The organism is Bradyrhizobium sp. B124, assembly GCF_038967635.1.
In the GTDB taxonomy this organism is placed as follows: Bacteria; Pseudomonadota; Alphaproteobacteria; order Rhizobiales; family Xanthobacteraceae; genus Bradyrhizobium.
Genome location: NZ_CP152413.1, coordinates 9032300 through 9147642 on the forward strand (window position 1 = coordinate 9032300; position 115343 = coordinate 9147642).

The window sequence follows — 115343 nt, forward strand, 5'->3', positions numbered from 1 at the left end:
ACGGCGAGATGGCCGGGCGCCTCTTCAAGGCCTGAAAGTTTCAATGCGGCATATTTGGCTGCACGCTCACCGGAATAGGAACGCAGCGCGTCGGCGTTGCAGGTCTTGAAGTCCTCGATGACAGCGCGGCGCCGCGCCGCATCGTCGACAATGACGAACCGCCAGGGCTGGCTCAACCCGACCGAAGGCGAGAGGCAGGCGATCTCGATCAGCCGCTCGATCGTACCATCAGGCAGCGGCTCGGACCGGAAGCGGCGCACGTCGCGCCGCCACACAAAAAGTTCGTGCAGTTGCCGGCGAAACGCATCGTCGAACGAGACCATCGCGGGGCCGTTGGCGGGATCGGTCGGGTTGCTCATTTCAGCTTCATCGGCAGGCCCGAAACGACGAATTCGACCTCGTCCGCCGCACCGGCAATGCTCTGGTTCATGAGTCCTGCGGCGTCGCGGAAAGTCCGCGCCAGTGCGTTGTCGGGCACGATGCCGAGGCCAACCTCATTGGTGACCATGATGACCGGGCTGTGCTGGCGCGCCAGCGCGTCCGCCAGCCGCGCAACTTCCTGCGACCAATCGCGCTCCGCATGCAGCAGGTTGGACAGCCACAGCGTCAGGCAATCGACCAGCCTTGCGCCGCCGCCATCGGTCTCGGCCAGCGCCTCCACGAGATCGAGCGGCACCTCGCGCTCGATCCAGTCGCTGCCGCGGCGCGCACGATGCTTGGCGATGCGCTCATCCATTTCCGCGTCGAGCGCCTCGGCGGTCGCAACATAGACCGGTTGACCTGGAAAGCTGCGCGCGCGCAGTTCGGCGCGGCGGCTTTTTCCGGACCGGGCTCCACCGGTGATCAGAATGACGGCCATATGGACTCCTGTCGCGAACCGGTATCCGCCTCGCCTCGAAAACGCTCTAACCACCAATCGCGGTAAAAGACAAAGCCGAAATCCGCCCCGGAGGGCTTGCACTCGGCCGACGTCTTGCGCATCAGGGGGATCGCGGTTGAGGAGAGGTGCGTGGGTTTTGCGGGAGCGATGGCGGTGGCGATGGCTGTGGACGCCTTGATCGGCTGGCCGGCTTGGCTGTTTGCCCGCATCGGCCATCCCGTGACCTGGCTCGGCCGGCTGATCCATCTCGTCGATACCGCCTGGAACCGGGCCTCCGATCCGCCGGCGTTTCGGCGCATCGCCGGTGTCGCGGCGGCCATCCTGGTGATCGCGCTGGCGACGGCGCTGGGTTGGGCGGTTCAGTCCACGCTCGCATCCGGATGGGTCCGCGTCGTCCTCGTCGGTGTGCTGGCGTGGCCGCTGGTGGCGCTGCGCTCGCTGCATGATCATGTCGCCGCGGTGGCACATCCGCTTGCGTCCGGCGACATCGCGGCCGCGCGTTCGGCGGTCGCGCAGATTGTCGGTCGTGATCCCGCAACGCTCGACGACGCCGGCATCGCGCGCGCGACCATCGAGAGCCTTGCCGAGAATGCATCCGACGGCATCGTGGCGCCGGTGTTCTGGGGTGCTCTGTTCGGCCTGCCGGGAATCCTTGGCTACAAGGCAATCAACACGCTGGACTCGATGATCGGCCATCGCACCGAGCGGCACGAGGCGTTCGGCTGGGCCGCCGCCCGGATCGACGATCTCGCCAATCTGATTCCGGCGCGGCTGACCGGCTTGCTGTTCGTGCTGCTTGCCCCGCGCTTCTCGCGGGCGTGGTCCTGCATGTTGCGCGATGCGCGCCGCCATCGCTCGCCGAATGCCGGCTGGCCGGAAGCTGCGATGGCCGGCGCGCTCGGTGTGCGGCTCAGCGGGCCCCGCATCTATCACGGCAGCATCGCGAACGAGCCCTGGCTGAACGAGGGGGCGCGCGATCCGGCTGCCGCTGATGTCCTCACCGGGCTGAAGCTCTATCGTTACGCCATGATGCTGCTGGCCGCGGCGTTCGTGGCCCTGGCGCTGGCGTGAAGGAGCGGCGCATGCGTGAGCACGGCGGAAATCTCGACGTCGCCCAGCAGCGCTTCGGCGGCGCCGCGGAAGACTGGATCGACCTGTCGACGGGGATCAATCGGGTGCCGTATCCTGGCGTCGATGTCGAGCCGCGCCAATGGGGCGCGTTGCCGTCGCGATCCGAAATCGAGTCGCTGCACAACGCCGCGCGGCAGGCCTACGGGACCGACGCGCCGATCGCGGCGATGGGCGGGGCGCAGGCCGCGATTCAGTTGCTGCCGCATCTGGCGCCGCGCGGGCGAGCCCGGATTCTTGCGCCGACCTACAATGAGTATGCGGGGATATTGTCGGCCGCCGGTTGGGACGTTGCCGAGGTGTTCGATCTTGCGGCGCTCGCAGGCGCTGATCTTGCCGTCGTCGTCAATCCGAACAACCCTGATGGACGGCGTCACGATCGGCGCGAACTGCTTGCGCTGCTGCCGCGCGTTGGCCGGGTCGTGATTGACGAGAGTTTTGCGGACGCGGTACCTGACCTGTCGCTTGCAGGAGCGGCCGGACAGCCGGGGCTCCTGATCCTGCGCTCATTCGGCAAGTTCTACGGACTTGCGGGTCTGCGGCTCGGCTTCGCGATCGGCAGCGAGCCGGATATCGCTGCGCTTGCGGCGATGGCGGGGCCATGGCCGGTATCGGGGGCCGCGATCGCAATCGGGCGGCGCGCCTTGCTCGATCGCGACTGGGCAAAGGCGACGATTGCCCGGCTCGCGGATGATTGCCGCAGGCTCGATACGGCGGCGCGATCGCAGGGCTGGACGCTGCTCGGCGGCACGCCGCTGTTCCGTCTCTTCGACACCGGCGACGCGTTGGCCGCGCAGGAGAAGCTTGCCCGCGCGCAGATCTGGTCGCGGGTTTTCCAGCAAAAGCCGGGATGGCTGCGCTTGGGCTTGCCGGGCAGCGAGACCGACTGGTCACGCCTTTCTGCCGCACTATCCGCTTAGCGCGCCAGCGCGAGCAGGCCGTCGACATCGAGATGGGTCTCGATGTGCTCGGCAAGCGCGTCGAGCGCGCTCTCGACCCTGGCGCCGTACGGCTGATCCGCAACGGGGATATCGAGCTGCGCAAGAAACGCCTTGCGAAATCCGTCCGAGGCGAACAGGCCGTGCAGATAGCTGCCGTGAACGCGCCCATCGCTCGACATGGCACCTTCCGGCGCGCCGTCAAGCGATGCAAATGGCCGTGCGCGATCCGGCCCGTCGGTGCGCCCGATGTGGATTTCGTAGGCGCTGATCGGTTGATGGGTCGCAGCGTGCACCGCGTTGACGCGGGTCAGCGTCTTCTGTTCGGTCATGGTCGTCGTGACATCGAGCAGCCCGAGGCCAGGCGTTTCGCCGGCGAGCCCCTCGATCCCGTCAGGATCGGCGACGCTTTGCCCAAGCATCTGGTATCCGCCGCACAGGCCGAGGATGTGGCCGCCGCGGCGATGATGCGCCAGCAGGTCGATGTCCCAGCCTTGCGCACGCAGGAAGGCAAGATCGCCGCGGGTCGATTTCGAGCCGGGCAGGATGACGAGCTTCGCGTCGCCCGGAATGGCTTCACCCGGCCGCACCATCACGAGATCGACGCCGGGTTCGAGCTTCAGCGGATCGAGGTCGTCGAAGTTAGCGATCCGCGACAGCGCCAGAAACGCGATCTTGCACTGGCCGGGCTTGCGCGCCTCGCCGAGCCCGAGCGCATCTTCGGCAGGTAACTCACCGGCGCGAGCGAACCAGGGCAGCACGCCGAAGCCGCGCCACGCGGTCCGGGCTTCGATCAGGCGGTAGCCGTCGTCGAACAGCGTCGGATCGCCGCGGAACTTGTTGATGACAAAGCCCTGGATCATCGCAGTATCATCAGGATCGATCACAGCCTGGATGCCGACGAGCTGCGCGATCACGCCGCCGCGATCGATGTCGCCGACCAAGACTACGGGCACGTCGGCCCTGCGCGCAAAGCCCATATTGGCGATGTCTGACTTGCGCAGATTGACCTCGGCAGGGCTGCCGGCGCCTTCGACCAGCACCAGGTCGGCGCGCGCCTTCAGGCGCCCAAAGCTCTCCAGCACCGCGCCCATCAGCGATGGCTTCATGGCGGCATATTCGCGCGCGCGTGCGGTCGCGATCCGCTTGCCGTGCACGATGACCTGCGCGCCGACGTCGGTCTCCGGCTTCAGCAGCACCGGGTTCATGTCGGTGTGCGGCTCGACGCCGGCGGCAAGCGCCTGCAAGGCTTGCGCGCGGCCGATCTCGCCGCCGTCGACGGTCACGGCGGCGTTGTTGGACATGTTCTGCGGCTTGAACGGGAGCACGCGCAGGCCGCGCCGTCTTGCGGCACGCGCAAGGCCGGCGACGATGAGCGACTTGCCCACGTCCGAGCCGGCTCCCTGGATCATCAATGCGCGCGCCATGGTGATGTCTGTCAGAACTCGACGCCCGGCTGGGCCTTGATGCCGGACCGGAAGGGGTGCTTGACCAACGTCATCTCGGTGACGAGATCGGCGATCTCGATCAATTCGTCCTTAGCGTTGCGCCCGGTGAGCACGACATGCGTCATCGGCGGCTTCGACGTGGTCAGGAAATCGACGACATCGGCGATCGCCAGATAGTCATACCGAAGCGCGATGTTGATCTCGTCGAGCACGACCATCCGCAGGCTCGGATCCGCGATCAGCTGCTTGGCCTTTTCCCAGCCGGCTTGCGCTGCCGCGATGTCGCGGGCGCGATCCTGCGTCTCCCAGGTAAAACCTTCGCCCATCGCATGGAATTGACAGAGATCGCCGAAATGCCCGGTGAGCAGGCGGCGCTCGCCGGTATCCCAGGCGCCCTTGATGAATTGCACCACGGCGCAGGGAAAGCCGTGCGCCACGCAGCGCACGATCATGCCGAAGGCGGAGGAGGATTTTCCTTTGCCGGCGCCGGTATGAACGATGATCAAGCCCTTTTCACCGCTCTTGGTCGCCATGATCTTGTCGCGGGCGACCTTCTTTTTCGCCATTTTGGCCGCGTGGCGCGCATCCAATGAAGGGTCGGTGCCGACGTCGCGATCTTCAGCGTCGTTTCCATCAGAAATCATCACGTTCCTTCGGCTTGACAAGTGCGAGGCTAGGCCGAATGGTGACCCCGCGTTGGTTCCTGTCCTACGACAGGCGAAGAGGGAATGCGATAGGGCTCAGACCGCTGGGTTTGCCCAAAGCGCAGCCGCCCCCGCGACCGTGACCGGAGAGATGCCCAAGCCACTGATTCCCTGATGGAGTCGGGAAGGTGGGCATCAAGGGAGAAATCCTACTCCGCAAGCCGGGAGACCTGCCGACGCGATGTGTTTGAGACCGGCGGACGGGGTGTTCCGCGACGGGGAACGAGCCTGTTCACGTCAGGTTCGTGTGCCTCATCGCTTCCCGCAGTCAATCCAGGAAGGGCGATGAGCGTTACACTTCATGTCTGTATCACGTGCCGCGCCGGCCAGACGCTCGCCGAAGGCGAGCTCGCGCCCGGTGCGCGCCTGCATGCCGCGCTTGTTGAGGCCGGTGTGCCCGATGACGTCAATCTGGTTCCGGTCGAATGCCTGTCGGCCTGCAGCCAGGGCTGCTCGGTCGCGCTCAGCGCGCCGGGGCGGTGGTCCTATGTGTACGGCCGCCTGTCCGCTGATCATGCCAAGGATGTGATCGCCGGCGCCTCTGCCTATGCCGCGGCGCCTGACGGCATCGTGCCGTGGCGCAGCCGTCCCGAAATCTTCCGCAAGCAATCGCTTGCCCGCATCCCACCCATCGCCATCGTGCCGGAGGCCGCAGAATGATGACGCTCGCCAAGGTTCCGGTCACCGTCGTGACCGGCTTTCTCGGGTCCGGCAAGACGACGCTGATCCAGCATCTGATCCGGAATGCCAACGGCAAGAAGCTCGCGGTGCTGGTGAACGAATTCGGCAGCGAGGGCGTCGACGGCGACATCCTGAAGTCGTGTGCGGACGCCAATTGCCCGACCGAGAATATTGTCGAGCTCGCCAATGGTTGCATCTGCTGCACTGTCGCCGACGATTTCATCCCGGCGATGGAGCAGTTGCTCGCGCGCCCTGTGAGACCCGATCATATCGTGATCGAGACATCCGGCCTCGCGCTGCCGAAGCCGTTGCTGAAGGCGTTCGACTGGCCGGAGATCCGCTCGCGGATCACGGTCGACGGCGTGATCGCGCTGGCCGATGCGGAGGCCGTTGCCGCGGGTCGCTTTGCGCCTGACCCGGCCGCGGTGGATGCGCAGCGCGCGGCAGATGAGAATCTCGACCACGAGACGCCGCTGTCCGAAGTGTTCGAGGACCAGATCGCCTGCGCCGATATCGTATTGCTGACCAAGGCCGATCTCGCCGGAGCCGAGGGGATCAAAGCGGCCAAGGCGCTGATCTCGGCCGAGATGCCGCGCGAGGTGCCGATGTTGCCCATCGTCGACGGCGCGATCGACGCCCGCGTGATCCTGGGCCTCGAGGCGGCGGCAGAGGATGACCTCGCGTCGCGGCCGTCCCACCATGACGGTGAGGACGAGCACGAGCACAACGACTTCAATTCAGTGGTGATCGATCTTCCGGAGATCGCGGATGTCGATGCGCTCATCGCGTCGATCAAGGGGCTGGCGCGCGAGCAGAACGTGCTGCGCGCCAAGGGCTACATCGCGGTCGAAGGCAAGCCGATGCGGTTGCTGGTGCAATCGGTTGGCGAGCGGGTCAGGCATCAGTTCGACATGCCCTGGGGCGTGCGGCCGCGGCAGTCGAAGCTCGTCGTGATCGGCGAACACGGCGATATCGATGAAGCCGCGATCAGGGCGCGACTAGGTGTCTGATGCACGTCGTCTTCCGCGAGAGCCGCGGCCTTGAGGAGACCGCGACGCCAAGGGACCTCGGCCAGGATCCGGCCGATCTCGTGGTGTTGTCGTTTTCCGACAGCGATCTCGCCGCGTTCGCGGCCGGCTGGCGGCGGGGTCGCGCCGCGCTGCCGTCGCTGCGGCTCGCCAATCTCGCGGAGCTGCGCCATCCGCTGTCGGTCGATACCTATATCGAGCGGACGCTGTCGCAGGCGCGCGGCATCCTGGTGCGGCTGATTGGCGGCGAGCCCTATTGGTCATACGGGCTGGCCGCGGTGCATCGCCTGGCGAAGGAGCGTGGCATCGCCCTGGTGGTGCTGCCGGCGGATGGCCGCGACGATCTGCGGCTGGATGAATTTTCAACGCTGCCGGTCTCGACGCTGCGCCGCCTGAAGGTGCTGTGCGACAAGGGCGGCCCCGTTGCCGCGCAGGCCGTGATCGCGCAACTGGCGCTGGCGTCGGGCCTTTATGCCGGACCGGTTGTCGGTGAGATCGATTTTCCCGAGATCGGGGTCTACGATTCGCGGCGCGGCGCCGTCGCGGCGCTGCCGGCATCGGATGGCCGGCCGCTTGTGCTGGTGACTTTTTATCGCTCCTATCTGGCGGCGGGCGACACGGCGCCGGTCGATGCGCTGATCGAGGCCTTGCGCGAAAAGGGATTCGATGCCCACGGCGTGTTCGTCACCTCGTTGAAGGCGGCGGGCGTGGCCGACTGGCTGCGCGCTCAGTTCGCGCAATGCTCGCCGGCCGCCATCGTCAATGTAACCGCGTTCTCTGCGGCGGGTGACGACGGCACAACGCCGTTCGATGCCGCATCGTGCCCGGTGTTCCAGGTCGCTCTGTCGACGGCGCGGCGGGAGGATTGGGCCTTGTCGCTGCGCGGTCTGTCGCCCGGCGATCTCGCGATGCATGTGGTGCTGCCGGAGGTCGACGGTCGCCTGTTCACGGGCGTTGTGAGCTTCAAATCGCCCGGTGAGCGCGATCCCGATCTGCAATTCGCGCATCTTGCGCATCGGCCGGATGCCGAGCGCGTCGCCGCGGTCGCCGCGCGTGTGGCAGCCTGGCATCGGCTTGCTAGCAAGCCCGCCGGTGACAAGCAGCTTGCGCTCGTGCTCTCGAATTATCCGGGGCGCCCGCATCAGATCGCGCACGCCGTCGGCCTCGATGCACTTGCCTCGGTGGAGGCGTTGCTGGCCGATCTTGCGACTGCGGGCTTTGATCTCGAGCCGGTGGAGTCGCTGGGGGGCGTACTGCTGCACCGGAAGCTGACATGGGACGTGGCCGAATATCGCGCGGCGATCTTGAACTTTCCGCAGCAGCTCCAGGATGATCTTGCGCGCGTATGGGGCGAGCCGGAGGATGACACCGACTGCCGTGACGGCGCATTTCATTTCTCGGCGATCCAGAGCGGTAAGTCGATCATCGCGGTTCAGCCGGAACGTGGTGATCTCGGTCAGCGCGATGCCGACTATCACGATCTCTCGCGCACGCCGCGCCATGCCTATGTCGCGTTCTATCTGTGGCTCAGGCAGCAGGACATCGATGTCGTCGTTCACATGGGCGCGCATGGAACGCTGGAGTGGCTGCCCGGCAAGTCGGTTGCGCTGTCATCCGCATGCTGGCCGGAAGCGCTGATCGGCGATCTGCCCGTTGTCTATCCCTTCATCGTCAATGACCCCGGCGAGGCGGCGCAGGCCAAGCGCCGGATCGGTGCCATGACGATCGGCCATCTGCCGCCACCGCTGGCGCAGGCGGCGGTGCCGGAGGGCTTGCGCAGGCTCGAGCGGTTGCTCGATGAATATTCGACTGCGGACGGCCTCGATCCGGCGCGGCGGCAGCGCCTGATCGCTGCGATCCGCGAAGAAGCGCGCACCGCCGGGCTGGAGGACGATCTCGGTCTCGCGGCGTCGGTCTCGGCGGCCGAAGCCATTCCGCAGATCGATCGTTTCGTCTGCGATCTCAAGGAAAGCCAGTTCGGCGACGGCCTGCATGTGTTCGGGCAGGGTGCCTGCGGCGAGGCGGAGAGGGCAGCGTTGCGCGATGCGCTCGCGGGCCGGCGTGTTGCGCCGGGACCGTCGGGCTCACCCTATCGCGGGCGAAGCGACGTGCTGCCGACCGGACGCAATCTGTTTGCAGTCGATCCGCGCGCGGTGCCGACGCCGTCGGCGCATGCGCAGGGCGTGAAGCTCGCCGAAGAGCTGCTGCGCCGTCACTTGCAGGATCACGGCGACTGGCCGAAAGGGCTGGTCGTCGATCTCTGGGGATCGTCGACGATGCGCACCGCCGGCGAGGACTTTGCGATGGCGCTGCATCTCGCCGGCATCGCGCCGCGCTGGGATCATGGATCGTGCCGGGTGTCGGGCTACGTCATCATCGCACCGGCAGAGCTTGGCCGTCCGCGGATCGACGTGACGCTGCGCGTGTCGGGGCTGTTCCGCGACGTCTTCTCGGGGCTTGCGCAGTTGTTCGAAGCTGCGACCGAGGCGTTGTCCGAACGCAGCGAGGAGAGCGACGAGAATCCTTACCGGCAGCGCGTCTCGCGCGTGTTCGGGCCTCGTCCCGGACACTATGGCGCCGGCATCGCGTCTGTCCCGGACGTCTTCACGGAGGAGGCGTGCGACGCGGCCGGCGAAGCCTGGCTGTCGGCATCGTCCTGGGCCATCGCATCCGATGGCGAGATACGGCTCGACCGCGCCGGCATCGAGGCACGGCTCGCCTCTGCCGACAGCTTCGTCCACACCCAGGACTTGCCGGAGACCGATTTGCTGCTGGCGGCGGACTATGCCGCGCATGAGGCAGGCATCGCCGCAGCGGCGCGGCGGCTTGGTACAAAAGCCCCGTCGCTCTATCACCTTGATGCGACCCGGCCGGATCAGCCGCATGCGCGGTCGTTGACCGAGGAAATCTCGCTTGTGGTGCGGGCGCGCGCCGCCAATCCCGCGTGGATCGCGGGCATGATGCGCCATGGCTTCCGTGGTGCTGCCGAAATTGCGGCGACGCTGGAGCACATGGCGGCGTTCGCGCACCTCGCCGGCGTAGTGCCGCCGCATCTGTTCGATCTCTATTACGAGGCGACGCTCGGCAATGACGACGTCCGCGCCTTCATGGCGCGCGAGAATCTGGCTGCGCTTTCTGCGATCGAAACCTGCTTCACCCGGCTGCACGACGCGTCGCTCTGGCAGACGCGGCGCAATTCGATCGCGGCGGCGCTGCAGGAGGCCTCATGAGCGCCGTCGCGATCAAGGGGTGGTGTCCCGGCGCGCTGCGGCCGATGCTATCAGGCGATGGCCTCGTGGTGCGCATCCGCCCGCGCGGCGGGCGGCTGGACGCGTCGCAGGCGACGGGAATTGCTGAGCTCGCTGCGCGATACGGCAACGGCCTGATCGATCTGACCAGCCGCGCCAATCTCCAGATCCGCGGCGTCGGCGATGAGGGTTATCCGGCGTTGATCGACGGACTCGCCGAGCTCGGGTTGCTGGACGCGGATTCAGATACCGAGGCGCAGCGCAACGTTCTGGTGACGCCGTTCTGGGCTGCCGATGATGACACGCCTTCGCTCGCGGCCGAGCTTGAGCGGGCGCTCGCCAGCGCGCAGCTCGATCTTCCGACCAAGTTCGGTTTCGCGATCGATGATGGCAGCGAGCGGGTGCTGGGCGGCGCGTCGGCGGATATCAGGATCGAGCGCGATCGCAATGGCGGACCGCTGGTGCGTGCCGATGGCGCACGGTACGGTCGCTCTGTCTCGCGCAGAGAGGCGGTGGATATCGCGCTCGCGATGGCCGAATGGTTTGTCACCTCCGGCGGAGCCAGAGCTGAGAAACGACGGATGGCGTCTCATCTGGCCGGCGGCGCGAGCCTTCCCGAATTGCTTCGCGGCGACGCCGAGCCAGTGACTCGATCGGCAGCCGCTGTGCCCGGCCTCTATTCGACTGGCGCGATGGTCGGCTTGGCCTTCGGGCAATTGCCGCACCAGATGCTCAGCCATCTCGCCGGATCCGCACAGGCTCTTCGCATGACGCCGTGGCGGATGGTGCTGGCGGAGGGGATGCATGGGATGCCCCGTGGCGCGGATCTCGTCACTGATCCCAATGATCCGGCGCTCCGCGTGATCGCTTGCAGCGGCGCGCCGCGCTGTCGTGAGGCGCATGCCGACACGCGTGCATTGGCATCGGCGCTGGCATCGTTTGTCCCGGCGGATGCCCGGCTTCACGTGTCCGGCTGCGCCAAGGGCTGTGCCCATTCCGGTTCGGCTGATGTCACCCTGGTTGCGTCACGCGAGGGCTTTGACCTCATCCGCGACGGCACCACGCGGGATGCGCCGGTCATGCGAGGTCTGACCCGTTCGGACCTCCTCGCAAATCCCTCCGCGCTGATGGGAGGCCATTGATGCCGCACATCTATGAGACCGATGGCGCGGCGATCTATCGGCAGTCATTTGCGACGATCCGGTCGGAGGCCGACCTTGCCCGTTTCACGCCCGACGAGGAGCCGGTGGTCGTGCGCATGATCCATGCCGCGGGGATGGTAGGCCTGGAAGCGCATGTCCGCTTCACGCCCGGCATGGCTGCGCGCGCACGGATAGCCCTGCAGGAGGGCGCGCCGATTCTCTGCGATGCGCGGATGGTGTCGGAGGGTATCACGCGCGCACGGCTGCCGGCCGGCAACGCCGTGATCTGCACGCTCGGCGATCCCAAGGTTCCCGAACTCGCACAGTCGATGCGCAATACGCGCTCGGCGGCGGCGCTCGAGCTGTGGCGGCCGCATCTGGCCGGTGCGATCGTCGCGATCGGCAACGCGCCGACGGCGCTGTTCCATCTGCTCAACATGCTGGAGGATGCCGAGTGTCCGCGGCCGGCGGCGATCATCGGCTGTCCGGTCGGCTTCGTCGGTGCGGCCGAGTCGAAGGCGGCATTGATGGCCAAGCCGCCGGTGCCGGCGCTGACGGTCGAGGGGCGTCTCGGTGGCTCGGCGATCACGGTCGCCGCCGTCAATGCGCTGGCGAGCCGGAGCGAATAGCGATGGGACGCATCATTTGTTGCGGGCTCGGCCCTGGCGATCCGGATTTGATGAGCGTGCGTGCCGACCGCATGGTGCGAGCGGCGAAGCATGTCGCCTATTTTCGCAAGAAGGGGCAACTCGGGCAGGCGCGGCGCATTGTGGAGGGTTTGCTCGCTGCCGGCGTCAGCGAATATCCGATGGAATATCCGGTCACCACGGAGATCGCTTTCGACAGTCCGGACTATGCGCGGCTGCTTGCGGGCTTCTACGACGAATGGACCGAGCGCCTGGCGCGACTTGCGCATGCGGTCGACATCGTCGTGCTGTGCGAAGGCGACCCTTATTTCTACGGCTCGTTCATGCACCTGCATGCACGCCTGCAGGGACGGGTCGAGATCGAGGTGATTGCCGGCATTCCCGGCATGGTCGGTTGCTGGAATGCGGTCGGCCAGCCGATCGCGCTTGCCGACGATGTCACGACTGTGCTGATGGGCACGCTGCCGGAGGCTGAGCTCGTGCAGCGGATGCGCAGCTCCGACGCGCTGGTCGTCATGAAGACCGGCCGCAATCTGGCGAAGATCCGCCGCGCGCTCGCGTCTGCGGGCCGTCTCGACGATGCATGGCTCGTCGAACGCGGCACCATGCCGGATCAGCGCGTCGCCCGGCTCGCCGATCTCGCTGAGGCCGACTGTCCGTATTTTGCGATCGTGCTGGTGCACGGGCAGGGACGGCGCAAGGGGGCGGCGTAATGACCGGCACGCTGACCATCGCGGGACTGGGGCCGGGTGACGAGGCGCTGATCACGCCGGAGGTCTCCGCTGCGCTCGCAGTTGCGACCGACATCGTCGGCTATGCGCCGTACGTGACGCGCGTGCCGCCGCGCGAAGGGCTGATGCTGCATCCCTCGGACAATCGCGTCGAGCTACAGCGCGCCGGTGAGGCGTTGCGGCTCGCGTCGGAAGGACGGCATGTCGTGGTGGTGTCCTCAGGCGATCCGGGCGTGTTTGCGATGGCATCCGCCGTGTTCGAAGCGCTGGAGGACGCGCCGCAATGGCACGACCTGCCGATTCGCGTTCTGCCTGGCGTGACCGCGATGCTGGCGGCCGCCGCAAGTGCCGGCGCGCCGCTCGGTCATGATTTTTGCGCGATCAACCTGTCCGACAATCTCAAGCCATGGCCGCTGATCGAGAAGCGCCTGCGGCTCGCGGCCGAAGCCGATTTCGCGATCGCGATGTACAATCCGCGCTCGGCAAGCCGGCCTGATGGCTTTGCGCGGTCGCTCGATATTTTGAAGGAGGCGGGCTGCGGCGAGCGGATCGTGGTGTTCGCGCGCGCCGTCAGCGCACCCGAGCAGCGCATTGAGACGGTCGAATTGCGCGACGCGAAGCCCGAGATGGCCGATATGCGGACCCTTGTGATCGTCTGCAATTCGACGACGCGCCGGGTCGGCCGCTGGGTCTATGCGCCGAGGCAGGTCCGATGACCGAGCCATGCCATCACCTCGCTCACGCTTTCGACCCGCGGCCGCTCGGGCAGCAGCGGCCGCGTGATCATGATGACGGGAAGGCCAAGCGCGCGGGCGACGTCGATCTTGGCGCGCGCGCCACCTCCGCCGGAATTGCGGGCGACGATCCACGCGATAGCGCGCGCACGCATCATCTCGAGCTCGCTGTCGAGCGTGAATGGGCCGCGCGAGACGATGACGTCGGCACCGGGCAATGGCAGCGTCTCGTCGGGCGGGTCGACGAAACGCAACGTATAGGCATGCTGCGGCCGGGCGCCGAAGGGCGCGATGTGCTGGCGGCCGATGGCAAGGAACACGTTGGCGCGGCTGTCCGGCAGGGCCGCGACTGCCGATACGATATCCGCAACCTCGATCCAGCGATCGCCGGACGTCTTGTTCCAGGGCGCACGTTCGAGCGCGAGCAGCGGCGTTGCGGTTCGCGCGCAGGCGGCGATCGCGTTGCGGCTCATCTCGGCCGCGAAGGGATGCGTCGCGTCGATCACATGCGTGATGCCTTCGCGACGCAGATAGTCGGCAAGACCGCTGACGCCACCGAAGCCGCCGATCCGGGTCGGCAGAGGTTGTTCGGCAGGAGCGGCGGTGCGCCCGCTATAGGAATAGACTGCGTCGATCCCTGCGCGGGCGATCGCAACGGCGAGCGAATTGGCGTCGGCCGTTCCGCCCAGGATCAGGGCGCGCATCATGGGTAGTCCCTGGTTGACCATCATCGGCATCGGCGAGGATGGCCTTGCTGGGCTCTCCGACGCAAGCCGAAAGGTGCTGCGTGAAGCCGAAACTATTTTCGGCGGTGAACGGCACCTCGCGCTGGCCGGGATCACCGACCGCGGCCACGTCTGGCCGGTGCCATTCGATGCGGAGATCGTGCTCGAATGCCGGGGGCGACCGACTGTTGTGCTCGCCTCGGGCGATCCGTTCTGGCACGGCGTCGGTGGCAGCCTTGTCGGGAAATTGCAGCCCGGCGAATGGGTCGCGCATTCCGCTCCGTCGACGTTCTCGCTGGCGGCGGCACGTTTGGGCTGGCGTCTCGAGAATGTCATCTGTCTCGGTCTTCATGCCGCACCGTTCGAACGGCTGTTGCCGCATCTGGCGCGTGGTGCACGGATCATTTGCCTGGTGCGCGACGGCAGGGCGGCTTTCGATCTCTCGCAATGGCTCACGGAGCGCGGCTGGGGCCCGTCGGCGATGTGGACGCTTTCCGCACTTGGCGGGCCGCGTGAGTCCATCGCGCAGCATCGCGCTGACAGCTATGCTGGCGATTCAGGTGACAGTCTGGTCGCTGTTGCGCTGGAGGCCGCGGGAGCGCGGGGGATCGCGCGCAGTTCGGGTCTACCCGACGCACTCTTCCTGCATGACGGGCAGTTGACAAAGCGGCCGGTCCGCGCGCTTGCGCTGTCGGCGCTTTCGCCGCGGCCGGGTGAGCGGCTATGGGACGTCGGCGCCGGCTCGGGCTCGATCTCGATCGAATGGGCGCTCTGTGGCGGAACTGCGATCGCCGTCGAGGCCCGTGGCGAACGCGCAGCCAACGTCCGCAGCAATGTGGCAAGCTTCGGCCTGACGCACCGGATCGCCATTGTTGAGGGAGACGCCCCCGGCATTCTGTCAGACCTCGCGGCGCCCGACGCGGTGTTTATCGGTGGCGGTCTCGATGCCGGGATGTTCGATGCGATCTGGTCGCGCATCGCGCCGGGAACGCGGCTGGTCGCGCATGCGGTGACGCTGGAAACCGAGGCGCTGCTTTTCGAGCTGCATCAGCGCCACGGCGGCGAACTGATGCGCCTGGAGATCGCGCAGGCCGAGCCGTTGGGCCGGTATCGCTCCTGGAAAGCCGCGCGGCCGATCGTGCAGTGGAGCGCAGTCCGATGAAGGTCGCGGGCCTGGGATTCAGGAGCAATGCCAGTGTCGCGTCGTTGCGCGACGCGCTCGACGCCGCCGGTGGTTCAGAAGGCCTTGCGGCGGTTGCGACGGTGAGTAACAAGGCCGGTGCTGTGGCATTGCGGGCACTGGCACAGGAACTGGGGTTGCCGATCCGGGGCATTCCTGCCGAAAAATTGGCTGAGATACAAACCGCGACGCAATCCGAATTGATCGTGACCAGGTTCGGGACGGGTTCGGTCGCCGAAGCAGCCGCGGTCGCAGCCGCTGGGCGCGGTGCGCGCCTGATTTCGGTCAGGGCCGCGTCGCAGGATCGGACGGCCACTGCGGCGATCGCGGAAGGAGACGGTGAATGACGGTGCATTTCATTGGCGCAGGGCCGGGCGCTGCCGATCTCTTGACCCTGCGGGGCCGCGACCTCATCGCCTCTTGCCCGGTCTGTCTTTACGCCGGATCGTTGGTTCCTGAGGGCGTGTTGGCGCATTGCCCGAAGGATGCGCGCATCGTCAACACGGCGCCGCTCTCGCTCGACGAGATCATCGCCGAGATCGCTGCGGCGCACGCCGAGGGCAAGGACGTGGCGCGGCTGCATTCGGGTGATCTCTCGATCTGGTCGGCGATGGGCGAGCAGCTGCGCCGGTTGCGCGCGTTGCAAATTCCCTATTCGGTCACGCCAGGCGTGCCGGCGTTCTCGGCGGCCGCTGCGGCACTGGAGGCCGAACTGACGCTGCCCGGCCTTGCGCAATCGGTGGTGCTGACGCGGACGCCCGGCCGTGCGAGCGCGATGCCTGATGGCGAGACACTGGCGGCCTTTGCCGCGACCGGCGCGGTGCTCGCGATCCATCTCTCGATCCATCTGCTGGACAAGGTCGTCGCCGAGCTCACGCCGCACTATGGCGCGGATTGTCCTGTGGCAATCGTCTGGCGCGCGAGCTGGCCGGAGCAGCGCATCGTGCGCGCCACGCTTGCGAGCCTCGATGCCGCGGTCGGCCCCGAGCTCGAACGCACCGCGCTTATCCTGGTCGGCAAGACGCTCGGCGCCGGCGAATTCGCCGAGAGCCGGCTCTATGCGGCCGATTATGACCGCCGCTATCGCCCGGTCGGAGCGGAGCCGCGCTTTCCGGGATCATCGCGATGACCGCGGGGCTCGTGATCTCTGCACCGGCATCTGGTGTCGGCAAGACGACGCTGACCCTGGCGCTGGCCCGCGCCTATCGCAATCGCGGGCTGACGGTGCAATGCCTCAAGAGCGGGCCGGACTATATCGATCCGGCCTTTCACGCGGTCGCAACCGGACGCGCATCCGTCAACATCGACAGCTGGGCGATGGCATCAGACGCGATCGCGCATCTGGCGGGCCGTGGTGCGGACGCCGATCTCGTGCTGGCCGAAGGCTCGATGGGATTGTTTGACGGCGTCGCAACGCGCGGCGTCTCGGGTACCGGCGCCACCGCCGATATTGCCGAGATGATGGGATGGCCGGTGCTGCTGGTGATCGACCCCTCCGGCCAGGCACAGACCGCGGCGGCAGTGGCGGCGGGATTGCGCGATTTTCGCGCCGGCGTGCGGCTCGCGGGTGTCGTTCTTAACCGTGTCGCCAGTGCGCGGCACGAAGCGCTGGTGCGCAGTGCCATGGCCGGCGCGGGCATTCCGGTATTGGGTGCGCTGCCCCGTCACGCCGAGATCGCCTTGCCCAAGCGTCATCTCGGTTTGGTGCAGGCCGAAGAGCAGGTTCAGATCGATGGCTTGATCGACGAGGCCGCGCGCTTCGTCGTCGAGCATGTCGATCTCGACGCCGTGCTGCAATCGGCGCGCCCCTGGTCGCCGCAATCGGCCGCGCGCCGCCTCGACATCACACCGCCCGGCCAACGCATTGCGCTCGCGCGCGACGCCGCGTTCTCCTTCGTGTACCCGCATACGCTGGAAGCCTGGCGCGCGGCCGGCGCCGAGATCGTAACGTTCTCGCCGCTCGCCGACGAAGGCCCCGACGTGGACGCCGATGTGTGCTGGCTGCCCGGCGGCTATCCCGAGCTGCATGCCGCGCGGCTTGCTTCCAACACGCGATTTCTTGGGCAATTGCGCGCCTTTGCCGAGGCGAAGCCGGTGCATGGCGAGTGCGGGGGTTACATGGTGTTGGGCACCGCGTTGACCGATGCAGAAGGCGTGCACCATGAGATGGCGGGATTGCTCGGTCTTGAGACCAGCTATGCCAAGCGGCGCATGCATCTCGGCTACCGGCTCGCCGAGCTCGCCGCGGCGATGCCCGGGCACGGTCCCGGCGCACGCCTGCGCGGCCACGAGTTTCATTACTCGACGATCATCGCGCAGCCGGACGCGCCGCTCGCGGTGGTGCGCGATGCGACCGGCGCGATCGTGGCCGAAACCGGATCGCGGCGGGACAATGCAACGGGTACATTCTTCCATCTGATTGCGGAGGACCGGTGAGCGGATTCGTTTCCTTCGTGTCGGCCGGCCCCGGCGATCCCGAATTCCTGACCATGAAGGGAGCCGCGCGGCTGCGCGAGGCCGACGTGGTGCTCTATGATGACCTTGCCTCGGGCGCGATCCTCGATCTCGCGCGCTCCGGCGCCAATCTTGTCGCGGTCGGCAAACGCGCCGGCCGTCTCTCGGCGAAGCAGCATCATGTCAGCCGGCTGCTGGTCGACTACGCGGCGGCGGGCGTGCGCGTGGTGCGCCTGAAATCCGGTGACGCCGGCATCTTTGGACGGCTCGAGGAGGAGATCGAGGCGTTGCGCGCGGCCGGCATCGGCTACGAGATCATTCCCGGCGTGACCTCGGCCTCGGTCGCCGCGGCGCAGGCCGGCATTCCGCTGACGCGGCGGCTGACCTCGCGCCGGGTCCAGTTCGTGACCGGCGCCGATGTGACAGGCGAGTTGCCCGCGGATTTGAATTGGGCGGCGCTGGCCGATCCGGAAGCGACCACTGTCGTCTATATGGGCCGGCGCACCTTTCCGGCCTTGGCCGCAAGGCTGATCGCACATGGCCTCGCTCCCGAGACGCCTGCGCTGTTGGCGGAGTCGCTCGGCCACGCCGACGAGCGGCTTGTCCGCACCACGATCGCAGAGCTCGCCGAACGGCTCACGCATGCAGGCGCTGCCACGGCGGCTGCCGTCATTCTGTTCGGTTCGCTGGCGCCGGAGCAAGGTTGATACGGCCATGTTGATGCTTTCGCTGATCGGTATCGGATGTGGCGATCCGCAGCAGCTCACGCTTGCTGCGATCGCCGCCATCAATGCCGCCGACATGGTCCTGATCCCACGCAAGGGGACCGCGAAGTCGGACCTCGCCGACTTGCGCCGAACGATCTGCGCGGAGGCGTTGAACAACGACCGCACGCGCATTGCCGAATTCGACCTGCCGATGCGTGACGCCGGCGAGGCGGACTATCGCAAGGGCGTCGACGATTGGCACGATGCGGTCGCTGCGACCTGGTCACAGGAAATCGCGCGCCATCTCGGCGGCGAGGGCCGCGTCGCCCTGCTGATCTGGGGCGATCCCTCGCTCTACGATTCGAGCCTGCGGATCGCGCAACGGCTCGATCCGTTGCCATCGATCGAGGTGATCCCGGGCATCACGTCGATCCAGGCGCTGTGCGCGGCGCATGCGCTGCCGCTCAACGAGATCGGCGAGCCGTTCCTGGTCACGACCGGCCGGCGGCTCCGCGAGGCCGGTTGGCCCTCCGGCGTCGACACCATCGTCGTGATGCTCGACGGCGGCGCCGCATTCGAGACGCTGGATCCGGAGGGCTTAAAGATCTGGTGGGGCGCCTATCTCGGCATGCCCGATCAGATCCTCATGGCGGGGGAGTTGGCCGAGGCGGGCCCTCGCATCGTCGCCGCGCGCCGCGATGCGCGGGAGCGGCACGGCTGGATCATGGACAGCTACGTCCTCAAGCGGCGATCGTGATCGAGGGATTGCGTCGGCCGTCCACGCAGCGGGGCGGTTATCCGGTCTTCAACCCGCGAATCGAGGGTTGGATCGTCAGGCGGTAGGCCACGAGCGTGTCGCCATCGAACTGCTCGAGGGTTGTGTCGCAGACGGGGCAGCGATACTCGCCCTTGCTTCCCGATCCGGATGCCAGCTCAAGGCGCCGGAATCCAGCCCCGCAGCGCGGACACGTGACGTCGTCCTTCTTCATCAACTCACCCCAGAACAACACCGGCGGTATTTTGTAACCTAGACCGCACGGCAGAACTATGGTCATGGCCGGGAGAGCGACCGATCATTCCTGCATGGCAACGCCGATGCGATCGAGATCGAACATCCGGGGTCGCCAGTCCGATCCCGCACAGGAACGGACCGGCAACTGCGACGCATTCCGCAAACTCAGCAACAGCTTATGGCGTGGCGTCGAAGCACGATCCGACTTCGCCCGCACCGCAACAATGGCTGCGATGTCGCGACGCCCGCGGTCTCCCGGTCCCCGATCAACGCGCGATCGCCGGCGAAACGCAGGGTTCGCCGGCGATCCATCGCCATCGGCGGACGTCACCTATCGCCGCGTCAGGCGAACCACGTCCTGCCTCAGCAGGTAGAGCGACACGGCGAGCAGAACGACGTCCTTCATCAGGAAGGGCACGTTGCCGGTCATTGCAGGGAAGCCTCCTGCGGCAACGTCCCAACCATCAGGCATGAACGGGATGATGGTGACGGTCGCGATGAAGGTGCCGGTCGAGCCGAGGGCGCCGAGCACGCCGAGGCGCTTGTCCCAGAAGCCCGCCAGCAGCAGCGAACCGAACGTCCACTCCGAGGCGCCGAGGAAGTAGCTGGCGCCGGCATGGCCGAAGACTGGATACAGCCACCAGATCAGCGGCCCGTTGCTGATGAACGGGACCAGCCGTTCGAATTCGTACGGAAACCACTTCTGGTAACCGAAGAACAGGAACATGATCACCATCGCGGCGCGGACGACGTGGTAGTCGAGATCATCCGCGAGCAGGCCCGACCTGTAGAGTGCGCGGACAAGCGGATTCTGTGTGGTGTTGGTAAGCGTGGTCATGGTCGTGATCCCTTTGTGTGGCGCGGTCGCACTAGGCGACCGCGGGGAAGTCGATGTCGGTGTCGTTGATGCGGTTGAAGACGTTGGTGAAGACGATGGTCGCGAACGCCAGGCTGATCTCGACCAGCTGCGCGTCGCTGTAGCCGGCGGCCTTGATCGCGGCGAAATCCGCGTCGCTGACGGTGCCGCTCGACTGCGCGAGCTTACGGACGAAATGCACCAGCGCATCGCGCTTGGCGTCACCGGTCGGCGCGCCGTCGCGGATCTGCTTGAGGACGTCCGCGTTCACGCCGGCGAGCCTGGCGAGATGGGAATGCGCGGCGACACAGTAGTCGCAGCCGCCGGCGGCGCTGATGACGAGCTTGATGATCTCCCGATCGCGCTTGGAAAGGCTTCCGCCGGCGAGCACCGCATCGGCGGCGAGCATCGACTTGAGCGCGGCCGGGCCGTGGGCGGCGATCGCCGCGTAGGCGTTCGGGACGCTGCCGGCCGCCTTCTTGATCTGGGCGTAGATCTGGCCTGACGGGCCGGTATCGGTTTCGAGATTGGGGACTGAGAGACGGGACATGGTGGCACTCCTTGTTGGGGTTGGTGAACGATTGCGGAGTGACAATAGGATCGAGATGTGAGACATTGAATGTCGATTAGGCGCACATATATGCTCAATCGTCTCAATCCGGTCGCTTTGGGGGACTGCCATGGATTGGCTCAGCCGGCTGTTCGCGATGATGCCGGTGCGTGGGCGGCTCGATCTGCGTTGCAGCTACAGCGTGCCCTGGCGCATCGACCAGGGGCCGGGCGCGTCCAACGAGATCCCCTATCATGCGGTGCTTGCCGGCTCGGCGATCCTGGACGATCCCGCAGGCGGTCGGCCGTTGCTGCTGAAGACCGGCGACATTCTCCTGCTGCCAGGCAACCCGCGACACGTGATGCATGACGGCAGCGGGGCGGCACCGCTGCCGGCGCGCAACCGGGCGGCACAGAATTTCACGATCAGCGAAAACCTGGGTTCGGACGAACGGCTTGATTTGCTGTGCGGACACTTCGCGATTGCACCCCCGCACGACCGTCTGCTGCGCACCTATCTTCCGCCGCGTCTTGTCGTGCATGCCGGCCCGCGCACGGGAAAGGGAACGGCCGCACAGCTCGCCGGGCTCGTGTCCCTGATGCGCAGCGAAACGGCCGACGATCATCTCGGCGGCCGCGCCATGCTGGACGCGTTGTCCACGGCGATGTTTGCGCTTGTGCTGCGGCTTGCGAGTGAGACCGATGACAGGTCACACGGTCTGCTTGCACTGGTCGGCGATCCCCGCCTTGCGCCGGCGGTGGCGGCCATGTTCAACCAGCCTGCGCGCGCATGGTCGCTGCCGGAGCTGGCGCGTCTCTGCAACATGTCGCGCGCCACGCTTGCACGGCAGTTCCAGGAGAAGCTTGGGCGATCGGCCAGCGATCTGCTTACCGATATCAGGATGACGCTTGCGGCGAACGAGTTAAAGAGATCGTCGCGTTCGACCGGCGCCGTTGCGGAGATGGTCGGCTACCAGTCCGAGGCCGCCTTTCAGCGCGCCTTCAAGAGCCATATGGGCGTGACGCCGGCGCAGTGGCGAAAGGTGCAACCGTCAGAGCCGGATGCTGTGGCGAGTGTCGCCGCACCGGGTGATCCGGAACGCGCCGCACAAGCTTGACCCACGTCGGGCAGCGGCCGATGGGCGATCGCCACCGGCCGCACTGCGCGCTGTCATGCCTTGACGGCGGCGGCTTGCTGGAGAACTGCGATCATGTCCTCGGGCTCCGGGCGGCGGGTATAGTCGGGGTTCACCTCCGAGTAGAGGATCACGCCGTCCTGTCCGATGACGTAGCGGGCCGGCATCGGCAACGTCCAGCTCGGATCGTCGTTGAAGGTCGGCAGATCGTTCTTCAGCTGCTTGTAGAGCTCGACCAGATAGTCGGGCAGACGGAAGCGCAGTCCGAAGACGTCGCCGATCTGGCCCTTCGCGTCGGACAGGATCGGGAAGGAGAGCTTGTTCTGGCGCACCGACTTCCGGCTGTTCGGCGCGGTCTGCGGCGAGATCGCGACCAGCGACGCGCCGTATTTGTCGAATTCCGGCTTGGCGGCTTCGAGCGCTTGCAGCTCCATGTTGCAATACGGGCACCAGACGCCGCGGTAGAAGCTGAGCACCAGCGGACCGCGGTTCAGCAGGTCGGCCGAGTTGACGACATTGCCGTCGGGATCCCGGAGCGAGAAAGCAGGGGCGACATCGCCCGCCTTTTTGGCGCGCTGGGCGGCACCGGATGCGATCAGCTCCGCGGTGGCGCGGTGCATGATCTCGATGACGGCTGGCGGAACGTTGTAGGGCGGCTTTCCGGCTTCGAAATCGGCCTTGAAAGCGTCGAGCTTGGCTTGCAGCGACATGGCGGTTCTCCTTTGCTTCTGCGTGGTGGACGGCAGCGCCGTCCGTTTGTTGAAATCACACGCAGGAAGCTAACGGAGATGGCCGCGCAGGGTAGCGCTGCCGCTGGACTAGCGCTTATTCCTGGCCGGAATAGGCGCGAACTGCTTCAACCGGCGGATGACGCGTCATGCATTGAAGCTGCGCTCGAAGAAGTTCACGAATGCGCGGGCCTTGGCAGTCGCGGCGCGCCCGGTCGGAAGCACGGCCCAGAGATCGAGCGCGGGCAGGCTCCACTCCGGCAGGACCGCACGCACCGTGCCCGCTTTCAGTTCGGGGGTGAACATCCACTCCGAGGCGATCGCGAGCCCGGCATCGGCGAGCACCGCAGCCCGGACGCCTTCGGCCGCGGTGACCCGCAACCGGCTCCGCACCGTGACGGCAAGTTCGGTGCTCTCGCGTTGAAAGGACCACACGCTGCCCTCGCGGAGATAAACGACGGCCTGGTGCCGGCTCAATTCGCTCGGCGCGGCCGGCGTGCCGGCGCGGTCGAAATAGGCCGGCGTGCCCAGTACGAGGCGCTTGCATCTGGCGACACGGTGGGCGGTCAGCGCCGAATCCGTCATCTTGCCCATCCGCAGTGCGACGTCGATGCCTTCCTGCACGAGATCGATCTGGCGGTCGTCGAGCGCGACTTCGAGCTCCAGCTCCGGGTGCTGCGCGAGAAACTTCGGCAACATCGGAATGAGATGGATGCGGGCGAAGGTGACGGCGGCGCAGACCCGCAATCGGCCCTTGAGGCCGGCTCCGGCGCCGCGCGCCGCGATCTCGGCCTCGGCCGCCTCTTCAAGCGCGCGCCTGGCGCGCTCGAGATAGCCGAGCCCCGCTTCGGTCGGGGTGAGGCCATGGGTCGAACGCGTGAGCAGCTTGACCCCGAGAAATTCCTCGAGCTGCGCGACCGATTTCGAGACTGCCGGCTGGCCGACCCGGAGCTGTCGCGCCGCTCCGGAGAACGAGCCGGTCTCGACCACCCGCACGAACGTCTCCATCGCCGCCAGACGATCCATGGCTATTCTCCGCAGGAATGAGCGATCATGCCCATCCTGTCACGGTCCGAGGCGATTGGCCATTTCCAGACGTGCGCCGGCAGTGGAGCCGGCAGGCTACGACTTGCGATGCCTCGCATTGACCGCGATCGCGGCGGCGGCGGTGCGGTTCTCGACGCCGAGCTTGGCGTAGATCTGCTCGAGGTGCTTGTCGACGGTGCGCGGGCTTAAGCCCAGGATCTGCGCGATGTCGCGGTTGGTCTTGCCCTTGGAGAGCCAGGACAGCACCTCGCCCTCGCGGGTGGTCAGGCCGAGCTCGCTGGAGAACTCGGCCGGCATGTCGCCACTGGTGTCCTTGGCCAGCCGCAGCAGGAATTCGTTGGGCCCGAGCTTGCCCATGAACTGCAGGCGAAGCTGCTCGCTGCCGGGGAATGGCGCCACCGTTGCGGTCTTCCCTCCGGCTTTGCCCTTCTGCGCCTGTTCAAGCCATTGCGGCATCGGCTCCGGCAGCACGAAATTGTCGGCAGCGTCGGCGAGCGTATCCGACAGCAGCCGCTGTGCCTGCGGCGTCGCCCACAGCAGCGCGCCTGAGCTGTTGACCGCGAGCAGATAGCGGCCGGAGACGTCCAGCGCGGCGCGGGCGCTCTGCGTCATCCGCGCATTGGCGAGATGCACCCGGATGCGCGCCAGCATTTCCTCGACCACGATCGGCTTCGTGACATAGTCGACGCCGCCGGCCTCCAGCCCGCGCACGATGTGCTCGGTTTCGGCCAGCCCCGTCATGAAGATGATCGGGACGCCGTCGAGCCCGGCGTCGCGCTTCAGCCGCCGGCAGGTCTCAAAACCGTCCATGCCGGGCATCACGGCATCGAGCAGCACGATATCGGGCGTGATCTGGTCGACGATGCGCATCGCGGAGGCGCCGTCGAGTGCGACCATCACGGTCATGCCGGCGCCGTCGAGCGCGTCGGTCAGCAGGCGCAACGTCTCGGGCGAGTCGTCGACGACGAGCGCGACGTCGCGCTTTCGCTGTTCAATGGTCATAGCTGTGCAATGTTTTCAACGTCGCCATATATTGATCAAGATCGAACCGGTCGATCAGGGTGCGCATCTGGCCGACGAAATCGGCATGTTCGGGACATTCGTTGCCGATCTCGTCGAGCTTGAGCTGGATCGCCCTGATATAGCCGAGCTGGCCGAGGCTGATCAGCTCTTCGACATATTTCACCGGCGGGCGCGAACCAGTGTCGGGCTTCCATTGCGGGGGCGGAATCTGCTCGGCCTCATACTGCCACTCGATCTTGAGCAGCTGGCGGATGCTCTCGAGCAGCCGCGGGATATCGATCGGCTTCATGAGGTAGCCGTCGTGGAACGGTTGCGCCAGCGGCGCGCCGTGGGCTTCCAGCGCGCTTGCCGAGATCATCAGAATTCGTGCCTGATGATGGCCTTCGGAGCGCAAGGTTTCAGCGACCGTCCAGCCGTCCATGCCCGCCATCGAGATGTCGAGCAGGAACATGTCCGGCCGGCAATGCTGCGCGAGGGCAAGGCAGCCCGGTCCGTCCGGTGCACTGAGCAGGATGAAGCCGAGTGGCGCCAGGATCTCGCGCAGGAGGTCGCGGTGGGTCGGGTCATCGTCGGTGATCAGGATCGTCTTGCGCGGGCCGTGATAGCCGTACACCGGAGCGTCGACCGGCGCATCGCGGCGTGGATTGGTGACCTCGGAGAGCAGCAGCTTGACGCGGAAGGTGCTGCCGGTGCCGACCGTGCTCAGGACCTTGATGTCGCCGCCCATCACGCCCGCGAGCAGGCGGCTGATGGTGAGGCCGAGCCCGGTGCCGGTCTGCGGCTGGCTGACGCCAAGCGCGCCGCGCTCGAACGGGGCGAAGATCCGCTCGAGGTCGTCGGGCTGGATGCCCGGCCCGGTATCGATCACCTCGAACTCGGCGACCGGGCTGCGATAATGCACCACGAATTGCACCTTGCCGGTCTGCGTGAACTTGATCGCGTTCGAGAGCAGGTTGATCAAGATTTGCCGCAGCCGCTTCTCGTCGGCATAGACCACGACCGGCAGCACGGCCGGCCGCCTGAACACGAAGTCGATGCCCTTGGCCGCGGCCTGCAGGCGGAACATGCCGACCAGCTGCTCGAGGAAATCGTTCAGCCGCACTTCATCGCGCGAAAGATAGAGGCGGCCAGCCTCGATCTTGGAGATATCGAGAATGCCGTCGATAAGTCCCGACAAATGGTCCGCGCTGCGGCGGACCACGCGTACTTGCCCGCGTGGCCGCACCGGGAGGCTGTCGTCCTGCTCCAGCAGCTGCGCGTAGCCGGAGATTGCATTCAGCGGCGAGCGAAGTTCGTGACTGAGACCTACGACGTATCGGCTCTTGGCGAGATTGGCGGCCTCGGCCACTTCCTTGGCGCGCTGCAGCTCGGCATCGGTGCGCTTGTGGGCGTCGATCTCCTGGATCAGCAGCGTGGTCTGCCGGCGGGTTTCGTCTTCGGCGGCGCGCCGGCTCTGTTGCGCCAGCACGAACAGCCAGGCGACGACGCCGATGATCAGGGTCAGCGCAAAGAACACCTTCCACAGCACGTCGGCCAATAGTTCGTTGGCATGCACGGCCGCCGTGGTCTGCAGATAGATCAGGCCGAGCACCAGCGCCACGAGGCCGGCCGAGACGGCGAACACGCCGAGGTAATGTCCGAGCTGCGAATTGATGCGGGCGTAGATCGGCTGCGGCATCACCTTGCCCAGCGCGTCCGAGACTTGCGCGCCGATCCGCCCATGCGGCTTGCAGAGGTCGTGGCAGCGGGCGTCGAGCGAGCAGCACAATGAGCAGATCGGGCCGGCATAGGCCGGACAGGCGGCCATGTCCTCGGGCTCGAACGCATGCTCGCAGATACAGCACTGGATCGATTCAAGGTTCTGCCAGCTCCGCTTCGGCTTGCGTGCGATGTAATACTTGCCGTCGGTCGCCCACGCAATCAGGGGCGCCGCGATGAAGGCGACCGCAAGCGCGACGAAGGCGGACAGCGCCTTCGCGGTCGGGCCGAACAGGCCGTAGAACGCGCTGATCGAGACCACGGTCGCAATCGTCATGGCGCCGACGCCGACCGGATTGATGTCGCAGAGATGGGCGCGCTTGAACTCGATATGCTGCGGCCGCAAGCCGAGCGGCTTGTTGATGACGAGATCGGCCACCAGCGCGCCGACCCAGGCGATCGCGACGTTCGAGTAGAGCGCCAGCGTCTGCTCCAGCGCCTTGTAGACGCCGATCTCCATCAACAGCAGCGCGACGACGACGTTAAAGACAAGCCACACCACGCGGCCGGGATGCGAGTGGGTGAGGCGGGAGAAGAAGTTCGACCAGGCGATCGAGCCGGCATAGGCGTTGGTGACGTTGATCTTGACCTGCGACAGGATCACGAACGTCCCGGTCAGCGCCATTGCGAGATCCGGCTGCGACAGCACGTAGCGGAAGGCTTCCAGATACATGTTCGCGGGCTCGGCCGCGTGCTCGGCGGACACGCCGTGGCTGAGCGCGAAGAACGCGAGGAACGAGCCGGCCAGCAGCTTGAGCGCGCCGAGCACGATCCAGCCTGGACCGGCGCTGAGCAATGCGATCCACCAGGCCTTTCGCGAGGTGCGGCGGTCGCGCGGCAGGAAGCGCAGGAAGTCGACCTGCTCGCCGATCTGCGCCACCAGCGCGAACACGACCGAGGCCGCCGTGCCGAACAGCAGGAGATCGAGGTTGCCCGCGGGATCGCCGTGCTCGCCGGCGAACTTGCGCCACTCGGTGAACGAATGCGGATTGGCCCAGGCGATCGCCGCGAACGGCATGATGTGGAGGATCACCCACAGCGGTTGGGTCCAGAGCTGGAAGCGGCTGATCAGCGTGATGCCGTAGACGACGAGCGGAATGATCACGACCGCGCTGATCAGGTAGCCGATCGGCCGCGGGATGCCGAAGCACATGTCCAGCGCGCTGGCCAGGATCACGGCCTCGATCGCGAAGAAGATGAAGGTGAAGGAAGCGTAGATCAGCGAGGTGATGGTCGAGCCGATATAGCCGAAGCCGGCGCCGCGGGTCAGCAGGTCGATGTCGATGCCGCTTTTCGCGGCATGGTAGGCGATCGGCAGTCCGCAGAGGAAGATGATGACGCTGACGACCAGGATCGCCGCGGAGGCGTTGATCGCGCCGTAGTTCAGCGTGATGGTGCCGCCGATCGCCTCGAGCGCAAGGAAGGAGATCGCGCCGAGCGCGGTGTTGGCGACGCGGGCGGCGGACCAGCGCCGCGCGCTCTTGGCGGTGAAGCGCAGCGCATAGTCTTCCAGCGTCTGGTTGGCGACCCATTGATTATATTGGCGCCTGACGCGGTCAATCCGCTGCCGCCCTGCCACTCGCTCTACTCCTGGTCCACGATGCTCTGATCGCGGGCAAATCCCGTACCAAAAACCTACGTCGCTATTTTGCGGTGCAGTATACGCGATCTCACGTATCAGTGCGCTGCACAAAAGTGAGCAATCCTCGCCCGATCAATAAGCGTTCTCGAACCAATGGGGTGCTCATGTCAGACGAAACCAAACCAGGCCTGAAGTCTCCGCTCCGCCGCAAGCTCTTGATGGGAATGGCGGCTTTGCCGGCTGTTTCGATGCTGGGGCGTCCCGCTTTTGCCGACGTTCCTGCAACCTCCGCGGTCAACACCACGGGTCTTGCAGTCACCGATAGCGAAGTCACGGTCGGTATCCTGCATTCGGTGACCGGCACTATGGCGATCTCCGAGACCGGATCGGTCGAGGCCGAGAAGCTCGCGATCGAGCAGATCAACGCCGCCGGCGGCGTGCTCGGCCGCAAGATCAAGTTCATCCAGGAAGACGGTGCGAGCGACTGGCCGACCTTCGCGGAAAAGGCGAAGAAGCTCCTGGTCAACGACAAATGCGCGGCCGTGATGGGCTGCTGGACCTCGGCCTCGCGTAAGGCGGTGCTGCCGGTGTTCGAGCAGTACAACGGCATGCTGTACTATCCGACCTTCTACGAAGGCCTCGAGCAGTCCAAGAATGTGATCTACACGGGGCAGGAGGCGACGCAGCAGATCATCGCCGGCCTCGACTGGGTCAACAAGACCAAGGGCGCCAAGAGCTTCTATCTGCTCGGCTCGGACTACATCTGGCCGCGCACCTCGAACAAGATCGCGCGCAAGCACATCGAGAACCATCTGCAGGGCTGCAAGGTCGTCGGCGAGGAATACTTCCCGCTTGGCTCGACCCAGTTCAACTCGGTGATCAACAAGATCAAGCTGACCAAGCCGGACGTGATCTACGCGATCATCGTCGGCGGCTCGAACGTCGCGTTCTACAAGCAGCTCAAGGCGGCCGGCATCGACCTGTCGAAGCAGACGCTGCTGACGATCTCGGTCACCGAAGACGAGATCGACGGCATCGGCGGCGAGAACATCGCCGGTGCCTATGCCTGCATGAAATACTTCCAGTCGCTCGACAATCCGAACAACAAGGCCTTCGTGCCCGCGTTCAAGAAGATGTGGGGCGAGAAGACCGTGATCGGCGACGTGACGCAGGCCGCCTATCTCGGTCCGTGGCTGTGGAAGTTGACGGTGGAGAAGGCGGGCTCCTTCGACATCGACAAGATCGCTGCGGCTTCCCCCGGTGTCGAGTTCAAGGGCGCGCCGGAAGGCTATGTCCGGATCCACGAGAACCATCATCTGTGGTCGAAGACCCGCGTCGGACGCGCCAAGGCCGATGGCCAGTATGAGCTGATCTACGAGACCGCCGATCTGGTCGAGCCGGATCCGTTCCCCAAGGGCTACCAGTGAGTTCTGGCGCTTAAAGCGCAACCTCACTTCAACGCGTCGCGGCGTGGACGTCATCGTCCACGCCACGGAACGAGCGTCGCTTGACCGGCGGCGCGTGCCCTTTGGAATGACGGAGGACCAGATGTTCGGCGACTATTCGATCAGCGATCTCGGCGCCATCCTTGCGATGCAGGGATTTGCCGGGCTCATCCTGTTCTCCGTCTATGTGCTGATGGCGCTGGGGCTTGCCATCATCTTCGGCCAGATGGGCGTCATCAACATGGCCCATGGCGAGTTCATGATCCTGGGCGCCTACGTCACCTGGATGACGTCGAACGCCGTGCAGCACGTCGCGCCCTGGCTGTTCCCCGGTTACTTCTTCATCGCGATGATCCTGGCGTTCATCGCCTCCGGCGCGCTCGGCATGCTGGTCGAATGGGCGCTGATACGCCATCTCTACAAGCGCCCCCTCGATACGCTGCTGGCGACCTGGGGTCTCAGCCTGATCCTGCAACAGGCCTATCGCTCGATCTTCGGCGCGCGCGAGGTCGGCGTCGAGCTGCCTGAATGGATGATGGGCTCCTGGCAGGCAACCGACTCGATCCAGATCCCGATCAACGGCATGTTCGTGATGGCGCTGACCATGCTGATCACGATCGCGGTCGCCTACGTGCTGTTCTGGTCGAGCTGGGGCAAGCAGGTGCGCGCCGTGGTGCAGAACCGCGTGATGGCAGGCGCCGTCGGCATCAATACCGAGAAGGTCGATCGCTACACCTTTGGCTTGGGTTGCGGCATCGCCGGCATTGCGGGCTCGGCCTTCACCATGATCGGCTCGACCGGGCCGACCGCCGGCCAGCTCTACATCGTCGACACCTTCTTGGTCGTCGTGTTCGGCGGCGCCGCTTCGCTGTTCGGCACCATCGCCTCCGCCTTCTCGATCTCGCAGACCCAATCGACGCTGGAATTCTTCCTGTCGGGATCGATGGCCAAGGTGATCACGCTCTTGACCATCGTCGCGATCCTGATGGTGCGTCCGCAGGGGCTCTTCGCGCTCAAGGTCCGCAAATAAGAACAAGCAGGCAGGTCATGGTCATCAACTCGCGCTTTTTCAATCGCTCCGAACTGCTCGGCTTCCTTGCGCTCGCGGTGCTGTTGCTTCTCATCCTGCCGCTGTCGCTGGATATCTTCCGCCTCAATTTGGTAGCCAAATACCTGACCTACGCCTTCGTCGGCATCGGCCTCGTGTTGTGCTGGGGCTATGGCGGCATCCTGAGCCTGGGGCAGGGCGTGTTCTTCGGTCTCGGCGGCTACTGCATGGCGATGTACCTCAAGCTCGAGGCGTCCTCGGTCGCGAACACCAAGATCCAGTCGACGCCGGGCATCCCGGACTTCATGGATTGGAACCAGATCACGCAGCTTCCGCTGTTCTGGAAACCGTTCCACAGTTTTCCGGTCACGGTGCTGGCGATCCTGCTGGTTCCAGCGTTGTTCGCGCTGATCATCGGCGCTGCGATGTTCAAGCGCCGGGTCGGCGGCGTGTACTTTGCGATCATCACGCAAGCGATCGCGGCGATTCTCACCATTCTGATCGTGGGGCAGCAGGGCTACACCGGCGGCATCAATGGCATCACCGACTTGCGTACGCTGCACGGCTGGGACATCCGCACCGATCACGCCAAGTTCATTCTGTATTTCGTCGAGGTTGTGCTGCTGTTCGGATGCATCGTTACCGCGCAATTCATCCGGCTGACAAAACTCGGGCGCATCCTGGTGGCGATGAGAGAGCAGGAGGATCGCGTGCGCTTCTCCGGTTACAGCGTCGCCAACTTCAAGATCTTCGCGTTCTGTGCCGCGGCGGTGTTCGCGGCGATCGGCGGCGCCATGTTCACGCTCGAGGTCGGCTTCATGTCGCCGTCCTTCGTCGGCATCGTGCCGTCGATCGAGATGGTGATCTACACCGCGGTCGGCGGCCGGATGTCGATCTTCGGTGCGGTTTGGGGCGCGCTGCTGGTCAACTTCGCCAAGACCAGCCTTTCGGAATCCTTCCCGCAGCTCTGGCTGTTCGGCCTCGGCGCGCTGTTCATCGCAGTCGTGCTCGCCTTCCCGAACGGGCTCTCCGGCATCTGGGCGGACCATATCCAGCCCCGCATCGATCGCATGTTCGCATCACGCAAATCGAAATCGGCGGCAGGGCTTATCGCCGACGGCGCACCGGCCGAGTGAGGAGGGATCATCATGCTCGTCGGCCATCAGCCCAAGGATTTCCTGCTCGCGGTCTCCGGACTCACCGTGTCCTTTGACGGCTTCAAGGCGGTGAACGATCTCTCCTTCTATGTCGAGGAGAACGAGATCCGCGTCATCATCGGCCCGAACGGCGCCGGCAAGACCACGGTGCTTGACCTGATCTGCGGCAAGACGCGGGCCACGTCAGGCTCGATCCAGTTCCGCGGCCAGGAGCTGACGAGATTGCGCGAGAACGAGATCGTGCAGGCCGGTGTCGGGCGCAAGTTTCAGACGCCGTCGGTGTTCGAGGATCTCACCGTGTTCGAGAACCTCGAGATTTCCTACCCGCGCGGCCGCACGGTGTTCGGCTCGCTGACCTTCCAGCGTGACGACGCGGTGAAGCAGCGGGTCGAGGAGGTCGCCGAGATGATCTTCCTGAAGGACCGGCTCAACACCTATGCGGACCAGCTCAGCCATGGCCAGAAGCAGTGGCTCGAGATCGGCATGCTGCTGATCCAGGACCCGGACCTCTTGATGCTCGACGAGCCGGTGGCCGGCATGAGCGTCTCCGAGCGCGCCAAGACCGCCGAGCTGCTCAACCGCATCATCAAGGATCGCTCGGTGCTGGTGATCGAGCACGACATGAAGTTCGTCGAGGACATCGCGCACAAGGTCACGGTCCTGCATCAGGGCCAGATCCTGTCCGAGGGGACGATGGAGCACGTCAAGAACGATCCGAAGGTGATCGAAGTTTATTTGGGCCACTGAGGAACTGGAACGATGCTGGCAATCAATGATCTTCACGTCGCCTACGGCCAGAGCGAGGTGCTGCACGGCCTCAACGTCTCCGTCGCGCCCAACGAGATCGTTGCGATCATGGGCCGCAACGGCATGGGCAAGACCACGCTGATGAAGTCGCTGATGGGCATCCTGCCGGTCAAGAGCGGCAAGGTGACCATGGACGGCACCGAGCTCGGCGCGATGAAGAGCTACGAGCGGGTGGCGAAGGGGCTCGCCTACGTGCCGCAGGGCCGGATGATCTTCTCCACCATGACGGTGAAGGAGAACATCGAGACCGGGCTCGTGGTCTCCGGCGGCTCCGAGGTGCCCGGCGATATCTACGAGCTGTTCCCGGTGCTGCTCGAAATGAAGGGCCGCCGCGGCGGCAATCTCTCGGGCGGGCAGCAGCAGCAGCTCGCGATCGCCCGCGCGCTGGCGACCAAGCCGAAGGTGCTGCTGCTCGACGAGCCGACCGAAGGCATCCAGCCGTCGATCATCAAGGACATGGCGCGCACCCTGAAACGGATCCGCGACGAGCGGGGGCTGTCGATCGTCGTCTCCGAGCAGGTCCTGAGCTTCGCGCTCGACATCGCCGACCGCGTGCTCGTCATCGAGAACGGCGAGATCGTCCGCGACGATCCGCGCGCCAGCGTCGATGCCGCACAGATCTCGAAATATCTGTCCATCTAACCAGTAAACGAAGGGGAGCATCTCGATGCCTGATACACTGATCAAGGTCGATCTCAGCAAGTCGGCCTATGAAAACGACAAGATTCACAACCGCTGGCATCCGGAGGTTCCGATCGTCGAGTGGGTCAGCCCGGGCGACGACTTCATCATCGAGACCGTCGACTGGACCGGCGGCTTCATCAAGAACAACGATTCCGCCGATGACGTGCGCGACATCGATCTGTCGATCGTGCACTTCCTGTCCGGTCCGATCGGCGTCAAGGGCGCCGAGCCCGGCGATCTCCTCGTCGTCGACCTGCTCGACGTCGGTCCCTTGAAGGAGAGCCTGTGGGGCTTCAACGGCTTTTTCTCCAAGCAGAATGGTGGCGGCTTCCTCACCGACCATTTCCCGCTGGCGCAGAAGTCGATCTGGGACATCAAGGGTCTCTACACCTCGTCGCGTCACATCCCGGGCGTCAATTTCGCCGGCCTGATCCATCCCGGCCTGATCGGCTGTCTGCCCGACGCCAAGATGCTGGCGGCCTGGAACAAGCGCGAAGCCGAGCTGATCGCGACCAACCCGACCCGCGTGCCGGGCCTCGCCAATCCGCCGTTCGCGCCGACCGCGCATGCCGGCCAGGCCAAGGGTGACGTCAAGGCCAAGATCGGTCTTGAGGGCGCCCGTACCGTGCCGCCGCGTGAGCATGGCGGCAATTGCGACATCAAGGATCTGTCGCGCGGATCGAAGATCTACTTCCCGGTCTATGTACCGGGCGGCGGGCTTTCGATGGGCGATTTGCATTTCAGCCAGGGCGACGGCGAGATCACCTTCTGCGGCGCCATCGAGATGGCCGGCTGGCTGCACATCAAGGTCGACATCATCAAGGACGGCGTCTCGAAGTACGGCATCAAGAACCCCGTGTTCAAGCCGTCGCCGATCACGCCGAACTACAAGGACTATCTGATCTTCGAGGGCATCTCGGTCGACGAGGCGGGCAAGCAGCACTATCTCGACGTGCACATCGCCTATCGCCAGGCCTGCCTCAACGCGATCGAGTATCTGAAGAAGTTCGGCTACTCCGGCGCCCAGGCCTATTCGATCCTCGGCACCGCGCCGTGCCAGGGCCATATCTCCGGCGTGGTCGACGTGCCCAACGCCTGCGCCACACTCTGGCTGCCGACCGAGATCTTCGACTTCGACGTCATGCCGTCATCGGCAGGTCCGATCAAGCACATCAAGGGCGACGTGCAGATGCCGATTTCGCCCGACAAGTGAAGCTTCAAGTGATCCCTGCGCGACGGGTGCGGGACGGCTGCGTATTGGCCGCCCCGCATCCATCGCCGGATGTCACACACGACTGCGCAAGGATTAAGGAAATGCCGATCTACGAATATCTCTGCAACGATTGCGGCCCGTTCACCGACATGCGGCCGATGGCGGAATGCGACCTGCCGCAGGACTGCCCGCAATGCGATACGACGTCGCCGCGTGTGATCCTCACTGCGCCGGCGTTCTTCTGCATGCCCTCGGACAAGCGCAAGGCGCACGCCACCAACGAGCAGAGCCAGCACGCGCCGAAGACGCTCGATCAGTACAAGGCCGCGCATGGCCCGGGCTGCGGCTGTTGCTCCACGACGGGGAAGAAGAAGCCGGCGCGGCTGATGACCAAGACGAAGACCGGCGCCAAGGGTTTTCCGACCGCGCGTCCCTGGATGATCAGCCACTGACGGGGCGCTGATCGTCAGGCCTGTTCAGCGACCTTCAAGGCCTCGGTGCGGATTTCCTCGACCAGCCGCTCCTTCAGCGCGACGAATTCGGGCGTGGTCTTGATCTTGTAGGAGCGCGGATGCGGCAGGTCGATCGCGATCTCGGCCTTGATGCGGCCGGGACGCGCGCTCATGACGATGACGCGGCTGCCGAGGAAGATCGCCTCCTCGATATCGTGGGTGACGAACAGCACCGTCTTCTGGTCGCGCTCCCAGATCCCGAGCAGCATCTCCTGCATCAGCGCCCGGGTCTGGTTGTCGAGCGCGCCGAACGGCTCGTCGAGCAGCAGGATCTTCGGATCATTGGCCAGCGCCCGGGCGATCGCGGTGCGTTGCTGCATGCCGCCGGACAGCTGCTTGGGCCAGTGATTCTCGAAGCCGGATAGCCCGACCCGGCGGATGAAGGCGTCGGCGATGTCATGGCGCCCGGTTTGCGACACGCCGCGCTCGCGCAGGCCGAAGGCGATGTTCTCCCGCACGGTCAGCCACGGAAACAGGGTGTAGGACTGAAACACCATGCCGCGATCGGCGCCGGGGCCGGTGACTTCGCGGCCGTCGAGCGTGACGTGCCCGCTGGTCGGCCGGTCGAGCCCGGCGATGATCCGGAGCAGGGTGGACTTTCCGCAGCCGGAGGGGCCGAGGATGGTGACGAAGTCGTTGTCGCCGACATCGAGCGTGGTCGGCTCGAGCGCGCGGGTCGGCGCGTTGCCCGCGCGGGCCGGGAAGATTCGCGAGACCTGTTCGATCCTGAGCGCGGTCATGCGAGCTTCCATGGGAACAGCCAGGCGTTGAACGCCTTGAACAGGAAATCGGAGATCAGGCCGATCAGCCCGATGACGATGATGCCGAAGATGATCTGGCCGGTGTTGAGCAGCGCCTGGCTGTCGGTGATCATGTGCCCGATACCGGACGATGAGCCGATCAGCTCGGCCACGATGACGTAAGTCCAGGCCCAGCCGAGCACCAGCCTCAGGATCTCGGCGATCTCGGGCGCCGCGGAGGGCAGTAGCACGCGGCGGATGACGCCGCTGTTGCGGGCGCCGAGCGTATACGCAGCCTCGACCAGGTCCCGCCGTGTGGCGCCGACCGTCACGGCCACCATCAGGATGATCTGGAACACCGCGCCGATGAAGATCACGAGCAGCTTTTGTAATTCGCCGATGCCGGCCCACAGGATCAACAACGGGATGAAGGCGGATGCCGGCAGATAGCGCGCAAAGGACACGAAGGGCTCGAGAAAGGCCTCGACCGGCTTGTAGGCGCCCATCAGCACGCCGATCGGCACCGCGATGACGGCGGCAAGGGCAAAGCCGCCGATGACGCGCCAGATCGTCATTCCGATGTCGAACAGGAAGCCTTGCTTGGCGAGCAGCTCATAGCCTTCCTGCACCATGGTGAGCGGGTTGGCGAGGAATGTCTTGGATACATGGCCGCCGAACGTCGCCCAGGACCAGAGGGCGACGAAAAGCACGAAGAAGGCGAGGCCGTAGACCACGCGTTGCTTCGATGTTGTGGGCTCAAGGGGACGCATCAAATTTTTCCAGGCGTATCTCATGCGCCAGTCCCGCCCGGCTTGTCGCGAGGCGGGACCGGCCGAAATGATGGCTGCGTTACTTGACGAAGCTGGCGTCGTAGATGTCTTCAACCTTCGGCGCGGCCTTGATGATGCCGACCTCGAGCAGCAGATCGGCGGCATCCTTGTTGAAGGTGAGGAAGTCGCCGGCGAAGAATTTCTGGTTGGCGGCCTTGTCCTGCCAGCGCAGGTACTTTGCCGAGTTGCCGAACTGCTCGCCGGACTGCTTCACGTCCGCGCCCATGATCTCATAAGCCTTGGCCTGATCCTTGGCGATCATGTCGATCGCCTCGAAATAGCTGTCGGCCAGCGCCTGGGCTGCCTTCGGATTGTCGGTCAGGAATTTCGGTGTGCAGCCGAACGTGTCCATCACGATCGGATAGTCGAGGGTGGTGGCGATGATCTTGCCCTTGTCGGGCGCGGCGCGCACGGTCGACAGATAAGGCTCGTAGGTCATCGCGGCGTCGTTCTGGCCGGAGACGAAAGCCTGCGCCGCGGCGGCGGGCTCCAAATTGACCACGGTGACATCCTTCACCGAGAGGCTGTTTTTCTTCAGCATCCAGGCCAGCGCGAAGTAGGGCGAGGTGCCCGGCGCCGATGCCGCGACGGTCTTGCCCTTGAGGTCCTTGATCGCGGCGACGTCGTTGCGCACAGCCATACCGTCGGCGCCATAACTCTTGTCGAGCTGGAAGATCTGCTTGGTCGCGACGCCGTTGGCGTTCCAGGAGATCCAGGTCTCGACCGTCGTCGCCGCGCACTGGATGTCGCCCGAAGCGATCGCGAGATGGCGGTCCTTCTGCGGGATCTTCTTCAAGGTCACGTCGAGGCCGTTCTTCTTGAAGATGCCGGCTTCCTTGGCGAGCGTCAGCGGCGCGAAGCCGGTCCATCCGGAGATGCCGACGCCGACCTTGACGTCATCCGCGAACGCGGCGGTGGACGCGAGCAAAGCTGCGATTGCGGGCAATAGCTTGAAGGAACGCATGATTGTCGACCTCTTGGACGATGGATTGAACCCTGTTGATGTCTTCACGTCAGCGATGTCTTCACGTTGCGGCGGATAGCCGCACGGAAACGTCGGTGGATGGTGGCCCATGATGCATTGCATGAAATATGCCGCGCAAGGCGTCTTCAGCCTCCCTTGAAGCGAGCCACCAGCCGATGCGTGTCGCCTGGATAATGCAACCGCACCGCCGTTACCGTGCGCGCGCTGCGCCAGGTATAGCGGTCGATCACGAGGCAGGGCGCGCCGACCGCGATGTCGAGCGCCTTCGCTGTGCGATCGTCCGCGACAACCGCGCTGATCGTATGTTCAGCCTCGGTCCACGGCACGTGATGCAGCAGCCATGATCCCGGGGGTTCGCGTGCAAAATCCGCCGTCGCGGCCTCCGGAACCGTGGAGAGATCGATCAGCCTGTCTTCAACCGCAAACGGCACATTGTCGGCGCTGTGTCGGCAGGCGATCGCGATCACCTTACCGGCCGTGCTCATGCCGAGCCGGGCACGATCGGCAGCGGTCGCGGTGCGCCGCCGGCAATCGATCAGCTGATAGCCGTAGCTGCGGCCGAGCGCCGTGATCTCGGCGCGCATGTCGGCAATCTTGAGCACCGCCGACAGATGCTGCGGACGGCGTACGAATGAGCCGGCCCGCCGGCGCCGCTCGATCAAGTCGGCCTGCGCCAGCTCCGACAACGCCTTGTTCACCGTCATGCGCGAGCAGCGATAGCGCGCCATCAATTGGTGCTCGTAGGGGATACGGTGGCCCGGCGGCCATTCGCCGGTCAGGATGCGGGTCTCGATATCGAGCCTGATCCGCTTGTAGAGCGTCGGCTTGACGGCTGCGGCAGGGCGGGCCCGGTCGGAGGCGAGGCTCATGCGGCAAGCCTCCGGACGCTGGCATTGAACCGCTCGCGCGCCTTGTCGCGCAGCCGGTGCCGTCCGCCCGTGACCAGCCTGTCGCCGCCGGCCCACACGCAATCGATCGCATCGCTTCCGGACGCAAACAGCCAGCCGTCGAGAACGGCATCACCCGACCGTCCCGCCAGGGATGGGTGCGCGGTATCGAGGCTGACGATGTCGGCGCGGGCGCCGGGAACCAGCCCAGCTTTGGTTTGTGCCAGCGCTTGCGCGCCGCCCGCGAGCGCGTGGTCGAACAGGGTACGGCCGGTGGATGCACCCGGGCGCCCGGAGAGCACATTGCGCTCGCGGTGCTTCAGCCGCTGGCCGTATTCGAGTTGACGAAGCTCGTCGGCGACCCCGACCAGCACATTGGAATCCGTTCCGATGCCGAACCGGCCGCCCGCGGCGAGGAACTCGCGCGCCGAAAAGATGCCGTCGCCGAGGCTTGCTTCGGTGACGGGGCAAAGGCCGGCAACGGCGCCGCTAGCGGCGAGCGCAGCGACTTCCCGTTCCGTCATGTGGGTCGCGTGAATCAGGCACCAGCGCTGATCGACGGGCGCGTTTTCCAGCAGCCATCGCACCGGCCGCTGCCCCGACCAGGCAAGGCAATCCTCAACCTCGCGCACCTGCTCGGCGGCGTGGATGTGGATTGGATCCGCCCCGGCAAGCGGAATGATCGCCGCGAGCTCATCCGGCGCCACGGCGCGCAGGCTGTGCGGGGCGATGCCGATGTTGGCGCCGGGGAGTGTTCGGATTGCGTTGCGCGAGGCTGCCATCAGCGCGGCGAACTGATCGACCGAGCAGATGAAGCGCCGCTGCCCGGCATGCGGCGCTGCGCCGCCGAACGTGCCGTGGGCATAAAAGCTCGGCAGCAGGGTGAGTCCGATGCCGGACGCCTCAGTCGCCTGCGCGATGCGCACGGCCATCTCGGCCGGATTGGCGTAAGGCGAGCCGTCCCGATCATGATGGAGATAGTGGAATTCGCCGACCCGGGTAAAGCCGCGCTCGAGCATCTCGACATAGAGCAGGGTCGCAACGGCCGCGACGTCGTCCGGCGTCATCGTCAGCGCAAAGCGATACATCGTCTCGCGCCAGGTCCAGAACGTGTCGGTCGTATCGCCGCGCAGTTCGGCAAGGCCGGCCATGCCGCGCTGAAACGCGTGGCTGTGCAGGCTCGCCAATCCCGGAACTGCCAATTGGTGACGTTCATCGCCGGCGGCGGGGGGCACGCCTGCCGTCACCGAGGCGATCGCGCCGTCGGTGACCACGATTTGCACGTCATTGGCCCAGCCCGAGGGCAGCAGCGCGAATGCGAAATGCAGTCGTGTCATTTTTCCATGCCGGCTGGACAGAACCCGGACACGATTATATGTCTAGACATATAAGTCAAGCATCCCACCTCGGGGGACGATCGCATGGCAGAGCGTTTCGACCGCATCTGGCACAACGCCCGGCTCGCCACGATGCGCGGCGCCGATCTCGGCGAGATCGAGCAGGGCCTGATCGCGGCGCGCGACGGCCGCATTGTCTATGCAGGCGTGCAATCGGACTTTCCTGTGGATGCGGACGCGGTCGAGCGGATCGATTGCGGCGGCCGCTGGATCACACCCGGGCTGGTCGATTGCCACACGCATCTCGTCTATGGCGGCAACCGCGCGCACGAGTTCGAGCTGCGCCTGAAGGGCGCAAGCTATGAGGAGATCGCGCGCGCGGGTGGTGGCATCGTCTCGACCGTTGCCGCAACACGCAACGCGACCGAGGCCGAGCTCGTCGCTGGCGCGCTGCCACGGCTGGACGCGCTGATCGGCGAGGGCGCAACCACCGTCGAGATCAAGTCCGGCTATGGCCTCAATGCCGAGACCGAGATGCGGCAGCTTGCGGCGGCACGCAGCCTCGGCCGTTTGCGGCAGGTTGCGATCCGCACATCTTTTTTAGGTGCTCACGCATTGCCGCCCGAAGCCAATGGCGACAACGACCGCTACATCGATCTGGTCTGCAACGAGATGCTGCCGGCGGTGACCAAGGCCGGCCTTGCCGATGCCGTCGACGGCTTCATGGAGGGCATCGCATTTTCCGGCGAGCAGACCGCTCGGGTGTTCGCGGCGGCGCATGCGCTCGGATTACCCGTGAAGCTGCATGCGGATCAGTTGTCGAATCTCGGCGGTGCCGCGCTCGCGGCAAAATTCTCCGCGCTATCGGCCGATCATCTGGAGCACACCGATGAAGCCGGCGCCGCCGCGATGGCCAAGGCCGGCACGGTCGCGGTGCTGCTGCCCGGTGCGTTCTATTTCATTCGCGAAACGCAGAAGCCGCCGGTTGAGTTGTTCCGCAGCCACGGCGTGAACATGGCGCTGGCGACGGACTGCAATCCCGGCAGCTCGCCGCTGACCTCGCTTCTGCTTACGATGAACATGGGCGCAACGTTGTTCCGGATGACGGTCGCCGAGTGCCTCGCCGGGGTGACGCGGGAGGGGGCGCGCGCGCTCGGCACGCTCGCCGAGACCGGTACATTAGAGGCCGGCAAATGGTGCGATCTGGCGATCTGGGACATCGAGCGCCCCGCCGAGCTGGTCTGCCGCATCGGCTTCAATCCGTTGCACGGCCGGGTGTGGAGGGGGCAATGAGCGATCCGGCTGCGCCGATTGTCGTAACGCCCGGAACGGTCGGCCTCGATGTGCTCGCGCGCGTGCTCGCCGGCGTACCCATCGTGCTTGATCCGTCGTTCTGGCCGCGCGTCGAGGCGGCTGCGGCAATCGTGGCGAAAGCGGCGCATATCGACGTTCCCGTGTACGGCATCAATACCGGCTTCGGGAAGTTGGCATCAACGCGCATCGCGGCCGACCAGACCGCGCTGCTTCAGCGCAACCTGATCCTGTCGCATTGCTGCGGAGTCGGGCCGGCCACGCCCGAGCCGATCGTGCGCCTGATGATGGCGTTGAAGGTGATCTCGCTAGGGCGCGGTGCGTCCGGCGTGCGGCGTGATGTGATCGAGCAGTTGCAGGGCATGCTGGCGCGCGGCGTCTCACCGCTGGTGCCGCAGCAGGGCTCGGTCGGCGCCTCCGGCGACCTGGCGCCGCTCGCCCATATGACCGCCGTCATGATCGGGGAGGGGCAGGCATTCCTTGAGGCCAAGATCGTGCCGGGTCATGAAGCGCTTGCGGCTGCCGGTCTCGCGCCGTTGACTCTCGGTCCCAAGGAGGGGCTCGCGCTGATCAACGGCACGCAGTTTTCGACGGCCTATGCGATTTCCGGCCTGCTGCGCGCGCATCGTCTGGCGTGTGCTGCACTGGTGACTGGTGCGCTGTCGGTCGATGCGGCGATGGCCTCCACGGTGCCGTTTCGTCCCGAAATCCAGGCTTTGCGCGGCCATGAGGGGCAGATCGCCGCAGCTGCTGCCTTGACCGCACTGCTCGACGGCAGCGACATCAGGCAATCGCATCTCGAGGGCGATGAGCGGGTGCAGGACCCGTATTGCCTGCGCTGCCAGCCGCAGGTCGCGGGTGCCGTGCTCGACCTGCTCGTGCACGCCGCGCGCGTGCTGACCATTGAAGCCAATGCCGTGACGGATAACCCGCTGGTCCTGGTCGATACCGGCGAGATCGTCTCGGGCGGCAATTTTCATGCTGAGCCGGTGGCCTTCGCCGCCGACCAGATCGCGTTGGCGCTGTCGGAGATCGGCGCCACCAGCGAGCGCCGGATCGCGACCCTCGTCGATCCCGCCTTGAACTTCGGCTTGCCGCCGTTCCTGACACCCGAGCCCGGCATCAATTCCGGGTTCATGATCGCCGAGGTGACGGCGGCGGCGCTCTATGCCGAGAACAAGCAGCGCGCGATGCCGTGCTCGATCGATTCCACGCCGACCAGCGCCAATCAGGAGGATCACGTCTCGATGGCCGCGCATGCCGCGCGCCGGCTGTCCGACATGGCCGACAACCTCGCCGCCATCCTCGGCATCGAGCTTCTGGTCGCCGCGCAAGGCATCACGCTGCGCGCGCCGCATGCGACCAGCGCGCCACTCGCTGCGGTGATCGCCGCGCTGCGCGAGCATGTTCCGGCGCTCGCCGCGGACCGCTACATGGCTGGCGATCTCGCGCGGGCCGCGTCGCTGATCGAAGCCGACGCGTTGCCGGCCGCTGCGATCGCGGTCCTTTCGTCCGATCCGTTTCCACAACTTGCTTAGCCGACAGGGACATCCGTCATGAACCGCCGATTGGATAACGAACGCATCATCCGCGCGTCCCGAGGCACCGACATCAGCGCGAAGAGTTGGTTGACGGAAGCGCCGCTGCGCATGCTGATGAACAATCTGGATCCCGATGTCGCCGAGCGTCCGAGCGAGCTCGTGGTCTATGGCGGCATTGGCCGTGCGGCGCGCGACTGGGAGAGCTTTGATCGGATTGCCGCCTCCTTGCGCAAGCTCGAAGGCGACCAGACGCTCTTGGTGCAATCCGGCAAACCGGTCGGCATCTTCCGCACCCATGCGGATGCGCCGCGCGTCCTGATCGCGAATTCGAACCTGGTGCCGCATTGGGCGACGCTCGATCATTTCAACGAGCTCGACCGCCTGGGCCTGATGATGTTCGGCCAGATGACGGCGGGGTCGTGGATCTATATCGGCAGCCAGGGCATCGTGCAGGGGACCTATGAGACGTTCGTCGAGGTCGGCCGCCGGCACTATGGCGGCAGCCTCGCCGGCAAATGGATCCTCACGGCGGGCCTCGGCGGCATGGGTGGCGCCCAGCCGCTGGCCGCGACCATGGCCGGCGCCTCGATGCTGGCCGTCGAGTGCCAGCCGAGCCGCATCGAGATGCGGCTGCGCACGGGGTACCTAGACCGCCAGGCGACGACGCTCGATGAAGCACTGGCGATCATCGCCGACGCGGCCAAGACCCATAAGCCGGTGTCGGTCGGCCTGCTCGGCAATGCGGCCGAGATCTTTCCCGAACTGGTGCGCCGCGGCGTGCGCCCGGACATCGTCACCGACCAGACTAGCGCGCACGATCCGATCAACGGTTACCTGCCGAAGGGATGGACGCTTGCCGATTGGGAAGCGCGGCGCGCGGCTGACCCGAAGGCGGTCGAGGCGGCGGCCAAGACCTCGATGGTCGATCACGTGCAGGCCATGCTGGATTTCCACGCGCAGGGAATCCCGACGCTCGACTACGGCAACAACATCCGCCAGATGGCCAAGGACATGGGCCTGAAGCAGGCGTTCGACTTTCCGGGTTTCGTTCCGGCCTATATTCGTCCGCTGTTCTGCCGCGGCGTGGGGCCATTCCGCTGGGCGGCGCTGTCGGGCGACCCCGAGGACATCTTCAAGACCGATGCCAAGGTCAAGGAGCTGATGCCCAATGATGGCCATTTGCACAACTGGCTCGACATGGCGAAGGCGCGCATCAAGTTTCAGGGGCTGCCGGCGCGGATTTGCTGGGTCGGTCTCGGCGACCGCCATCGGCTTGGCCTTGCCTTCAACGAGATGGTGGCGCGCGGCGAGCTCAAGGCGCCGATCGTGATCGGCCGCGATCATCTCGACAGCGGATCGGTGGCAAGCCCGAACCGCGAGACCGAGGCGATGCGCGACGGCTCGGACGCGGTGTCCGATTGGCCGCTGCTCAACGCGCTACTGAACTGCGCGAGCGGGGCCACCTGGGTGTCGCTGCACCACGGCGGCGGCGTCGGCATCGGCTATTCGCAGCACGCCGGCATGGTGATCGTCGCGGACGGCACGCCGGAGGCGGCGCGCCGGCTCGAACGCGTGCTGTGGAACGACCCGGCGACGGGGGTCATGCGCCACGCCGACGCCGGCTATGAAACGGCGATCGAATGCGCCCAGGCCAACGGTCTCGATCTGCCGAGCTTGCGCGGGTGAGATGACGTTGGCGAGAAGCCACTGATGGCGGTTCTCGCCGACCCGGCTCAATCGGCCGACAGCGGCTCGCCGGTCAGCGACCAGCTCTCGCCATCAAACGTCGCGATCCGCAGGGTTCTGAACGGCGTGTAGTCGCCGGGCCGGGTGCTGATCGAGACGCCCGGGAGCATCATCGGCAGTCGCTCGCCGCCGAGCGACATCGCCTGCTTGATCAGGTTTTCGCGGGTCAGATCGTCGCCGCATTTGCGCAAGGCCAGCTCCACGGCGTGCACATTCATATAGGCAACGAGCACGGAATAGTCGTCCGGGTTGGCCGAAGCTGCGTACGTCTTCAGGAAATCCTTGTAGGCCTTGACCTCGTCGTCATTGGCCCAGGCCGGGTCGCCCGGCTGCTTGAGGAATTGCGTGGTGACCAGCCCCTTCGATGCCTCGAGGCCCGCGGGCTTCAGGATGGTTTCGACCGATGCCGTGGAGCCGCCGATCACGTGCAGCGGCTTCCAGCCGAGCTCGTAGACCTTGCGGATCGATTGCGCGGCGGCCTTCGACGACGACTGCTCGATCAGCGTGTCGACGCCGGCGGCCTTCAGCTGGACGATCTGCGAGTCGATCGTCGGGTCGGCAAGTTCATAGGAGGCCTGCGCGACGATCAGCTCGGCCTTCGGACCGAGACCGGCGCGGAGGCCTTGGAGATAGTCCTTGCCGTAGTCGTCATTCTGGTAGAGCACGCCGATCCTGGCGTCGGGCTTTGTGCGCAGGATGTATTTGGCGACAACGCGGCCTTCGGTTTCGAAGTCCGGATAGAGCGGGATCGTCCACGGGAACGTCTTGGGATCGTTGAAGCGGCGTCCTCCGGCGGTGATGAAGAGCTGCGGCACCTGCTTGCCGTTGAGGTATTTCTGGATCGCGACGTTGGGCGCGGTGCCGATCGTGCCCACCTCGGCCAGTATACCGACGCCTTCGATCAGCTTGCGGGATTGCTCGACCGCCTTCGGCGCGCTGTAGGCGTTGTCGAGCTGGGTGAAGTTGATCTTGCGGCCGTTGATGCCGCCCTTCGAATTCAGCATCTCGAAATAGCCGACCACGGCGCGCCCGGCGCCGGCGCCGAAGGCGGAGGCGGGGCCGCTCAGCGGCGTCGATTGGCCGAGCTTGATCTCGGTGTCGCTGGCGCCGGGTCCATAGGCTTTCTGCGCGTAGGCAGGCGCCGCCAGCAGGGCTGACAGCGCGACGGCCGCCAACGCCCGGTCGATGATGTGCTTCAAGGTCGTTCCTCCCTGTAATTCGTTTCTTGTTGCAATCGATCTGCGCTAGCGCAGCAGCTCGCGGGCGATCACCACGCGCTGGATCTGGTTGGTGCCTTCGAAGATCTGGGTCAGCTTGGCGTCGCGCATCATGCGTTCGACCGGGTAGTCCATGGTGTAGCCGTAGCCGCCGAAGATCTGGACCGCGTCGGTCGTGACCTTCATGGCCATGTCGCTGCCGACGCATTTGGCCATGCTGGCAAGCACGTTGAGCCGCTTCCAGTCGCCGGCATCGCCGGCGCGGGCGCATTCATAGACCAGCGCACGGGCTGCCTCGATCTGCATCGCCATGTCGGCGAGCATGAACTGCACGCCCTGGAACTCGGCGATCGGCTGCTTGAACTGCTTGCGCTCCTTGGCGTAGGCGATGCAGGCATCGAGCGCGCCTTGCGCGAGGCCGACCGACTGGGCGCCGATGGTCGGGCGGTTGAGGTCGAGCGCACGCATCGACGCGCGAAAGCCCTTGCCTTCCTCGCCGACGAGGTTTTCGGCCGGCACCCGGACATTGTCGAAGAAGATCGGGGTGTTGGGCGCGCCGCGAAAGCCCATCTTGCGCTCGTGGCGGCCGAACGTAATGCCCGGCATCTTCTTCGGCTCGACGATGAAGGCGCTGATTCCATCGGCGCCGGCGCCGTCACTGGTTCGCGCCATCACCACGATGTAGTCGGCGACGACGCCGTAGCTGCACCACTGCTTGCGGCCGTTCAGGACATAGCTGTCACCGTCCTTCCGGGCGCGGGTGTTGAGCGCGGCGACGTCGGAGCCGGCCTGTGGCTCGGAGATCGCGATCGCCGTGATCACGCCGCCCTGGGCGATGATCGGCAAATACTTCTGGCGCTGCTCTTCCGAACCGAAATGCAGCAGCGGCATGATGAACATGGTGTTGAGGGCCGCGATCGATGCGCAGGCGGGCGAGACCTTCGAGATCTCCTCGCGCGCGATGCAGGCCATGGTGAGGTTGCCGTTCGGGCCGCCATAGCGCTCCGGCACCCAGAGCTGCATCAGCCCCATCTCGCCGAACAGCTTGACCAGCTCGAGCGGGAAGCGGTCGGTCTCGTCGATTTCGGCGGCGATCGGCGCCACGTGTCTGGCGACCATCCTGCGCAAATTGTCGCGGAAGGCGACCTGCTCCTCGGAAAAACTCATATGGACTCCCCGTCTGTTTTCTTTGCCGGAAGCCAAAAAAGGGGCTTCCATTGAATGGGTGATCCATTTAATAATTCACCGCATGAGCACCAAGTCAAGCCCTCGCGCGCCGCAGCGCCCCCGCACCGCCTCGCCGAACCGGCGCGAGCGGGTCACCGATCTCCGTGTCGCGGGCTCCGCGGCCACGCCGACATTCAAGCCGATCCATACCCGGCGGACGTTCGAGGAGATCTGCGAGCGCATTCGCGAGCAACTGGCGCTGGGCGTGCTGAAGCCCGGCGACAAGCTGCCGGCCGAGCGCGAACTCGCCCAGCAGCTCGGCGTCAGCCGCAATGTGCTGCGGGAAGCGCTGCGCAGCCTGGAGATGGCCGGCGTGTTGCGGCTGCAGAAGGGTGTCAAGGGCGGCGCCTTCATCCAGCAGGGCGACACCCGGCGCATGAACGAGGTCATGCGCGACATGCTGAGCCTCGGGACGATATCGGTGCGGGAATTGTCGGAAGCGCGGGTGCACGTCCTCGACCTCGTGGTGCAGCTGGCCTGTGCAAATGCGCGGCGCGCCGACCTCGATGCGCTGGAAGCCAATATCGAGCGGACCGAGCTTGCGACGAAGGAAGGCCGGCTGCTCGATCGGGTCGAATGCTCGCGCGAGTTCTACAAGCTGCTCGCGGCCTCGACCGGCAACAAGGTGATCGCGATGATCGTGGACTCGGTCACCGAGATCCACATGCGCTTCGTCTATGCCAAGGTCGCTTCCAGCGGGGTCGCGATGGCACGGCTGGCCGAGAAGCGGCGGCAATTCCTGGCGGCGCTGAACGAACGAGACGTGGCGTTGGCAAGCCGGCTGCTGCGGTCGCATCTCGAATCCGTGCAGCGCATGCTGGAGCAGGATCCGGGAGCCATGTCGCTTCATGTCGCATTGGCCGACGTGCAGCCCGGGCTGCGCCGGTAGCGCGCCGCGCCGGCGAATAGATCAATACTCAAACAGCAATAACAATGGAGGCAAACGTGTCCAACTACGCCAAGTATGAATGCCTGAAGGTCGAAGTCGCGGACAAGGTCGCGACCGTGACCTTGTATCGCCCAGAGGCGCGCAACGCCATCAACCAGAAGCTGATCCGCGAGCTGCGGACGATCTGGGACGACCTCGCCGACGACCACGCCGTCAATGCCGTGGTGCTGACCGGCGCCGGCGACTTCTTCAGCGTCGGCGGTGACGTAAAGGCGATGTCGGAGCGGCCGGGCGGCGACGTGCTCGAGGAGGGCGAGGTCCACGATCCCATGATCAGCCGGCGCGGCGTCACCCGCCAGCTCGAGCTCGACAAGCCGATCATTGCGGCGATCAACGGCGACGCCATCGGCCTGGCGGCGACCCATGCGCTGCTCTGCGACATCACCGTGATGGCCGAAGATGCCCGGATCGGCGACACCCACGTCTCGCGCGTCGGCCTGGTCGCGGGCGATGGCGGCACGGTGATCTGGCCCTTGCTGATCGGCATCAACAAAGCCAAGGAATTCCTGATCCGCGGCACACTGCTGAAGGGCAAGGAGGCGGAGCGGATCGGGCTGGTCAACCATGTCGCGCCGCGCGCTGAGGTGTTGGCCAAGGCCCGCGAGATTGCGGTCGAGCTCGCCAACGGTCCGACCTGGGCCATTCGCTGGACCAAGCTGTCGATCAACCAGATCGTCAAGGAGCGCGTGAACATGCTGCTCGAGGCCTCGATGGCGCTGGAGCAGGTGACGTTCGAGACCGCCGACCACAAGGAAGCGACTATGTCGTTCAAGGAGAAGCGCAAGCCCAAGTTCGGCCAGGCGTAGCTCGGGGCCGGGCCATGGCCGCGATCGAAGCGTCGAATGACGATGTCGCAGGGATGCTGCGCGACTCCTTGCGCGGGTTCCTTGACGAGCATTGGCGTCCGCGCGGCGCAACGGCGTCGTCAACGCCGGACGAGGTGTCGACGATCTGGCGCAGGCTGGTCGGGCAGGGTGTTGCCGCGCTCGGCGCGACGAGCGGCGAGGGCGGGCTCGCCGAGATCCTCGTTGTCGTGGCGGAGCTCGGCCGGGCCGGGTGTCCGGCGCCGATGTGGTCTGCGGCGCTCGCCAATCTTGCGATCGCCGGATCGCAGGACGACGTCGTGGTGGATCTGCTGGAGCGGCTGCATTCCGGGAAGGCGATCGTCGCCTTCTCGTTCGGGGCGCTGGATCGCGATCCGGAGGCGGGCTCGGTTGAGGTCACGGACCTCAAGGCAACGGGCGTGCTTCGCTTTGTCGAGGCGGCCGGTGGCGCCACGCATCTTCTGGTCGTGCTCGATCAGGCCCATCTTGCGCTGATCGATCTTGACGGTCCCGGTGTCGAATGCGTCGCGACCCGCGCGATGGGGGCGTGGGGACTCTCCGAGGTCAGGCTGAACGCAGCGCCGTTCACGCGCATTCCCGTCGGGACGGTCGATCTGGACGACCTCCGCATCAAGGGCAAAGCGGCGTTGACCGCGCGCGCTTACGGCGCTGCGCGGCGTGCGTTTGAGCTGGCCGTGGACTACGCCAGGGAGCGGCACCAGTTCGGACAACCGATCGGCAAGTTCCAGGCGATCCAGCACAAGCTGGCCAACTGCCTGATCGCGCTCGAAGGCGTCAGGCTGATCCTCGAGCATACCGCCAGACTGCATGATGGCGGCGACGACGACTGGCGCTACTTCGCCGATTGCGCATCGGCGTTCTCCGGCAATGCGCTGCGGCAGGTCTCGCTGGAGACGCAGCATACATTCGGTGCGATCGGCTATGCCGAGGAGCACGAGGCGCCGATCCATTTCAAGCGCGTGCACCTCGATACGATCGCGCTCGGCGGCGCCTCGGATGCAAAGCGCAGACTTGCCGAGCGACTGCTGGATGCGGGCGGCGCCGGGCTGCCGCAATATGACCTCGGGTCCGCCGGAAATGCGCTTCGCGAGCAGGTCCGGCGCTGGCTCGAACAGAACTGGACCGGAGATACCAAGCAGGCGTTCGACCAGAGGCCTTTCGCCAAGCGCGAGTTCGATGCGAGCTTCGCCCGAGATATCGGCGAGACCGGGTGGATTGGGCTCGGATGGCCGGAGCAGTTCGGCGGCCAGGCACGCTCTCCGCTGGAGCAGATCGCCTTCATGGAGACGATGGAGCGGGGCGAAGCACCACGGATCGGTGCGGCGATCCAGGCTAATGCGCTGATGATGTTCGGCACCTCAGAGCAGCAGCAAAGATATCTTCCGGAAATCCTGCGCGGCGAAGCCATGCACGGCATGGGTTATAGCGAGCCGCAAGCGGGCTCGGACCTCGCGGCGCTGCGCACCAGTGCGATCAGGGACGGCGAGCACTGGGTGATCAACGGCCAGAAGATCTGGACCACCACCTGGTGGGGCAAATACATGTTCCTCGCCGCGCGGACCGACAAGGATGCAAAGCCGCCGCACGCCGGCATCAGCATGTTCATCGTGCCGATGGATGCGCCGGGCATCACCATCCGTCCATCTGTCACCATGTATGACGGCACCTTTGCCAACATCTTCTACGACAATGTCCGGATCCCCGCCGAGAATCTTGTTGGCGAGGTCAATGGCGGCTGGAAGGTGCTGACCGGCGCGCTGGCCTTCGAGCGAGGGTTGGTCGGTGGCGGGATCGTCCTGAAGGTCGCACACGCCTTTGAGCAGCTGCGTGCACACGTAATGACCAAGGAGGGCGATCGGTCTCTGGCCGATGACCCCATCGTCCGCGACAGGATGGCGACCCTGGCATCCGAGATCGAAATCGGCCGTCTCTTGATGATGCATTGTGCCGAGCTCGCAGCCGACGGCATGACTCCGCCGGAGTATGGCGCGATCAGCAAGGTGTTCTCCGGAGAGCTGATGGAGCGTTTCGGAGAGGCCGCGCTCGACATTCTCGGGATGCGCGCCGCGCTGTCCGAACAGATGCCGGGCGCGATCGACAACGGCCGCTTCGAGCAGAACCTGCGGCATTCGCTGATGTGGGTCATCAGCATCGGGACCAACGAGATTCAGCGCAGCCTGATCGCGCAACGCGCGCTCGGGCTGCCGAGATAGGAGAGATCGGATGCAGAAGGATGGCGACAGGGCGCCGCTCGCCGGGGTGCGGGTGCTGGATTTTTCCATCATGGTGGCGGGCCCCTATTGCGCGCGGCTGCTCGCCGACGTCGGGGCCGAGGTCATCAAGATCGAGCCGCCGGAAGGCGACGACATGCGGCTGCGGACGCCGCTGCGCGAAGGCCACAGCACCTATTTCGGCCAGCTCAATGCCGGCAAGCGCAGCCTCGCGCTGGACCTGAAGAACGCCGATGCCATCAAGCTCGTGCATCGCATGGTCGCGGAGGCGGACATTCTCGTCGAGAACTTCCGTCCGGGCGTGATGGAGCGGCTCGGCCTCGGCTATGACGCGCTTCGCGAGATCAACCCGCGCCTGATCTATTGCTCGATCTCGGGCTATGGCCAGTCCGGCCCCGCTGCCGAGCGCGCGGCCTACGCGATGATCGTGCACGCCGAAAGCGGATTTGATACATCGCTGATGCGCTATGCCGGCGACCGGGAGCGTCCGGCGGCCGGAGCGATCTTCGTCGCCGACATCCTCGGCGGCATCTTCGGCTATTCCGCGATCCAGACCGCGATGGTACAGCGCGAACGCACCGGCAAGGGGCAGCGCGTCGATGTGGCGTTGATGGACTGCATGCTCAACCTGCTGGTCTATGAGCTTCAGGAAGCCCAATTCCCGATCCGCTCGCCGCGTCCGACCTATGGGCCGGTGCGTACGCGCGATGGCGATATCCTGATCGCTCCGGTCACGCCGCGCAATTTTGCGGCGCTATGTGAGGTCACGGGGCAGGACGAGCTGGCGAACGATCCGCGCTTTGCGACCATTCCGGCGCGCGGGGCCAACTGGACCGCCATGATGCAGGTGATCGAGCAATGGACCGAGCGTCACACCGGCGCCGAATGCATCGCGGCACTGGATCGCGCCGGCGTGCCTTGCGCCGAGTACCGGACGCCGGGCGCGGCGCTGACCGATGCCCATCTGCGTCAACGTGGTGTGTTTGGGACGGTCTCGGATGGTGCCGGCGAATTCGTCGGCGTCAATGCGCCGTGGCAGATGTCCGGCGCCGATATCTCGATCGGAAGTCACGTTCCCGGGATCGGCGCGCAGCGGGACGATGTGCTGTCACGGATTCTGGGATTGTCACCGCAGGCAATCGCGGCGCTCGCGGTCGCGGGCACGTTCGGCAGGGCGCCGGCCTAGGCAGCCGGAAGCCCAAAATCTCAGGTGTCGGACGGAGCGTCCGGCGGCGGAGCCTTCGCGATCGCGAGCAGGCATTTCAGGAAATGCGCGCGGTCTTCCTTGCGCAAGGGAGCCAGCATGATGTTTTGCAGCTCGGCGGCAGCGGGGATGACGGCGAGAAGCGCTTTCTCTCCCTTGGCGGTGATCTGCACCTGGAGCGAGCGGCGGTCGTCCGGATTGTTCTTCTTTGAGACCAGCCGGCGCGCGACCATCCGCTTCAGCATTTCGCTGAGCGTGTTGCGGTCGCAGCTGATCCGCTCCGCCAACACCGAGGGGGTGAGCGGACCCAATTGGTACAGTGCCATCAGCACGCCGAATTGCCGCGGCGTGATGTCGCTCTGGCGGGTCATGCTTTGATAGAGCCCGTCGTAACGGGCTTCCAGCAGCCGCAGCAGAAATCCGACGCCGTCTTCGAGCTGCCAGTCGCGCGCAATATCTGTGGCCGTGCTCGTTTTCGTACCCTTGTCGGCTGCCATGCCGTCGTTGGACTCCGATTTTTCGAATTCGCGTTAGCCGTTAGCAGCTTGGCCTGACGTCCTCAACCCTGCGGTGAACCGCACCCGGCCTGTTCACGGCCCGATGCAATTGCGTTCGGCCCTTGTCAGCCATCCGGCAATGTAGTACGTATACGTATCAAATGCGATGCGAAGACATTGTGCAGGGAGGTTGAACTTGGACCTGCGTGAGCTGCTGTCGATCCCCTATTTGCTGGAGGCCGAGGCCGTCGAAACCGAGCCGGGGCAGTGGCGGGTTCGCCTTGCCTATCCGGAGCTGCCGGGATGCACGGCGGAGGCCGCCGTCGTCGAGGACGCATTGCGTGAACTCGAGCGGCGCCGCATCGAATTGATCGTCGGCCTGGTGGAGGAGGGCAAGCAGCCTCCCATTCCACGCAAGCCGCTCACCGCATCCGATCCGCTTTGGACCGCTCAGGATCTCGGACTGTCTGGCCGCGTCGCCGCGCTTCTCGGCGGTGCGGCGGGCCCGGCCACACGCAATTGAAGGAGGCAAATCCATGCTCTCGCGCGAAGACAATGAACGCCTGGTGAGGGTCGGCAAGGGCACGCCGCTCGGCGACCTGTTTCGGCTTTACTGGATTCCCTTCCTGCCGTCGGCAGACCTCACCAAGGATGGACAGCCGAAGCGCATCCGGCTGCTCGGCGAGGATCTGGTCGCCTTCCGCGACACCGAGGGGCGGGTCGGGCTGGTCGATCAGGCCTGTCCGCATCGCGGCGCGCCGCTGGTCTTCGCGCGAAACGAGGATTGCGGGCTGCGCTGCGTCTATCACGGCTGGAAATTCGACGTCACCGGCGCGGTGACGGACATGCCGGCCGAGCCGGTGCGCAGCCGCCTCAAGGAGCGCGTGCGGATCAAGGCCTATCCCTGCAAGGAGCGCAACGGAATGATCTGGACCTATATGGGTCCCGACCAGGCCGAACTTCCGCCGCTGCCGAACCTCGAATGGAATCTGGTGCCGGCCGAGCAGGTGCACATCTCGGTTCGCGTCCAGGAGTGCAACTGGCTGCAGGCGGTCGAAGGCGAGATCGACTCGGCGCACGCGCCGCTGCTGCACGGTCGGCTCGACGCCCAGGGCACGACGAGCGCCTGGATCCAGAAGCGCGACCTGCGGCCGACCTTCGAATGCATCAAGCAAGACTTCGGCATGAGCATCGCCGCGCGGCGCAATTACGACGCCAACACGCTGTACTGGCGCGTCAACCAATTCATGCTGCCGTTCTATACGCTGGTGCCCCCGCTGTCTCCGTTTCCGGATCTGAGCGGGCACGCCTGGGTGCCGATCGATGACGAGAACACGCTCTGCATCATGTTCTCCTATCATCCGTCGGAGCCGCTGCTGGAGAAGACGCGGCAGGTCTTCGCCGAAGGCCACAAGGGCCGCGAGAGCGGCCATGCCAGCCGCCACGCGCTGATCCAGCACCCGGTGACGGTGCCGTACGCCGGCTACTGGACCAAATACAATCCGCAGAACGGCTTTCAATTCGACTACGAGGCGCAGCGCACCACCTGGTTCTCGGGCCTGCCGGGGCTGTGGGTGCAGGACGGCGCCTGCCAGAGCGGCGTCTCGCCGATCTTCGATCGCACCAGGGAGACGCTCTGCTCCAGCGATACCGGCATCGCGATGACGCGGCGCTTCATTCTGGAGGCGCTCGGCGCCTATCGCGATCACGCGATCAAGCCCAAGGGCGTCTCAGACCCCGACGTGTTCATGGTGCGGGCGGTGTCGCTGCGGCTGCCGCCGGAGGAGTCCTGGGTCGATGTCGGCGCGCCGTTCATGCGGGCGAAGCTCGGCGCAGATTTCGGGTACGAGCTGTGAGCGCATCCCGCCATGGCTGACGTGACGCAGGACGTGCTGGTCAAGCGCATCGGCTACGAGGCCGAGCGGATCAATTCCTACGAGCTGATCGCACGGACGGGCGGAGAGCTGACGCCGTTCACGGCCGGCAGCCATATCGACCTGCATCTGCCGAACGGCATGATCCGGAGCTACTCGCTGGTGAACGATCAGCGCGAGCGACACCGGTATGTGATCGCTGTCAACAAGGATGCCGAGAGCCGCGGTGGCTCCAGCTTCGTCCACGACTCCGTGAAGGTCGGCGACATCATGACGATCTCCGGGCCGCGCAACAATTTCGTGCTGCACGAAGAGGCGGAGCATTCGGTCCTGGTCGCCGGCGGCATCGGCATCACGCCATTGCTGTCGATGATCCGGCGTCTGGAGGCGCTCGGGCGCCGTTGGGAGCTGTTCTATGCCGCGAGGACGCGCGCGGCCGCCGCATTCCTCGACGAGCTCGGCCCATTCCGATCTGATTTTCGTTCCAGGATACATGTCGATTTCGACGACGAGCGATCGGGGCGTCTGTTCGACCTGCCGGCAATTGTCGGAACCGCGCCGGCGCGGGCGCATCTCTATTGCTGCGGTCCGGTGCCGATGCTCGCGGCATTCGAGGCGGCGACGGCCGATCGGCCGTCGGATCGCGTGCATGTCGAATACTTCCAGGCGCGGGAAGCGCCCTCAACGGAGGGCGGCTTCGACGTCAAGCTTGCGCGAAGCAATCGCACGATTGCGGTCGAGCCCGGCAAGACGATTCTCGATGCCTTGCTGGCTGCCGGCATCACCGCGAATTACGCCTGCAGCGAAGGGGTCTGCGGCACCTGCGAGACGCGCGTACTCGAGGGCACGCCCGATCATCGCGACCAGTTTCTGAGCAAGGAAGAGCAGGCGGCGAACAAGAGCGTCATGATCTGCTGCTCGGGCGCCAAGTCCCGCACGCTCGTGCTCGATCTCTAAGACAACAACATACGACGGGTGGGAACAATGAAGTATCTTTCGCAAATTGCCGGAGTGGTCCTGCTGGCCGCCTGCGCCAGTTCGCCCGCGTCGGCGGACGCTGCGCGCTCCCTCAAGATCGGCGTGCTCAACGACGCATCCGGCCCTTATTCGGACAATGCCGGCGAAGGTTCGGTGACGGCGGCCCGGATGGCTGCCGAGGATTTCATGCTGCTTCATCCGGACTTCAAGGTCGAGATCGTCTCGGCCGATCACCAGAACAAGGCGGATGTCGGCGCCGCAATCGCGCGCCGCTGGATCGATCAGGAGAAGGTCGATGCGGTCGCCGACGTGCCGAACTCGGCCGTCGGGCTCGCCGTCAACGAAGTCGTGCGCGGCACCAAGGCGGCGCTGATTGCATCGAGTGCGGCGTCCTCCGACCTGACCGGGAAATACTGCTCGCCCAACACGATCCAGTGGACCTTCGACACCTGGGCGGCCTCGCACACGATCGGTGCCTATCTCGTGCGTCACGGCGGCAAGAAATGGTACTTCATCGCGACCGACAATGCGCTCGGCAAGTCGATGGTGCGCGACGGCACGGCGGTGATCGGCGCCGGCGGCGGCACGGTTCTCGGATCGGTCAATGTGCCGATCAACAATGCGGACTATGCCTCGTTCATCCTGCAGGCCGAGAGCTCCGGCGCCGACGTGATCGCGTTCGCAACCGCCGGCGGCGACACGGTCAGCCTGATCAAGCAGTCCGCCGAGTTCGGGCTGAAGCAGAGCGGACGCACCTTCGCGGCGCTGTTGACCACCACCAACGATGTCGAGTCCAGCGGACTTGCGGTCGGCGAAGGACTGATCATCACCCAGCCGTTCTACTGGGACCTCAACGATGCCAGCCGTGCCTGGTCGGCCAGGTTCAGCGCACGTCAGCGCGGGCAATCGCCGACCGCGTTCCACGCCGGCGTCTACTCGTCGGTGCTGGCCTATCTCAACGCGGCGTTGGCGGCAGGAACCAATGACGCGCCGGCCGTGATCCAGAAGTTGAAGGAGAAGCCGATCGACGACGCCTTGTTCGGGCCGGTCGTGGTGCGCGCGGACGGCCGCGCCATTCACAACATGTACATCTTCAAAGTGAAGAGCCCGAGTGCGTCGAAGAGCAAGTGGGACCTGCTGGAGCAGGTCGGCGTGCTGTCCGGGCCGGAGGCGTTTCGGCCGCTCGACCAGGGCGGATGCTCGCTCGTCGAGCCGCCGAAGAGCAATTGACGACGACGGCTGCGGCCCTCGGATCAACACTTCTCAAACTGACGGACATCCCGATGCTGGATCAGCTTGAAGCCGACTTCCCCGAGCACACGCCGCGCCCTGTCGATGCGCCAAGGGCGCTCGAGGGGGTCCGGGTGATCGATTTCTCGCATTTCATCGCGGGACCGTTTGCGACCATGATCCTTGCCGACATGGGCGCCGAGGTAATCAAGATCGAAGCGCCGGGCCGCGGTGACGATTTGCGCCGTTATCCCCCGGTGCATCCCGATCTCAGGCACGGCGCGCCGTTCCTCTGGACCAACCGCAACAAGCGCAGCGTTGCCCTCGATCTCAAATCGCCGGAGGGCCTGAAGGTCGCGCGCGAGCTGATCGCGACGGCGGACGTCCTCGTCGAGAATTTTTCGGCGAGCGTGATGGCACGGCTGGGGCTCGACTATGAGAGCTGCCGCAAGGTCAAGCCCGAGATCATCTATTGCTCGGTGTCGGCCTATGGCCGGGACGGGGCATTTTCGGACCGGCTCGGCTTCGATCCGATCGCGCAGGTCGAGAGCGGTTTTGTCTCTATGAACGGCTATGCCGACCGGGAGGGCGTGCGCGCGTTGTCACCGGTGATGGATATCAGCACCGCGATGATGGCCAGCAATGCGATCCTTGGCGCGTTGTTCGCGCGCGAGCGGAGCGGGCAGGGCCAGGCCATCGAGGTGTCGTTGTTCGAGAATGCCGTCCTGATGACCGGCTACGCGACCATGCAGTCGCTCTTCAGCGGCACCGATCCGAAGCGAAGCGGCAACACCAGCCCGGACACCTGTCCGTCGGGTGTGTTCCTGGCCAGCGATTGCGCCTTCTATATCAACTGCGGCAACGACAAGATCTTCCAACGCCTGATGGCGCAGGTTCTCGAGCGCGAGGACCTCGCGGCGGCCGAGATCTATGCAACCGGCCCGGATCGAATCCGCCGGCGCGAGGAGCTGTTCGCGATCCTTGGCGCCGCCTTTGCGCAGCAGCCCTGGTCGCACTGGCAATCGCGAATGCGGGCGGCCGGGGTGCCCTGCGGTCAGGTACGCACCGTCGGCGAAGCGATCCGCTCCCCGGAGGCAAGGGAGCGCGGGATCGTCACCCGGATCCCGCACGAGACGGTGGGTTGGGTGCCGAACGTGCACCTGCCGATCCGCTATTCGCGGACGCCGATCGTTGATCCCGTCGCGGCACCGGCCGTCGGGCAGCACACCGAGAATGTCCTGCGTGAGTTGCTCGGCTACGATGAGGCGGAGATCGCGCGCCTTGCCGCAGGCGGTGCCTTCGGCAGCCAGCCCTCGCGACAGGATGCCAAGCCGTGACGGCGCGCGGGCGAGACCAGCGGACGCTGCGGGGGCGTGTGGCCGTGATTGGGATCGGTGAAACCGAATATTGTCGCCACGGCGCTTCTCCCGACCCGGAATTAAAGCTCGCGCTGAAAGCCATTCTGGCGGCTTGCGAGGACGCTGGCCTCGATCCCCGCGAGATCGACGGGTTCTCGTCCTACAGCGACGATCGCAGCGAGGCCTCGCGGCTGGCCGCGGCGCTGGGTACGCATCGATTGCGTTCAGCGACCATGCAATGGGGCGGAGGCGGCGGCGGTTGCTGTGCTGCGGTTGCCAACGCGGCGGCCTCGATCGTCGCGGGCCTCGCCGATTATGTCGTGGTGTTCCGCTCATTGGCGCAGGGCCAATATGGCCGGTTCGGACAGGCGGGCGGCATCCACACGGTTTCGGGCGAACGGTCCTACCTGATGCCTTATGGTGTGTTGGCGCCGCCGCAGCGTTTTGCCATGCGGGTGCAGCGCTACATGCACGAGCACGGCGTACGGCAAGAGGCGTTGCGCGCGATTGCGCTCGCCTCCTATCATCACGCCCAGGCCAACCCGCGCGCCGTGATGCATGGCAGGCCGCTGGACGTCGAGAAATACGATGCCTCGCGCTGGATCGTGGAGCCGTTCCATCTCTACGATTGCTGCATGGAAAATGACGGCGCGGCGGCATTGCTGCTGGTATCGGCGGAGCGCGCCGCAGAATTCCGAAATAAACCGGCCTATCTGCTCGGTGCCGCCTTCGGATCCGGACATCGCGCCGCGGCGACGGCGCACAACGCGCCGCTCTACGCCACGGCGAGCTTCGACACCGTCGCGCCCGACCTTTACCGCATGGCCGGAGTAGGGCCGGCCGATGTCGGCGTGGTCCAGGCGTACGAGAATTTCACCGGCGGTGTCGTGATGGCGCTGGCGGAGCACGGGTTCTTCAAGCCTGAGGAGGCCAACGACTTCCTGACATTCGAGAACCTGATCGCGCCGTCGGGGCGGCTGCCGCTCAACACCAGCGGCGGCAACCTCGCCGAATGCTACATGCACGGTTTTGAGCTCGTGCTGGAAGCGGTTCGCCAGGTGCGCGGCACCTCGACGAGCCAGGCTCGACGCAGCGACGTCGCAATGGTCATCGGAGGTCCGATGGTCTCTCCTGCGAGCAACCTCATCTTGGGTTCGGAGGCCACCTTATGAGCAAGCCGAGCGCGCGCTATCTCCCGGCAGGCCTGCCGATCCCGGTTGCAGAACCTGACGGCCTCTCTGCGCCTTACTGGGAAGGATTGCGTCAGGGCAAGCTGTTGGTGCAACGCTGCGGCCGCTGCGCCACGTGGCAGTTCGGACCCGAATGGCTCTGCCACCGCTGCCACGCCTTCGACCCGGTCTGGACCGAGGTCGCGCCGCGCGGCCGGATCTTCAGCTGGGAGCGCGTGTGGCATCCGTCGCATGCGGCGCTGAAGGGGCGTGGACCGTACATCGCGGTGCTTGTCGAATTGCCGCATGCCGGCGGCATTCGCATGGTCGGCAATCTGCTCGGCGATCCCGAACAGGCGGTTGCAATGGGCGCAGATGTCGAGGGGGTCTTCGAGCATCACCCGGAGTGCGATCCGCCTTACTCCTTGCTGCAATGGCGCCGGGCGTAGGTTTCCCCGGAGTTACTATCGATCCCTGCGCCTGATACGGGCAATCGATCGCGCGTCTACCGGAGATAGACGGGTCCGTGGACCGCCGCACCTGTGATCATTTGCGGGCGACATCTGGTTTGCCTGCTTTCGCGTCAGCGCCGCTGACAGGATGAGCTGCCTGGGTCCTTGTCTCGCGGCAGATGACATGCAATCTTCCGCCCCCGGCAATGCTGTTCGAGAGCAACAAGAACAATAATCCCTCTCGTCCCTCCAATTCTGTCGAGGGCCTGATCATGTCGAACCTTACCCAAGCGACCTCCGCTCCGTGGCGGATAGGCGTGCTGTTCTCGCGAACCGGCTTCATGTCGGTGATCGAGGAGACCCAGTATCAGGGCACGCAGCTTGCGATCGAGGAGGTGAACGAGGGAGGCGGGGTCTGCGGCCGCGAGCTGGTTCCCGTCGCCTACGACCCTGGCTCGGACTCGGCCGCCTATGGCCACTACGCCAAACGGTTGATGGTGGAGGATCAGGTCAGCACTATATTCGGCTGCTACACCTCGTCGAGCCGCAAAGCGGTGCTGCCGGTGGTCGAACGGCTGAACGGCCTGCTTTGGTACCCGACGCTCTATGAGGGTTTCGAGGCGTCGCCGAACGTCATCTACACCGGCGCCTCGCCGAATCAGAACAGCCTCGCGCTGTGCCGCTATTTGATGGATACGTTCGGAACACGATTTTATTTCGTGGGGTCGGACTACATCTATCCGCGCGAGTCCAACCGGGTGATGCGGGAGCTGCTGAAGAGCAATGGCGGCTCGGTCGTGGGTGAGCGCTACGTCAATGTCTACGCGCGCTGGCAGGACTTTGTCCCGATCATCCAGGACATCAAGCGGGTCAGGCCCGACGTGATCTTCTCGACCGTCGTGGGGGAAGGCACGGTCTTCCTCTATCAGGCCTACGCGAATGTCGGGCTCGATCCAAAGCAAGTGCCGATCGCCAGCCTGACCACGACGGAAGCCGAAATCGCCGCCATGGGCTTCGACGTCGGCGAAGGACACGTCACCGCGGCATCCTATTTCCAGGGCGTCGAGGGCAGCGCCAACAGCGCGTTTGTGCAGCGCTTCAAGAAGCGGTTCGGCGCCGACATCTCTACCAACATGTGCGCCGAGGCATCCTATTTCCAGCTGCATCTGTTTGCGAAAGCGCTCGAGCAGGTCAATTCGCTCGACACGGAAGTGCTCCGCTCCATGGTGTTCGGCACCAGCTTTGATGCACCGCAAGGTGCCGTCACCGTCAACCCGATGTCGGGCCATACCGATCTGTGGACACGCATCGGGCGCGCCAACCGCCAGGGACAGTTCGATGTGGTCAGCCAGTCGAAGGAGCCGGTGCATGCAGATCCGTTCCTGATCGGGTATGGTCGTGCAACGCAAACAGGAAGCGTCCAATGAACGAGCAGTCGCGTAAGCCGTCGCTGAGCCGAGACGTCGGCGGACGCAAGACCATGGTTCAGGAACTTGCCGATCTGTCGGCCGTCGTGGTCGCGCCGGTCGACGATCAGGTCGGCATGTTGCTGCGCGAATTGCAGCGATTCAGGATGCGGGTGCGCCAGGTCTGGCCGATGCCGGAGAGCGTGCCGGCCGATGCCGACGTGGTGTACTGCGAATATTCACCGGATCTGGCGCGGCGCTTGCCGTGGATTCCAGGCGATGCGCGTTCCGCGCTGGTCGTGATCCTGCCGGCGACGGAGGCCGTTCACGCCGATGCGCTGTGTCACGCAACGCCCAACGCCGTTCTGCCGCGGCCGTTCACGCAGAATGCAGTGTTGTCCAGCCTCGTGCTGGCGCGCAGCCAGTTCAGTTACGAACGGCGGCTCCGCAGCAAGATCGAGAAGCTCGACGACAATCTGCGCTCGATGCGCACGGTGGAACGCGCCAAGGCCATCCTGATGGCGACGCGCCAAATGCCGGAAACCGAAGCCTATGGCTTCATCAGACGACAGGCGATGGATCGTCGCGTGTCGGCAAGTGCAGTCGCCGCGGCGATTGTTGACTCGTTCGAACTGCTTGGCTACGATCATCAACAGTAAGCCCCAATAGCGGGGCTGGCGGCGACAGCGCCGCCTTCGACACAACCGGCAACAAAGCCCTCCCAATGCTCGCGTAAGCGCGCATCGGGAGGGCTTTTTTGTTTTTTCAGTCCTGAAGGGAGCTAGGGATGAGCATTTCACGGCGGACTTTGCTGAGGAATACCGCGGCGCTTGGCGCATTTGCCGGCGCCGGACTGCCGCATATCTGGATCAAGAACGCCGACCTCGCTTACGCCGCGGGCGGCGAGATCAAGGTCGGCGTGCTGTTCTCGCTGACGGGAACGACCGCGATCATCGAGGAATCGCTCAACAAGGCGACGCTGCTTGCGATCGAGGAAATCAACGCCGCCGGCGGCATCAAGGGCAGCAAGATCGTGCCGATCGTCGAGGATCCTGCGTCGGATCCGGCGACGTTCTCGGAGAAGGCCCGCAAGCTCGTCGTCGGCGACAAATGCGTCAGCGTGTTCGGCTCCTATACCTCGGCGAGCCGCAAGGCGGTGCTTCCGGTCTTCGAGCGGCAGAACAATCTCTATTGGTATCCGACGCTCTATGAGGGCCGCGAGTGCTCGAAGAACGTCATCTACACCGGCGCGGTGCCGAACCAGCAGCAGGACGAGTTCGTGCCCTGGCTGGTCAAGAAGTTCGGCAAGAAGTTCTATCTGATCGGCTCCAACTACATCTATCCGAAGGAAGAGAACAACTACTGCAAGAAGCTGCTCGAGAAGCTCGGCGGCGAGGTCGTGGCGGAAGAATATGTGCCGCTCGGCCATTCCGAATTCTCTTCCGTCATCAACAAGATCCGCTCGACGCAGCCGAACGTGATCTTCTCCACCGTGGTCGGCGATTCCGTGGTCGCACTGCATCGTCAGTACAAGGCGGCCGGTCTCGATCCCGAGAAGATGCCGATGGCGAGCCTGACGACCTCCGAGAACGAGGTCGCGGCGATGGGCGGAGAAGCTGCCGCCGGTCATTTCACCTCGGCGCCGTACTTCATGGTGCACAAGTCGCCTGAGAACGAGAAATTCGTCGAGGCCTACAAGAAGCGCTGGGGCGCCGACAAGGTGACGCATTTCGTCTCTGAGGCCTGCTACTTCCAGACCTATCTGTTCAAGCAGGCGGTCGAGAAGCTTGCGACCAGCGATCTCACGCCGCCGAACATCCGCGACGCGGTCAAGGGCCAGGAAGTGATCGCGCCGCAGGGCAAGGTCCGGATCGAGTCGGAGAATCTGCACACCTGGCTGTGGCCCAAGATCGCGCAGGCGAAGTCGAACGGCCAGTTCGAGATTCTCGTCGAGGCCAAGGATTGGCTGAAGCCGGTGCCGTACGCGGCCTATCCCGGGCAGTCCTGCACCGAGAAGGGCCTGGTCGAGAAGAGCTGACGGGGGCTGACGACGGCCGTCGGCGCGCGGCGCCGGCGGCCGGCTTCCGGCAACGAAAGCGGCCTCTCGCACACATGCGAGGGGCGCAGGCGCCCAAACGAACATCGAAAGCGGATCCGGACGTGGACCAATTCATCGAACAAATTGTCACCGGCCTCAGCATCGGGTCGATCCTGCTGCTGGTCGCGCTGGGACTGTCGATCATCTACGGCTCGATGGGCATCATCAATCTCGCGCATGGCGAGTTCGTGATGCTCGGCGCTTACGCCGCCTGGGTGTTCCACACCTATCTCGGGCTCGGCCTGCTCGCGAGCCTCGTTCCGATCTTCCTGGTGGTGGCCACGTTCGGCTGGGTCATCGAACGCTACGTCCTGAGCCTGCTCAACAACCGGCCGCTCGACACGATCCTCGCCACCTGGGGCGTCGGCATCATGCTGCAGCAGGCGGTGCGGCTGATGGTCGGCAGCGAACTCCGCTATGTGCAATTGCCGCCGGCGCTGGCCGACAGCATGGACGTGTTCGGCATCCCGATATCGTCGTATCGGGTGTTCCTGTTCGTCGTGTCGATCGCGCTGTTCGGGGCGACCTGGTTGCTCATGAACCGCACCACGGTCGGGATGAAGCTGCGTGCCATCATCCAGGACCGCTCGGTTGCCGCCTCGTTCGGCATCAACGCCAAGCGGGTCTATGCGCTGACCTTCGCCTATGGCGCAGGCCTTGCCGGACTCGCCGGCGCGCTGGTGTCGCCGCTCAAGAGCGTCTCGCCCGATATGGGCACCGGCTACGTGGTCGACGCCTTCATGGTGGTGGTGCTCGGCGGCGTGCAGAGCCTCGCCGGCACCGTGGCAAGTGCCTTCATCCTCGGCGAGCTCTCCGGCGGCATCGCCTTCCTGCAGAACGACACGGTGGCCAAGACGATCGTGCTGCTCGCCATCGTCGTGCTCATCCGTTTCCGCCCCGAGGGGCTTTTCACCGCACGCGTGCGGGCCTGAGACAGATCGCTCATCTATGCCTTCGAATATTTCTAACTCCACCGGATTGCAGCGCCTGATCGCGCAACTTGCACCGTTGCTCATCGTTTCCGCGCTGGTGTTCGCGCTCCCGGTGCTGCTCAACAATGACTTCCTGCTCAACAAGGTCGCGCGCTATCTCGTGCTGGGCATCCTCACGATATCGCTCGGGCTGTCCTGGGGCTTCGGCGGCATCCTCAATCTCGGCCAGGCGATGAGCTTCGGGCTCGGCTCCTACGCCATGGCGATGGCGCTGAAGCTCAAGACCGTGCCGGTGCATACGGGGGCCAGCGGACTGCCGGACTTCATGGTCTGGAACAATGTCCAGCATCTGCCATGGTTCTGGGAGCCGTTCCGGTCGCTCAGCTTCGCCATCGCCGCGGGCCTGCTCGTGCCGGCGCTGGTTGCGGCGGGACTCGGCTGGTTCATGTTCCGGGGGCGCGTCACCGGCGTCTACGTCTCGATCATCACGCTCGCCACCATGGTGGTGATCAATCTCGTGATCATCGACCAGCAGAGCTACACCGGCGGCTTCAACGGCATCACCGATCTCGCCCAGCTCGAGCTGTTCGGCGTCGCGTTCGATGCCTATGGCCGCGCGACCTACTACCTCGTCGCCGGATGTGTGCTGCTCAGCCTGCTGGTGGCCTTTGCCTTCACCAAGTCCCGAGCCGGCCTGATCGTGCAGGCGATCCGCGACCACGAGAGCCGGGTGCGCTACTTCGGCTACGACGTCGCGCTCTACCAGATCTTCGTGTTCGCGCTGTCGGCTGCGATCGCAGGCCTCGCCGGCATGCTCTACACGGTCGTGATGGAATTCGCCTCGCCGACCTTCCTCGGCGTGCAGCTCTCGCTCTCGGTGGTGGTGTGGTGCGCGGTCGGCGGCAGGCAGAGCCTGGTCGGCGCGTTCCTCGGCGCGGTGCTGGTCGCGGGCATGCAGGGCGCGCTGTCGGAATCCGCGGCGTTCCTCGAAACCTGGACGCTGGTGATGGGCGCGCTGTTCGTGCTCGTGGTGCTGTTCCTGCCGAAAGGGCTCGCCGGCCTCGCGCAATCCACCTGGCGCTGGGTTGCCCAGCGCCGACAGGCCGCCAGCGGCGCGGTTGCACGAGGTGTCAGCCAGACGGAGGGCAGCACATGAGCTCGCATCTCGATCTCCGTGACGTCTCGGTCAGCTTCAACGGTTTCAAGGCGCTCAATTCGCTCAACATGAGCGTCCGCAAGGGGGAACTGCGCTGCCTGATCGGGCCGAACGGCGCCGGCAAGACCACGGCGCTCGACATCATCTGCGGCAAGGTCAAGCCGAGCGCCGGCACTGTCAGCTTTGACGGCACCGCACTGCAGGAGCTCGAGGAATACGAGATCGCCCGCGCCGGTGTCGGCCGCAAGTTCCAGGTGCCGAGCGTGTTCCGCGAACTCTCGGTCAGCGACAATCTCGAAGTGGCGCGGGCGCGCCGCACCTCCGTGTTCGGCAATTTGCGCTGGAATATCGGTAATGCCCGGCGCGACGACATCGAACGTCTGGCCGAACTGGTCGGGCTCACCGAACAGCTCGACCGGCCTGCCGCGTATCTGTCGCACGGCCAGACCCAGTGGCTGGAGATCGGCATGCTGGTCGCCCAGGACGCCGAGCTGATCCTGATGGATGAGCCCACCGCGGGCATGACGGCGCAGGAAACCCGCAAGACCGCCGAACTGTTCGCACGGCTGAAGGGCAAGCACACGCTGATCGTGGTCGAGCACGACATGGGCTTCGTCAAGGCGATCGGCGACATCATCTCGGTGATGCATATGGGCCAGATGCTGGCCGAGGGCACCGCAGCGGAAGTGGAAGCGCATCCGGAAGTGCGCCGCGCCTATCTCGGATCGGGAGGCATCAGCCATGCTTGAGCTGACCGACGTCGACGCTTTCTATGGCAACAGCCGCGCCCTGCAGGGCATCAACCTGATGGTCGGCAACGGCGAATTCCTGTCGGTGCTCGGCCGTAACGGCGTCGGCAAGACCACGCTGATGCGCAGCATCCTTGGCCTGATGGACCGGTGCACCGGACGCCTGTCGCTCGACGGCGCCGACATCTCGCCGTTGCGGACCCATCAGCGCGCCAAGGCCGGCATCGCCTATGTGCCGCAGGGCCGCGGGATCCTGCCGCGCTTCACCGTGCGGGAGAATTTGACGCTCGGAACCTTCGCGGCGAAATCGGCCAACGGCATCGAGGAATGGGTGCTCGAGCTGTTTCCGGTACTCAAGGATTTTCTCAATCGCTACGGCGGCAATCTCTCCGGCGGTCAGCAGCAGCAGCTTGCGATCGCACGCGCGCTGCTTGCCCAGCCCAAGGTCATCCTGCTGGACGAGCCGACCGAGGGCATCCAGCCGAACATCGTCGAGCAGATCGAGGACGTGATCGTCAAACTCAATCGCGAGCGCGGAATCACGGTGGTGCTGGTCGAACAGAATGTCGCGTTCGCGCGGCGCGCGTCCCACCGCTTCGCGTTGCTCGAAAAGGGACGCGTCGTCGCCAAGGGCGCGATCGGTGAACTCACCGATGATCTCATCCAGCTGCACATGGCCGTGTAGCGGGAATTATCGTTCAGAAAGGGAGTCGAGACATGTTGCATGGAGATATATCGAGCAGCAAGGACACGGTCGGCGTCGCCGTGGTCAATTACAAGATGCCGCGTCTGCACACCAAGGCCGAGGTGCTGGATAACGCGCGCAACATCGCCAAGATGGTCGAGGGCATGAAGCTCGGTCTGCCGGGCATGGATCTCGTGATCTTCCCGGAATACTCGACCCACGGCATCATGTACGACTCCAAGGAGATGTACGAGACGGCCTCGTCGGTGCCGGGCGAGGAAACCCGCATCTTCGCCGATGCCTGCCGCAAGGCGAAGGTCTGGGGCGTGTTCTCGCTCACCGGCGAGCGCCACGAGGAGCATCCCAACAAGGCGCCGTACAACACGCTGATCCTGATGAACGACAAGGGCGAGATCGTCCAGAAGTATCGCAAGATCATGCCGTGGGTGCCGATCGAAGGGTGGTATCCCGGCGATTGCACCTATGTCTCGGAAGGGCCGAAGGGCCTGAAGATCAGCCTGATCATCTGCGACGACGGCAACTATCCGGAGATCTGGCGCGACTGCGCGATGCGCGGCGCCGAGCTGATCGTTCGCTGCCAGGGCTACATGTATCCGGCCAAGGAGCAGCAGATCCAGATCTCGAAATCGATGGCCTGGGCCAACAACTGCTACGTCGCGGTCGCCAACGCCTCCGGCTTCGACGGCGTGTATTCCTACTTCGGCCATTCCGCGCTCATCGGCTTCGACGGCCGGACGCTCGGCGAATGCGGCACCGAGGAGAACGGCATCCAGTACGCCCAGCTCTCGGTGTCGCTGATCCGCGATGCCCGCCGCAACATGCAGTCGCAGAACCATCTCTTCAAGCTGATGCACCGCGGCTATACCGGCCTGATCAACTCCGGAGAGGGCGATCGCGGCCACGCGGTCTGCCCGTACACCTTCTACAAGAACTGGATCACGGACCCCGAAGGTACGCGGGAGATGGTTGAAGCCATGACGCGTCCGACCGTCGGGACCGACGAATGTCCGATCGAGGGCATTCCGAACCAGAAAGTCGCACATCGTTGATCGGAAAAGCCGAGCTGTGCCGGCGCGATCATTCGCGCCGGCGCGGTTCTGAAACTGTTGCAGCGGGAAACGGGGGTTACCATGAGCAGCGAAGCAAATAGCGGACTGGTGCAACAGACCGAGGGGCAGATCGACGACCTTCTCGGTCACGAGTTCGAGCATGAGCCGGTGCCGATCAGTGCCCGGCGCAGCGCCTTCTCGGTTACCATGGTGTGGCTGGGCTTTCCGATGATCATCACCGGCGCAATGACGGGATCGCTGCTGGTGCTGGGCATGGGCTTCAAGAATGCACTGGTTGCCATGATCATCGGCAATCTGATCATGTTCGCCTATGTGGGCGCGCTCGGCCTGATCGGCACCAGGCGCGGCATGAACTTCGCGCTGATCGCGAGCATTGTGTTCGGGAAGAAGGGTTATGTGCTGGCGTCGGGCCTGCTGTCGACCCTGCTGCTCGGCTGGTATGCGGTGCAGACCGGCATCACGGGCGCATTGATCTCCTCGACCTACGGCCTCAACTATGTGGCGATGACCATCGTCGCGGGCGTGCTCTATATCGGCATCACCTTCGTCGGCGTGAAGGGGTTGCACTATATCGGGCTGGCGTCGGTGCCGTTGTTTGTCGTGCTCGGCCTCTGGGTCGCGGCCGATGCAGCCTCGACCACGACGGCAGCGGCGATCTTCAGCTATGCCGGCAACAACGGCGTCGCCAGCATGTCGATGGGCGTCGGCCTCACGGTGGTGCTTGCGCTGTTCATCGATGCCGGCACGGTGACAGCGGACTTCAACCGCTGGGCGCCGAGCCCGCGGGCATCGCTGTTCGCCACGTTCAGTGCGTTCCCGTTCGCCAATCTGGTGGCGATGCTGGTCGGCGGCGTGATGACGGCTGCGCTTGCGGTGCCGAACGCCAATCCGTTCGGCGTCGACAACATGTTCGGCTACATGAACGGCAAGCAGCTCACCTGGCTCAGCATTCTCGCGTTCATCTTCCTCTACGCCAATCTCGGATCGGTCTGCTCGCACTGTCTTTACAATGCGGCAACCGGCTGGTCGCGCATCCTCGGGACCAACATGCGGCTGATGGCCGTGATCCTCGGCGCCATCGGCATCGTGGTGGCCGCGGGCAACGTCTGGGCGTTCTTCATCCAGTGGCTGTCGCTGCTCGGCATCCTCGTGCCGCCGATCGGTGCGATCATCCTGGTCGATCAGTATCTGTTGCGCACCGGGTCGCGTGCGGACGTCGACTGGCGCGCGAAGCCTTTCATCGCCTGGGGCATCGGGTCGCTGTGCGCATTTGCGGTTGAAAATCTGATGCCGGGGCTGTCCACTGCGATATCAGCCGCGCTGGTCGCCGGCATCGTGTACGGGGCGATCGCGCGGGTGGAATCGTCCACTGAAAAGGTGGCACGCCCGGCGTAAGCGACAAGCTCGATCAAGCAAGAAGGGTACATCAATGAGCGTCGACTATCAGATCTATGATCTCGGCAATCTGACCTTGCAGCGCGGTGCGACCCTCCGCGACTGCAAGCTCGCCTACAAGACGTTTGGCCAGCTCAACGCGGCCAAGGACAACGTGATCGTCTATCCGACCTGGTACTCCGGCCAGCACTACGACAATGAATGGCTGATCGGGCCGGGCATGGCGCTCGATCCGGCGAAGTACTTCATCATCATTCCCAACATGTTGGGCAACGGCCTGTCGTCGTCGCCGAGCAACACGCCGGAGCCTTACAACGGGCCACGTTTTCCGCAGGTGACGGCCTATGACAATGTGCGCGCTCAGCACCGGTTGGTGACCGAGAAATTCGGCATCAAGCACATCCGTCTGGTCGTCGGCTGGTCGATGGGCGCGTTGCAGACGTTCCATTGGGGCGCGCTCTATCCCGACATGATGGATCTGCTGGCGCCGTTCTGCGGCTCGGCCAAATGCTCGCGCCACAACTACGTGTTCCTGGAGGGCGTGAAGGCCGCACTCACGGCGGATGCGGCGTGGAAGGAGGGGTGGTACACCGATAAGCCGGCCCGCGGCCTGCGCGCCGCCGCGCGGGTCTATGCTGGCTGGGGCTTTTCGCAGGCCTTCTATCGCGAGCAGCTCGACATCAAGACGATGGGCTTTTCGTCGCTGGAGGATTTCCTGGTGGCGTTCTGGGAGGGTTTCTTCCTGCCGAAGGATCCCAACAACCTGCTCACCATGCTGTGGACCTGGCAGAATGGCGACATCAGCGCCAACGAGATCTACAATGGCGACTTCAAGGCTGCGCTGAAGGCGATCAAGGCCAAGGCCTATGTCATGCCGGGGCAGACCGATCTCTACTTCCCGCCTGAAGACAGCGAGAACGAGGTCGCGAACATGCCGAACGCCAAGTTCGTGCCGGTGCCGTCCATCTGGGGACACTTCGCGGGCGGGCCGGGGACCAATCCGGTCGATGTCGCCTTCATCGATACCAAGCTCAAAGAATTGCTCGCATCGTGAGTTCAATCGATTGCGAACGGCTGCCTGCGCGATCATGGGAGGCGTGAGCTTGTCCAATCCCGCTTTGCTGCTCGACCAGTACCGCATCCGCCAGGAGCCGTATTACCGGCCGCTCAAGGATGAGGTCGAATTGTTCGGCGCAGCCTATGCGAACCGCATGCCGGTGATGCTGAAAGGCCCCACCGGCTGCGGCAAGACCCGCTTCATCGAATACATGGCCTGGCGGCTCGGCCGTCCGCTCATCACGGTCGCCTGTCACGAGGACATGACGGCGGCGGATCTGGTGGGACGCTGGCTGCTCGATGCGGAGGGTACGGTGTGGAGCGACGGGCCGCTCACGACGGCCGTGCGTCTTGGCGCGATCTGCTACCTCGACGAGATCGTCGAGGCGCGCCAGGACACGACGGTCGTGATCCATCCGCTGACCGACGATCGGCGTGTGCTGCCGCTGGAAAAGCGTGGCGAGCTGATCCACGCGCATTCCGATTTCCAGCTCGTGATTTCGTACAATCCGGGCTACCAGAGCGCGATCAAGGACCTCAAGGAATCCACCAAGCAGCGCTTCGCGGCGCTGGATTTCGGCTACCCCGACCGGTCGGCGGAAACCGAGGTGGTGTCGCGCGAGGCCGGCATCGAACCCAACCTCGCCGATCTCCTGGTGAAGATCGCCCAGCACAGCCGCAACCTGAAGGGCCAGGGTCTCGACGAAGGCGCCTCGACCCGGATGCTGGTCAATGCCGGCCGCTTGATCGGATGCGGCATCAGCCTCGAAAAGGCGTGCGAGACCACGATCGTCGTTCCCTTGACCGATGATGCGGACACTAGGAACACGTTGCGTGACGTGATTTCGGCCTCTGCGTAGACGGAAACTCGGCGGTGGCGGTCGCGCAAATCAGTTCGCTCGATGGCTTCCGGTCCGGGCGCCGGCTTGCGGCGCTCCTGCGCGGCCACGATGAGATCGCGGTGGCGGTGCAGGCGGCGCGGGCCGCCTTGCACCGGATGGGGGCGTTCGATCGTCTGGCGGCCTGGGACGAGGCGGTGCACGACCTGTTCGAGGCCAACCTCGGCCAGGCCGTGGTTCTGGGTTTCCTAAAGCTATCGGAGCAATGGCAGGCGCTGCGATCGACCGATGACCTGATCGCGATCGGACGCGCCGCAGGGGATATCGGCCGCAGCGCCGGAAGCCGCACAGCCCATGCTTTGCTGACCGAATTGTCCAAAGTGCTGCCGCGGCTTGCGGGCGCTGGAGAACTCACCGCCGTTCTTGCCGCGCTCGGCCAGCTCGCAGATGCAGGCCCGGAATCGGTGGGCCTTGCGATCGGCCGGCTGGAACCGCTGCTCGCGCACGCCGGGGCCGACGACTTTTCCGCCTGGGTTTCGGCCGGCTTGCGCGCAAGCGGCGGCCGCGCATCGCGCCGGCGCGCCTATTTCGCGCTCGACGATCCGCTCTCGGTGCGACTGTTCGCGGTCGGCCGGACCGGCGATGATTTTGCACGGCTGGAAAAGCGCCTCGCCGCAACCACGCTCGCGCTGTGGAACAGGAAGCCGCGTTTCCGCAGGCTGGCCATTGCACCGACGCCGGTGCCGCGGCGTGCCTCGCTCGCCGCCGGCCTGATCGGGCTCCCGGAGACCTTTCCCGGCTTCGCGGGCGAGGGGGCGGACACCGTCTATCTTGCCGCGGTCGCGCATGCCGGCGCGCATCTGGTGCACTCCACCGTCCGCTTTCCTGTGGGGCGGCTGAAGGCGCTGCAGATCGCGCTGGTCTCGCTGATCGAGGATGCCAGGGTCGAGACGCTGGCGCTTCGCGAGATGCCCGGGCTGCGCCGGCTGTGGTTGCCATTCCACAGCGCGACGCCAAGCGGCCAGGCAACTGCCGCCGGACTGATGATGCGATTGGCGCGGGCGCTGATCGATCCGGACTATCAGGATTCGGATGCGTGGGTGACCAAGGGGCGGGCTCTGTTTGCCGGTGCCGCCGACCGCTGGATTGATCCTGCCATCAGCCGCGAGATCGGCGGGCTGCTCGGCAACGACATCGGGCAGATGCGGCTGCAGTTCAACGCCAGGAGCTACGTCGTCGAACCGGCCTATCGCGATGACAATCTGGCGCTGTGGGATTTTGGCGATCAGCCGGACAGCCCGGCCGAGACGATCGAACTTGCAGTCGATTCCGTACGGATCGAGCGCCGCGACGACGCCGATGGAAAGTCCACCGACAACGACGCAAATTCCGACGAGACGCTGCACGCGAAGGCCGCAGCGGTGACCCTGCTGGACGGATTTCCGGTCGCGAGCTACCCGGAATGGGACTATGCGACGCGCACCGAGCGGGCGGACTGGACCACGATCCTGGAGGCTGATGCAGCGGTATCCGCCCAGCCGTTCGACCCTTCGATGGATGCCGAGGCGATGCGCTGGATCACCGAGTTGACCCGCGACGCCTCGATCGGCCGCCGCATCAGACACAAGGGCCAGCGCGACGGCGACGCGCTCGACATCGACGCGGCAATCGCGCTGACGATCGAGCGCCGTGCCGGCAGTATCAGCGAGCCCAGGGTCTACCAACGCGATGCGCCGGGACCGCGCGATCTTGCCGTTCTGCTGCTGTTGGACCTGTCGCAATCGACCGCGGACCGCGATGGTCGCGGCCGGACGGTTCTCGACGTCGAGCGCAAGGCCGCCGCGATCATGGCGACGGCGGTCGAGGCCGCCAATGACGCGATCGCGGTGCACGGCTTCAGCTCCGACGGCCGCGAGCGCGTGCGCTATCTCCGCATCAAGGGCTTCGAGGAGCCGATGGACGCCGTTGTGCGCTCGCGTCTCGCGGGCCTTGGCAGCAGCCATTCCACCCGGCTCGGTGCCGCGTTGCGCCACGCCGGGGGCTACCTCGCGGGACGACGCGCATTCCGCAAGGTGTTGCTGGTTCTGACCGACGGCGAGCCGTCCGACGTCGATGCGCCCGATCCGCAATATCTGGTGGAGGACGCGCGCCGCGCCGCTCAGCAGCTGCGGCGGCGCGGCACCGATATTTTTGCCTTCGGCATCGGTGAGGACAGATTTCCCCAGCTCGATCGCATTTTCGGCGAGCGCCATGCGCTCCGGGTGCCGCGTATCGAGGTCTTGCCGCAACGGGTGATGCAGCTTTATGCGGAACTGAAGAAATAGTGCTGCCATCCCAAGCAGGCTCGATCCTGTTCCATGAGCCTACGCACCGCTGTCACACTTCGACGCTAACGTTGCAGATTGGACACAGTCGCCCGCCCTTGGGAAACAATCGACGCGGATACGATGAGCATTGGATATCTTTCGGGGGGCTTGGCAGGGCGCCCCTCAGACGCTCGTCGATTTTGCGTTTTGATCTGCGTCTACATGCTGGGCGCGGGCAGCGATGTCGCGATGGGGCAGGAGAGTCCGATCGCTGCTGCGCCGCGCCTGACATTCGATATTCCGGCGCAACCTCTGACATCCGCACTGGAAAGTTATGGCGCCACGTCGCGGCGTGAGGTGCTCTACGATGCGCGGCTTGCGACTGGCCGGCTCTCAGGCGAGGTGAGGGGTGTCTTCGCGCCTTCTGAAGCCCTACAGATATTGCTCAATGGCACCGGCCTTGTCGGCCGCCTGACGTCGGAGAATGCCGTGGTGATCGTGCCCTCGGCTCCGGCTGCCGGGCAGCCGACGACGCCCGACGTCGATGCGCGAAAAGGCGATCCGGTCATTCGCGCCCGCTATTATGCCGTGGTGCAGGAGCGCGTTCGAGAGGCCTTCTGCAGGGACATGTTGCTGCGGCCGGGCCGCTATCGGATCGCCGTGCAGTTCTGGATCGCTCCAACTGGATCCGTGCAACAGACCAGACTCTTGAGCAAGACAGGCGATGACCGCGTCGACAGCGCGATCGAGACGACGCTGCGCGGATTGAGAATGAATGAGGTGCCGCCGCCCGGCATCTCGCAACCCCTCACGATGGTCGTTGCGGCGCATCCGTCGGAACGGGCGCAGGACTGTGCCGGGATCGACGCCGTCCGGACCAGCGGTGGGGTGAATTGAGCGTGCTGCGATGAGCGACGCAACCCGGACCATGCTGCGCAGCTTCCTCGCTGCCCGCTACGACGATCTCAAGCTGCGGCTGAGCCGCCGTCTCGGATCGGCGGAGCTTGCCAGCGATGCGTTGCAGGACACCTATGTGCGTCTCGGGCGGGCCGAGGTGACGGGGGCGGTGCAAAGCCCGGCCGCCTATCTGTTCCGCATGGCCTTTAACGTCGCAATCGACCGGCAGCGGGCCGAGAAACGGCGACTGGCCCGCAATGAGGTTCAGGATCTGCTTCATATTGTGGACGATGCGCCCGGGCCGGGTCAGATCACGGAGGCTCGCTTCGAGATCGAGGCCCTGGAGAAGGCGATCGCGGAACTGACACCGCGCCGCCGGGTCATCCTGCTGGCCGCGCGGCTTCAGGGAATGCCGCAGCGGGAGATCGCCAGCCGGCTGGGCGTCTCGTTGCGCCTGGTCGAGAAGGAACTCCGCCTCGCTCAGGAACACTGCGCGCTGAAGCTGGGAAAATAGTTGTGCGGTTGATGGCTATCGCGAACGTCAAGTGGATAGGCGGACGGTTCGGCCGCGGAGGCTGCCGTTTGCGTGCGCGGCGAGGCAAGTCCGCATGACGTACGAAGGCGGCAAATCGACGATAGGGCTCGGCGCGATGGAGCGGGAGGCACATGCCTGGGTGAGGCGCTTGACGTCCGGAGACGCGACAGTCGAGGACGCCGAGGCATTCCAGCTGTGGCGCCAGCAGAGCGCTGCCCATGCGATTGCCTTTGCCAAGGCTAGCAAGCTTTGGGAGACGGTTGGCAAAGCCGGCCATAACCTCCGGTATGACCCCGCGTCGCTGGGCATGTTGCTTGATGGCGAAGCGAAGCGCGTGATGACCCGCAGGCTGGTGCTCGCCGGCGGGCTTGCGACCGCCGCTGCCGCCGTCGGAGCGGTGACGCTGCGTCCCCCGCTCGAGCTCTGGCCGTCATGGTCCGAGCTTGCGGCCGACTACCGGACAGGTACGGGAGAGCAGCGCAAGCTCGCATTGAACGACAATGTGTCGATCAACCTCGACACACGAACCAGCATCGCGCTGCGCCCGGACCATGGTGACACCAGCCGCATCGAGCTGATCACGGGGCAGGCATCGGTCGCGACGGCCCAGCAGCAGTCAAGACCGGTGACAGTGATCGCCTCCAGTGGTCAAACGGTGGCAACGCAAGCCTCGTTCGACGTGCGCTACCTCGGAGCCGAGGTGCGCGTCACCTGTCTCGGCGGCGAGGTTCGCGTCGAGCATCAGGGAAACGCCCGTATTGTTCGTGAAAGGCAACAGATCGCCTATGACGAGAGGCGCATGAGCGACATCGTCGCGATCGATCCGGCCGTCGAGGCGGCCTGGCAAGAGGGATTGCTGATCTTCCGCTACACGCCCCTGCCCAAGGTGGTGGAGGAGGTGAACCGGTACCGGTCGGGCCGGATCTTCATCGTCAATGCCGAGCTGAACGCCCATCTGATCAACGGCCGCTTCCATATCGATCGGATCGACGAGGTTCTCCTGCAGCTCGAACAAGCCTTTGGCGTGAAAGCCAAAACGCTTCCCGGCGGCATTGTGCTGCTGAGCTGAGGAAGCTCGGGCGGCTTGCAAAAAATTTCGCATCCGGCGTGCGGGTCGGCCCATTCGGGATCGTCACAGCCGCGAGGGTCTCGGTGCTGGCGCTGAGACGCGAAATCTTCGGCTGTCGTCGCCCGGCGCAAGAAAGCGATTCCATGGTTCCCCGCCTCTCCAGGTCTCTCACCCGCGCGCCCGTTCGCACTGCATTGTTTGGCAGCGTCAGCGTCGTGGCACTTCTCGCCAATACGCCGGTGGTCGCGCGCCCGTTTGGATCGAGCTGGACGGTGTCACCGTCAGCCGCGGCGATGGCGGCGTCGCAGTCGGCAGCGCAGGACGCGGCAGCAGCCGCCAAGCAAGGCCAGGATGCGATGGCGCGGGCCACGCGCGCCATCCAGGCGATCCAGGGCCTGCAGAACGCGGCGCGCGCCGCGGCGCAGACCTCGCAGCGTTCGGTGACGCTGCCGCAGGTCGCGGTGCCCAACGGCCTTGCGCCCGGCGGCCTGCAGGTGGCGCCGGGGTGGCAGGGCGCGAATGCGCCGACGCAGGCGATCGACGCCACCGGCCAGACCCAGGTCGGCATCGCGCAGACCAGGGCGCAGGCGATCCTCAACTGGAATTCATTCAACGTCGGCGCGCGCACTACGCTGACCTTCGACCAGCAAGGCCATGCGAACTGGGTGGCGCTCAACCGCGTCGTCGGCAGCACGGCGCCGAGCCAGATTCTCGGCAACATCAAGGCGGACGGCTCGGTCTATGTGATCAACCAGAACGGCATCATCTTCGGCGGTGCGAGCCAGGTGAATGTCGGCTCGCTGATCGCCTCGACCGCCAACATCACCGACACCCAGTTCCTGCGCAATGGCATCTACTCGCAGCAGGCGAGTGGCCAATACGTGCCGAGCTTCACCGATGCCCGCGGCGCGGTGAGGGTCGAGGCCGGCGCGCTGATCTCGACCAACGCGCCGTCCTCGGTGACGCAGGGTGGCGGCTTCGTCCTGCTGATGGGAACCGAGGTCAGCAATGCCGGATCGATCAGCGCACCGCGAGGCCAGGTGCAGCTCGCCGCCGGCAACGACTTTCTGCTGCGGCCGGGTTACAGCACGGATGCCAACCAGGCCTCGACCACACGCGGCAACGAAATCTCGCCGATCGTGCGCGACGCGATCGCGGCTGTCGGCAATTCCGGCCTGATCTTCGCCCAGCAAGGCGACATCACGCTTGCAGGCCGCGGCATCACCCAGGACGGGGTGCTTGTCGCTACGACCTCGGTCAACACCCGCGGCACCATCCATCTCCTGAACGCAGCGTCCGATGCCGCGGGCAGCATCACGCTCGCCAGTGGCAGCCTGACCGCGATCCTGCCCGAGCTCAACAGCAGCGACACCGCGCTCGACAGCCAACGCGGCCAGTTGGTCGCCGATTCCAAGGCCTTCACCCACGCCCCGGTCGCCAACGCCCAGTTCGATAATCTTTCGCAGCTCGCCGACCGGCTCGACCAGGGACGTATCGAGATCGTCAGCGGCGGCAGCGTCAACTTCAAGGACGGCTCGACCACGCAGGCGCAAGGCGGCCAGGTGGCGGTCAGCGCCGGCCGCCGCGTCTTCGCCGAGAGCGGGTCGATCATCGACGTCTCGGGCGTGCGCGGCGTGCTGCTGCCGATGTCGACCAACAACCTCCTGATCAACGTGCAAGGCAACGAGCTGCGCGACTCGCCCGCCAATCGTGATCGGGACAATCTGAAGAACGCGGACGTCTGGATCGACGCGCGCGATCTGGTGCTGGTGCCGGCGGGCACCGGTGGCTATGCGACCGACCGCTACTATACGCCGGGTGGCCTGCTCGAGGTCTCGGGATATCTCGCCAATACCGCCCACCGGATCGGCGAGTGGGCCGCGGTCGGCGGTACCGTCACGCTGTCGGCGCAGGAAGTCGTCGCGCAGCAGGGGGCGGTGTTCGACGTCTCCGGCGGCTCGATCAGCTATCAGGGCGGCTACATCCGCACCACCAATTTCCTTGGCGCGGACGGCCGTCTCTACAGCGTCAACCAGGCACGCGCCGATATGCAGTTCTACGGCTTCGGCGCGGGCTTCATTCGCGAGCACAAGCTCGGCGGCAAGGTTGCACCGAATCTGACCGAGGTCTGGACCAGCCCGTTCGGCAAGGGCCGCGTGACCACCCGCTGGGAGGACGGCTACACCATCGGCCGTGACGCCGGCTCTCTCGTCCTGTCCACGCCGACGGCAGTGTTCGAAGCTGATATCGTCGCTGATGTCGTCACCGGCTCACGCCAGACGACGGCGCGGCCGGACGGCACCACCGACGGCTACAAGCTGTCTCAGAACGTCGCGCCGCTCCAGGGCAAGCTCGCACTCGGTGGCTATTCGGGGCTTGGCCTCACCAGTGCATCCGCCGCGCAGGTGATCTTCGGCCGAGCGCCCGAGATTACCGATGCGCTGAATGCCACGTCGGTCCTGCCCGACGATCGCATCGGGACCGCATTGTTCAATTCGGACGCACTCAATGCCGCGAGGCTGGGCGGTCTCAGTGTTGCGAGCAGCAAGGACATCCTCGTCGAGGCGCCGCTCGAGCTTGCTCCTGGCGCGCAGGTGACCTTCATCGCACCGCATGTCGAGATCGGTGCGAACGTAACGGCGCATGGTGGCAGCGTGACGCTGACCAATCTCATGCATGCCGTGTTCGGTCAGGGGCAGAACGAGCTATGGTGGGCGCTCAACGATGCGAACGGCAAGGCGCAGGTCACGATCGGCCAGAATGTCGCCGTCGATCTCAGCGGGTTGTGGAGCAACGAGCTGACCGGAACCGATGGATCCGGCCGGGCGCATCTGGATGGCGGCAATTTCACCGTTTCGACCACAGGCGGCATCACGCTTGCGAGCGGGTCGCTCATCGATGTGTCGTCGGGGGGCGCCATCCTGGTGAATGGCAAGACACAGGGCGGCAAGGGCGGCAATGTCAGTCTCGTCGCCAATGACTATTCGCATCTAGCCTGGACGCAGTTCTTCACCAATCCGCTCATCCTCGACGGCACCATTCGCGCTTACGGCTTCGGTGGCGGTGGCACGCTGACGCTGAACGCCGGCCAGGAGATCTCGATCGGCGAAGCCGTGGCCGATGCGCTGGTGCTCGATCCGGCGATCTTCCAGTCCGGCTTCACGGCCTACAACATCAGCAGCAACACGGGCATCCGGATCGGCGAAGGCGCCCGTGTGGACGCCGAGGTGCCGGTCTATCGCTTCACCCCGCGCAGCTTCATCACGCCCAGCGGGAGCCTCGTCACGGAGGCCGCGGACCTCTGGACGCCTCCCAAATTCACGATCAATTCCTTCACGCGCAGCGCCACGCAGCGCGTCGGCGCCGATCTGACCTTCTGGAGCCTGCATGATTTCACGCTGGCGAAGGGCGCGTCGATCAACGTCGATCCGGGGCGTTCGGTCTCGATCTTCGCCAATCGGCAGACTGTCATCGATGGTGCGATCAGAGCACCCGCCGGCAATATCCTGATCACGAGCCTGCAGGACGCCCCCGGCGACACCCGCTACAACATGGGTTACGGCGAGTTCGGCCTGACACGTTCGTTCTGGATCGGCGATGATGCGGTGCTGGATGTTTCCGCGCGTGATGCGGTGGGACGCGACGACCGCGGGATCTCCTATGCAGCTGTGCCGGACGGCGGCACGATCCGCATCGGCGGCACGGGGGCGTTGGATCCCAAATATCCCGTCGTCAGCGATGCCTTCGTGATCGTTCGTCCGGGCGCGCTCATCGACGCGTCGGGCACCTCCGCGGTGGTCGATGTCCAGAGCGGCAACGGCTACATCCCGACGCTCGCCGCGAGCGATGGCGGGACGATCTCGCTCTATTCCAGCTTCGGTATGGTGCTCGACGGCACCTTGCGCGCAGCGGCAGGCGGCAGCGGCGCGTCGGGCGGCGCGCTGAACCTGACCATGTCGTGGCGCGGCTATATCGTCGGGCAGCCGAATGCAAATGCGCCCTACGCCGGCGGCGATCTGCCTGAGGCGTTCCAGAGGTCGCGCGATATCACGCTCGTGCAAAACGCTGCGGGCAGCGGTCTAAACACTGATCTGTCGCCCGGTCAGGCCGATCCGGCTCTGCAGTTCGGGCGGACAGTCATTGGTGTCAACCAGGTCGAGAAGGGCGGTTTCGGCTCGCTCGCGCTCTATACGCGCGATCTGCTCGTCTTCGACGGCAATGTGGACCTCAGCCTGTCGCGTACTCTTCGGCTTTCGAGCGGCGTCATCGCCGCGGCGTCGGACACGCCAAACAGCACAATTCATCTGTCCGCGCCTTATGTCCGTCTTGATGGCGTCTACAACGCCGCAGATGCGCAGACGGCCGTGGGCTATGCTCCCGGGATCAACGATCTTCACGTCCGGAACCAGGCCGTGGGCGGCAGCTTCACCGTCGCAGGCAACTTGATCGACGTTTACGGCTCTGTCCTGTTCGGAGCTACTGGCTCGCAGGGCAGTGGGGCGCTAGATCTCGGTCTCAGACGTCCTGTCAGCATTCCGTTCGATGCCCGCGGCTTTCATCAGGTCGCGTTGCAGAGCAGTGGCGATATCCGGTTCGGCAATGGCGGGCTCGATGTCGAGAATCTCGCGCTGACCGCCGACCAGATCTATCCGTTGAGCGGCGCGGTTGCCACGATCGCGGTTGGGCTCCGTCCGAATGGAGCAAATGTCGCCTATGATCCGGACGCCCGTCTCGTCATCCGCCGCAACGACGACCAGACGCCGGCGGTACCGGCTTCGGTGTTCGGCGACCTGATTTTTGTTGCCGGCAATATCGACCAGGGTGGCGTGCTTCGCGCGCCGCTGGGGCGCATTTGGCTCAACAGTGATACCGGGCCATCCAACGCGCGGATCGTCTTTCGCAGCGGAAGCATCACCTCCACGAGCGCAGCCGGCTTGATCATGCCGTTTGGCGGCACCTCGGATGGCATCACCTATCAAGGCGCGGACGGCACGCTGCACAATCTGGCGAGCGCGTTCTATGACGATCATTCGAGCAATGTAAGGATCGCCAGTGGCGTTTCGATCAATGCCGCATCCGTTGTGGGTGAGCCGGGCTCGGTGCTCGATCTCTCCGGCGGCGGCACGCTCACCGGCGCGGGCTTCATCTCCGGCCGTGGCGGTTCGGTCGATGTGTTGAAGACCGCGCTCGTCAACGCCAATCCGGTCAACAGCTACAGCGCCGCGGGCAACAAGGTCTACGCCATCCTGCCTGGCTACGCCGCCGACTACGCGCCGGTGATCGCATCCAATGGCGCCGGTGATCCGGCGATCGGCCAGCAGATCACGCTTCCTTCGGGTGCGCCAGGATTGCCCGCGGGCACCTATACGCTGCTCCCCTCGAGCTACGCGCTGTTGCCTGGCGGTTATCGCGTCGAGCTCGGCGCGACTGGAAAGATCATGATGGCGCCCGTGACCGCGGGCAATGGCTCGGTGGTCACGTCCGGCTATCTCGGCGTTGCCAACGCCGGAATCAGGGACACGCTGCCGACGCGGGTGATCCTGACCTCCGGCCAGACCACGCGGCTCTATTCGCAGTATAACGAGACCGGCTATGCCGATTTCGAGCGCGCGCGGGCCGCCCAGTTCGGTGGCTTCCGGTATCGTCTGCCGGAAGACGGCAAGGTCCTCGTATTCAATCTCTTCCCGTCGCCGGACAATACGAAATCGCTGTCCTTCGCCGGCACCGCGCTGTTCGACGGCGCCAAAGGCGGCGTTGACGGCACGCTGGTCATCAGGCCGCGCGATTCATCGGGTTACGGCGTGCTCGACATCACGGCGCCGGGGACCGCATCGATAGCGGGTCATACGTCAATTTCGAGCGACGACATCAATGCCTTCAAGGCATCGACGGTGTTGCTGGGCGGCGCGAGCGTGTACTCCGAGGTCGATAATCCCGGGGCCGGTGCCAACATTTATTTTGACGGAGGCGCGACCACGGCCGTCAACCTGCTCGATGGCGCCACGATACGTGCGGGCCAGGTGTTCCTGATCGGCAAGACGGTCAACATGGCGGGCGGCGCGACCATCGACACGCGCGGACTGAGCAGCAACGTAATCGATTCCACGTTGGGCTACTTCTACGCCAACATATCTCCCGACTCCACCGCAAACCCTGCCTATAGTCCGGCTGTGCTCGCTGTCGCCAATGGCCGGTTCCAATTCCTGGATGCCGTCGGGCCCGGCAACATCAGCATCGCGAGCGGTGCCTCGTTGCTCACGGACGGCAGCGTGGTGCTGGCTGCGCCGGGCGGGCTCTCGATGGGTGACGTCAATTTCGGCGCGCGTTACCTCAACGTCACGCAGGAGCAGATCAATGTCGGCACCGCGGCCGCGCTTGCCGCGGCGCAGGCCGCAGGCCAACTGCCGTCGGGCTGGAATCTCACCCAGAGTGTGCTCGACAAGCTGCTGCGGCCGTCGACGACTGCCGGCAGCCCGACGCTCGAGCAACTCATCATCACGGCAAGCGGCGCCTTCAATCTGATCGGCAGTGTCGACCTCGACGCCACGCGCCGGGGCGGCGCCTCCTCCGATTCCCTCAAATTCGTTCTCAATACACCGGCGATATATGGCCTCGGCTCCGCGGGCGACACCGCCGGCATCACAGCCGACACGCTGGTCTGGAACGGCATTCGCACGGGCAACGGCAGCACGACGAGCCCTTACGGCAGCCAGACGCCAGCCACTATCCTGCCCGGCGGGCCCGGCACGGGATCGGGGCATCTCGCCATCACTGCCAGCGAGATTCTGTTCGGCTACGACGCCTCGCTGAGCAAGCCGACCGATGGCGCAGCGCTGAACCGCATTGCGCTTGGCTTCTCCGATGTCACGTTGACGGCTACGAAGCGCATCACCGCGAACAGCAACGGCACGCTGAAGGTGGGGCTCAGCCAGGACAGCACCGGCGCGTTGCAGGGCGGTGCGCTCACCATTGCGGCCCCGCTGATCACGGCGAGCGGCGGGGCTACGCTCGACGTCAGCGCGGGCGCGGCCTTGCGTCTGGTCGCACCAGTGGGGGCCGTGCCCGCCGACACGCGTGGCGTGACGGATCTCGGCGGCACGCTCTCCTTCACCGGAGACAGTGTATTTGCCGACACCGCATTCGCCTTGCCGTCCGGCAAGCTGACGCTGAATGCGACGCACGACGTCGTGCTCGGCGCAAACGCCACCGTCGACCTGTCGGGCCGCGGCATCGCCTTCTTCGACGTCACCAAGTACAGCTGGGGCGGCGATCTCATCCTGAACTCCGCCAACGGCAATATCGTCCAGAATGCGGGTTCGGTGATCGATGTCTCGGCCGTGAACAATGCGGCGGGCTCGATCGCGGCCAAGGCGATCGACGCCGCACATGGCCAGGTTTGGTTCGCCGGCACGCTCAAGGGATCGTCGACGGGCGATTACGACAGCGGCCAGTTCACGGTCGCAGCGCAGAATTTCGGCGATTTCGCCGCGTTGAATGCCAAGCTCAACGATGCCGGTTTCTTCGGCGCCCGCAGCTTCGATCTCCGCCAAGGCAGCCTAGTCGTCGGCGATGGCGTGAAGGCGCGCTATGTGGCGGTCTCGGTCGATCAAGGCAGCCTCACCGTCGCGGGCAGGATCGACGCGAGCGGGGCGAAGCCCGGCACCATCCGCCTGTCCGCGCGCGACGATCTCAGGCTCACCTCGAATGCCGTGCTCGACGTCCATGGCAATGTGCTTTGGATCGACAGCTACGGCGCGCCGATCGAAGCCAACAACACCGCGCATGTCGAACTCACCACCACGCACGGCACCATGACGCTGGCCGCGGGCGCGACCATCGACATGACGTCGCCGGATGGCGTGCAGCGCGGCAGGCTCGAGCTCAACGCGCCGCGCCGCGGCGGCACCGGCGGAGATGGTGCCGGCGCCAGCGATATCGCAATCGACGCGCGCGGGCAGCTCAATATTCGCGGCGCCGGCAGCATTGCGATGAACGGCTTCCGCACCTACGACCTTCCGGGCGGCAGCGTCATCGATCAGGCCTATCTCGATGGTCTGCACGACGACAGTACGGCATTCATCAACGCAGCGCTCCAGAATGGCGACTTGCAGAACCGCCTGGCCGGGCTTGCGGCCTATGGTTCTGCCTTCCATCTGCGGCCCGGCGTTGCCATCACCTCAAGCGGTGATCTGTCGACGAAGGGCGATCTCGATTTCTCCGGCTACCGCTATGGACCAAACGCCGATCCGGTCGTGCGCGGCTCCGGCGAGCCGGGCGTGCTTGTGGTCCGTGCCGCCAGCGATCTCAAGATCAACGGCAGCATCACGGACGGCTTCGCACCGCCGCCGGCGTCGCCTGACGCGGTGACCGTGATTGCTTCCGGCACGCTGCCGGCCGCCTACACCGTTCGGACCGATGGTGTCGTCCTCGGCAGCGGTTCGGCCATTCCGAGCAACGGCACAATCAACATGGAGCTGAATCTCACCGACGGAAGGGTCAGACAGAGCCCGAACGCCGCAAATCCGCTCCCTGTCGCGATTACCTTATCGCAGGACTTCACTGTGAAAGGAGCCAACGTTCAGACCAGGAAGCTGAATGGCGGGCGTATCATCACGCCGGGAAAAACCTACAATCCCGGTGATACGCTTTTGACTGGCACAGTATTTCCGGCCGGCACCGTATTCGAAAAAGGCGTTTATTTTACCGGGCCGGTCTTCATCAACTCTGCCCTTTCCAACAATCTGGTTCTTCAGCCTGTGAAGCTGCCGGCGGGGGCCAGCCTTTACCTGTTTCTTGGGTACACGTTCACTGCCGATACGCCTCTGGCAAAGGGCACGATGCTGCCGGCCGGGATGACGAACGTCAATCTGACCGGGCCGGGCGATCGCGAGATCTGGGCGATCTCCCCGATGCTCGCTCCGGGAACGCAATCCTGGTCGATGCGCCTTGTGGGCGGCGCCGATCTTGCCAGCCCCGACAGCCGCATGTTGCAGACGGCGCCCGCGCTCGCCGGTTCGGGCAATGTCGTGTTGAGTGATCCGTTCAACATCACGATCAACAAGCCGACGACATCAGGCGTCAGCGTCGTGCGGACCGGGACGGGCGATCTCGAAATTCTGGCCGGCGGCAATTACGATCAACAGACACCGTTTGGCGTTTACACGGCCGGCACCGCCATCTTGGGGACCGGTACCGCAGCGAACGAGCCTTACAATGTCGGCCGAGGCACGTTGTCCGACGGCACGGTGCTTGGTTCAGCAAACGCAGCCTATCAGGCGACGCTCGGCGCGGAGCGGATGTATTACCCCGAACATGGCGGCGATTTCCTGCTTGTCGCGCAAGGCGACGTCAAGGGAACACTGTCGAAGCGCACGACCGAGATCGGGTCCTGGCTGTGGCGTCAGGGTGGCTCGGAGATCGGCCAGCGAACCGCCTGGGGCGTCAATTTCGGTAGCTATACGTTTGATCCGGCGCTCAACAACGGCACGCTGGCCTTGAATCTCTCCGCTTTCTCCGGGCTCGGCACGCTCGGTGGTGGCAATGTCACGGTGCAAGCCGGGGGCACGATGGGTGACGCAGGCCGGGGCGTCGTCATCGCCGTTGGCGGCAGCGGCCGTGTGATGGCCGACGGCAGCCTTGTGCAGACCGGTGGCGGCACGCTGTCGGTGAAGGCCGGCGAGATCGGCACCGGCGGCAATCAGTTCGTCGATCTGCGTGGACGGATGGATATCGCCACGGGAGACTTCGGCAGCCTCACCGCGTCAAACGTTCGGGTCGATGGCGGGTCGGATCCACGGCCGATCAACCCGCTGATACCCTATTCCATGACCACGCTGAGTGGTGGCGATTTCGCGCCGGGCGACAGTGCGATCGATATCCGCGCGCGTGGCGACCTGGCGGTGGGAACCATTCTCGATCCGGGGCGCGTCGGCACCACCGGTCTCACCGCCGCCGGCAATGGCGATGAGGGAGCGAGCTGGTTCACGCTGTGGACCGGGGGGACCACCGCACTCAACATGATGGCCGCCGGTGGTTCGCTCTCGCCGGGTAGCGGCTCGGCCATCTCGCGCTTCCTGCCCTCGATCGTGCGGGCGGTCGCCGCGAACGGAAACATCTACGGCCTTGGCGGGGGAATGCTGCTGCCGTCACCGAACGGTGCGTTCGAGGTTCTCGCGCAAGGATCGATCTTCGGCAACACACTCGAGACCGGTCTCCTGACGACCCCGACGTCGGCTCTGGCAACGCCGTTCAGGCCCGGCTGGGCGAGCTTGACGAATGGACTGAGTATCACTGCGTCCAATTACTGGGCCGACTACAATGCGCTAAGCGATCAAATCAACGGCGCGCAAACCGTTTATTCTTACGACACCGGCGGACAGCCCTTCGTCTTCGATGCGAACACGGTGAAGGACAGGGTCGTGCCGGCCCAGCGCGATCTGTCGCGCATCTATGCGGTGAACGGCGATATCACGAGCGTCACCTATGGCCGGATTCTGACAACAAGCCAGTTCGTCGCTGGCGCGAGCGTCTACAGCGTGACTTATCAGGCAGCAAGGCCGCTGCAGATGCTTGCGGGTGGTGACATCGTCGATACGACAGGCCTGATCCTGCACAGCGATCAGAACGATGTGTCGACGATCGCGGCCGGCGGCAGCATCATCTATGCAGGCTGGCGGGGACTCCAGTCCGCGGCGAAGGGAGGCTGGGCGATTGCCGGCCCGGGCACGCTCGAAATCACGGCCGCTGGGAATATCTACCAGGGGTCAACGGCGACGGTCGAAAGCATCGGAGCGCTTGCCGCCGGCGACAACCGGCCCGGCGCTGGTGTCGTCATGCAGGCCGGCGTCGGTGCGGGCGAGATCGGCATCGGACAGGTGGACTGGTCCGGCTTTGCCAAGCTCTATCTTGATCCACACAATCTTGCGGGCGCGGGGCCGATCGCCGACCAGCCCGGCAAGGTGGCCAAGACCTATGGAGACGAGCTCTACGATTGGCTGAAGCAACGCACCGGTTACAGTGGGGCCAAGGCCGATGCGCTCGGCTACTTCCTCACGCTGCCGGATGCGCAGCAGCGCGTCTTCCTGCGCCAGGTTTACTACGCCGAGCTGACCGCGGGTGGGCGCGAGTACAACGAAGTCGGCGGCCCGCGCGCCGGCTCCTATTTGCGCGGGCGGGAGGCGATCGCCGCGCTGTTCCCGAATGATGCCGCCTATCGTGGCGACATCACGATCTTCACCGCGACGGCCGGTACGCCGGGCAAGCCGAATTACGCCATTCAAAGCGGCTTTGTTCACACCGATTTCGGTGGCGACATCCAGTTCCTGACACCGGGCGGTGGCGTCACGATCGGCACCGAAGGCCTGCTGCCGGGCGCCGATGCGGGCCTCATCACGCAAGGCGCGGGCAACATCCAGATCTATTCGCAGAACAGCGTGCTGATGGGCCTGTCGCGCATCATGACCACGTTCGGCGGCAATATCGTCATCTGGGCGGCGGAGGGCGACATCAATGCCGGCCGCGGCGCCAAGACCACGGTGATCTATACGCCGCCCAAACGCACCTACGACAACTACGGCAACATCACGATATCGCCTGTGACGCCGTCCAGCGGCGCCGGTATCGCAACATTGCAACCGATCCCTGAGGTGGCGCGCGGAACCGTCGATCTGATCGCGCCGCTCGGCACCGTCGATGCGGGCGAAGCCGGAATCCGCGCGTCGAGCTTCGTCAACATCGCTGCATTGCATATCGTCAACGCCGCCAACATTCAGGCGCAGGGTGGCGTGATCGGTGTGCCGCAGGTGCAGGCGCCCAACATGGGCGCCTTGAGCGAAGCCTCGAACACGGCGGGCGCCGCTGCCAAGCAGGCGGCCGTGCCGCCGCCGCAGGCGAACGAGCAGCCCTCCGTCATCATCGTCGAAGTGCTCGGCTATGGCGGCGGCGACGGCAGCGATGATCAAAAGCGGCGCAGCAACGACAAGCAAAGCCGATACGACCCGAACAGCGCATTCCAATTGATCGGCGATGGCCAATTGACCGCGGAGCAGATGAAGAAGCTGACGCCGGATGAGCGCCGTCAGGTCGTGAACTAGAGCGTTTTCGAGCGAAGTGGGTACCGGTTCGCGTGAAGAAAACGCGTCAAGACAAGAATCCAGCCTGCGCGGCGGCCGCTGCGACTTGGCTTGAGCGATGCTGGTCTAGCCCGCCGCGCGGGGCAGGGAGCCGTTTGCCGTGATCTCGGCCGAGAGCTCCTCGATCGTCTTGCGCTGCTCCATGGCGGCGCGCCGGATCAGCGCAAAGGCGGCCGGCTCGGCGAGTGCGTGCGTGTGCATGACCTGGAGGACGGCGGCGAGCACGACGCGGCGGGATCGAAGACGCTGTTCGAGTTTGAGCACCTGCTGCTTCAGCTCGTTGGTGCGCTCGCTTCGCTCGAAGGCGAGGACCAGTGCGGCATAGATGCCGGCCGAGCGCAGCGGCTTGACCAGGAACGAGGCCGGATCGAGGTCGAGCACCAGCTTCAGGCGGCTCGGCGTCTCGGTGCCGAGCAGGGCGATGACCGGGCTTCGCCCAAGCGCCGCGCGCTGCGCCGGCGAGGTGAGCGGCAGGAATTCGTCGTCGATCAGCGTCACGTCCGGCCGGCAGTCGATTTTGCCGCCGCCATCCCATGTGACGATGTCGATCCCGAGACGCTCGAACTGGCGCCTGACGATGGTGGCGTCACGCTCGTCCTTGATGGCGACGAGCGCCTTGCGCCCGCGCAGCGAAAATGACGACGGCTTGCTCATTTCACAACCCGCAAATGCGGCGCATTCGGCAACGTTCCATCCCTTGCGGGGCCGGCGGCGATGTCGAGCTGCGTCAGATAGGGATCCGGTTTAACCGGAGCTTCAGCTTCCCAGAAGATGTCAAACTGTCCGTCGGCGTTGGAGACGGCGAGCCGCGGCGTCAAGACGCAGTGGTTGTTGCTGCCGTCGATCCAGACCGGGCCTTGCGGCGAATTGTAGCGGTGGCCGGCCGCGGCGCGCCGCACCTCACCGATATCGGACGTGCCGGCGCGTTGTAGCGCGCGGGCCAGCAGATAGACCGCGACATAGGCGGATTGCCCGTCCACCGACGGGCTGCTGTGCTCGCCGTGACGTGCCTTCCAGCGCGCGACGAAGGCCTGGTTCTCGGGCAGGCGAATGCTTTCGAAATAGGCCGACGATGTGATGCAGCCGGCCGATGCGGGACCTGCGATCTTGAGCTCGGGCTCACACAGGCTGCAGCTCAGCATCGGGATGTCGAGACCCGCCGCGGTGGTCGCGGCATGAAACGCACGGATGAAATCATAACTCGAACTGCCGACCAGCGTGTTGAAGACAACCGGCGGCCTGCGCCGCACGATCTCGTCGACGATATGCGTGACCGCGCTTTCACCGAGCTCGAGCAGGCGTTCCGCGAGAATCCGTCCCCGCGCCGCCGTCACCAGCTCGCGGGTGACGCGATTGGTTTCCCAGGTCCAGACATAGTTGGAGCCGACGCAGAAGATCTCGCGCGACAGATTGTCGAGCACGTAGCGCACCAGCGGCAGCACGTTGTGATTGGGCGAGGCGCCGACATAGATGACGTTGTCGGAGCATTCGAACCCCTCGTAGCGTGCCGGATACCAGAGCAGGCGGTCGGTGCGCTCGACGATCGGAAGCACCTGTTTGCGGGAAGCCGAAGTGTAGCAGCCGATGATGTGCTCGACCCCGACATTGCGAATGAGATCGTCGCAGACCGTATGATATTCCGAAATGACGCCGCGGGGATCGCGGACATGCGCCGATATCGCGAAGTCGAACTCGTCCTGCTCGTTGATCTCGTCGACCGCCATCATGGCGCTCTTCAGGATCTCGCGCCCCATGGCCTGATAGGGCCCGTGCTGCGAGCAGATAATGCCAACGGGAATGGACGGCTTTGTCATCGACGACTTTCAGTGCAACTCATGCAGGAAACCATCTTCGCAGAGGCCGGTGCAAGTGGTCATGCCGATTTGCTGCGCAGCACCTCGCGAAATTTGTGCAGCCAGCGTCGTTGACAACGCGCTGCACATCTCCTTAGAATTTTCTCCTACAGGGCTTCCTGTCGAACCTTGCGTGCGTCGATTTGGCCGATGACGTCCCGATCGCCGCGCAGAGTGCTCCGTTCGATCCCGGACCCACGCGATAGTTCATAGCCGCGGCATTTGGGCCATTCGTCACCTTCGTTTGGAGGGGCGGGTGGCTTTTTGCTTTTGCCGCCAAACAAATTGGCGACACATCCGTGTCGCCAAGCCGGAGGCGCATGCGGGGTGATGGGCAGTGCCTGCGCTTGCGTCGTGCCAAGTGCGGGGATGAGAAACGATGCCGACGACGGATCTTCACTATCTCGGGCTCATTGAGGTCGGGCAGCAAATCCAGGCCAGGAAACTCTCGCCGGTCGAGGTGACCAAGGCGATGCTCGGGCGGATCGAGCAGCTCGACGACCAGCTCAAGAGCTACGCCCATGTGATGGGCGACGCAGCGCTCGCCCAAGCCGCGGCAGCCGAAAAGGAGATCGCGTCCGGCAAGATCAAGGGGCCGCTGCACGGCGTGCCGATCGCAGTCAAGGATTTGTGCTGGGTCAAGGGCGCGCCGGCCGCGCACGGCATGACTATTCATCGCGACTTCCGTCCGAGTGAGGATGCCACTGTGGTCGCGCGGCTGAAGGATGCCGGCGCTGTCATCCTCGGCAAGCTACAGCAGACCGAGGGTGCCTATGCCGATCATCACCCGAAGATCGATCCGCCGAAGAATCCGTGGAATGCCGATCTGTGGTCCGGCGCATCGTCGAGCGGTTCCGGCGTCGCCACCGCGGCGGGGCTTTGCTTCGGTTCGCTTGGCACCGACACGGGCGGGTCGATCCGCTTTCCCTCAGCCGCCAACGGCATCACCGGGCTGAAGCCGACCTGGGGCCGCGTCAGCCGTTACGGCGCTTTCGAGCTCGCCGCAACTCTGGATCACATCGGTCCGATGGCGCGCAGCGCGGCCGATTGCGGCGCGATCCTCGCCGTGATCGCAGGCCAGGATCCGAAGGACACCACGTCCGTGCCGCTATCCGTGCCGGACTATCTCGCTGGTTTGTCCGGAGACTTGCGCGGCGTGACGATCGGGGTCGATCGGCGCTGGACCAGCGAGGGCACCGACGAGGCTGCCGGCAAGGTGCTCAGCGAAGGTCTGCGGGTTGCCGCTGATCTCGGCGCGAAGATCAAGGAGATTACGTTCCCAGATCCGAAGGCGGTCATCGAAGACTGGTTCCCGCTGTGCGGCATTGAAGTCGCCGTCGCGCACGAAGAAACCTATCCGGCGCGCAAGGAGGAATACGGTCCGGCGCTTGCCGGCCTGCTCGATCTCGGCCGGACGCAGTCCGGCATGGACTATCAGAAGATCGTGCTGCGGCGCGAGGCGTTTCGCGGCGCCGTGCGGCTGCTGTTCGAGACGGTCGATCTCATCGCGGTCCCGGCCCAGGCGTTCGCTGCGCCGACATTGGCCAAGATGGCGGCACTCGGTGAGGACCCGTCGCTGATCACGGGGCTGCTGCGCTTCACCTGTCCGTTCGACATGACCGGCAGCCCGACCGTGACGCTTCCCGGCGGCTTTGCGCCGAACGGCGGTCCGGTCGCCTTCCAGTTTGTCGGCCGTCATTTCGACGAGGCAAGTCTCGTCCGTGCGGGCGATGCCTTCCAGCGCGTCACCGACTGGCACAAGCGCCATCCCGCGATTTGAGTTGAGGAGCGTTCGCATGACCGAAGACTGGTTGAAGAGTTCCATCATGGCCAAGCGGGCCGTCGCCAAGGGCGCGACGGGCACGACCCATAGTTTGACGATCGAGCAACAGGGCAGCTTCCATTACGTCTATGGACCCTATGCCGAGCCGACCCTGTTGATCGATCCGGGCGGGGTGGTCGTCGTCGAGACCGAGGATGCCTTCGGCGGCGTGCTCACCAGCGAGACCGACAGCCCCACGGCGAAGCTGAACTTCCCCTACCTGAACCCGCAATGCGGGCCGATCGCGGTCAAGGGCGCCAGGAAGGGCGATTGCCTCGCCGTCTATATTCGCGACGTCGAGACCCGCGGCGCGCAGCCGGCCGGAACGACCTGCATCATTCCGGAGTTCGGCGGCCTGGTCGGAACGGCATCCACGGCGCTGCTCAATCCGCCGCTGCCGGAGCGCGTCAAGAAGCTGCATGTCGATCGCAACGGCGTGCGCTGGAACGACAAGATCACGCTGCCGTATGAGCCGTTCATCGGCACGATCGGCGTGTCGCCCGAGATCGAGGCGATCTCCTCGCTGCAGCCCGACTATCACGGCGGCAACATGGACCTGCCCGACGTCGCGCCTGGCTCGATCATCTATTTTCCGGTGCATACCGAAGGCGGGCTGCTCTATGTCGGCGACTGCCACGCCACGCAGGGCGACGGCGAGCTCTCGGGCGTCGCGCTCGAGCAGCGCGCCACCGTGACGCTGCAGATCGATCTGATCAAGAACTGGAGCTTCGCCTGGCCGCGGCTCGAGACGCGCGACTTCATCATGACGATCGGCAGCGCGCGGCCGCTCGAGGACGCGGCACGGATCGCCTATCGCGAGCTCGTGCGCTGGATGAGCGCGGACTACGGCTTCGACGAGATCGACGCCTACATGCTGCTCAGCCAGGCCGGCCGCATGCGGCTCGGCAACATGGTCGACCCCAAATACACGATGGGGGCGTCGATCCTGAAGAATTACCTCAAGGCGTGACTTCCACATCTTTCAACGACAAGGAACATCGCGATGAATTCGGGGCGTATAGTCGGAATGGCTTTGCTTGGTGCCGTGCTCGGGACGGCAGTCATTGGTGCTGCCCAGGCGGCCGACCCGCCATTGAAGGTCGGCTTGCTGGAGGACGTCTCCGGCGATCTGGCATTCATGGGCATGCCGAAGCTGCATGGATCGCAGCTCGCGGTCGAGGAGATCAACAAGAGCGGCGGCATTCTCGGCCGCCAGATCGAGCTGATTCACCTTGATCCCCAAGGTGACAATGCCCGCTATCAGGAGTTCGGTCGCCGCCTGCTCAACCGCGACAAGGTCGACGTGCTGATCGGCGGCATCACCTCTGCCTCGCGCGAGGCATTGCGTCCGATCGTCGATCGCACCACCACGCCGTACTTCTATACGAACCAGTATGAAGGCGGCGTCTGCGATGCCTCCATGGTCAGCATGGGTGCGGTGCCGGAGCAGCAGTTCTCGACGCTGATCCCCTGGATGGTCCAGAAGTTCGGCAAGAAGGTCTACGTCATCGCGGCAGACTATAATTTCGGCCAGATCTCCGCGGAGTGGAACCGCAAGATCATGAAGGACCTCGGCGGCGAGGTCGTGGGCGAGGAGTTCATCCCGCTCGGCGTATCGCAATTCGCGCAGACGATCCAGAACATCCAGAAGGCGAAGCCGGATTGGCTGCTGACGATCAATGTCGGTGCCGCGCAGGACTCGTTCTTCGAGCAGGCGGCCGCCGCCAACCTCAACTTGCCGATGGGGTCCTCGATCAAGGTCATGCTCGGCTTCGAGCACAAGCGGTTCAAGCCGCCGGCGCTCAACAACATGCATGCGACCGCCAACTGGTTCGAGGAGATCGACACGCCCGAAGCCAACGACTTCAAGAAGCGCTGGCACGCCAAGTTCCCCGACGAGCTCTACATCAACGACATGGGCTACAACGCCTATAACGCGCTCTACATGTACAAGGCGCTGGTCGAGAAGGCGAAGTCGACCAAGCTCGATGACATGCGCAAGGTGATTGCGACCGGTGATGCCTGCATCGACGCCCCCGAGGGCAAGGTCTGCATCGATCCGAAGAGCCAGCATACGTCGCACCGCATGCGCCTGATCTCGGTCGGGCCCAAGCACGAGGTGACCGTCGAGAAGGACTACGGGACGATCCAGCCTTACTGGCTCGGCGAGATCGGCTGCGACCTCACCAAGAAGAACGACAAGGACCAGTACACGCCGAGTCATCTTCCCAACAAATCGTGATGCAAGCGGGCACGAATCTTGCTCGTGTTTTGCATTACGGCCTTGAAGCGAACCGGCGCCGCAATGATGCGGCGCCGTGATCACGGAGAGTGGAATGTCGGCTGAACTCTTCTCGCTATTCTATCAATTCGCCGACGTCTTCGCGTTCCTGATCCTGTCGGCGGCGGGCCTTGCCATCGTGTTCGGCATGATGGGCGTGATCAACATGGCGCATGGCGAGTTCATCATGTGCGGGGCCTATGTGACGGTCGGGCTCGTGAATCTCGGCGTGCCGCTCCCGATCGCCCAGATCCTGGCCGCCCTGACCGCGGGCATCATCGGCATGATCGTCGAGTACCTCGTCGTGCGGCGCTTCTACAAGCGTCCGCTGGATTCCCTGCTTGCCACCTGGGGCCTCAGCCTGATCGTGACGCAGTCGATGCTGCTGATCGTAGGCTCCGCGGTGCGCGGCATAGGCACGCCGGAAGGAAGTTTTGCGATCGGCGGCTACACGTTCTCGACCTATCGCCTCGTGCTGTTCGGCTGTGCGGTGGCGGTGCTGGCCGGGCTCTACATCATCTTCATGAAGACGCGCTTTGGCGTGATCGCGCGCGCCACGATGCAGAATGCGGCAATGGCGAAGGCGCTCGGCGCGCGCACCGGCCGCATCTATTCCATCAGCTTCGGGATCGGCACGGCGCTTGCGGGACTCTGCGGTGCGCTCTACGCGCCGACCATGACGCTGATCCCGACCATGGGCGCGACTTTCGTGGTCGAGAGCTTTGTCACTGTCGTGATCGGCGGTGCCAATGTCCTGCTCGGAACCGCGCCGGCCGCGGTGTTCCTGGCGATGATCAGGATGGCGCTGAATGCCAGTTATGGCCAGATCATCGGGCAGATCGGCATGCTGTTTGCCGTGATCCTGATCATACGGGTGCTGCCTGAAGGGCTATCCAGCGTGCTGGTTCGTCGTGGGCGCTAGACGGGAATTTCTGATGTTGAAGCTGCTCGACGGTCCGCAGACGCTCGGACGCGGAAAGATCTTCTGGTCCTGCTTTGTTGCCGTGCTGGCGGGCGCGTTGATCTATCCGCTGTTCGCCGACTCCTATGATGTCGGCAACTTTGCCTACTTCCTGATCTGGATATTCATGGCGCTCGGCCTCTGCCTGATGTGGGGCTACGGCGGCATGCTGTCGTTCGGCCAGACCTTCTTCTTCGGCATCGCAGGCTACGGCTATGGCGTGCTCGCCATCAACATGGGCGGAGGAACGGCCACGATTGCAGCACTCGTGCTCTCCGTTGTCATCGCGATGATGGCGGCAGGGGTCCTCGGCTATTTCATGATCTGGGGTGGGATTAGCGGGATCTTCTTCGGCATCGTGACGCTGTCGGCAACGCTGGTGCTGGCCTTCTTCCTCGGGCAGACGGCAGGACCGGAATGGCATATCGGTCCGGCCCGGCTCAACGGCTTCAACGGCATGAAGGGAATGGATCCGCTCACGGTCGGGAGTTTCGATATCGAGGGATCGGCGCTCTATTACCTCATGATCGCACTGATCGTGATCGTCTACGTCGCGCTGCGCATGCTGGTGAACTCGAGCGTCGGCAACGTGATCGTGGCGACGCGGGAAAATCCGCAGCGCGCCGAGATGCTCGGCTACGACGTCCGCAAATATCAGCTCCTGACATTCGTGATCGGCAGCGGCCTCGCGGGCCTCAGCGGCGCGCTCTACACGTCCTGGGGGCAGTTCATCACGCCGTCCAGCATCGGCCTGCCGGCGGCGGCGATGCCGATCGTCTGGGTCGCATTCTCCGGACGCAATGATTTGACCGCGACCCTGGTCGGATCGTTCCTGCTGCTGTTCGGCTTCCAGACCATCACGGTCTACAGCCAGCAGGCAGCGCTGGTGCTGATGGGTGTCCTCCTGCTCGCCACCGTGATGCTGGCGCCGCAGGGCTTTGTCCTTGGCATCGGCAAGCTTGTTGTCGACTGGTGGACCAGGCGTCGGCGGCGCGACGAGGCCCCCGCGCTGGCGGATGCCGGCCGCCTGCAATCGGATGAGACCTGAACCATGGCGCTGGTCGATGTAAAAGGCGTCTCCAAGCGCTTCGGCGGATTGACCGCCGTCTCCGAGGTCGACCTGACGGTCAATGCCGGCGAAGTTCACTGTCTGATCGGGCCCAACGGGGCCGGGAAGAGCACGCTGTTCAAGCTGATCGTCGGCCTCTATCCACCGACCACCGGCAGCATCTTCTTCGACACCGTCGATATCACCGCGGAACGACCCTACGCGCGGGTGCAACGTGGCATGAGCATCAAGATGCAGGCGCCGAGCGTGTTCAAGGAATTGCCGGTGCGGCAGAACATCCAGATCGCGCTGCAGGAACGGCTTTCGGGCGCGGAATGCCGGGTTGAGGAGGAACGGCTGCTGGTGCTGCTCAATCTGGCTGATGATGGCGGCAAGCTCGCCGGTGCGCTGTCGCATGGCCAGCAGCAATGGCTGGAGATCGGGATGGCGCTGGCGTTGCAGCCGCAGCTTTTGCTGCTGGACGAGCCGACCGCCGGCATGTCGCCGGAAGAGACCTACAAGACCGGCGAACTGATCAAGTCGTTCAACGCCGAGGGCATGACGGTTCTGGTCGTCGAGCACGACATGGCGTTCGTGCGTCAGGTCGCCCAGCGCGTCACCGTTCTGCATCTTGGCAAGATCTTCGCGCGCGGCAGTCTCGAGGCCATTCTGGAGGACGAGAAGGTCGCGGAAATCTACTTGGGTAAGACCCATGCCCACTGATCGCATTCTGGACGTATCGGGACTTTGGGCGGGCTACGGCGCGACGCCGATCCTGCAGGGCGTCAGCATGCAGGTCTCGCGCGGCGAGATCGTCGGCGTGATCGGCCGCAATGGCGTCGGCAAATCGACCCTGATGCGCTGCCTGATCGGCCTGCTGCAGACCTGGCGCGGTACCATCACCTTCATGGATCAGGATGTCACGCAGCTCGAGGCCGATGCGCGGGCGCGCGCCGGCTTCGGCTACATCCCGCAGGGCCGCGACGTGTTTCCGCAAATGAGCGTCGAGGAGAACCTGCAGGTCGGCGAGCTGATCGGCGGGCCCGACGGAAAGAAGCTGCCGGAGCTGGTCTATACGTATTTTCCGCGCTTGAAGGAGCGCCGGCGGCAGATCGCAGGCACCATGTCGGGCGGCGAGCAGCAGCAGCTCGCGATCGGCCGCGCGCTGATCGGCAATCCGTCGCTGATGATCCTCGACGAGCCATCCGAGGGCATCCAGCCATCGATCGTGCAGCACATCTGCGAGGCGCTGCAATCGTTCCGCGCCGAGCTCGGCACCACGATCATCTTCGTCGAGCAGAACCTCGACACCATCCTGGCGATCGCCCAGCGCTGCTACATCATGGAAAAGGGCAAGATTACGCGATCGCTGGCCGGCGAGGAGGTCAACGCGGACAATGTTCGCGCGCAGCTGCTGCTTTGATCGGCTACGCCATGTGGTGAGGAAGTGCGGGTTCAACAATCGATAACAACGGAGGGAATGGATATGGATCTGGGACTCAAGGGCGCAAAGGTTCTCGTGACAGGCAGCACCAAGGGAATCGGCCGCGCGATCGCCGACACATTCGCGGCCGAGGGGGCCAATGTCGGCATCTGCGCGCGCAACCAGGCGGATGTCGACGCTGCGGTGACCGCGATCAAGGCCAAGGGCGTTGCGGCGTTCGGCGGTGCGGTCGACGTCTCGAATGGGCCGGCGCTGAAGGCCTGGGTCGCCGACATGGCGTCGAAGCTCGGCGGCATCGACGTTGTCGTCGCCAATGTCAGCGCGCTGTCGATCGGGCAGGACGAGGAGAGCTGGGAGAAGGAATTCTCCACCGACATGATGGGGACGGTGCGGCTCGTCAACGCCGCGATGCCGTATCTTGAGAAGAGCGCGGCGGCGGCGATCGTCACGATCTCCAGCGTATCGGGACGCGAGGTCGATTTCGCCAGCGGTCCTTACGGCACGTTCAAGGCCGCGATCATCCACTACACGCAGGGCTTGGCCTACCAGCTTGCGGCGAAGGGCATCCGGGCCAATTCGGTGTCGCCGGGGAATACCTATTTCGAGGGCGGCGTCTGGAACATCATCAAGGACGGCAATCCCGAACTGTACAAGACCGCGTTGGCGCTCAACCCGACCGGCCGGATGGGCACGCCGCAGGAGATGGCAAACGCCGCGGTGTTCCTGGCGAGCAAGGCGGCGAGCTTCATCACGGGGACCAACCTCGTCGTGGACGGCGCCTTGACGCGCGGTGTTCAGTTCTAGCCGGGGCGACAACGACATGTCAGCGGATCCATTGCATTACAAGTCGATCACCGAGATCTCCGGGCTCATTCGCCGCGGCGAGGCGAAGCCCTCGGAGATCACGGAGGCGATCCTCGGCCGGATCGCGAAACTCGACGGGCAGTTTCATGGCTATGCGCTCGTCCTTGCGGAGCGGGCCATGGCGCAGGCGAAGCAGCGCGATGTGGAGATTGCGAAGGGCATCTGGCGCGGCCCGCTGCATGGCGTTCCGATCGGGCTGAAGGACCTCTGCTACACGACGTTTGCGCCGACCGCAGGCGGCACGACGATCCATGCGAAGTTCGTGCCGTCCTTCAATGCCACGATCGTGGATCGGCTGGAATTCGCCGGCGCGATCACGCTCGGCAAGCTCAAGATGACGGAGGGCGCCTATACCAGCCATCATCCAGCGGTTCAGGCCCCGCTCAATCCGTGGAATGTGAACTACTGGGTCGGCTCGTCGTCGAGCGGGTCGGGCGTCGCGACATCGGCAGGGCTCTGCTACGGCTCGATCGGCAGCGACACTGGCGGCTCGATCAGGTTTCCATCGGCGACCTGCGGCTTGACCGGCATCAAGCCGACCTGGGGCCGCGTCAGCCGGCACGGCGTCTTCCCGCTGGCGGACTCGCTCGACCACGTCGGACCGATGTGCCGCAGCGCTGCCGACGCCGCGGCAATGCTCGGCGTCATCGCCGGCGCGGATGCCAACGATCCGACCGCCTTGCGCGCGCCGGTGCCGAACTATCTGGCCGGCGCAGGCGATGGCATCCGGGGCGTGCGGATCGGCGTCGATCGCAGATACACCCAGGAGGGGATCGATCGGCAGGTCGTCGCCGCTCTGGTGCAGGCCGAGCGCACGCTCGCCGATCTCGGCGCCGATATCCGCGAGGTGCATTTCCCGCCCTATCAGAAGCTCGTCAGCCAGTGGATTACGATGTGTTCGGTGGAAACGGCGGAGGCGCATCTGGATACGTACCCGTCGCGGAAGTCGGAATATGGACCGGACCTCGCGCAGCTGATCGAGCAGGGCAGGGCGACGAGCGGCGTCGACATTGCGGCGATCCATCACGAGCGCCTGAAGTTCGCAGGCAGCCTCGCTGCGATGTTCGAGGATATCGATCTCTTGCTGATCCCGACGATGCCGGTGCCGATCCCGACGCTGACGAAGATGAGCGAATACGGCGCCGACCCCAACGTCCTCCTGAACATCCTGCGCTTCACGGCGGTGTTCGACTTCTCGGGCAGCCCAACCATCACGCTGCCGATGGGCATGGCGTCGGACCAGATGCCGCTCAGCATGCAGCTGGTCGGCCCGCATCTGTCCGAAGACGTGCTGGTCCGCGCCGGCGCTGCGTTCCAATCGGTGACGGACTGGCATACGCGGCGGCCGCCGATCGAATGATGCTGCGTCAATGGCGGTCGCGCTTTATCAGGCCTTGCCGGCAAGCCGGGCCGCGATCGCGCGATAGCCGCGCATCCACATGTGATCGAGATCGAGGTCCATCGGCAGCGGCTGCGAGGAGACGCGCGCGATCACGGTCTCGTTGGCCGGGTCGATGTAGATCCATTGGCCATGGATGCCGACCGCGGCGAACGGGGGTTCGTTGCGATCAATCGTGTACCACTTGTTGCGGTAGTTGCCGTTCGGAAACACCTTGGTCAGGTCGCCACGCGACCAGGCCTCGGCATTGCCGTTCTGCCTGATGTCGTCGACCCACCAGCCAGGGACCACCTGCCGTCCGTTGCTGATGCCGTGGTTGCGCATCATCTCGCCGAAGCGGGCGAGATCGCGCAGTGTCGCGCAGATGCCGCCGGCGACGCGCGCCGCGCCGCGCGAGTCGACGGCGATGTAGGCATCGTGCTCGGCGCCCATCGGCTGCCACAGATAGTGCGCGAGGATCTTCGCGTAGGATATGCCGCAGGCGCGCTCATAGACCCAGCCGAGCACGTCGGTGTTGGTCGAGACGTAGTGGAAGATTTGCCCGTGCGGCGTACCGTTCGGCCGCAGGGTGCGCAGATAATCGCGTAGGTTGGTCGGCGGCACGGTCGGGTCGGGTGGCTGCCAGCCGGTCGAGCGCCGGTAGTTCATGACGTCGCCGTCGCGCGCCATATAGTCCTCGTCGAAGCGGATGCCGACGCTCATGTCGAGCAGGTGCCGCACCGTGCAGCTGCCGCCATAGACCGATCCCTCCATCTCCGGGATGTAGCGCGTCACCGGCGCGTCGGGATCGAGCTTGCCGCGATCCGCCAGGATCCCGCCGAGCGTTCCGGCGACCGACTTGCTGACCGAGAAAATCAGATGCGGAGTGTCCGGCGTCAGGCCGTGGGCATACCATTCGAAAGCGACCTGTCCGCGGTGCGACACGACGATGCCGTCGGTGTGGCTTGCGCGCAGGGCCTGGCCGACGCCGACCGTCTCACCGCGCGGGTCAGCGAAGCTGACGTCGTCGAGATAGCGCGGCGCAAAGGACAGCGGCGCCGGTGCCGAGGCGCGCGCGATGTTGGCGGTGGGCAGCAGTTCGCGGACATTGCGGAATGCCCACTCGCTGAAGGGATGCTGGCGCCAGTTGGCGAGCGTGACTTGTTCGTCGGCCGCCGACGGGAAGGCGGACATGATGCGACGCGAATTCATTGTTGATCCAATTATGATACCGGGGACGTGCAGAAGTTCCGTATCGGTCGCGCCGCTTGCAATCAACCAGATGGTGGAGGTCATGTCCGGGTTACTCCGGCGTAACCGTTTCCGGGATGTGCGCTTGGCCCGCAATTTGCTTGACTATGCCCCGCGTCTGTCTCAGCGTGCCGGCGATGCGACGCGCAGACGTTCGCCATCGGGAAACATCGGGAGGTAGGTCATGATCGCGCTTCTGGGCCGACCGGATCCGGCAACCACGCAGGCCATCCAGTTCGCGCGCGGGATTCTCGAAGGGTCGGCGACCGCGTTCTACGAGGTCGACGGCAATCTGACCCTCAACCGCTTCGTGCTCTCTAGCAACGTCCCGCCGAGTTTCCACGACCAGTATCTCGCCGGCATGAACCGGCTCGATCCGTTGCATCCGCGCTCCGCGAGCAACCGGCCGATTGCCCGGTTGAGCGTCGCGCTCAACCAATGCGCATCGCAAGAGGCGGCGACCTACCGTGCCTTCGCCGGGCAATGCGGCGTCGCCGACATGATCGAGTTCTTCTTCCGCCGCAACGACCGGATCGTGGCCGGAATGAGCGTGCTCTGGGCGCCGGGCTGCGCGATTCCCGACGGCAGCATGCACATTGCCGAGAAGATCCACGATTACCTCGAATTCAACCTGACCAGCCGCCTGTCGTCGAACGCCGATGAGCCGGCGCGCTACGGACTGACCTCGCGCGAGATGGAAGTGGTCGAACTGCTGTGCTGCGGCCGCACCAACCGCGAGATCGGCGAGTGCCTGAGCATCGGTCTTGCGACGGTGAAGACTCACCTGATCCATATCTTCGAGAAGCTCGGCGTCGAGACCCGCTCCGCCGTCGTCGCGCTGATGTCGCGGCCGCATTGAGGGCGTGAGCCGTCGATTGCGAGCACGGCTCTTGCCCCACCGTCGTCCCGGCGAAGGCCGGGACCCATACTCCGCAGCAGATGTTGTTGACGGGACTCGTTGTTCCAGCATTGCGCAACAATTTGCATTTGTGGTTATGGGTCCCGGCCTTCGCCGGGACGACAGCGAAAATGTTGCGCGGCCTGTGAGTCATACAACCGCATTCTCGCGACATGAATCGCCCGAGCTTTGCTCTTCATTCCGCCCTCTCTCTCGAAGAGGGCGCAGGGAAAGCCGGGTGCCGATCGCACCCATGGGCCCCGAGCAAAAGGTAGAAAGCTCGGGGGGTAGGACCACAGGTGTAACCGGAGACTCCGGCTTTCCCTGCGCGATGGGTTACGGCTTACTTCGTGCTCTCCCCGGCGAGACTGGGCTTGTTTGTCACCGTCTTCACAAGACGCGTGAGCGCTTTGTGAAAAGACACCTGCCGCTAGGGCGTCAGGACCACACGACTTCACCGTCCGCCTCATGCGCACTCGTCAGTTGCGCAATCAACGTCCACCGCATCTCACCGCAACACCCGTGACGATGCGCAGCGCCCCTCGATCGGGTGAGACGCGCAGACCATACACTGAGTTGCAGTTCCGATAAACCGAATTATTTTGATGGCGAGGGGTTGACACGTTTTGCTGAGTTGCCCGTCGGGTTAGTTTGTCGCATCCCGAATGGGGCGGGACCGTCGCTCCGTGGGCCGAAGCGGCGATCCCTGATCGCGCGATGTGCATGGTCGGGGTGTGGGGCTGACGTCGGCCAAACCGCACGACTGAGGACATAGTAAAATCGACAGTTGCGCGCGACAATTGCCATTCTGAACTAGCTCTGAGTAACAGATCTCGCGGTGAGCGGACTCAGCAGCGCAAAAGTAGTAGCGCGGCGCAGCAATTGCGGTTCCTGGTGGATGAAATTCGGGGGAGAGGCGTAACGTCATGGCTGGAGGCTGGCCGCTACAGTCTCCGAAGCCGCCGTGAGCCCCAGCTCACCCCCTGGGCTGGGGCTCGCCGGAGCGCACATTCGAAGCGCAGCGACGCGCACGCCGATCACAGGCGCGAGCTGATTTTCGTTGTCGCAGGCTTCGTCGCTGCCTTTGACTTTGCTCGCGTTTTCACGCCATGCCTGGAAGATGCCGCAATTCGCGTGTGTCGCTTGCCGATCAGCCTGGCGTGGCTCGATGCTGAACGATGAGCTACGTATTCCGGACCGTCGATTGGTCCGAGATGCGCTGGGTCTCCATTCAAATATGGACGTCCGACTCCGAACTGCTTTTCGTGTTCGTCGATCCATTTCCATAATCGCTTGGTCTCGATTACGCGCTCGTCCTTGCTCCCGCCGTTCATGCTGATGATGTCTGCGGCGAGCCCGTGACCATAGCCTCCTCGCGAACTGCCACCGTGATAGGACTTGTCATTCGCGGCCTTCAGCCCGCTCGCGATTGATTGTCGATAGTCATCTCGGAATCCGCTTGTGATCCCAGGTGCCAGTCCGGCCTGTTCTGCTGCATGGAGCAAATAAAACAGCTTTCCCTTGAAGGCTCGATCCATCCCTCCGATCACATAATCCATCAGAGGCATGCCGGCTTTATCTGCTGCTCTGGGGTCCTTCCATCCGAAGTCATTTTCGACCCGCTTGGGGATGCTGCGAGTGACGGTGATCTGTTTTCCCTTCCGCTTGATCGTTACGTCCGTTTTCTCGTAGACGACGATCCAGTCGGTCTTCGGCGCTCGCGTGTAAAGTACTCCAAGGAACCGGTCGATGCATGCCTCGGCAACAAAGCACTCGTCCAGGACCAAGACTGTATCGACATTGTCAGGAGCGGCCTTGAGCGGGTCGACAACGTTGGCCGTCTGAGATGCTTGCTCGGATTGCTTCTCGGTTTCCGTCGTAGGCAGAGCCTCGGGGCTCGCTCGGTCCGCACCTGGCGGCGCGCTCCGAGCATCGGCTTGAGCCGACGGTTCGGATGCTGTCACCTGTGGGCCCGACTCTTCCGTGGGCGACGCCGCGTGCACATCGCGAACGACGACACCGCATGACAGTGTGATCAGAGGCGCGGCAATGCGTAACCAACCAGCTCCGCAACCGAACTGATTTCGCCTGGTGCCATGAACCTCTTTGCGAGATGACATCCGCATTGGAAATCAAACATGGGCCAAATTGATCATGACAGCGTGCCATCGCGCTCTGAGCTTGGCAACCAGTTAACCACCGCAGAATTAGCCGGCGAACACGCAACTACGCAGATAGGCCAAAGCACTCTTCACGCACAGGTTTTGCGGCCTTGCCGTCGGATCAATTCGCCGCGTCCGGAAAGCGTCCGGCGAGACAAACCTCGCCTGTATTCACCGATCCACCGTTAGGTGGATTGCCGCTCGCCGCGCAGCCGGCCGAGACTCCGCCAGGGACCGGTGTCGTTTTCGACAATGTTGGCGAGCGGCTGCCGCTCACAGCATTTGAGGATCCGACATGCGTGATTTTATGGCCATCGGCCGCTCGGTGGCGGTTGCGGAGCGTGGCATGGCCGCAACCTCGCACCCGCAGGCGACGCTTGCCGCGGTCGAGATGTTGAAGGCCGGTGGCAACGCGGTCGATGCAGCCGTGGCCGCGGTGGCGGTGCAGGGCGTCGTCGAGCCGCAGATGACCGGGATCGGCGGCGACTGCTTTGCGCTGTATTCGCCCAAGGCCGGCGAGCCGATCGCGCTGAACGGCTCCGGCCGCACGCCCGCCGGCACCGATACTGAAAAATATGCCGGCAGCGGCGCGCGCGACATTCCGCCGACCGCGCCTGAGGCTGTGACCGTGCCCGGCGCCGTCGACGCGTGGTGCAGGCTGGTCGCCGATCACGGCAGCAGGTCGCTGGAGGAGATCTTCCGGCCGGCGATTGCGGCGGCCGAGCAGGGCTTTTGCGTGACACCGCGCGTTGCGGAAGACTGGCGCCGCTTCCGGGCGCGGATCGAGATCGACGCCAATGCCGCGGCGCAGTTCCTTCCCGGCGGCAAGGCGCCTGAGGTCGGCGACATCCGCACGCAGCCTGCGCTTGGCCGGACCCTGCGCCGCATCGCGCAGCACGGGCGCGAGGGGTTCTACGCAGGCGAGGCCGCCGACGAGATGGTCGGCATCTTGCGCGGGCTCGGCGGCGCCCACAGCACCGAGGATTTCGCAGCGCAGACCTCGGACTACGTGCAGCCGATCTCGGCACTCTACCATGACCACGACGTGATCGAGTGTCCGCCGAACGGGCAGGGCCTGGCGGCGCTGATGATCCTGCGGACACTTGCCGGCTTCGATGTCGGCGCGCTGGCGCAGGCCGATCGGATCCATCTGCTCGCCGAAGCGACCAAGGCCGCCTACCGCGCGCGCGACGCCTTCTTCTGCGATCCCGCCGCCGGCAAGGTCGATCCGACCGCATTCCTTGCCGACGATTATATCGGGAGGATCCGCAGCAAGATCGACATGAACCGCGCGTCCGCGCCCGCGGCCTGGGATGATATCGAGCATCGCGACACCGTCTATGTCACGGTGGTCGACCGCGACCTCAACGCCGTCTCGCTGATCAACTCGCTGTTCTATCCGTTCGGCAGCGGCATCTATGCGCCGAAGTCCGGCGTCCTGCTGCACAACCGCGGCTGGAGTTTTCGCGCCCGGCCCGGACATCTCAATTCGCTCGGGCCACGCAAGCGCCCGATGCACACCATCATTCCGGGCCTGCTGCGCAAGGACGGCAAGACCGTATTGTCGTTTGGCGTAATGGGCGGGCACTACCAGGCCGCCGGCCATGCCAATCTGCTGTCGAACGTCTTCGATCTGAAGATGGACATCCAGGCGGCCGCCGAGGCACCGCGCTCGTTTGCCTTCGACGGCGCGCTGTCGCTGGAGACGACGATATCGCCAGCGATCCGCGACGACCTTCGCGCCCGCGGCCACGATGCCCGCTTCTCCGAGGAGCCGATCGGCGGCTGCCAGGCGATCCGCATCGACCATGCGCGCGGCGTTCTGCTCGGCGCCTCCGACCATCGCAAGGACGGGCTGGCGCTGGGCTACTGAAGTGCGATGGGACCGCGTCGAATGATGGCCGCAACGGGACTGCGCTCCCTCGCCCCGTTCTTACGGGGTTAGGGTTGGGGTGAGGGGCTGTCTCCGCGTATCCGGCAATAGCTGCGTTTGCGGAGGCCCCCGCATCTACGATGCGTTCCGACCTCTTCCCGCAAGCGGGGCGAGGTGAAGTAGGCCGCGCCGCGCGATTTGAAATGAAGTCACCTGCTCTGGGTGCTGCGCCGGCCCGCATTGCAGCACGCGCCGGAGCATCCACCGGACGGTGGATTGTTCCAAATGCCGACATGTCGAACGTTTGGCCGATCTTGCCGGCGCCCTGCGCGGCTTCGCCGCTGTGCACCGCGAAAGGCTGATCGCTCCGGACTTTCCCAATCGAGAAGTTGATCCGTATGAACAGGACATTCGCCGACACGGTCTTCCGCAACGGCCGGATCTACACGTCGAACCGGCAGCTACCCTGGGCGGCATGCGCGGCGGTCAAGGCCGGCCGGTTCATCGCCGTCGGCGAGGAGCGCGACGTCGCGTCGCTCATCGGCGAGGGGACCAAGACCGTCGATCTCGGTGGACGAATGGCGATGCCGGGGATCGTCGATATCCACAATCACATCATGATGGGCGGGCAGGCCGATCTCTACGAGCTGCGCTTCTCGAACGCGGACAGCGTTCCACGGATCGCCGAGACCTTGCACAAGGCTGCCTCAGTGGCTGCGCCCGGCGCCTGGATCGTCGGCGGGCAGTTCGGCAACAATCTCCTGAACGAGATGAACACCGCGGAGTCCTGCGCACTGCTCGATGCGGCGTGCCTCGGACATCCGGTCGTGCTGCGCGACGACACCTATCACAATCGCTGGGCGAGCTCGGGGGCGCTGCGGCTGGCCGGCGTGCAGGCCGATACCCCCGATCCGACCGACGGCGAGATCGGTCGCGACCTCAAGAGCGGGACGCTGACCGGGATCATGATCGAGGCCGCCTCCGGCCTGGTCGAGCGGGCACTCGCGGCCTCCGGTCACTACACGGCCGAGATGGACCGTGCGGCGGTGGCGCGTTCGATCTCGGTGCTGAACGCCTACGGCGTCACCGCCTTCATCGACGCCGCCAGCATGCAGCCGATCATGGCGGCGCTGAAGGGGCTCGACGACCGCGGCGAGCTGACCGCCTGGGCGGTCTGCGCGATGCCGGTGGTCGAGCCGGGCTTCATGTTCGGCAAGGCCGGCGAGGAGCTGTTTGCGCTGCGCGAGCAGTATCGCGGCGCGCATGTGAAGCCGGACTATGTGAAGGTGTTCCTTGACGGCGTGCCGGGTGCCAAGACCGCGGCGTTCCACGAGCCATATGCGGCCGACCCCGTGCGCGGCTGCTGCTTCCGCGGATCGACCATGCTGACCGTGCCCGACCTGATCCGTTGGCTCGGGCGCTGCGAGAAGCTCGGCCTTGCCGCGAAGATCCATTGCGCGGGCGATGCCGCGGTGACGCAGGCACTCGACGCGATCGATGTCGTGCGCAGCTTCAACGGCCCAACCCACCTGGTCCATCAGATCGCGCATGCGAGCTACATCGCGCCCGACGACATCAAGCGCTTCGCCGAACTCGGGGTCGCGGCGGATCTGTCGCCGATCATCTGGTATCCGACCGTCTTCCTCGAGGCGCACAAGGCCGCGATGGGCGAGGAGCGCGCGCAACGCTTCTGGCCGAACAAGGACCTGAAAGAAGCCGGCGCACTGATGGCCGGCGGCTCGGACTGGCCGGTGATCCCGATCCCCGATCCCTGGCAGGGCATCGAAGGCATGGTGACCCGGCAGAATCCCACCGGGGATTTTCCCGGCAAGTCGTTGTGGGCCGAGCAGGCGCTCGATCTCGCCACCGTGATCGACATCTACACCATCGACGCTGCGCGCGCGGCCGGCCTCGGCCGGTCGATCGGCTCGATCGAAGTGGGTAAATCGGCCGATCTGATCGTGCTCGACCAGATGATCTTCGACATCCCGTCGGACCAGCTTGCCGACACGCGGGTCGAGATGACCTTCTTCGAAGGCCGCAAGGTTTACGAGCGGGGCGCGTGATGGGCACGGCGGATCAGATCCCGGTCACGGTGCTCACCGGCTTCCTCGGCAGCGGCAAGACCACGGTGCTGAACCATCTGCTGCGCCAGCCCGAGCTCAATGGCGTCGTCGCCATCATCAACGAGTTCGGCGAGGTGGCGCTGGATCATCTGCTGGTCGAGAGCAGCGAGGATCGTCTCGCGCTGCTCGACAATGGCTGCATCTGCTGCTCGGTGCGCGAGGATCTGATCGAGACGCTGGCCGATCTCGCCGCCCGCCGCGCCACTGGGGCGATCCCGCCGTTCCACCGCGTGCTGGTCGAGACCACGGGTCTCGCCGATCCCGTGCCGGTGCTGCACACGCTGATGACGGCGCCCGATGTCCTCAGTCGTTACCGGATCGACGGTGTGGTCGCGACCGTCGATGCCGTCAACGGCGCACATACCCTCGAGGCGCATGACGAGGCCGTCAGGCAGATCGCGGTCGCCGACCGGCTGCTGGTGACCAAGACCGACCTGGCTAGCGAAGATGTACTCGCGCGGCTCGCTGCGCGGCTCGCTGCGATCAATCCGGTCGCGACGCGCTCACATGTGCGGAACGGGATGGTCGATCCGGCGAAGGTTCTCGATGCCGGACTGTTCGATCCAGCGGCCCGCTCCGCCGATGTGGTGCGCTGGTTCGATCTGGCGGCGCAGGCGGCGAATGCGCCGCACGACCATGCGGATCACGATTGCGACGGCGAGGCGTGTGGTCATCACAGCCACCATGCGCATGACACTGATGTATCATCCTACAGCCTGATCATCGACGAGCCGATCCAGCGCGACGCCTTTGCGCGCTGGCTCGATTATGTCGCAGCGCTCAAGGGCGAGGACCTGCTGCGCTTCAAGGCGATCGTGCATGTCGCCGAACAGCCCGATGCGCCGGTCGTGGTGCATGGCGTGCAGCACGTGTTCCATCCGCCGATCGCGTTGCAGGGCTGGCCGTCGGCGGACCGGCGCTCGCGGCTCGTCTTCATCGTGCGCGGCATCCCGCGCCAGATCATCGAGAACACCCTGTGCAAGTTCGCAGCAGTGAGCCGTGCGGCGATCCTACGATCGGCGGCCTAGAGCATGATCCGGAAAAGTGTGAAGCGGTTTTCCGAAATGATCATGCTCAACGACGAAAGAATTTAGATCAGACAATTGTTGAGGGGAGAGGGACATGACTGAGAATTCAAAGACGACATCATCCGCCGGCCGGCTCGACCGGCGCACGCTGCTGAAGGCGGCCGGTGCCACCGGTCTCGCATCGGCGATGAACGTGCCGCTGGTCAATGTCGCGCGGGCGGCCGGCAACACCATCAAGATCGGCTGGGTCGGATGCCTCTCCGGCGTCCGCGCGCAGTTCGCCGAGCCCGATCCCTGGATCCACGAGCGCATCAAGGCGCGGCTGAAGGACGGCCTGAAGATCGGCGGCAAGACCTATCAGGTCGAGCTCGTGTTCAAGGACAATCAATCCGACCCGAACCGTTCGTCGGTGATCGCGAGCGAGCTGGTGCTGCGCGAGAAATGCGACCTGATCCTGATCGAGGACGGCGACGCGCAGCCTCCGGTGCAGGAGCTCGCCGACGCCCGCGGCATTCCCACGATCTCGACCCAGGTGCCGTGGCAGGGCTGGATGTTCCCGCGCAAGTCGACGCCGGACAAGGGCTTCCCCTACAGCTACCATTTCTTCTGGGGCGCCGACGACGTCGCCAGGAACTTCCTCGGCATGTGGCAGTCGGTCGAGACCAACAAGAAGGTCGGCACACTTTATATCGACAACCCGCCGGGCCAGGCGTTCTCCGATCCGAAGCTCGGGCTGCCGGCCGGCATCTCGGGCGCCGGCTATCAGGAATTCTCGGCCGGCAAGTTCCAGATCGCGACCGACGACTTCACCAACCAGATCGCCGCGTTCAAGAACAACGGCGTCGACATCGTCTCCGGCTTCACCTTCAGCAATCACTGGGTGACGCTGTGGAACCAGGCGGCGCAGGCCGGCTTCAAGCCGCAGATTTGCACCGTGGCGGCGGCCTTCCTGTTCCCGGCCGCGGTGAATGCGCTCGGCGATCGCGGCGACGGCATGTCGACCGAGGTGTGGTGGACGCCGGCCTATCCGTTCAAGTCCTCGCTGACCGGACAGAGCGCCGCCGAACTCGCCGCGGAGTGGGAGAAGACCACCGGCAAGCAATGGACCCAGCCGATCGGCTATGCTCACGCGCTGTGGGAGGTCGGGCTCGCCGCGCTGCAGAACAGCGATCCCAAGGACAAGAACTCGCTGCGCGATGCGATCGCCGGCCTCGACATGGAGACGGTGGTCGGCCGCGTGAAGTTCAAGGACAGCCCGATCAAGAACGTCGCGGTGACCTCGCTGTCGGGCGGGCAATGGCGCAAGACCAAGGGCGGCAAGTCGAAATACGAACTCCTGATCGTGCACAACGGGACGGCGCCGTTCATCCCGAAGCAGGCCGATCTCCAGCTGCTCTCCAAGCTGGCTTGAGATGGTACCGCTTCTGCGCGTCAGCGGGCTGTCGAAGCGTTTCGGCGAGATCGTGGTCGCCGACAACGTCAACTTCGAGCTGGCGCGCGGCGAATGCCTCGGCGTGATCGGCCCGAACGGCGCCGGCAAGAGCTCGCTGTTGAACCTGATCGTCGGCCTGCTCACGGCCGACGGTGGCTCGATCATGCTCGACGACAAGGAGATATCGGGCCTGCCGCGGCATCGCCGGGCGCGGATGGGGCTCGGGCGCGCGTTCCAGATCCCGCAGCCGTTCCCGCATCTGTCAGTCTACGAGAACGCGCTGGTCGCCGCGTCCTACGGCGCGGGGCTCTATGGCGAGGCGGCGTCCGATTGGACGATGGAGGTGTTGCAGCGCACCGGGCTCGACGCCAAGGCGGACAAGCTCGCGGGCGCCTTGCCGCTGATCGATCGCAAGCGGCTGGAATTCGCCAAGGCGCTGGCCTCGAAGCCCAAACTGATCCTGCTCGACGAGATCGCCGCCGGGCTGACCGAGCCCGAGGTCGAGCGCCTCGTTGCCATCATCAAGTCGGTGAAGGCAGATCACGCCATGATCTGGATCGAGCACATTCCGCACGCCTTGCGCGCCGTCTCGGATCGCATCCTGGTGCTCGATTTCGGCCGCAAGGTGCTGGAAGGGCCGCCGGCCGAGGTGATGGACAGCGCTGTGGTGCGCGAGATCTACATGGGATTGAAGGCCGATGGCGTTGCTTGATGTGAACGGCCTGCAGATCTTCTACGGCGATCTCCAGGCCGTATTCGACATGAACTTCACGGTCGCGGACGGCGAGGCGGTGGCGCTGGTCGGCGCCAACGGCGCCGGCAAGTCCACGTTTCTGAAGGCGCTGGTCGGGCTCAACGAGGAGCGGCGCGGGGCGGTGCATTTCGACGGCATCGACATCTCGCAGATGCCGGCCGAGCAGGTGTCGCGGCTCGGGCTCATCATGGTGCCCGAGGGGCGCTTGCTGTTCGATTCACTGACCATCGAGGAAAACCTGCTGATGGGCAGCGTCAACCGTCGCAAGGGCAGCTGGACGCTGCGGCGGGTGTTCGACCTGTTCCCGATCCTGGAAGAGCGACGGCGGATGTTTCCGGGCCAGCTCTCCGGCGGCCAGCAGCAGATGGCGGCGATCGGCCGCGCACTGATGTCGAACCCGCGGCTGTTGCTGTGCGACGAGATCTCGCTCGGGCTCGCGCCCGTCGTGGTCGAGCAGATCTATCGCTCCTTTGCCGACATTCGCCGCGAGGGCACCGCCGTCGTGCTGGTCGAGCAGGACGTCAAGCGCGCGCTCGCAACCTCCGAACGAATCTACTGTCTGTTGAAGGGGCGGGTGTCGCTGACCGGCCCGGCGCAAGGGTTGCAGCCGGAGCAGTTGACACACGCCTATTTCGGTAACTAGCCAGGATTGGCACGATATGATCTGGGTTGAGACATTGATCAACGGGGCCCTGCTGGGCGGGCTCTATGGCCTGCTCGGCATCGGGCTCGCTCTGGTGTTCGGCGTGATGCGCGTCGTCAACATCGCACACGGCGAATTCATGGTGCTGAGCGCGTTCTGCGCCGTGCTGCTTTCCAACCTGTTTCCGCAGGTCTCGCCGCTCTTGATGCTGATCCCGGTGATCGCGCTGTCGTTTGCGGTCGGCTGGCTCTATCAGGCGGCTATCGTCAACCGGGTCGTGACGTCGCCCGATCCGCTCTCGCCATTGCTGCTCACCTTCGGCGTCTCCGTGATCCTGCGTAACGTCATGGTCGAGATATTCGGTGCCGACGTGCGCAGCCTCCAGGTCGGCGAGCTGTCGCGTGCCAGCCTCGAGATCGCCGGCCTCAACATCGGCATCATGCCGCTGCTCACGCTGGTGCTGGCCGCACTGCTGTTCATGGCGCTGCAGCTCGTGCTGCGCCATACCGAGTTCGGCCGGATCGTGCGCGCCACCGCCGACCGCCGCGACATCGTCCGGCTGTCCGGGGTCAAGCCGGATCGGGTCTACAACTATGTCATGGGCCTGTCGCTCGCGCTCGGCGCGATCGGCGGCGTGCTGCTCGCGGTGCGGTCGAGCTTCACGCCGTTCTCGGGCGCCGAGCGGCTGCTGATCGCCTTCGAGGTCGTGGTGCTCGGCGGGCTCGGCTCGTTCTGGGGCGCGCTGCTCGGGGGCATCGCGCTCGGCATGGCGCAATTGATCGGGTTGAAGATCGATCCGAACGCGGGGCTGCTCTACGCGCACCTCCTATTCTTCATCATGCTGTTGATCCGCCCGTCGGGTCTCGTGTCGAGCAGGGTATGACGCAGATGCCGACACGGACAATTCTTATGGCCTGCGCCATCGTGCTGGTCGCGATCATCGCCGGCGCACCCTTCGTGCTGAATGAGGGCATCCTGCGGCTCGCGACCGAATGCCTGCTGCTGCTCACGATGGCGCAGATGTGGAACCTGCTGGCGGGCTACGCCGGGCTGGTGTCGCTCGGCCATCAGGTCTTCATCGCCTTCGGCGCCTATGCGCTGTTCCTGACGTCCGGCTGGCTCGAGGTGACCCCGATCTGGGTGCTGCCGGTGGCGCCGCTGGTGGCCGCGGCCGTCGCGGCGATCATCGCCTTTCCGCTGTTTCGTTTGCGCGACGCCTATTTCTCGATCGCGATGTGGGTGTTCGCCGAGATCATCGGCGCCTTCACGATGAAATCGCAGGCCGTCGGCGGCACCTCGGGCGTGCCGCTCGCCACCAGCAAGCTGATCGATTTCGACTGGTTCGAGCCGACCATGTTCTGGCTCGCGGGCGGCCTGACGCTGATCACGATCGCGGCGCTGTACAAGATGATGACCTCAAGCTTCGGGCTCGGGTTGATGAGCGTGCGCGACAATGATCTCGCCGCGATGAGCGTCGGTGTCGACGTACGCCATAATCGTTTCATCGCCTTCGTGCTCTCCGCGGCGGGATGCGGGCTTGCGGGTGCGTTGAGCTTCATGGGCAATCTGTTCATCGCGCCGCTGGCGGCCTTCGACGTCAACTGGTCCGTCTACATGATGTTCATCGTGATCATCGGCGGTATCGGAACGCTGGAGGGCCCGATTCTCGGCGTCACCATCTTCTTCGGCCTGCGCGAGCTGATGACCGGGCCGCTCGGACTATCCGGCGGCTGGTATCTGGTCGGGCTCGGCATCATTGCGGTCGTTGTGATGATTGTGGCGCCGCGCGGCATCTGGCCGGCCTTGCGCGATCGGCTCGGCGTGCGGCTGCTCGACGTCCACCGTGCCGCGCCACGGCCGGCCGCGGCCACCATCCTGCCGGGCGCGTCGGAACGGGTTACCGGATGAGGCGGGCCTTCACGCCGTCATCATTGCTTGTATTCTGACAGTTCTGGTTTTGAGTGGAGGGCGTGATGGCTCTGGTATTCCGGGGATGCGGATCGGCATTGGCCGGCCTGGTTGCGATGACGATGGCGGCGCTGCTGCCGGCGCAGGCCGAGCGCAGGATGTGGCCGCAGGCGGCCGCCACGCACCCGATGGATGGGCTGACAACGGACGAAATCCGTTCGGTCTCCGAAATCCTCCGCGGCGCCGGCAAGCTCGACGATGCGGCGCGGGTCGTCTCCATGACGGTCGACGAGGATCCCAAGGACGAGGTGCGGGCGTGGAAGCCCGGACAACCCTTCGCGCGGCGGGCGAATGCGACGCTGCTGAGCGGCGGACATCTCTACGAGGCGCATATCGATCTCGCCGCGCGCAGCCTGCTTGGCTGGGATGAGATCAGGGATCATGAGGCCGCGCTAACCATCGACGAGCTGATGTCGGCTGGTGATCTGCCGAAGCAGGACCCGCGCTGGATCGCCGCGATGGCCAAGCGCGGTATCACCGACTTCCGCAACGTCATGTGCCTGCCGCTGACGGTGGGGCCGGTGAGCGACCCGGCCCTGAAGGGCCGCCGCCTGCTCAACGTGCCCTGCGTCGACACGACCGGCGCCGCCAACAATCTCTGGGGCAAGCCGATCGAGAACCTGGTCGCCCAGGTCGATCTCAAGAGCAGGACGGTGCTGTCGGTGACCGATCTCGGCGTGCTGCCGCCGCCGGCGCAGACGCCCTCGCATGCCTACGCCGACTCAGGAAAATACCGCAAGCCGCCGAAGCCGATCGAGATCACCGCGCCCGAGGGCAGCAATGTGAAGGTGGAGGGCGGCCAGGTCCACTGGGACAATTGGTCGTTCCATGTCCGTCTCGAGCCGCGCGTCGGCGCGGTGCTGTCGTTGATCCGCTACGACGACCACGGCACGTTCCGCGACATCGCCTATCAGATTTCGGCGAGCGAGATGTTCGTGCCCTATATGGATCCGGCGCCGACCTGGTCGTTCCGCGCCTATATGGATATCGGCGAATACGGTTTTGGCGTGCTCTCCAGCGAATTGCAGCGCGGCATCGATTGCCCCGAAGGCGCGCATTTCCTCGATCTGACGATCTCGGACACCAAGGGCATGCCGGTCGTCTCCAAGGGCGCGGTCTGCATCTTCGAGCGCCCGACCGGCGATCCGATCTGGCGCCACAGCGAGCTCATCAACAACACCGCCGAGGTGCGGCCGAACAATGAGCTGGTGGTGCGGATGGCGCCGGTGGTCGGCAATTACGACTATCTGGTGGACTACGTGTTCGACCGCGCCGGCAACATCGACGTGCGGCTCGGCGCCTACGGCATCGATGCGACCAAGGGCGTGGCGAGCCGGACCTTGAGCGACCCGACGGCAAAGCAGGATACGGCCTACGGGACGCTGGTCGACGAGCGGCTGCTGGCCGTCAATCACGATCACTACATGACGTTCCGGATCGACATGGACGTCGACGGTACCTCGAACCGGCTGGTCGAGGATCGCTTCAGCGTCCGCCGGCTGGATGAGGGCCAGCGCAAGAGCCTCTGGCAGGTCGACACCAGGCCGGTCGCGAACGAAGGGCCGATCACGACGCCGCTGAGCGCGGCGCAGTTCAGGATCGAAAGTACCGGCAAGACCAACAGCCGCGGCTATCGCACCAGCTATCAGCTGACGCCCGGACATTCCGACGT

The 115343-nt window shown here is 65.1% G+C and carries 96 protein-coding genes and 1 riboswitch (2 of these 97 running past the window's edge); of the genes, 72 read left to right on the top strand and 24 right to left on the bottom strand.

Annotation, left to right across the window (positions count from 1 at the left end; genetic code table 11):
- Both bluB and cobU read right to left on the bottom strand, forming a co-directional pair.
- A protein-coding gene (bluB, locus tag AAFG13_RS42075) for a 5,6-dimethylbenzimidazole synthase (protein ID WP_212311645.1) crosses the window boundary here: on the bottom strand, nucleotides 1-323 show its 5' portion. Its footprint begins 310 nt before the window's first position; only the first 323 of its 633 coding nucleotides appear in the window; it begins with the start codon at nucleotides 321-323; its stop codon lies off the left edge, out of view.
- A 32-nt stretch (nucleotides 324-355) separates the two neighbouring features.
- Nucleotides 356-859, bottom strand: coding sequence for a bifunctional adenosylcobinamide kinase/adenosylcobinamide-phosphate guanylyltransferase (cobU, locus tag AAFG13_RS42080; protein WP_342710658.1), 504 nt, complete (start codon nucleotides 857-859; stop codon nucleotides 356-358).
- 150 nt (nucleotides 860-1009) lie between these two features.
- On the opposite strand from cobU, the gene cbiB reads away from it, so the two are divergent.
- Nucleotides 1010-1951, top strand: a complete 942-nt coding sequence (cbiB, locus tag AAFG13_RS42085; RefSeq protein ID WP_312011380.1) for an adenosylcobinamide-phosphate synthase CbiB — start codon at nucleotides 1010-1012, stop codon at nucleotides 1949-1951.
- Between the two features lie 11 nt (nucleotides 1952-1962).
- On the top strand, nucleotides 1963-2928 hold the full coding sequence (cobD, locus tag AAFG13_RS42090) for a threonine-phosphate decarboxylase CobD (RefSeq protein WP_342710659.1): 966 nt from the start codon (nucleotides 1963-1965) through the stop codon (nucleotides 2926-2928).
- Here cobD and AAFG13_RS42095 read toward each other — a convergent pair.
- Nucleotides 2925-4373, bottom strand: a complete 1449-nt coding sequence (locus AAFG13_RS42095) for a cobyric acid synthase (RefSeq protein WP_342710660.1) — start codon at nucleotides 4371-4373, stop codon at nucleotides 2925-2927. The genes cobD and AAFG13_RS42095 overlap by 4 nt on opposite strands.
- Nucleotides 4374-4384: 11 nt before the next feature.
- Complete coding sequence (cobO, locus tag AAFG13_RS42100; RefSeq protein ID WP_212310904.1) at nucleotides 4385-5038, bottom strand: cob(I)yrinic acid a,c-diamide adenosyltransferase; 654 nt, start codon at nucleotides 5036-5038, stop codon at nucleotides 4385-4387.
- A gap of 36 nt (nucleotides 5039-5074) precedes the next feature.
- Nucleotides 5075-5291, top strand: a riboswitch (cobalamin riboswitch).
- Between the two features lie 92 nt (nucleotides 5292-5383).
- On the opposite strand from cobO, the gene AAFG13_RS42105 reads away from it, so the two are divergent.
- Genes AAFG13_RS42105 through cobJ form a run of 7 tightly spaced genes read left to right on the top strand, consistent with a single transcriptional unit; the run spans nucleotide 5384 to nucleotide 13291 of the window.
- Entirely contained in the window at nucleotides 5384-5758 is a 375-nt protein-coding gene (locus tag AAFG13_RS42105; RefSeq protein WP_212310903.1) for a DUF1636 domain-containing protein, read from the top strand.
- Nucleotides 5755-6789: a cobalamin biosynthesis protein CobW gene (gene cobW / locus AAFG13_RS42110; protein WP_342710661.1), complete on the top strand. Its 1035-nt coding sequence runs from the start codon at nucleotides 5755-5757 to the stop codon at nucleotides 6787-6789. The genes AAFG13_RS42105 and cobW overlap by 4 nt, the downstream gene beginning before the upstream one ends.
- The gene (cobN, locus tag AAFG13_RS42115) at nucleotides 6789-10037 is read left to right on the top strand and encodes a cobaltochelatase subunit CobN (RefSeq protein ID WP_342710662.1); all 3249 of its coding nucleotides are present in this window, start codon (nucleotides 6789-6791) and stop codon (nucleotides 10035-10037) included. Before cobW ends, cobN begins: the two co-directional genes overlap by 1 nt.
- Entirely contained in the window at nucleotides 10034-11197 is a 1164-nt protein-coding gene (cobG, locus tag AAFG13_RS42120) for a precorrin-3B synthase (protein WP_342710663.1), read from the top strand. Before cobN ends, cobG begins: the two co-directional genes overlap by 4 nt.
- Complete coding sequence (locus AAFG13_RS42125) at nucleotides 11197-11826, top strand: precorrin-8X methylmutase (RefSeq protein WP_342710664.1); 630 nt, start codon at nucleotides 11197-11199, stop codon at nucleotides 11824-11826. The genes cobG and AAFG13_RS42125 overlap by 1 nt, the downstream gene beginning before the upstream one ends.
- A gap of 2 nt (nucleotides 11827-11828) precedes the next feature.
- On the top strand, nucleotides 11829-12557 hold the full coding sequence (locus AAFG13_RS42130) for a precorrin-2 C(20)-methyltransferase (protein WP_342710665.1): 729 nt from the start codon (nucleotides 11829-11831) through the stop codon (nucleotides 12555-12557).
- Nucleotides 12557-13291, top strand: a complete 735-nt coding sequence (cobJ, locus tag AAFG13_RS42135; RefSeq protein ID WP_342710666.1) for a precorrin-3B C(17)-methyltransferase — start codon at nucleotides 12557-12559, stop codon at nucleotides 13289-13291. Before AAFG13_RS42130 ends, cobJ begins: the two co-directional genes overlap by 1 nt.
- Here the strand turns inward: cobJ and AAFG13_RS42140 are convergent.
- Entirely contained in the window at nucleotides 13267-14016 is a 750-nt protein-coding gene (locus tag AAFG13_RS42140) for a cobalt-precorrin-6A reductase (RefSeq protein ID WP_342710667.1), read from the bottom strand. The genes cobJ and AAFG13_RS42140 overlap by 25 nt on opposite strands.
- Between AAFG13_RS42140 and cbiE the strand changes: the two genes are divergently transcribed.
- Genes cbiE through cobF form a run of 6 tightly spaced genes read left to right on the top strand, consistent with a single transcriptional unit; the run spans nucleotide 14015 to nucleotide 19132 of the window.
- Nucleotides 14015-15196, top strand: coding sequence for a precorrin-6y C5,15-methyltransferase (decarboxylating) subunit CbiE (gene cbiE / locus AAFG13_RS42145; protein ID WP_342710668.1), 1182 nt, complete (start codon nucleotides 14015-14017; stop codon nucleotides 15194-15196). The genes AAFG13_RS42140 and cbiE overlap by 2 nt on opposite strands.
- A complete protein-coding gene (locus AAFG13_RS42150) occupies nucleotides 15193-15561 on the top strand; it encodes a cobalamin biosynthesis protein (RefSeq protein WP_342710669.1) in 369 nt (122 codons plus the stop codon). The genes cbiE and AAFG13_RS42150 overlap by 4 nt, the downstream gene beginning before the upstream one ends.
- Nucleotides 15558-16343: a precorrin-4 C(11)-methyltransferase gene (gene cobM, locus AAFG13_RS42155; protein ID WP_342710670.1), complete on the top strand. Its 786-nt coding sequence runs from the start codon at nucleotides 15558-15560 to the stop codon at nucleotides 16341-16343. The genes AAFG13_RS42150 and cobM overlap by 4 nt, the downstream gene beginning before the upstream one ends.
- Nucleotides 16340-17650 (top strand): cobyrinate a,c-diamide synthase, encoded by a 1311-nt coding sequence (locus AAFG13_RS42160; protein WP_342710672.1) that lies wholly within the window; start codon nucleotides 16340-16342, stop codon nucleotides 17648-17650. Before cobM ends, AAFG13_RS42160 begins: the two co-directional genes overlap by 4 nt.
- A complete protein-coding gene (gene cobA / locus AAFG13_RS42165) occupies nucleotides 17647-18375 on the top strand; it encodes a uroporphyrinogen-III C-methyltransferase (protein ID WP_342710673.1) in 729 nt (242 codons plus the stop codon). Before AAFG13_RS42160 ends, cobA begins: the two co-directional genes overlap by 4 nt.
- A gap of 7 nt (nucleotides 18376-18382) precedes the next feature.
- Nucleotides 18383-19132, top strand: a complete 750-nt coding sequence (gene cobF, locus AAFG13_RS42170) for a precorrin-6A synthase (deacetylating) (protein WP_342710674.1) — start codon at nucleotides 18383-18385, stop codon at nucleotides 19130-19132.
- 37 nt (nucleotides 19133-19169) lie between these two features.
- On the opposite strand, the gene AAFG13_RS42175 is transcribed toward cobF, so the two are convergent.
- The 3 genes from AAFG13_RS42175 to AAFG13_RS42185 form a co-directional block, all read right to left on the bottom strand.
- Complete coding sequence (locus AAFG13_RS42175; protein ID WP_212310889.1) at nucleotides 19170-19364, bottom strand: hypothetical protein; 195 nt, start codon at nucleotides 19362-19364, stop codon at nucleotides 19170-19172.
- Between the two features lie 354 nt (nucleotides 19365-19718).
- Nucleotides 19719-20225, bottom strand: a complete 507-nt coding sequence (locus tag AAFG13_RS42180) for a DUF417 family protein (RefSeq protein WP_212310888.1) — start codon at nucleotides 20223-20225, stop codon at nucleotides 19719-19721.
- 31 nt (nucleotides 20226-20256) lie between these two features.
- Nucleotides 20257-20793: a peroxidase-related enzyme gene (locus tag AAFG13_RS42185; RefSeq protein WP_212310887.1), complete on the bottom strand. Its 537-nt coding sequence runs from the start codon at nucleotides 20791-20793 to the stop codon at nucleotides 20257-20259.
- Between the two features lie 130 nt (nucleotides 20794-20923).
- Here AAFG13_RS42185 and AAFG13_RS42190 point away from each other — a divergent pair, with 130 nt between their 5' ends.
- Nucleotides 20924-21910, top strand: a complete 987-nt coding sequence (locus tag AAFG13_RS42190; protein ID WP_212310886.1) for an AraC family transcriptional regulator — start codon at nucleotides 20924-20926, stop codon at nucleotides 21908-21910.
- A gap of 53 nt (nucleotides 21911-21963) precedes the next feature.
- Here AAFG13_RS42190 and AAFG13_RS42195 read toward each other — a convergent pair whose 3' ends face one another.
- The 4 genes from AAFG13_RS42195 to AAFG13_RS42210 form a co-directional block, all read right to left on the bottom strand.
- Nucleotides 21964-22638: a peroxiredoxin-like family protein gene (locus AAFG13_RS42195; RefSeq protein WP_212310885.1), complete on the bottom strand. Its 675-nt coding sequence runs from the start codon at nucleotides 22636-22638 to the stop codon at nucleotides 21964-21966.
- A 165-nt stretch (nucleotides 22639-22803) separates the two neighbouring features.
- Complete coding sequence (locus tag AAFG13_RS42200; protein ID WP_212310884.1) at nucleotides 22804-23682, bottom strand: LysR family transcriptional regulator; 879 nt, start codon at nucleotides 23680-23682, stop codon at nucleotides 22804-22806.
- Between the two features lie 96 nt (nucleotides 23683-23778).
- Nucleotides 23779-24705 (bottom strand): response regulator transcription factor, encoded by a 927-nt coding sequence (locus AAFG13_RS42205; protein ID WP_212310883.1) that lies wholly within the window; start codon nucleotides 24703-24705, stop codon nucleotides 23779-23781.
- Nucleotides 24695-28063, bottom strand: coding sequence for an ATP-binding protein (locus tag AAFG13_RS42210; protein ID WP_212310882.1), 3369 nt, complete (start codon nucleotides 28061-28063; stop codon nucleotides 24695-24697). The genes AAFG13_RS42205 and AAFG13_RS42210 overlap by 11 nt, the downstream gene beginning before the upstream one ends.
- Nucleotides 28064-28230: 167 nt before the next feature.
- Between AAFG13_RS42210 and urtA the strand changes: the two genes are divergently transcribed.
- From urtA to AAFG13_RS42245, 7 genes are all read left to right on the top strand, one after another.
- Nucleotides 28231-29493 carry an urea ABC transporter substrate-binding protein gene (gene urtA, locus AAFG13_RS42215; protein ID WP_050400067.1) on the top strand — a complete coding sequence of 421 codons (1263 nt, stop codon included), beginning with the start codon at nucleotides 28231-28233 and terminating at the stop codon, nucleotides 29491-29493.
- Between the two features lie 121 nt (nucleotides 29494-29614).
- On the top strand, nucleotides 29615-30541 hold the full coding sequence (urtB, locus tag AAFG13_RS42220) for an urea ABC transporter permease subunit UrtB (protein ID WP_092125363.1): 927 nt from the start codon (nucleotides 29615-29617) through the stop codon (nucleotides 30539-30541).
- A gap of 17 nt (nucleotides 30542-30558) precedes the next feature.
- Entirely contained in the window at nucleotides 30559-31695 is a 1137-nt protein-coding gene (gene urtC / locus AAFG13_RS42225) for an urea ABC transporter permease subunit UrtC (protein WP_342710675.1), read from the top strand.
- A gap of 12 nt (nucleotides 31696-31707) precedes the next feature.
- Entirely contained in the window at nucleotides 31708-32463 is a 756-nt protein-coding gene (gene urtD / locus AAFG13_RS42230) for an urea ABC transporter ATP-binding protein UrtD (protein WP_063695194.1), read from the top strand.
- Between the two features lie 12 nt (nucleotides 32464-32475).
- Complete coding sequence (urtE, locus tag AAFG13_RS42235) at nucleotides 32476-33165, top strand: urea ABC transporter ATP-binding subunit UrtE (RefSeq protein ID WP_342710676.1); 690 nt, start codon at nucleotides 32476-32478, stop codon at nucleotides 33163-33165.
- A gap of 25 nt (nucleotides 33166-33190) precedes the next feature.
- Complete coding sequence (gene fmdA, locus AAFG13_RS42240) at nucleotides 33191-34420, top strand: formamidase (protein ID WP_173641970.1); 1230 nt, start codon at nucleotides 33191-33193, stop codon at nucleotides 34418-34420.
- 101 nt (nucleotides 34421-34521) lie between these two features.
- On the top strand, nucleotides 34522-34872 hold the full coding sequence (locus tag AAFG13_RS42245; RefSeq protein WP_342710677.1) for a zinc ribbon domain-containing protein: 351 nt from the start codon (nucleotides 34522-34524) through the stop codon (nucleotides 34870-34872).
- 14 nt (nucleotides 34873-34886) lie between these two features.
- On the opposite strand, the gene AAFG13_RS42250 is transcribed toward AAFG13_RS42245, so the two are convergent.
- From AAFG13_RS42250 to AAFG13_RS42270, 5 genes are all read right to left on the bottom strand, one after another.
- On the bottom strand, nucleotides 34887-35672 hold the full coding sequence (locus AAFG13_RS42250) for an ABC transporter ATP-binding protein (protein ID WP_342710678.1): 786 nt from the start codon (nucleotides 35670-35672) through the stop codon (nucleotides 34887-34889).
- Nucleotides 35669-36442 (bottom strand): ABC transporter permease, encoded by a 774-nt coding sequence (locus AAFG13_RS42255; RefSeq protein ID WP_342710679.1) that lies wholly within the window; start codon nucleotides 36440-36442, stop codon nucleotides 35669-35671. Before AAFG13_RS42255 ends, AAFG13_RS42250 begins: the two co-directional genes overlap by 4 nt.
- Before the next feature lie 79 nt (nucleotides 36443-36521).
- Nucleotides 36522-37466: an ABC transporter substrate-binding protein gene (locus AAFG13_RS42260; protein ID WP_342710680.1), complete on the bottom strand. Its 945-nt coding sequence runs from the start codon at nucleotides 37464-37466 to the stop codon at nucleotides 36522-36524.
- Nucleotides 37467-37612: 146 nt separating this feature from the next.
- The gene (gene hutC, locus AAFG13_RS42265) at nucleotides 37613-38356 is read right to left on the bottom strand and encodes a histidine utilization repressor (protein ID WP_212310874.1); all 744 of its coding nucleotides are present in this window, start codon (nucleotides 38354-38356) and stop codon (nucleotides 37613-37615) included.
- On the bottom strand, nucleotides 38353-39711 hold the full coding sequence (locus AAFG13_RS42270) for a formimidoylglutamate deiminase (RefSeq protein ID WP_342710681.1): 1359 nt from the start codon (nucleotides 39709-39711) through the stop codon (nucleotides 38353-38355). Before AAFG13_RS42270 ends, hutC begins: the two co-directional genes overlap by 4 nt.
- Before the next feature lie 84 nt (nucleotides 39712-39795).
- Between AAFG13_RS42270 and hutI the strand changes: the two genes are divergently transcribed.
- Genes hutI through hutU form a run of 3 tightly spaced genes read left to right on the top strand, consistent with a single transcriptional unit; the run spans nucleotide 39796 to nucleotide 44249 of the window.
- Nucleotides 39796-41004 carry an imidazolonepropionase gene (hutI, locus tag AAFG13_RS42275; protein ID WP_342710682.1) on the top strand — a complete coding sequence of 403 codons (1209 nt, stop codon included), beginning with the start codon at nucleotides 39796-39798 and terminating at the stop codon, nucleotides 41002-41004.
- Nucleotides 41001-42560 (top strand): histidine ammonia-lyase, encoded by a 1560-nt coding sequence (gene hutH, locus AAFG13_RS42280; protein ID WP_342710683.1) that lies wholly within the window; start codon nucleotides 41001-41003, stop codon nucleotides 42558-42560. The genes hutI and hutH overlap by 4 nt, the downstream gene beginning before the upstream one ends.
- Before the next feature lie 18 nt (nucleotides 42561-42578).
- Nucleotides 42579-44249 (top strand): urocanate hydratase, encoded by a 1671-nt coding sequence (gene hutU / locus AAFG13_RS42285; protein ID WP_212310870.1) that lies wholly within the window; start codon nucleotides 42579-42581, stop codon nucleotides 44247-44249.
- 47 nt (nucleotides 44250-44296) lie between these two features.
- Here the strand turns inward: hutU and AAFG13_RS42290 are convergent, their stop codons facing one another.
- Together AAFG13_RS42290 and AAFG13_RS42295 are read right to left on the bottom strand one after the other, a co-directional pair.
- Nucleotides 44297-45499, bottom strand: coding sequence for an ABC transporter substrate-binding protein (locus AAFG13_RS42290; protein WP_342713520.1), 1203 nt, complete (start codon nucleotides 45497-45499; stop codon nucleotides 44297-44299).
- A gap of 54 nt (nucleotides 45500-45553) precedes the next feature.
- Nucleotides 45554-46693: an acyl-CoA dehydrogenase family protein gene (locus AAFG13_RS42295; protein ID WP_342710684.1), complete on the bottom strand. Its 1140-nt coding sequence runs from the start codon at nucleotides 46691-46693 to the stop codon at nucleotides 45554-45556.
- Nucleotides 46694-46775: 82 nt separating this feature from the next.
- On the opposite strand from AAFG13_RS42295, the gene AAFG13_RS42300 reads away from it, so the two are divergent.
- The 4 genes from AAFG13_RS42300 to AAFG13_RS42315 are packed head-to-tail and all read left to right on the top strand — an operon-like array spanning nucleotide 46776 to nucleotide 51964.
- Complete coding sequence (locus tag AAFG13_RS42300; RefSeq protein WP_342710685.1) at nucleotides 46776-47642, top strand: GntR family transcriptional regulator; 867 nt, start codon at nucleotides 46776-46778, stop codon at nucleotides 47640-47642.
- Between the two features lie 56 nt (nucleotides 47643-47698).
- Nucleotides 47699-48508 carry an enoyl-CoA hydratase-related protein gene (locus tag AAFG13_RS42305; RefSeq protein WP_342710686.1) on the top strand — a complete coding sequence of 270 codons (810 nt, stop codon included), beginning with the start codon at nucleotides 47699-47701 and terminating at the stop codon, nucleotides 48506-48508.
- A gap of 14 nt (nucleotides 48509-48522) precedes the next feature.
- Nucleotides 48523-50760, top strand: coding sequence for an acyl-CoA dehydrogenase (locus AAFG13_RS42310; protein ID WP_342710687.1), 2238 nt, complete (start codon nucleotides 48523-48525; stop codon nucleotides 50758-50760).
- Between the two features lie 10 nt (nucleotides 50761-50770).
- Nucleotides 50771-51964 (top strand): CaiB/BaiF CoA-transferase family protein, encoded by a 1194-nt coding sequence (locus AAFG13_RS42315; RefSeq protein WP_212310864.1) that lies wholly within the window; start codon nucleotides 50771-50773, stop codon nucleotides 51962-51964.
- A 20-nt stretch (nucleotides 51965-51984) separates the two neighbouring features.
- On the opposite strand, the gene AAFG13_RS42320 is transcribed toward AAFG13_RS42315, so the two are convergent.
- Nucleotides 51985-52479, bottom strand: a complete 495-nt coding sequence (locus AAFG13_RS42320; protein WP_342710688.1) for a MarR family winged helix-turn-helix transcriptional regulator — start codon at nucleotides 52477-52479, stop codon at nucleotides 51985-51987.
- Between the two features lie 196 nt (nucleotides 52480-52675).
- Here AAFG13_RS42320 and AAFG13_RS42325 point away from each other — a divergent pair, with 196 nt between their 5' ends.
- The 23 genes from AAFG13_RS42325 (at nucleotide 52676) to AAFG13_RS42435 (ending at nucleotide 87846) form a co-directional block, all read left to right on the top strand.
- The gene (locus AAFG13_RS42325) at nucleotides 52676-53002 is read left to right on the top strand and encodes a hypothetical protein (protein WP_212310862.1); all 327 of its coding nucleotides are present in this window, start codon (nucleotides 52676-52678) and stop codon (nucleotides 53000-53002) included.
- 13 nt (nucleotides 53003-53015) lie between these two features.
- Nucleotides 53016-54335: a Rieske 2Fe-2S domain-containing protein gene (locus AAFG13_RS42330; RefSeq protein WP_342710689.1), complete on the top strand. Its 1320-nt coding sequence runs from the start codon at nucleotides 53016-53018 to the stop codon at nucleotides 54333-54335.
- Between the two features lie 12 nt (nucleotides 54336-54347).
- Nucleotides 54348-55310, top strand: a complete 963-nt coding sequence (locus tag AAFG13_RS42335) for a PDR/VanB family oxidoreductase (protein WP_342710690.1) — start codon at nucleotides 54348-54350, stop codon at nucleotides 55308-55310.
- A 27-nt stretch (nucleotides 55311-55337) separates the two neighbouring features.
- Nucleotides 55338-56561 (top strand): ABC transporter substrate-binding protein, encoded by a 1224-nt coding sequence (locus AAFG13_RS42340; RefSeq protein WP_342710691.1) that lies wholly within the window; start codon nucleotides 55338-55340, stop codon nucleotides 56559-56561.
- A gap of 53 nt (nucleotides 56562-56614) precedes the next feature.
- Entirely contained in the window at nucleotides 56615-57898 is a 1284-nt protein-coding gene (locus AAFG13_RS42345) for a CoA transferase (RefSeq protein ID WP_342710692.1), read from the top strand.
- A 44-nt stretch (nucleotides 57899-57942) separates the two neighbouring features.
- Nucleotides 57943-59091, top strand: coding sequence for an acetyl-CoA acetyltransferase (locus AAFG13_RS42350; protein WP_342710693.1), 1149 nt, complete (start codon nucleotides 57943-57945; stop codon nucleotides 59089-59091).
- Nucleotides 59088-59537, top strand: coding sequence for an OB-fold domain-containing protein (locus AAFG13_RS42355; RefSeq protein ID WP_342710694.1), 450 nt, complete (start codon nucleotides 59088-59090; stop codon nucleotides 59535-59537). The genes AAFG13_RS42350 and AAFG13_RS42355 overlap by 4 nt, the downstream gene beginning before the upstream one ends.
- A gap of 275 nt (nucleotides 59538-59812) precedes the next feature.
- Nucleotides 59813-60967 (top strand): transporter substrate-binding domain-containing protein, encoded by a 1155-nt coding sequence (locus AAFG13_RS42360; protein ID WP_212310855.1) that lies wholly within the window; start codon nucleotides 59813-59815, stop codon nucleotides 60965-60967.
- Nucleotides 60964-61605, top strand: a complete 642-nt coding sequence (locus AAFG13_RS42365) for an ANTAR domain-containing protein (RefSeq protein WP_092125390.1) — start codon at nucleotides 60964-60966, stop codon at nucleotides 61603-61605. Before AAFG13_RS42360 ends, AAFG13_RS42365 begins: the two co-directional genes overlap by 4 nt.
- Before the next feature lie 128 nt (nucleotides 61606-61733).
- Complete coding sequence (locus AAFG13_RS42370) at nucleotides 61734-62984, top strand: transporter substrate-binding domain-containing protein (protein WP_249131266.1); 1251 nt, start codon at nucleotides 61734-61736, stop codon at nucleotides 62982-62984.
- A gap of 122 nt (nucleotides 62985-63106) precedes the next feature.
- The gene (gene urtB / locus AAFG13_RS42375) at nucleotides 63107-63976 is read left to right on the top strand and encodes an urea ABC transporter permease subunit UrtB (protein WP_212310854.1); all 870 of its coding nucleotides are present in this window, start codon (nucleotides 63107-63109) and stop codon (nucleotides 63974-63976) included.
- A gap of 16 nt (nucleotides 63977-63992) precedes the next feature.
- Nucleotides 63993-65132 (top strand): urea ABC transporter permease subunit UrtC, encoded by a 1140-nt coding sequence (gene urtC, locus AAFG13_RS42380; RefSeq protein WP_342710695.1) that lies wholly within the window; start codon nucleotides 63993-63995, stop codon nucleotides 65130-65132.
- The gene (gene urtD, locus AAFG13_RS42385) at nucleotides 65129-65881 is read left to right on the top strand and encodes an urea ABC transporter ATP-binding protein UrtD (RefSeq protein WP_342710696.1); all 753 of its coding nucleotides are present in this window, start codon (nucleotides 65129-65131) and stop codon (nucleotides 65879-65881) included. The genes urtC (AAFG13_RS42380) and urtD (AAFG13_RS42385) overlap by 4 nt, the downstream gene beginning before the upstream one ends.
- Nucleotides 65874-66566, top strand: a complete 693-nt coding sequence (urtE, locus tag AAFG13_RS42390) for an urea ABC transporter ATP-binding subunit UrtE (RefSeq protein WP_092125394.1) — start codon at nucleotides 65874-65876, stop codon at nucleotides 66564-66566. Before urtD (AAFG13_RS42385) ends, urtE (AAFG13_RS42390) begins: the two co-directional genes overlap by 8 nt.
- Before the next feature lie 32 nt (nucleotides 66567-66598).
- Nucleotides 66599-67636 carry an aliphatic amidase gene (locus AAFG13_RS42395; RefSeq protein ID WP_092125395.1) on the top strand — a complete coding sequence of 346 codons (1038 nt, stop codon included), beginning with the start codon at nucleotides 66599-66601 and terminating at the stop codon, nucleotides 67634-67636.
- Nucleotides 67637-67717: 81 nt separating this feature from the next.
- Nucleotides 67718-69052: a cytosine permease gene (locus AAFG13_RS42400; protein ID WP_212310851.1), complete on the top strand. Its 1335-nt coding sequence runs from the start codon at nucleotides 67718-67720 to the stop codon at nucleotides 69050-69052.
- Nucleotides 69053-69086: 34 nt separating this feature from the next.
- Nucleotides 69087-70106: an alpha/beta fold hydrolase gene (locus tag AAFG13_RS42405; protein WP_212310850.1), complete on the top strand. Its 1020-nt coding sequence runs from the start codon at nucleotides 69087-69089 to the stop codon at nucleotides 70104-70106.
- 49 nt (nucleotides 70107-70155) lie between these two features.
- Nucleotides 70156-70968, top strand: coding sequence for a CbbQ/NirQ/NorQ/GpvN family protein (locus AAFG13_RS42410; RefSeq protein WP_275945287.1), 813 nt, complete (start codon nucleotides 70156-70158; stop codon nucleotides 70966-70968).
- Between the two features lie 14 nt (nucleotides 70969-70982).
- Nucleotides 70983-73271 (top strand): VWA domain-containing protein, encoded by a 2289-nt coding sequence (locus AAFG13_RS42415; RefSeq protein ID WP_342710697.1) that lies wholly within the window; start codon nucleotides 70983-70985, stop codon nucleotides 73269-73271.
- A 78-nt stretch (nucleotides 73272-73349) separates the two neighbouring features.
- The gene (locus tag AAFG13_RS42420) at nucleotides 73350-74150 is read left to right on the top strand and encodes a TonB C-terminal domain-containing protein (protein WP_342710698.1); all 801 of its coding nucleotides are present in this window, start codon (nucleotides 73350-73352) and stop codon (nucleotides 74148-74150) included.
- Between the two features lie 10 nt (nucleotides 74151-74160).
- Nucleotides 74161-74664 carry an RNA polymerase sigma factor gene (locus tag AAFG13_RS42425; protein ID WP_342710699.1) on the top strand — a complete coding sequence of 168 codons (504 nt, stop codon included), beginning with the start codon at nucleotides 74161-74163 and terminating at the stop codon, nucleotides 74662-74664.
- 94 nt (nucleotides 74665-74758) lie between these two features.
- Nucleotides 74759-75754 carry a FecR domain-containing protein gene (locus tag AAFG13_RS42430; protein WP_342710700.1) on the top strand — a complete coding sequence of 332 codons (996 nt, stop codon included), beginning with the start codon at nucleotides 74759-74761 and terminating at the stop codon, nucleotides 75752-75754.
- Between the two features lie 143 nt (nucleotides 75755-75897).
- Nucleotides 75898-87846: a filamentous haemagglutinin family protein gene (locus tag AAFG13_RS42435; protein WP_342710701.1), complete on the top strand. Its 11949-nt coding sequence runs from the start codon at nucleotides 75898-75900 to the stop codon at nucleotides 87844-87846.
- A 105-nt stretch (nucleotides 87847-87951) separates the two neighbouring features.
- Here AAFG13_RS42435 and AAFG13_RS42440 read toward each other — a convergent pair whose 3' ends face one another.
- Entirely contained in the window at nucleotides 87952-88539 is a 588-nt protein-coding gene (locus AAFG13_RS42440; protein WP_342710702.1) for an ANTAR domain-containing protein, read from the bottom strand.
- On the bottom strand, nucleotides 88536-89699 hold the full coding sequence (locus tag AAFG13_RS42445) for a transporter substrate-binding domain-containing protein (RefSeq protein WP_212310842.1): 1164 nt from the start codon (nucleotides 89697-89699) through the stop codon (nucleotides 88536-88538). Before AAFG13_RS42445 ends, AAFG13_RS42440 begins: the two co-directional genes overlap by 4 nt.
- Nucleotides 89700-90117: 418 nt before the next feature.
- Between AAFG13_RS42445 and AAFG13_RS42450 the strand changes: the two genes are divergently transcribed.
- The 9 genes from AAFG13_RS42450 (at nucleotide 90118) to AAFG13_RS42490 (ending at nucleotide 99518) form a co-directional block, all read left to right on the top strand.
- A complete protein-coding gene (locus AAFG13_RS42450; RefSeq protein WP_342710703.1) occupies nucleotides 90118-91518 on the top strand; it encodes an amidase in 1401 nt (466 codons plus the stop codon).
- 16 nt (nucleotides 91519-91534) lie between these two features.
- A complete protein-coding gene (locus AAFG13_RS42455) occupies nucleotides 91535-92530 on the top strand; it encodes an acetamidase/formamidase family protein (RefSeq protein WP_342710704.1) in 996 nt (331 codons plus the stop codon).
- A gap of 57 nt (nucleotides 92531-92587) precedes the next feature.
- The gene (locus AAFG13_RS42460) at nucleotides 92588-93802 is read left to right on the top strand and encodes an urea ABC transporter substrate-binding protein (protein ID WP_342710705.1); all 1215 of its coding nucleotides are present in this window, start codon (nucleotides 92588-92590) and stop codon (nucleotides 93800-93802) included.
- A 94-nt stretch (nucleotides 93803-93896) separates the two neighbouring features.
- Nucleotides 93897-94763: a branched-chain amino acid ABC transporter permease gene (locus tag AAFG13_RS42465; RefSeq protein WP_342710706.1), complete on the top strand. Its 867-nt coding sequence runs from the start codon at nucleotides 93897-93899 to the stop codon at nucleotides 94761-94763.
- 13 nt (nucleotides 94764-94776) lie between these two features.
- Nucleotides 94777-95850 carry a branched-chain amino acid ABC transporter permease gene (locus AAFG13_RS42470; protein WP_342710707.1) on the top strand — a complete coding sequence of 358 codons (1074 nt, stop codon included), beginning with the start codon at nucleotides 94777-94779 and terminating at the stop codon, nucleotides 95848-95850.
- A 3-nt stretch (nucleotides 95851-95853) separates the two neighbouring features.
- Complete coding sequence (locus AAFG13_RS42475) at nucleotides 95854-96573, top strand: ABC transporter ATP-binding protein (protein WP_342710708.1); 720 nt, start codon at nucleotides 95854-95856, stop codon at nucleotides 96571-96573.
- Entirely contained in the window at nucleotides 96563-97273 is a 711-nt protein-coding gene (locus AAFG13_RS42480; protein WP_212310835.1) for an ABC transporter ATP-binding protein, read from the top strand. The genes AAFG13_RS42475 and AAFG13_RS42480 overlap by 11 nt, the downstream gene beginning before the upstream one ends.
- 63 nt (nucleotides 97274-97336) lie before the next feature.
- Nucleotides 97337-98098 carry an SDR family NAD(P)-dependent oxidoreductase gene (locus tag AAFG13_RS42485; RefSeq protein WP_342710709.1) on the top strand — a complete coding sequence of 254 codons (762 nt, stop codon included), beginning with the start codon at nucleotides 97337-97339 and terminating at the stop codon, nucleotides 98096-98098.
- A gap of 16 nt (nucleotides 98099-98114) precedes the next feature.
- On the top strand, nucleotides 98115-99518 hold the full coding sequence (locus AAFG13_RS42490) for an amidase (protein WP_342710710.1): 1404 nt from the start codon (nucleotides 98115-98117) through the stop codon (nucleotides 99516-99518).
- Nucleotides 99519-99545: 27 nt separating this feature from the next.
- Here the strand turns inward: AAFG13_RS42490 and AAFG13_RS42495 are convergent, their stop codons facing one another.
- Nucleotides 99546-100748: a serine hydrolase gene (locus AAFG13_RS42495; protein ID WP_342710711.1), complete on the bottom strand. Its 1203-nt coding sequence runs from the start codon at nucleotides 100746-100748 to the stop codon at nucleotides 99546-99548.
- A gap of 223 nt (nucleotides 100749-100971) precedes the next feature.
- Between AAFG13_RS42495 and AAFG13_RS42500 the strand changes: the two genes are divergently transcribed.
- Nucleotides 100972-101646, top strand: a complete 675-nt coding sequence (locus AAFG13_RS42500) for a LuxR C-terminal-related transcriptional regulator (RefSeq protein ID WP_223968711.1) — start codon at nucleotides 100972-100974, stop codon at nucleotides 101644-101646.
- Nucleotides 101647-102722: 1076 nt separating this feature from the next.
- Here the strand turns inward: AAFG13_RS42500 and AAFG13_RS42505 are convergent.
- Entirely contained in the window at nucleotides 102723-103649 is a 927-nt protein-coding gene (locus AAFG13_RS42505; protein WP_342710712.1) for a hypothetical protein, read from the bottom strand.
- 493 nt (nucleotides 103650-104142) lie between these two features.
- Between AAFG13_RS42505 and AAFG13_RS42510 the strand changes: the two genes are divergently transcribed.
- The 9 genes from AAFG13_RS42510 to AAFG13_RS42550 form a co-directional block, all read left to right on the top strand.
- Entirely contained in the window at nucleotides 104143-105720 is a 1578-nt protein-coding gene (locus AAFG13_RS42510; protein ID WP_342710713.1) for a gamma-glutamyltransferase family protein, read from the top strand.
- 398 nt (nucleotides 105721-106118) lie between these two features.
- Nucleotides 106119-107786, top strand: coding sequence for an amidohydrolase (locus tag AAFG13_RS42515; protein WP_342710714.1), 1668 nt, complete (start codon nucleotides 106119-106121; stop codon nucleotides 107784-107786).
- On the top strand, nucleotides 107786-108874 hold the full coding sequence (locus AAFG13_RS42520) for a GTP-binding protein (RefSeq protein WP_342710715.1): 1089 nt from the start codon (nucleotides 107786-107788) through the stop codon (nucleotides 108872-108874). The genes AAFG13_RS42515 and AAFG13_RS42520 overlap by 1 nt, the downstream gene beginning before the upstream one ends.
- 94 nt (nucleotides 108875-108968) lie before the next feature.
- Complete coding sequence (locus AAFG13_RS42525; RefSeq protein ID WP_342710716.1) at nucleotides 108969-110285, top strand: ABC transporter substrate-binding protein; 1317 nt, start codon at nucleotides 108969-108971, stop codon at nucleotides 110283-110285.
- A gap of 1 nt (nucleotide 110286) precedes the next feature.
- A complete protein-coding gene (locus tag AAFG13_RS42530) occupies nucleotides 110287-111018 on the top strand; it encodes an ABC transporter ATP-binding protein (RefSeq protein ID WP_342710717.1) in 732 nt (243 codons plus the stop codon).
- Nucleotides 111005-111703, top strand: a complete 699-nt coding sequence (locus AAFG13_RS42535; RefSeq protein ID WP_173642024.1) for an ABC transporter ATP-binding protein — start codon at nucleotides 111005-111007, stop codon at nucleotides 111701-111703. Before AAFG13_RS42530 ends, AAFG13_RS42535 begins: the two co-directional genes overlap by 14 nt.
- Nucleotides 111704-111719: 16 nt before the next feature.
- Nucleotides 111720-112586: a branched-chain amino acid ABC transporter permease gene (locus AAFG13_RS42540; protein WP_097676476.1), complete on the top strand. Its 867-nt coding sequence runs from the start codon at nucleotides 111720-111722 to the stop codon at nucleotides 112584-112586.
- 26 nt (nucleotides 112587-112612) lie between these two features.
- Entirely contained in the window at nucleotides 112613-113611 is a 999-nt protein-coding gene (locus tag AAFG13_RS42545) for a branched-chain amino acid ABC transporter permease (RefSeq protein WP_249131269.1), read from the top strand.
- Nucleotides 113612-113676: 65 nt separating this feature from the next.
- On the top strand, nucleotides 113677-115343 hold the 5' portion of the coding sequence (locus AAFG13_RS42550; RefSeq protein WP_212310823.1) for a tyramine oxidase. It continues 346 nt past the right edge of the window; the window shows 1667 of its 2013 coding nt (coding positions 1-1667); the start codon lies at nucleotides 113677-113679; the stop codon falls past the right edge of the window.

Coding starts and splice junctions, on each gene's coding strand:
- cobU (WP_342710658.1), bottom strand. CDS start 859: ATGGCCGTCATTCTGATCACCGGTGGAGCCCGGTCCGGAAAAAGCCGC.
- cobD (WP_342710659.1), top strand. CDS start 1,963: ATGCGTGAGCACGGCGGAAATCTCGACGTCGCCCAGCAGCGCTTCGGC.
- AAFG13_RS42095 (WP_342710660.1), bottom strand. CDS start 4,373: ATGGCGCGCGCATTGATGATCCAGGGAGCCGGCTCGGACGTGGGCAAG.
- cobO (WP_212310904.1), bottom strand. CDS start 5,038: ATGATTTCTGATGGAAACGACGCTGAAGATCGCGACGTCGGCACCGAC.
- AAFG13_RS42105 (WP_212310903.1), top strand. CDS start 5,384: ATGAGCGTTACACTTCATGTCTGTATCACGTGCCGCGCCGGCCAGACG.
- cobW (WP_342710661.1), top strand. CDS start 5,755: ATGATGACGCTCGCCAAGGTTCCGGTCACCGTCGTGACCGGCTTTCTC.
- cobN (WP_342710662.1), top strand. CDS start 6,789: ATGCACGTCGTCTTCCGCGAGAGCCGCGGCCTTGAGGAGACCGCGACG.
- cobG (WP_342710663.1), top strand. CDS start 10,034: ATGAGCGCCGTCGCGATCAAGGGGTGGTGTCCCGGCGCGCTGCGGCCG.
- AAFG13_RS42125 (WP_342710664.1), top strand. CDS start 11,197: ATGCCGCACATCTATGAGACCGATGGCGCGGCGATCTATCGGCAGTCA.
- AAFG13_RS42130 (WP_342710665.1), top strand. CDS start 11,829: ATGGGACGCATCATTTGTTGCGGGCTCGGCCCTGGCGATCCGGATTTG.
- cobJ (WP_342710666.1), top strand. CDS start 12,557: ATGACCGGCACGCTGACCATCGCGGGACTGGGGCCGGGTGACGAGGCG.
- cbiE (WP_342710668.1), top strand. CDS start 14,015: ATGGGTAGTCCCTGGTTGACCATCATCGGCATCGGCGAGGATGGCCTT.
- AAFG13_RS42140 (WP_342710667.1), bottom strand. CDS start 14,016: ATGATGCGCGCCCTGATCCTGGGCGGAACGGCCGACGCCAATTCGCTC.
- AAFG13_RS42150 (WP_342710669.1), top strand. CDS start 15,193: ATGAAGGTCGCGGGCCTGGGATTCAGGAGCAATGCCAGTGTCGCGTCG.
- cobM (WP_342710670.1), top strand. CDS start 15,558: ATGACGGTGCATTTCATTGGCGCAGGGCCGGGCGCTGCCGATCTCTTG.
- AAFG13_RS42160 (WP_342710672.1), top strand. CDS start 16,340: ATGACCGCGGGGCTCGTGATCTCTGCACCGGCATCTGGTGTCGGCAAG.
- cobF (WP_342710674.1), top strand. CDS start 18,383: ATGTTGATGCTTTCGCTGATCGGTATCGGATGTGGCGATCCGCAGCAG.
- AAFG13_RS42175 (WP_212310889.1), bottom strand. CDS start 19,364: ATGAAGAAGGACGACGTCACGTGTCCGCGCTGCGGGGCTGGATTCCGG.
- AAFG13_RS42180 (WP_212310888.1), bottom strand. CDS start 20,225: ATGACCACGCTTACCAACACCACACAGAATCCGCTTGTCCGCGCACTC.
- AAFG13_RS42185 (WP_212310887.1), bottom strand. CDS start 20,793: ATGTCCCGTCTCTCAGTCCCCAATCTCGAAACCGATACCGGCCCGTCA.
- AAFG13_RS42190 (WP_212310886.1), top strand. CDS start 20,924: ATGGATTGGCTCAGCCGGCTGTTCGCGATGATGCCGGTGCGTGGGCGG.
- AAFG13_RS42195 (WP_212310885.1), bottom strand. CDS start 22,638: ATGTCGCTGCAAGCCAAGCTCGACGCTTTCAAGGCCGATTTCGAAGCC.
- AAFG13_RS42200 (WP_212310884.1), bottom strand. CDS start 23,682: ATGGATCGTCTGGCGGCGATGGAGACGTTCGTGCGGGTGGTCGAGACC.
- AAFG13_RS42205 (WP_212310883.1), bottom strand. CDS start 24,705: ATGACCATTGAACAGCGAAAGCGCGACGTCGCGCTCGTCGTCGACGAC.
- urtA (WP_050400067.1), top strand. CDS start 28,231: ATGTCAGACGAAACCAAACCAGGCCTGAAGTCTCCGCTCCGCCGCAAG.
- urtB (WP_092125363.1), top strand. CDS start 29,615: ATGTTCGGCGACTATTCGATCAGCGATCTCGGCGCCATCCTTGCGATG.
- urtC (WP_342710675.1), top strand. CDS start 30,559: ATGGTCATCAACTCGCGCTTTTTCAATCGCTCCGAACTGCTCGGCTTC.
- urtD (WP_063695194.1), top strand. CDS start 31,708: ATGCTCGTCGGCCATCAGCCCAAGGATTTCCTGCTCGCGGTCTCCGGA.
- urtE (WP_342710676.1), top strand. CDS start 32,476: ATGCTGGCAATCAATGATCTTCACGTCGCCTACGGCCAGAGCGAGGTG.
- fmdA (WP_173641970.1), top strand. CDS start 33,191: ATGCCTGATACACTGATCAAGGTCGATCTCAGCAAGTCGGCCTATGAA.
- AAFG13_RS42245 (WP_342710677.1), top strand. CDS start 34,522: ATGCCGATCTACGAATATCTCTGCAACGATTGCGGCCCGTTCACCGAC.
- AAFG13_RS42250 (WP_342710678.1), bottom strand. CDS start 35,672: ATGACCGCGCTCAGGATCGAACAGGTCTCGCGAATCTTCCCGGCCCGC.
- AAFG13_RS42255 (WP_342710679.1), bottom strand. CDS start 36,442: ATGCGTCCCCTTGAGCCCACAACATCGAAGCAACGCGTGGTCTACGGC.
- AAFG13_RS42260 (WP_342710680.1), bottom strand. CDS start 37,466: ATGCGTTCCTTCAAGCTATTGCCCGCAATCGCAGCTTTGCTCGCGTCC.
- hutC (WP_212310874.1), bottom strand. CDS start 38,356: ATGAGCCTCGCCTCCGACCGGGCCCGCCCTGCCGCAGCCGTCAAGCCG.
- AAFG13_RS42270 (WP_342710681.1), bottom strand. CDS start 39,711: ATGACACGACTGCATTTCGCATTCGCGCTGCTGCCCTCGGGCTGGGCC.
- hutI (WP_342710682.1), top strand. CDS start 39,796: ATGGCAGAGCGTTTCGACCGCATCTGGCACAACGCCCGGCTCGCCACG.
- hutH (WP_342710683.1), top strand. CDS start 41,001: ATGAGCGATCCGGCTGCGCCGATTGTCGTAACGCCCGGAACGGTCGGC.
- hutU (WP_212310870.1), top strand. CDS start 42,579: ATGAACCGCCGATTGGATAACGAACGCATCATCCGCGCGTCCCGAGGC.
- AAFG13_RS42295 (WP_342710684.1), bottom strand. CDS start 46,693: ATGAGTTTTTCCGAGGAGCAGGTCGCCTTCCGCGACAATTTGCGCAGG.
- AAFG13_RS42300 (WP_342710685.1), top strand. CDS start 46,776: ATGAGCACCAAGTCAAGCCCTCGCGCGCCGCAGCGCCCCCGCACCGCC.
- AAFG13_RS42310 (WP_342710687.1), top strand. CDS start 48,523: ATGGCCGCGATCGAAGCGTCGAATGACGATGTCGCAGGGATGCTGCGC.
- AAFG13_RS42315 (WP_212310864.1), top strand. CDS start 50,771: ATGCAGAAGGATGGCGACAGGGCGCCGCTCGCCGGGGTGCGGGTGCTG.
- AAFG13_RS42320 (WP_342710688.1), bottom strand. CDS start 52,479: ATGGCAGCCGACAAGGGTACGAAAACGAGCACGGCCACAGATATTGCG.
- AAFG13_RS42330 (WP_342710689.1), top strand. CDS start 53,016: ATGCTCTCGCGCGAAGACAATGAACGCCTGGTGAGGGTCGGCAAGGGC.
- AAFG13_RS42335 (WP_342710690.1), top strand. CDS start 54,348: ATGGCTGACGTGACGCAGGACGTGCTGGTCAAGCGCATCGGCTACGAG.
- AAFG13_RS42340 (WP_342710691.1), top strand. CDS start 55,338: ATGAAGTATCTTTCGCAAATTGCCGGAGTGGTCCTGCTGGCCGCCTGC.
- AAFG13_RS42345 (WP_342710692.1), top strand. CDS start 56,615: ATGCTGGATCAGCTTGAAGCCGACTTCCCCGAGCACACGCCGCGCCCT.
- AAFG13_RS42355 (WP_342710694.1), top strand. CDS start 59,088: ATGAGCAAGCCGAGCGCGCGCTATCTCCCGGCAGGCCTGCCGATCCCG.
- AAFG13_RS42360 (WP_212310855.1), top strand. CDS start 59,813: ATGTCGAACCTTACCCAAGCGACCTCCGCTCCGTGGCGGATAGGCGTG.
- AAFG13_RS42365 (WP_092125390.1), top strand. CDS start 60,964: ATGAACGAGCAGTCGCGTAAGCCGTCGCTGAGCCGAGACGTCGGCGGA.
- AAFG13_RS42370 (WP_249131266.1), top strand. CDS start 61,734: ATGAGCATTTCACGGCGGACTTTGCTGAGGAATACCGCGGCGCTTGGC.
- urtC (WP_342710695.1), top strand. CDS start 63,993: ATGCCTTCGAATATTTCTAACTCCACCGGATTGCAGCGCCTGATCGCG.
- urtD (WP_342710696.1), top strand. CDS start 65,129: ATGAGCTCGCATCTCGATCTCCGTGACGTCTCGGTCAGCTTCAACGGT.
- urtE (WP_092125394.1), top strand. CDS start 65,874: ATGCTTGAGCTGACCGACGTCGACGCTTTCTATGGCAACAGCCGCGCC.
- AAFG13_RS42395 (WP_092125395.1), top strand. CDS start 66,599: ATGTTGCATGGAGATATATCGAGCAGCAAGGACACGGTCGGCGTCGCC.
- AAFG13_RS42400 (WP_212310851.1), top strand. CDS start 67,718: ATGAGCAGCGAAGCAAATAGCGGACTGGTGCAACAGACCGAGGGGCAG.
- AAFG13_RS42405 (WP_212310850.1), top strand. CDS start 69,087: ATGAGCGTCGACTATCAGATCTATGATCTCGGCAATCTGACCTTGCAG.
- AAFG13_RS42425 (WP_342710699.1), top strand. CDS start 74,161: ATGAGCGACGCAACCCGGACCATGCTGCGCAGCTTCCTCGCTGCCCGC.
- AAFG13_RS42430 (WP_342710700.1), top strand. CDS start 74,759: ATGACGTACGAAGGCGGCAAATCGACGATAGGGCTCGGCGCGATGGAG.
- AAFG13_RS42435 (WP_342710701.1), top strand. CDS start 75,898: ATGGTTCCCCGCCTCTCCAGGTCTCTCACCCGCGCGCCCGTTCGCACT.
- AAFG13_RS42440 (WP_342710702.1), bottom strand. CDS start 88,539: ATGAGCAAGCCGTCGTCATTTTCGCTGCGCGGGCGCAAGGCGCTCGTC.
- AAFG13_RS42445 (WP_212310842.1), bottom strand. CDS start 89,699: ATGACAAAGCCGTCCATTCCCGTTGGCATTATCTGCTCGCAGCACGGG.
- AAFG13_RS42450 (WP_342710703.1), top strand. CDS start 90,118: ATGCCGACGACGGATCTTCACTATCTCGGGCTCATTGAGGTCGGGCAG.
- AAFG13_RS42455 (WP_342710704.1), top strand. CDS start 91,535: ATGACCGAAGACTGGTTGAAGAGTTCCATCATGGCCAAGCGGGCCGTC.
- AAFG13_RS42460 (WP_342710705.1), top strand. CDS start 92,588: ATGGCTTTGCTTGGTGCCGTGCTCGGGACGGCAGTCATTGGTGCTGCC.
- AAFG13_RS42465 (WP_342710706.1), top strand. CDS start 93,897: ATGTCGGCTGAACTCTTCTCGCTATTCTATCAATTCGCCGACGTCTTC.
- AAFG13_RS42470 (WP_342710707.1), top strand. CDS start 94,777: ATGTTGAAGCTGCTCGACGGTCCGCAGACGCTCGGACGCGGAAAGATC.
- AAFG13_RS42475 (WP_342710708.1), top strand. CDS start 95,854: ATGGCGCTGGTCGATGTAAAAGGCGTCTCCAAGCGCTTCGGCGGATTG.
- AAFG13_RS42480 (WP_212310835.1), top strand. CDS start 96,563: ATGCCCACTGATCGCATTCTGGACGTATCGGGACTTTGGGCGGGCTAC.
- AAFG13_RS42485 (WP_342710709.1), top strand. CDS start 97,337: ATGGATCTGGGACTCAAGGGCGCAAAGGTTCTCGTGACAGGCAGCACC.
- AAFG13_RS42490 (WP_342710710.1), top strand. CDS start 98,115: ATGTCAGCGGATCCATTGCATTACAAGTCGATCACCGAGATCTCCGGG.
- AAFG13_RS42495 (WP_342710711.1), bottom strand. CDS start 100,748: ATGAATTCGCGTCGCATCATGTCCGCCTTCCCGTCGGCGGCCGACGAA.
- AAFG13_RS42500 (WP_223968711.1), top strand. CDS start 100,972: ATGATCGCGCTTCTGGGCCGACCGGATCCGGCAACCACGCAGGCCATC.
- AAFG13_RS42510 (WP_342710713.1), top strand. CDS start 104,143: ATGCGTGATTTTATGGCCATCGGCCGCTCGGTGGCGGTTGCGGAGCGT.
- AAFG13_RS42515 (WP_342710714.1), top strand. CDS start 106,119: ATGAACAGGACATTCGCCGACACGGTCTTCCGCAACGGCCGGATCTAC.
- AAFG13_RS42520 (WP_342710715.1), top strand. CDS start 107,786: ATGGGCACGGCGGATCAGATCCCGGTCACGGTGCTCACCGGCTTCCTC.
- AAFG13_RS42525 (WP_342710716.1), top strand. CDS start 108,969: ATGACTGAGAATTCAAAGACGACATCATCCGCCGGCCGGCTCGACCGG.
- AAFG13_RS42530 (WP_342710717.1), top strand. CDS start 110,287: ATGGTACCGCTTCTGCGCGTCAGCGGGCTGTCGAAGCGTTTCGGCGAG.
- AAFG13_RS42535 (WP_173642024.1), top strand. CDS start 111,005: ATGGCGTTGCTTGATGTGAACGGCCTGCAGATCTTCTACGGCGATCTC.
- AAFG13_RS42540 (WP_097676476.1), top strand. CDS start 111,720: ATGATCTGGGTTGAGACATTGATCAACGGGGCCCTGCTGGGCGGGCTC.
- AAFG13_RS42545 (WP_249131269.1), top strand. CDS start 112,613: ATGGCCTGCGCCATCGTGCTGGTCGCGATCATCGCCGGCGCACCCTTC.